This is a genomic window from Hyphomicrobium sp. (assembly GCF_036262015.1).
Taxonomy (GTDB): Bacteria; Pseudomonadota; Alphaproteobacteria; order Rhizobiales; family Hyphomicrobiaceae; genus Hyphomicrobium_C.
Genome location: NZ_DATAJR010000009.1, coordinates 398,770 through 511,018 on the forward strand (window position 1 = coordinate 398,770; position 112,249 = coordinate 511,018).

The 112,249-nt window shown below is 62.0% G+C and carries 112 protein-coding genes, 1 tRNA gene and 1 pseudogene (2 of these 114 running past the window's edge); 49 read left to right on the forward strand and 65 right to left on the reverse strand.

The annotated features are described in order from the left end of the window. The 4 genes in view from VHO05_RS17400 to VHO05_RS17415 are tightly spaced (at most 13 nt apart) and all read right to left on the reverse strand, a layout consistent with a single transcriptional unit that may run on beyond the window. On the reverse strand, positions 1-415 hold the 5' portion of the coding sequence (locus VHO05_RS17400; protein ID WP_329647883.1) for an APC family permease. Its footprint begins 971 nt before the window's first position; only the first 415 of its 1,386 coding nucleotides appear in the window; it begins with the start codon at positions 413-415; its stop codon lies off the left edge, out of view. Next, the gene (locus VHO05_RS17405) at positions 412-597 is read right to left on the reverse strand and encodes a hypothetical protein (RefSeq protein WP_329647884.1); all 186 of its coding nucleotides are present in this window, start codon (positions 595-597) and stop codon (positions 412-414) included. The genes VHO05_RS17400 and VHO05_RS17405 overlap by 4 nt, the downstream gene beginning before the upstream one ends. Before the next feature lie 13 nt (positions 598-610). Then, a complete protein-coding gene (locus VHO05_RS17410) occupies positions 611-1,018 on the reverse strand; it encodes a hypothetical protein (protein WP_329647885.1) in 408 nt (135 codons plus the stop codon). Positions 1,019-1,021: 3 nt separating this feature from the next. Further along, complete coding sequence (locus VHO05_RS17415) at positions 1,022-1,321, reverse strand: hypothetical protein (RefSeq protein ID WP_329647886.1); 300 nt, start codon at positions 1,319-1,321, stop codon at positions 1,022-1,024. 643 nt (positions 1,322-1,964) lie between these two features. Between VHO05_RS17415 and VHO05_RS17420 the strand changes: the two genes are divergently transcribed. Continuing rightward, positions 1,965-2,591: an XRE family transcriptional regulator gene (locus tag VHO05_RS17420; RefSeq protein ID WP_329648192.1), complete on the forward strand. Its 627-nt coding sequence runs from the start codon at positions 1,965-1,967 to the stop codon at positions 2,589-2,591. A 12-nt stretch (positions 2,592-2,603) separates the two neighbouring features. Here VHO05_RS17420 and VHO05_RS17425 read toward each other — a convergent pair whose 3' ends face one another. The 8 genes from VHO05_RS17425 to fabD all read right to left on the reverse strand — a co-directional run bounded on the left by VHO05_RS17425 (position 2,604) and on the right by fabD (position 10,467). Further along, a complete protein-coding gene (locus VHO05_RS17425) occupies positions 2,604-3,101 on the reverse strand; it encodes an N-acetyltransferase (protein WP_329647887.1) in 498 nt (165 codons plus the stop codon). After that, positions 3,098-3,745 carry a guanylate kinase gene (gene gmk / locus VHO05_RS17430; protein ID WP_329647888.1) on the reverse strand — a complete coding sequence of 216 codons (648 nt, stop codon included), beginning with the start codon at positions 3,743-3,745 and terminating at the stop codon, positions 3,098-3,100. Before gmk ends, VHO05_RS17425 begins: the two co-directional genes overlap by 4 nt. A gap of 164 nt (positions 3,746-3,909) precedes the next feature. Then, positions 3,910-4,797: a YicC/YloC family endoribonuclease gene (locus VHO05_RS17435; RefSeq protein ID WP_329647889.1), complete on the reverse strand. Its 888-nt coding sequence runs from the start codon at positions 4,795-4,797 to the stop codon at positions 3,910-3,912. 124 nt (positions 4,798-4,921) lie between these two features. Beyond that, positions 4,922-6,274, reverse strand: coding sequence for an endolytic transglycosylase MltG (gene mltG, locus VHO05_RS17440; RefSeq protein WP_329647890.1), 1,353 nt, complete (start codon positions 6,272-6,274; stop codon positions 4,922-4,924). 264 nt (positions 6,275-6,538) lie between these two features. Then, positions 6,539-7,801 carry a beta-ketoacyl-ACP synthase II gene (gene fabF, locus VHO05_RS17445; protein ID WP_329648193.1) on the reverse strand — a complete coding sequence of 421 codons (1,263 nt, stop codon included), beginning with the start codon at positions 7,799-7,801 and terminating at the stop codon, positions 6,539-6,541. A gap of 225 nt (positions 7,802-8,026) precedes the next feature. Further along, positions 8,027-8,269, reverse strand: coding sequence for an acyl carrier protein (locus tag VHO05_RS17450; protein WP_020086632.1), 243 nt, complete (start codon positions 8,267-8,269; stop codon positions 8,027-8,029). A gap of 448 nt (positions 8,270-8,717) precedes the next feature. Beyond that, on the reverse strand, positions 8,718-9,461 hold the full coding sequence (fabG, locus tag VHO05_RS17455) for a 3-oxoacyl-[acyl-carrier-protein] reductase (protein WP_329647891.1): 744 nt from the start codon (positions 9,459-9,461) through the stop codon (positions 8,718-8,720). Between the two features lie 61 nt (positions 9,462-9,522). Continuing rightward, positions 9,523-10,467: an ACP S-malonyltransferase gene (gene fabD, locus VHO05_RS17460; RefSeq protein ID WP_329647892.1), complete on the reverse strand. Its 945-nt coding sequence runs from the start codon at positions 10,465-10,467 to the stop codon at positions 9,523-9,525. 222 nt (positions 10,468-10,689) lie between these two features. Between fabD and VHO05_RS17465 the strand changes: the two genes are divergently transcribed. The 13 genes from VHO05_RS17465 (at position 10,690) to VHO05_RS17525 (ending at position 23,118) form a co-directional block, all read left to right on the forward strand. Continuing rightward, positions 10,690-10,902, forward strand: a complete 213-nt coding sequence (locus VHO05_RS17465) for a 2TM domain-containing protein (protein WP_329647893.1) — start codon at positions 10,690-10,692, stop codon at positions 10,900-10,902. Positions 10,903-10,953: 51 nt separating this feature from the next. After that, the gene (locus tag VHO05_RS17470; RefSeq protein WP_329647894.1) at positions 10,954-11,244 is read left to right on the forward strand and encodes a hypothetical protein; all 291 of its coding nucleotides are present in this window, start codon (positions 10,954-10,956) and stop codon (positions 11,242-11,244) included. 257 nt (positions 11,245-11,501) lie between these two features. Continuing rightward, on the forward strand, positions 11,502-12,122 hold the full coding sequence (gene rpsF, locus VHO05_RS17475; RefSeq protein ID WP_329647895.1) for a 30S ribosomal protein S6: 621 nt from the start codon (positions 11,502-11,504) through the stop codon (positions 12,120-12,122). A gap of 3 nt (positions 12,123-12,125) precedes the next feature. Next, complete coding sequence (rpsR, locus tag VHO05_RS17480) at positions 12,126-12,374, forward strand: 30S ribosomal protein S18 (RefSeq protein WP_020086627.1); 249 nt, start codon at positions 12,126-12,128, stop codon at positions 12,372-12,374. 84 nt (positions 12,375-12,458) lie between these two features. Continuing rightward, a complete protein-coding gene (locus tag VHO05_RS17485; protein ID WP_329647896.1) occupies positions 12,459-13,460 on the forward strand; it encodes a DUF2232 domain-containing protein in 1,002 nt (333 codons plus the stop codon). 23 nt (positions 13,461-13,483) lie between these two features. Beyond that, on the forward strand, positions 13,484-14,059 hold the full coding sequence (gene rplI / locus VHO05_RS17490; protein ID WP_329647897.1) for a 50S ribosomal protein L9: 576 nt from the start codon (positions 13,484-13,486) through the stop codon (positions 14,057-14,059). 173 nt (positions 14,060-14,232) lie between these two features. Then, entirely contained in the window at positions 14,233-15,495 is a 1,263-nt protein-coding gene (locus VHO05_RS17495) for a cyclopropane-fatty-acyl-phospholipid synthase family protein (RefSeq protein WP_329647898.1), read from the forward strand. Positions 15,496-15,624: 129 nt separating this feature from the next. After that, complete coding sequence (locus VHO05_RS17500) at positions 15,625-17,142, forward strand: replicative DNA helicase (protein WP_329647899.1); 1,518 nt, start codon at positions 15,625-15,627, stop codon at positions 17,140-17,142. Positions 17,143-17,176: 34 nt separating this feature from the next. Continuing rightward, positions 17,177-18,298 (forward strand): alanine racemase, encoded by a 1,122-nt coding sequence (alr, locus tag VHO05_RS17505; protein ID WP_329647900.1) that lies wholly within the window; start codon positions 17,177-17,179, stop codon positions 18,296-18,298. Between the two features lie 165 nt (positions 18,299-18,463). Next, complete coding sequence (radA, locus tag VHO05_RS17510) at positions 18,464-19,840, forward strand: DNA repair protein RadA (RefSeq protein WP_329647901.1); 1,377 nt, start codon at positions 18,464-18,466, stop codon at positions 19,838-19,840. A 61-nt stretch (positions 19,841-19,901) separates the two neighbouring features. Next, the gene (locus VHO05_RS17515) at positions 19,902-20,453 is read left to right on the forward strand and encodes a CvpA family protein (protein ID WP_329647902.1); all 552 of its coding nucleotides are present in this window, start codon (positions 19,902-19,904) and stop codon (positions 20,451-20,453) included. 234 nt (positions 20,454-20,687) lie between these two features. Then, on the forward strand, positions 20,688-22,124 hold the full coding sequence (gene purF, locus VHO05_RS17520) for an amidophosphoribosyltransferase (RefSeq protein WP_329648194.1): 1,437 nt from the start codon (positions 20,688-20,690) through the stop codon (positions 22,122-22,124). A gap of 235 nt (positions 22,125-22,359) precedes the next feature. Continuing rightward, a complete protein-coding gene (locus VHO05_RS17525) occupies positions 22,360-23,118 on the forward strand; it encodes an SDR family NAD(P)-dependent oxidoreductase (RefSeq protein ID WP_329647903.1) in 759 nt (252 codons plus the stop codon). A 7-nt stretch (positions 23,119-23,125) separates the two neighbouring features. Here VHO05_RS17525 and VHO05_RS17530 read toward each other — a convergent pair whose 3' ends face one another. From VHO05_RS17530 to VHO05_RS17565, 8 genes are all read right to left on the reverse strand, one after another. Continuing rightward, positions 23,126-23,920, reverse strand: a complete 795-nt coding sequence (locus VHO05_RS17530) for an MBL fold metallo-hydrolase (protein WP_329647904.1) — start codon at positions 23,918-23,920, stop codon at positions 23,126-23,128. Next, the gene (locus VHO05_RS17535) at positions 23,917-24,720 is read right to left on the reverse strand and encodes a TatD family hydrolase (protein ID WP_329647905.1); all 804 of its coding nucleotides are present in this window, start codon (positions 24,718-24,720) and stop codon (positions 23,917-23,919) included. The genes VHO05_RS17530 and VHO05_RS17535 overlap by 4 nt, the downstream gene beginning before the upstream one ends. Positions 24,721-24,775: 55 nt before the next feature. Then, on the reverse strand, positions 24,776-26,392 hold the full coding sequence (gene metG / locus VHO05_RS17540) for a methionine--tRNA ligase (RefSeq protein WP_329647906.1): 1,617 nt from the start codon (positions 26,390-26,392) through the stop codon (positions 24,776-24,778). Positions 26,393-26,596: 204 nt separating this feature from the next. Further along, positions 26,597-27,724 (reverse strand): DNA polymerase III subunit delta', encoded by a 1,128-nt coding sequence (locus VHO05_RS17545; RefSeq protein WP_329647907.1) that lies wholly within the window; start codon positions 27,722-27,724, stop codon positions 26,597-26,599. Positions 27,725-27,726: 2 nt separating this feature from the next. Continuing rightward, positions 27,727-28,353: a dTMP kinase gene (gene tmk / locus VHO05_RS17550; protein WP_329647908.1), complete on the reverse strand. Its 627-nt coding sequence runs from the start codon at positions 28,351-28,353 to the stop codon at positions 27,727-27,729. A 63-nt stretch (positions 28,354-28,416) separates the two neighbouring features. After that, complete coding sequence (locus tag VHO05_RS17555) at positions 28,417-29,631, reverse strand: D-alanyl-D-alanine carboxypeptidase family protein (RefSeq protein ID WP_329647909.1); 1,215 nt, start codon at positions 29,629-29,631, stop codon at positions 28,417-28,419. 130 nt (positions 29,632-29,761) lie between these two features. Next, positions 29,762-30,232 carry a hypothetical protein gene (locus tag VHO05_RS17560; RefSeq protein WP_329647910.1) on the reverse strand — a complete coding sequence of 157 codons (471 nt, stop codon included), beginning with the start codon at positions 30,230-30,232 and terminating at the stop codon, positions 29,762-29,764. A 203-nt stretch (positions 30,233-30,435) separates the two neighbouring features. Continuing rightward, positions 30,436-31,119, reverse strand: coding sequence for a hypothetical protein (locus VHO05_RS17565; protein ID WP_329647911.1), 684 nt, complete (start codon positions 31,117-31,119; stop codon positions 30,436-30,438). A gap of 300 nt (positions 31,120-31,419) precedes the next feature. Here VHO05_RS17565 and VHO05_RS17570 point away from each other — a divergent pair, with 300 nt between their 5' ends. The 3 genes from VHO05_RS17570 (at position 31,420) to VHO05_RS17580 (ending at position 36,393) form a co-directional block, all read left to right on the forward strand. Further along, the gene (locus tag VHO05_RS17570; protein ID WP_329647912.1) at positions 31,420-33,360 is read left to right on the forward strand and encodes an acyl CoA:acetate/3-ketoacid CoA transferase; all 1,941 of its coding nucleotides are present in this window, start codon (positions 31,420-31,422) and stop codon (positions 33,358-33,360) included. Between the two features lie 131 nt (positions 33,361-33,491). Continuing rightward, complete coding sequence (locus tag VHO05_RS17575) at positions 33,492-34,445, forward strand: hypothetical protein (RefSeq protein ID WP_329647913.1); 954 nt, start codon at positions 33,492-33,494, stop codon at positions 34,443-34,445. A gap of 274 nt (positions 34,446-34,719) precedes the next feature. After that, on the forward strand, positions 34,720-36,393 hold the full coding sequence (locus VHO05_RS17580; RefSeq protein ID WP_329647914.1) for a methyl-accepting chemotaxis protein: 1,674 nt from the start codon (positions 34,720-34,722) through the stop codon (positions 36,391-36,393). Positions 36,394-36,513: 120 nt separating this feature from the next. Here the strand turns inward: VHO05_RS17580 and VHO05_RS17585 are convergent, their stop codons facing one another. Next, positions 36,514-37,887: a PLP-dependent aminotransferase family protein gene (locus tag VHO05_RS17585; protein WP_329647915.1), complete on the reverse strand. Its 1,374-nt coding sequence runs from the start codon at positions 37,885-37,887 to the stop codon at positions 36,514-36,516. A gap of 93 nt (positions 37,888-37,980) precedes the next feature. Here VHO05_RS17585 and VHO05_RS17590 point away from each other — a divergent pair, with 93 nt between their 5' ends. Both VHO05_RS17590 and VHO05_RS17595 read left to right on the forward strand, forming a co-directional pair. Continuing rightward, positions 37,981-38,391, forward strand: a complete 411-nt coding sequence (locus tag VHO05_RS17590; RefSeq protein ID WP_329647916.1) for a DUF983 domain-containing protein — start codon at positions 37,981-37,983, stop codon at positions 38,389-38,391. An 81-nt stretch (positions 38,392-38,472) separates the two neighbouring features. Next, on the forward strand, positions 38,473-39,390 hold the full coding sequence (locus tag VHO05_RS17595) for an EamA family transporter (RefSeq protein WP_329647917.1): 918 nt from the start codon (positions 38,473-38,475) through the stop codon (positions 39,388-39,390). A gap of 6 nt (positions 39,391-39,396) precedes the next feature. On the opposite strand, the gene VHO05_RS17600 is transcribed toward VHO05_RS17595, so the two are convergent. Continuing rightward, positions 39,397-41,160 (reverse strand): glucan ABC transporter ATP-binding protein/ permease, encoded by a 1,764-nt coding sequence (locus tag VHO05_RS17600; RefSeq protein WP_329647918.1) that lies wholly within the window; start codon positions 41,158-41,160, stop codon positions 39,397-39,399. A gap of 231 nt (positions 41,161-41,391) precedes the next feature. On the opposite strand from VHO05_RS17600, the gene VHO05_RS17605 reads away from it, so the two are divergent. Further along, positions 41,392-42,198, forward strand: a complete 807-nt coding sequence (locus VHO05_RS17605; protein WP_329647919.1) for a pentapeptide repeat-containing protein — start codon at positions 41,392-41,394, stop codon at positions 42,196-42,198. Positions 42,199-42,225: 27 nt separating this feature from the next. Here VHO05_RS17605 and VHO05_RS17610 read toward each other — a convergent pair whose 3' ends face one another. Together VHO05_RS17610 and VHO05_RS17615 are read right to left on the reverse strand one after the other, a co-directional pair. Beyond that, positions 42,226-42,654, reverse strand: coding sequence for a hypothetical protein (locus VHO05_RS17610; protein WP_329647920.1), 429 nt, complete (start codon positions 42,652-42,654; stop codon positions 42,226-42,228). A gap of 174 nt (positions 42,655-42,828) precedes the next feature. After that, positions 42,829-43,488, reverse strand: a complete 660-nt coding sequence (locus VHO05_RS17615; RefSeq protein ID WP_329647921.1) for a glutathione S-transferase family protein — start codon at positions 43,486-43,488, stop codon at positions 42,829-42,831. 259 nt (positions 43,489-43,747) lie between these two features. On the opposite strand from VHO05_RS17615, the gene VHO05_RS17620 reads away from it, so the two are divergent. Next, the gene (locus tag VHO05_RS17620; RefSeq protein WP_329647922.1) at positions 43,748-44,680 is read left to right on the forward strand and encodes a hypothetical protein; all 933 of its coding nucleotides are present in this window, start codon (positions 43,748-43,750) and stop codon (positions 44,678-44,680) included. A gap of 16 nt (positions 44,681-44,696) precedes the next feature. Here VHO05_RS17620 and VHO05_RS17625 read toward each other — a convergent pair whose 3' ends face one another. The 4 genes from VHO05_RS17625 to VHO05_RS17640 form a co-directional block, all read right to left on the reverse strand. After that, positions 44,697-45,233, reverse strand: coding sequence for a dihydrofolate reductase family protein (locus VHO05_RS17625; protein WP_329647923.1), 537 nt, complete (start codon positions 45,231-45,233; stop codon positions 44,697-44,699). A gap of 23 nt (positions 45,234-45,256) precedes the next feature. Further along, on the reverse strand, positions 45,257-46,918 hold the full coding sequence (ettA, locus tag VHO05_RS17630; RefSeq protein WP_329647924.1) for an energy-dependent translational throttle protein EttA: 1,662 nt from the start codon (positions 46,916-46,918) through the stop codon (positions 45,257-45,259). Positions 46,919-47,014: 96 nt separating this feature from the next. Continuing rightward, complete coding sequence (locus VHO05_RS17635) at positions 47,015-47,779, reverse strand: CPBP family intramembrane glutamic endopeptidase (protein ID WP_329647925.1); 765 nt, start codon at positions 47,777-47,779, stop codon at positions 47,015-47,017. A gap of 13 nt (positions 47,780-47,792) precedes the next feature. Beyond that, positions 47,793-48,833 (reverse strand): mitochondrial fission ELM1 family protein, encoded by a 1,041-nt coding sequence (locus VHO05_RS17640; protein WP_329647926.1) that lies wholly within the window; start codon positions 48,831-48,833, stop codon positions 47,793-47,795. 136 nt (positions 48,834-48,969) lie between these two features. Here VHO05_RS17640 and VHO05_RS17645 point away from each other — a divergent pair, with 136 nt between their 5' ends. Then, a complete protein-coding gene (locus VHO05_RS17645) occupies positions 48,970-49,452 on the forward strand; it encodes an Lrp/AsnC family transcriptional regulator (RefSeq protein WP_329647927.1) in 483 nt (160 codons plus the stop codon). On the opposite strand, the gene VHO05_RS17650 is transcribed toward VHO05_RS17645, so the two are convergent. The 7 genes from VHO05_RS17650 to VHO05_RS17680 form a co-directional block, all read right to left on the reverse strand. Continuing rightward, complete coding sequence (locus VHO05_RS17650) at positions 49,449-50,699, reverse strand: MFS transporter (RefSeq protein ID WP_329647928.1); 1,251 nt, start codon at positions 50,697-50,699, stop codon at positions 49,449-49,451. The genes VHO05_RS17645 and VHO05_RS17650 overlap by 4 nt on opposite strands. A 72-nt stretch (positions 50,700-50,771) precedes the next feature. Beyond that, on the reverse strand, positions 50,772-51,245 hold the full coding sequence (greA, locus tag VHO05_RS17655; protein ID WP_329648195.1) for a transcription elongation factor GreA: 474 nt from the start codon (positions 51,243-51,245) through the stop codon (positions 50,772-50,774). 118 nt (positions 51,246-51,363) lie between these two features. Next, positions 51,364-54,717: a carbamoyl-phosphate synthase large subunit gene (carB, locus tag VHO05_RS17660; RefSeq protein ID WP_329647929.1), complete on the reverse strand. Its 3,354-nt coding sequence runs from the start codon at positions 54,715-54,717 to the stop codon at positions 51,364-51,366. Positions 54,718-54,885: 168 nt separating this feature from the next. Next, entirely contained in the window at positions 54,886-55,536 is a 651-nt protein-coding gene (locus tag VHO05_RS17665; protein WP_329647930.1) for a hypothetical protein, read from the reverse strand. Positions 55,537-55,635: 99 nt separating this feature from the next. Next, a complete protein-coding gene (locus VHO05_RS17670; RefSeq protein WP_329647931.1) occupies positions 55,636-56,229 on the reverse strand; it encodes a hypothetical protein in 594 nt (197 codons plus the stop codon). A 170-nt stretch (positions 56,230-56,399) separates the two neighbouring features. Continuing rightward, entirely contained in the window at positions 56,400-57,590 is a 1,191-nt protein-coding gene (gene carA / locus VHO05_RS17675) for a glutamine-hydrolyzing carbamoyl-phosphate synthase small subunit (RefSeq protein WP_329647932.1), read from the reverse strand. Positions 57,591-57,776: 186 nt separating this feature from the next. After that, complete coding sequence (locus tag VHO05_RS17680; RefSeq protein ID WP_329648196.1) at positions 57,777-58,241, reverse strand: SRPBCC family protein; 465 nt, start codon at positions 58,239-58,241, stop codon at positions 57,777-57,779. An 80-nt stretch (positions 58,242-58,321) separates the two neighbouring features. Between VHO05_RS17680 and VHO05_RS17685 the strand changes: the two genes are divergently transcribed. From VHO05_RS17685 to rpoD, 3 genes are all read left to right on the forward strand, one after another. Then, entirely contained in the window at positions 58,322-58,771 is a 450-nt protein-coding gene (locus tag VHO05_RS17685) for a GatB/YqeY domain-containing protein (RefSeq protein WP_329647933.1), read from the forward strand. 197 nt (positions 58,772-58,968) lie between these two features. Next, positions 58,969-60,975 carry a DNA primase gene (gene dnaG / locus VHO05_RS17690; protein ID WP_329647934.1) on the forward strand — a complete coding sequence of 669 codons (2,007 nt, stop codon included), beginning with the start codon at positions 58,969-58,971 and terminating at the stop codon, positions 60,973-60,975. Positions 60,976-61,200: 225 nt separating this feature from the next. After that, positions 61,201-63,177, forward strand: a complete 1,977-nt coding sequence (gene rpoD, locus VHO05_RS17695) for an RNA polymerase sigma factor RpoD (RefSeq protein ID WP_329647935.1) — start codon at positions 61,201-61,203, stop codon at positions 63,175-63,177. A gap of 50 nt (positions 63,178-63,227) precedes the next feature. On the opposite strand, the gene VHO05_RS17700 is transcribed toward rpoD, so the two are convergent. Next, positions 63,228-63,422 carry a hypothetical protein gene (locus VHO05_RS17700; protein WP_329647936.1) on the reverse strand — a complete coding sequence of 65 codons (195 nt, stop codon included), beginning with the start codon at positions 63,420-63,422 and terminating at the stop codon, positions 63,228-63,230. Between the two features lie 195 nt (positions 63,423-63,617). Continuing rightward, positions 63,618-63,974, reverse strand: coding sequence for a tRNA-binding protein (locus tag VHO05_RS17705; RefSeq protein WP_329647937.1), 357 nt, complete (start codon positions 63,972-63,974; stop codon positions 63,618-63,620). Between the two features lie 457 nt (positions 63,975-64,431). On the opposite strand from VHO05_RS17705, the gene VHO05_RS17710 reads away from it, so the two are divergent. From VHO05_RS17710 to VHO05_RS17720, 3 genes are all read left to right on the forward strand, one after another. Beyond that, on the forward strand, positions 64,432-64,818 hold the full coding sequence (locus VHO05_RS17710; protein ID WP_329647938.1) for a hypothetical protein: 387 nt from the start codon (positions 64,432-64,434) through the stop codon (positions 64,816-64,818). A gap of 102 nt (positions 64,819-64,920) precedes the next feature. Continuing rightward, positions 64,921-65,109, forward strand: a complete 189-nt coding sequence (locus VHO05_RS17715) for a hypothetical protein (protein ID WP_329647939.1) — start codon at positions 64,921-64,923, stop codon at positions 65,107-65,109. Positions 65,110-65,259: 150 nt separating this feature from the next. Next, positions 65,260-65,826: a nucleoside 2-deoxyribosyltransferase gene (locus tag VHO05_RS17720; RefSeq protein ID WP_329647940.1), complete on the forward strand. Its 567-nt coding sequence runs from the start codon at positions 65,260-65,262 to the stop codon at positions 65,824-65,826. Between the two features lie 2 nt (positions 65,827-65,828). Here VHO05_RS17720 and VHO05_RS17725 read toward each other — a convergent pair whose 3' ends face one another. After that, positions 65,829-66,047, reverse strand: a complete 219-nt coding sequence (locus VHO05_RS17725) for a hypothetical protein (RefSeq protein WP_329647941.1) — start codon at positions 66,045-66,047, stop codon at positions 65,829-65,831. Between the two features lie 69 nt (positions 66,048-66,116). Further along, positions 66,117-67,100 (reverse strand): zinc-dependent alcohol dehydrogenase family protein, encoded by a 984-nt coding sequence (locus VHO05_RS17730; protein WP_329648197.1) that lies wholly within the window; start codon positions 67,098-67,100, stop codon positions 66,117-66,119. Positions 67,101-67,209: 109 nt separating this feature from the next. Between VHO05_RS17730 and VHO05_RS17735 the strand changes: the two genes are divergently transcribed. Both VHO05_RS17735 and VHO05_RS17740 read left to right on the forward strand, forming a co-directional pair. Then, complete coding sequence (locus VHO05_RS17735; protein ID WP_329647942.1) at positions 67,210-67,686, forward strand: YbhB/YbcL family Raf kinase inhibitor-like protein; 477 nt, start codon at positions 67,210-67,212, stop codon at positions 67,684-67,686. A gap of 140 nt (positions 67,687-67,826) precedes the next feature. Next, positions 67,827-69,347, forward strand: a complete 1,521-nt coding sequence (locus VHO05_RS17740; RefSeq protein ID WP_329647943.1) for a sensor domain-containing diguanylate cyclase — start codon at positions 67,827-67,829, stop codon at positions 69,345-69,347. 24 nt (positions 69,348-69,371) lie between these two features. Here the strand turns inward: VHO05_RS17740 and VHO05_RS17745 are convergent, their stop codons facing one another. From VHO05_RS17745 to greA (VHO05_RS17755), 3 genes are all read right to left on the reverse strand, one after another. Beyond that, positions 69,372-69,923: a BPSL1445 family SYLF domain-containing lipoprotein gene (locus VHO05_RS17745; protein ID WP_329647944.1), complete on the reverse strand. Its 552-nt coding sequence runs from the start codon at positions 69,921-69,923 to the stop codon at positions 69,372-69,374. 150 nt (positions 69,924-70,073) lie between these two features. Continuing rightward, positions 70,074-70,556 carry a hypothetical protein gene (locus VHO05_RS17750; protein ID WP_329647945.1) on the reverse strand — a complete coding sequence of 161 codons (483 nt, stop codon included), beginning with the start codon at positions 70,554-70,556 and terminating at the stop codon, positions 70,074-70,076. Positions 70,557-70,724: 168 nt separating this feature from the next. Beyond that, on the reverse strand, positions 70,725-71,192 hold the full coding sequence (gene greA, locus VHO05_RS17755; RefSeq protein ID WP_329647946.1) for a transcription elongation factor GreA: 468 nt from the start codon (positions 71,190-71,192) through the stop codon (positions 70,725-70,727). A gap of 84 nt (positions 71,193-71,276) precedes the next feature. On the opposite strand from greA (VHO05_RS17755), the gene VHO05_RS17760 reads away from it, so the two are divergent. The 5 genes from VHO05_RS17760 (at position 71,277) to VHO05_RS17780 (ending at position 74,196) form a co-directional block, all read left to right on the forward strand. Beyond that, positions 71,277-71,696, forward strand: coding sequence for a secondary thiamine-phosphate synthase enzyme YjbQ (locus tag VHO05_RS17760; protein ID WP_329647947.1), 420 nt, complete (start codon positions 71,277-71,279; stop codon positions 71,694-71,696). 58 nt (positions 71,697-71,754) lie between these two features. Continuing rightward, the gene (locus VHO05_RS17765) at positions 71,755-72,075 is read left to right on the forward strand and encodes a hypothetical protein (protein WP_329647948.1); all 321 of its coding nucleotides are present in this window, start codon (positions 71,755-71,757) and stop codon (positions 72,073-72,075) included. A 157-nt stretch (positions 72,076-72,232) separates the two neighbouring features. Continuing rightward, positions 72,233-72,658, forward strand: coding sequence for a ketosteroid isomerase-related protein (locus VHO05_RS17770; RefSeq protein WP_329647949.1), 426 nt, complete (start codon positions 72,233-72,235; stop codon positions 72,656-72,658). A gap of 39 nt (positions 72,659-72,697) precedes the next feature. Continuing rightward, positions 72,698-73,288, forward strand: a complete 591-nt coding sequence (locus VHO05_RS17775; RefSeq protein WP_329647950.1) for a GNAT family N-acetyltransferase — start codon at positions 72,698-72,700, stop codon at positions 73,286-73,288. Continuing rightward, the gene (locus tag VHO05_RS17780; protein ID WP_329647951.1) at positions 73,288-74,196 is read left to right on the forward strand and encodes a carbon-nitrogen hydrolase family protein; all 909 of its coding nucleotides are present in this window, start codon (positions 73,288-73,290) and stop codon (positions 74,194-74,196) included. Before VHO05_RS17775 ends, VHO05_RS17780 begins: the two co-directional genes overlap by 1 nt. Before the next feature lie 32 nt (positions 74,197-74,228). On the opposite strand, the gene VHO05_RS17785 is transcribed toward VHO05_RS17780, so the two are convergent. Further along, positions 74,229-74,423, reverse strand: coding sequence for a hypothetical protein (locus VHO05_RS17785; protein ID WP_329647952.1), 195 nt, complete (start codon positions 74,421-74,423; stop codon positions 74,229-74,231). 164 nt (positions 74,424-74,587) lie between these two features. Further along, complete coding sequence (locus tag VHO05_RS17790; protein WP_329647953.1) at positions 74,588-75,304, reverse strand: SIMPL domain-containing protein; 717 nt, start codon at positions 75,302-75,304, stop codon at positions 74,588-74,590. A 184-nt stretch (positions 75,305-75,488) separates the two neighbouring features. Here VHO05_RS17790 and VHO05_RS17795 point away from each other — a divergent pair. Next, positions 75,489-75,564: transfer RNA gene (locus tag VHO05_RS17795), tRNA-Ile, on the forward strand. A gap of 675 nt (positions 75,565-76,239) precedes the next feature. On the opposite strand, the gene VHO05_RS17800 is transcribed toward VHO05_RS17795, so the two are convergent. From VHO05_RS17800 to VHO05_RS17820, 5 genes are all read right to left on the reverse strand, one after another. Continuing rightward, positions 76,240-76,998: a TorF family putative porin gene (locus tag VHO05_RS17800; protein ID WP_329647954.1), complete on the reverse strand. Its 759-nt coding sequence runs from the start codon at positions 76,996-76,998 to the stop codon at positions 76,240-76,242. A gap of 114 nt (positions 76,999-77,112) precedes the next feature. After that, complete coding sequence (locus VHO05_RS17805; RefSeq protein WP_329647955.1) at positions 77,113-78,537, reverse strand: cytosine permease; 1,425 nt, start codon at positions 78,535-78,537, stop codon at positions 77,113-77,115. Between the two features lie 2 nt (positions 78,538-78,539). Then, positions 78,540-78,725, reverse strand: a complete 186-nt coding sequence (locus VHO05_RS17810; RefSeq protein ID WP_329647956.1) for a hypothetical protein — start codon at positions 78,723-78,725, stop codon at positions 78,540-78,542. Positions 78,726-78,873: 148 nt separating this feature from the next. Beyond that, positions 78,874-79,827, reverse strand: a complete 954-nt coding sequence (locus tag VHO05_RS17815) for a PDR/VanB family oxidoreductase (protein WP_329647957.1) — start codon at positions 79,825-79,827, stop codon at positions 78,874-78,876. Between the two features lie 54 nt (positions 79,828-79,881). Further along, entirely contained in the window at positions 79,882-80,907 is a 1,026-nt protein-coding gene (locus VHO05_RS17820) for an aromatic ring-hydroxylating dioxygenase subunit alpha (RefSeq protein WP_329647958.1), read from the reverse strand. Positions 80,908-81,329: 422 nt separating this feature from the next. Here VHO05_RS17820 and VHO05_RS17825 point away from each other — a divergent pair, with 422 nt between their 5' ends. The 5 genes from VHO05_RS17825 (at position 81,330) to VHO05_RS17845 (ending at position 88,959) form a co-directional block, all read left to right on the forward strand. Continuing rightward, positions 81,330-82,358, forward strand: a complete 1,029-nt coding sequence (locus tag VHO05_RS17825) for a GlxA family transcriptional regulator (protein ID WP_329647959.1) — start codon at positions 81,330-81,332, stop codon at positions 82,356-82,358. Between the two features lie 68 nt (positions 82,359-82,426). Next, positions 82,427-83,284, forward strand: a complete 858-nt coding sequence (locus VHO05_RS17830; RefSeq protein ID WP_329647960.1) for a hypothetical protein — start codon at positions 82,427-82,429, stop codon at positions 83,282-83,284. 188 nt (positions 83,285-83,472) lie between these two features. Beyond that, the gene (locus VHO05_RS17835) at positions 83,473-84,150 is read left to right on the forward strand and encodes a hypothetical protein (RefSeq protein WP_329647961.1); all 678 of its coding nucleotides are present in this window, start codon (positions 83,473-83,475) and stop codon (positions 84,148-84,150) included. Further along, a complete protein-coding gene (locus VHO05_RS17840) occupies positions 84,116-85,615 on the forward strand; it encodes a DNA polymerase Y family protein (protein ID WP_329648198.1) in 1,500 nt (499 codons plus the stop codon). The genes VHO05_RS17835 and VHO05_RS17840 overlap by 35 nt, the downstream gene beginning before the upstream one ends. Continuing rightward, entirely contained in the window at positions 85,612-88,959 is a 3,348-nt protein-coding gene (locus tag VHO05_RS17845) for an error-prone DNA polymerase (RefSeq protein WP_329647962.1), read from the forward strand. Before VHO05_RS17840 ends, VHO05_RS17845 begins: the two co-directional genes overlap by 4 nt. A gap of 107 nt (positions 88,960-89,066) precedes the next feature. Here the strand turns inward: VHO05_RS17845 and VHO05_RS17850 are convergent, their stop codons facing one another. Both VHO05_RS17850 and VHO05_RS17855 read right to left on the reverse strand, forming a co-directional pair. Continuing rightward, positions 89,067-89,768 (reverse strand): response regulator transcription factor, encoded by a 702-nt coding sequence (locus VHO05_RS17850; protein ID WP_329647963.1) that lies wholly within the window; start codon positions 89,766-89,768, stop codon positions 89,067-89,069. Next, positions 89,758-91,119, reverse strand: a complete 1,362-nt coding sequence (locus tag VHO05_RS17855; protein ID WP_329647964.1) for a HAMP domain-containing sensor histidine kinase — start codon at positions 91,117-91,119, stop codon at positions 89,758-89,760. Before VHO05_RS17855 ends, VHO05_RS17850 begins: the two co-directional genes overlap by 11 nt. A 222-nt stretch (positions 91,120-91,341) precedes the next feature. Between VHO05_RS17855 and VHO05_RS17860 the strand changes: the two genes are divergently transcribed. Further along, a complete protein-coding gene (locus VHO05_RS17860) occupies positions 91,342-92,367 on the forward strand; it encodes a GGDEF domain-containing protein (protein ID WP_329647965.1) in 1,026 nt (341 codons plus the stop codon). A 47-nt stretch (positions 92,368-92,414) separates the two neighbouring features. Here the strand turns inward: VHO05_RS17860 and VHO05_RS17865 are convergent, their stop codons facing one another. After that, positions 92,415-93,776 (reverse strand): carbohydrate porin, encoded by a 1,362-nt coding sequence (locus tag VHO05_RS17865; protein ID WP_329647966.1) that lies wholly within the window; start codon positions 93,774-93,776, stop codon positions 92,415-92,417. A gap of 403 nt (positions 93,777-94,179) precedes the next feature. On the opposite strand from VHO05_RS17865, the pseudogene VHO05_RS17870 reads away from it, so the two are divergent. Beyond that, positions 94,180-94,674, forward strand: a pseudogene (locus VHO05_RS17870) (efflux RND transporter permease subunit); the annotation flags it as partial. Positions 94,675-95,214: 540 nt separating this feature from the next. Beyond that, on the forward strand, positions 95,215-96,603 hold the full coding sequence (locus tag VHO05_RS17875; protein WP_329647967.1) for a multicopper oxidase family protein: 1,389 nt from the start codon (positions 95,215-95,217) through the stop codon (positions 96,601-96,603). A gap of 81 nt (positions 96,604-96,684) precedes the next feature. Here VHO05_RS17875 and VHO05_RS17880 read toward each other — a convergent pair whose 3' ends face one another. The 3 genes from VHO05_RS17880 to VHO05_RS17890 form a co-directional block, all read right to left on the reverse strand. Further along, positions 96,685-97,080: a hypothetical protein gene (locus VHO05_RS17880; RefSeq protein WP_329647968.1), complete on the reverse strand. Its 396-nt coding sequence runs from the start codon at positions 97,078-97,080 to the stop codon at positions 96,685-96,687. 19 nt (positions 97,081-97,099) lie between these two features. Continuing rightward, positions 97,100-97,261, reverse strand: coding sequence for a hypothetical protein (locus tag VHO05_RS17885; RefSeq protein ID WP_329647969.1), 162 nt, complete (start codon positions 97,259-97,261; stop codon positions 97,100-97,102). A 93-nt stretch (positions 97,262-97,354) separates the two neighbouring features. Continuing rightward, positions 97,355-97,867 (reverse strand): CreA family protein, encoded by a 513-nt coding sequence (locus VHO05_RS17890; RefSeq protein WP_329647970.1) that lies wholly within the window; start codon positions 97,865-97,867, stop codon positions 97,355-97,357. Between the two features lie 201 nt (positions 97,868-98,068). On the opposite strand from VHO05_RS17890, the gene VHO05_RS17895 reads away from it, so the two are divergent. Continuing rightward, complete coding sequence (locus VHO05_RS17895; RefSeq protein WP_329647971.1) at positions 98,069-98,365, forward strand: hypothetical protein; 297 nt, start codon at positions 98,069-98,071, stop codon at positions 98,363-98,365. 18 nt (positions 98,366-98,383) lie between these two features. On the opposite strand, the gene VHO05_RS17900 is transcribed toward VHO05_RS17895, so the two are convergent. Continuing rightward, positions 98,384-99,856 carry a PAS domain-containing methyl-accepting chemotaxis protein gene (locus VHO05_RS17900; protein ID WP_329647972.1) on the reverse strand — a complete coding sequence of 491 codons (1,473 nt, stop codon included), beginning with the start codon at positions 99,854-99,856 and terminating at the stop codon, positions 98,384-98,386. Between the two features lie 776 nt (positions 99,857-100,632). Between VHO05_RS17900 and VHO05_RS17905 the strand changes: the two genes are divergently transcribed. After that, complete coding sequence (locus VHO05_RS17905; RefSeq protein ID WP_329647973.1) at positions 100,633-101,352, forward strand: N-acyl amino acid synthase FeeM domain-containing protein; 720 nt, start codon at positions 100,633-100,635, stop codon at positions 101,350-101,352. A gap of 114 nt (positions 101,353-101,466) precedes the next feature. Next, positions 101,467-101,754: a hypothetical protein gene (locus tag VHO05_RS17910; RefSeq protein ID WP_329647974.1), complete on the forward strand. Its 288-nt coding sequence runs from the start codon at positions 101,467-101,469 to the stop codon at positions 101,752-101,754. A 106-nt stretch (positions 101,755-101,860) separates the two neighbouring features. Here VHO05_RS17910 and VHO05_RS17915 read toward each other — a convergent pair whose 3' ends face one another. From VHO05_RS17915 to VHO05_RS17930, 4 genes are all read right to left on the reverse strand, one after another. After that, entirely contained in the window at positions 101,861-102,349 is a 489-nt protein-coding gene (locus tag VHO05_RS17915; protein ID WP_329647975.1) for a cyclophilin-like family protein, read from the reverse strand. A 116-nt stretch (positions 102,350-102,465) separates the two neighbouring features. Beyond that, entirely contained in the window at positions 102,466-102,909 is a 444-nt protein-coding gene (locus tag VHO05_RS17920; protein WP_329647976.1) for a cyclophilin-like family protein, read from the reverse strand. A gap of 50 nt (positions 102,910-102,959) precedes the next feature. Next, positions 102,960-104,204, reverse strand: coding sequence for a beta-ketoacyl-[acyl-carrier-protein] synthase family protein (locus VHO05_RS17925; RefSeq protein WP_329647977.1), 1,245 nt, complete (start codon positions 104,202-104,204; stop codon positions 102,960-102,962). A gap of 105 nt (positions 104,205-104,309) precedes the next feature. After that, a complete protein-coding gene (locus tag VHO05_RS17930) occupies positions 104,310-104,576 on the reverse strand; it encodes an acyl carrier protein (protein WP_295558270.1) in 267 nt (88 codons plus the stop codon). A gap of 429 nt (positions 104,577-105,005) precedes the next feature. On the opposite strand from VHO05_RS17930, the gene VHO05_RS17935 reads away from it, so the two are divergent. Both VHO05_RS17935 and VHO05_RS17940 read left to right on the forward strand, forming a co-directional pair. Next, the gene (locus tag VHO05_RS17935) at positions 105,006-106,730 is read left to right on the forward strand and encodes a long-chain fatty acid--CoA ligase (protein WP_329647978.1); all 1,725 of its coding nucleotides are present in this window, start codon (positions 105,006-105,008) and stop codon (positions 106,728-106,730) included. A 43-nt stretch (positions 106,731-106,773) separates the two neighbouring features. Beyond that, positions 106,774-107,433 (forward strand): GNAT family protein, encoded by a 660-nt coding sequence (locus VHO05_RS17940; RefSeq protein WP_329647979.1) that lies wholly within the window; start codon positions 106,774-106,776, stop codon positions 107,431-107,433. Positions 107,434-107,445: 12 nt separating this feature from the next. Here VHO05_RS17940 and VHO05_RS17945 read toward each other — a convergent pair whose 3' ends face one another. From VHO05_RS17945 to VHO05_RS17965, 5 genes are all read right to left on the reverse strand, one after another. Then, positions 107,446-108,303 carry an intradiol ring-cleavage dioxygenase gene (locus tag VHO05_RS17945; protein WP_329647980.1) on the reverse strand — a complete coding sequence of 286 codons (858 nt, stop codon included), beginning with the start codon at positions 108,301-108,303 and terminating at the stop codon, positions 107,446-107,448. Positions 108,304-108,405: 102 nt separating this feature from the next. Next, a complete protein-coding gene (locus tag VHO05_RS17950; protein WP_329647981.1) occupies positions 108,406-109,710 on the reverse strand; it encodes an acetyl-CoA C-acetyltransferase in 1,305 nt (434 codons plus the stop codon). A gap of 41 nt (positions 109,711-109,751) precedes the next feature. Beyond that, positions 109,752-110,129 carry an ester cyclase gene (locus tag VHO05_RS17955; RefSeq protein ID WP_329647982.1) on the reverse strand — a complete coding sequence of 126 codons (378 nt, stop codon included), beginning with the start codon at positions 110,127-110,129 and terminating at the stop codon, positions 109,752-109,754. Beyond that, complete coding sequence (locus tag VHO05_RS17960; protein ID WP_329647983.1) at positions 110,126-112,156, reverse strand: 3-hydroxyacyl-CoA dehydrogenase NAD-binding domain-containing protein; 2,031 nt, start codon at positions 112,154-112,156, stop codon at positions 110,126-110,128. The genes VHO05_RS17955 and VHO05_RS17960 overlap by 4 nt, the downstream gene beginning before the upstream one ends. Positions 112,157-112,171: 15 nt before the next feature. Next, a protein-coding gene (locus tag VHO05_RS17965) for an acyl-CoA dehydrogenase (RefSeq protein ID WP_329647984.1) crosses the window boundary here: on the reverse strand, positions 112,172-112,249 show its final stretch. Its footprint extends 2,442 nt past the window's final position; 78 of the gene's 2,520 nt are visible here — the last part of the coding sequence; its start codon lies beyond the right edge, outside the window — the gene reads right to left on this strand; it ends in the stop codon at positions 112,172-112,174.

A 112,249-nucleotide genomic window follows, 5' to 3' on the forward strand; every position in this document is an offset into this window, starting at 1 on the left:
TGAACGGCTTGTCGTGCGTGTCCGCAAAACCAGCCATCGATCCCACCGTCTGCACGAGGTAGCCCAGCGTGATAGCATTGGCTGCTTCGAGCATGGTGTAGGCGAAGACGAGGAACAAGCCCACATTGAAGGCCATCAAGGGCCCGACGATGTGCTTGGCTTGCGCGTACTGGCCGCCTGCTGCGGCGACCGTGGAAGTCACCTCAGAGTCGATCATGGCGACGCAGGTATAGAGAAGGCCTGCAACCCAGCAGGCGATCAGAGCAGCGAGTGCGCCGCCCTTTCCGACTGCGAAGTTCCAGCCCATGTACTCGCCGACGAGCACGATACCGACGCCGAGTGCCCAGACGTGGCCGGGACCCAGCACGCGAAGCAGCGAGATTTTCTCGCCGTGAACGGCAGTTGTCTGAGTCACCGGTCGCCTCCCTGGTGGGTCGGGTCGATGACCAGGCCGTCTTCGATCTCGCCTTCCTGAGACGAGTTCAGAAGTGCTTCGGAGTAGGTCCGATCGGTGCGGATCAGATCAATCAGCATCCACAGACCGAGGAGCGCAGAGAGGCCCCAGGCTGCGTATTCGAGCAATTGGAAGTTGTTCATGGGATCCCCTCCCTCACTTGTTGTTGAACTTCTCGTCGATCACTTCGCGGTACTCTTTCCGCGACCAATGAAAGACGATGTAGAAGTATGCGAGCACGCAAAACGCCGTGAAACCGAGCTCGAGGGGATTGAAGGTGTAATCGAAGCGAGCTGCAATTAGCTCGGCTGCCGATGTGGGATTCTCCTCGGTCTTGGGACCGGGGGTGAATCCGAGTTTCTCCCACTGCGCCTGCATGGTGGCGTTCTGGCCCATGCCTTGCCAGCTCGTATCCTTGAGCTCGAGCGCAGTTTTTCCGCCGCCGGCGAGGCCGAGATACAGCGGAACGAACAACGCCATCATCACGAGCGCCAGGAGGAAGAGGGAATCAAAGACTTGACCGAACGCGGACTGCTTCGGCGGCTGATAGGGTGCTTTTCTCATGGCTCACCTCGACTCCTTCGACTTCTTCATTTCGTCGAGGTAGTGGATGTCGAGCCCGTAGATGTGCTCCTTGTCTTCGGAATAATGCTTGATCATTGCGAAGATCGACGCCGTGTTGAACAGCAGCACAAGGCCGCCGGCGACAGCGAGCGCCTGAATCACGCCGTCGGTGCTGGGCGCCAACAAGATGCGTGAGAAGACGAAGGCGTAGGTGCACCACAGCACGAGAACTGCGCCGAACGCCCAAAGGCGGTCGCCGGAGAACATCGAATGGATGCGTGGATCGGGTATTTTTTGTTGCATAAGCTCCCCCTTGCGAGATGGATGCAGCGTTCACTCCAATAGTTGCCTGTGAGGCAATCTTTTTTTATGTGCGGAAACGTTCTGCGGCGGGCTGCCGCACTTGTCAAGGGTAGTTGATGCACCAGTACGCGGACCCAACACCAAAATGCTTGTCTTTCTGGGAGTTGAACCCTCAGAAAATTTCTTGAAAAAGGTAAATCGGGGGGCGGCGCTCCAGAGCCCTTTGGGCAGCGGCAGGCAAGCCAGTCGGCTTCAGGCTATTTCGGTCATCTGCCAGCCGCACATCGATGGGAGCGTCGCGCTTGACCTGTTGGCAGGCATTCGAAATGCGCGATGCGGGGCTCCCAGCTGGGGTTTCACTCAGTCATCTGTTGCCAAAGCTCGCGCGATCGTGGTTCGATAAGATGCTCATTGTCTGCAATCATTCCGGCATTTCAATTCGGCGGATCTTTACGAGCCCTGCCCGCTCGTTCAGAAGTTTTTGGTATCTCGGGCATTTTGGGGGCTATTGCCGGATATGAACCAGAAATCGGAAAGCGCCTTGAAAAAAAGCCAGCCTGCCGATGTCACCTCAGCGGAGCCGCCGCCCGAAAAGGGGCGCAAGCCGCTGTCTGCCGAGGAATTTTCCGAGGTGCTGCGAAAGATGGATCCGAAGGAGCAAGATCCGCACGCGTTGCACGGCTCCCGTGACAGCATGCTCGAGGTGGCCATTGGCCGTGAGGTGCGCGCGTTCAGGAACAAGCTCGGCATCACGGCGTCGGACCTCGCCCGCTCGGCGGGACTTTCACTCGGTATGCTGTCGAAGATCGAAAACGGCGTCACGAGCGCGTCGTTGACGACGCTGCAACGACTCTCCAAAGCGCTTGGTGTTCCCGTCACCGCGCTTTTCCGGCGTTTCGAAGAGCGCCGCGATGCGGTGTTCGTTTCGGCCGGGCAAGGGTTGCTGATCGAACGGCGCGGCACGCGCGCCGGCCACCAGTATCAACTGCTCGGACACACCGGCGGTCTTTCGGGCGGTGTCGTGGTCGAGCCATATCTCATCACACTTACGGAGGAATCCGACGTATTCCCCCTCTTCCAGCACGGCGGTCTTGAATTGATCTATGTGCTCGAGGGCGAAGTCGTTTATCGGCATGCCGATAAACTGTACCCGATGAAACCCGGCGACAGCCTGTTTTTCGATGCCGATGCGCCGCACGGACCAGAAGAGCTTGTGCAGCTTCCGATCCGCTTCCTGTCCGTCATCAGTTACGCCCGCGAATTGCCCTGACGTCTCTCACGCTCACTCGATAGCTTGAAAAGCCGCCGCGTAATCGACCCGCCCGGTGCTGACAGTCAGTATGCGTCCGCTTAGGGAAAGCGCCATAAAATACGGCCCAGCATACGGCGAACTAAAGCCGCTTGCCGTGGCGGTGCTGAATCCGAAGCGCGCGTAGTATTCAGGCTCACCTAAAACGAAAACCGCCTCCCAACCCGCTGCGCGCGCACGCTCCAATCCCCGACTGATCAACAGGCTTCCGATCCCCTGCCCTTGGCGATCCGCCGCGACGGCGACCGGCCCAAGGCCAAGCGCTTTGACGGGTGCGCTCATGGGAGAGAACACGAGGTGGCCAATGACATCTTGTCCGTCGATCGCAGCAAGGCCGATTTCGATGTCGCTGTCCGCGCGCAAGCGCTCAACGAGATCCGCTTCGACAGGCGACGGAAAAGCCTGCAAGAGCACGGCGCGAATGGCGCCATAGAGATCCGGCGTTTCCGAACGAATTGCGACGCCGGTCACGTCAACGCCGCCTGAAGGCCACGCACGAAAGACGACAAGCCGGTCATGCGCTCGCGGCGGAGACGTTCGGCCGACAGGATCGCGCGCAGCGCAGCGCTGCTGTCCGCAAGATCCGCGTTGACGATCACGTAGTCGTATTCGGCCCAATGACTGATCTCGGCAGAGGCGGCCGCCATCCGTTTGGCCACGACCTCATCGGGATCCTGCGCGCGCTGGCGCAACCGCTGCCCCAAAGCTTCGCTAGACGGCGGAAGGACGAAAACCCGGACAAGATCGCCGGCCATGCGCTCGGAAAGTTGCTGGGTGCCCTGCCAGTCGATATCGAACAGCACATCGCGCCCTTCGGCAATCGCTTGCTCGATCGGCGCCCGGGGCGTTCCATAGAAGTTGCCGAAAACGGTCGCCCACTCGAGAAGCTGATCTTTTTCGACCATATCCTGGAACTGGGGTTCGGTGACAAACCAGTAGTCGCGTCCATCGACTTCGCCGGGTCGAGGCTGGCGCGTGGTGACGGAGACCGAGAGGCGGATGTGCGGATCCGCATCGAGCAACGCTCGCGCGAGCGAAGTTTTTCCTGCGCCCGACGGTGAGGAGAGCACCAGCAGCAAGCCGCGCCTCTCGACCTTCGGATTCTCGCTCGTCATACCCCGTTCTCCAGCCGCCCTTGCGCCCGCGAATTCTTCACGATTGAGGCCGATTTCACCGAACGATTGGAAACTCCAAATCGCGCCAGCCGACTGATAGGGCTTTGGCCACGGCGGGTCCAGGCCCTTTGCGCGCGCCTCGCCTTTTGGCCCGCGTGGTGCAGCTATTCGATGTTTTGGACCTGCTCGCGCATCTGGTCGATGACCACCTTGAGCGCCAGTCCGGCATGCGCAATTTCCTGATCCGCAGCCTTCGAGGTCAAGGTATTGGCCTCGCGGTTGAACTCCTGCGCCAGGAAATCCAGCTTACGTCCGATGGCCCCCTGATCCCGCAGAAGACCGCGTGCCGCTTCGACATGGGCCTTCAAGCGCTTCAGTTCCTCCTCCACATCAGCGCGTGTTGCGAGCAGTACAGCTTCCTGATGCAGACGAGCCGGATCCAGCCCCGGCCCCGTCTCGATGAGGCGTGCCACTTGGTCCGCGAGGCGCTTGCGGATCGCGTCTACGGATCGTGCCGGCGAGACTTCCACGGCTTGGGTGAGACGTGCGATCTCATCGATCTGGCGGCCGAGAACATCCTTCAGGCGCCCGCCCTCTTCGCGCCGTGCCGTGACGAGCGCGCTGAGAGCCGTGTCGAGGCTATCGAGAACGGCTGATTGTTCGACAGCCAGCTTCTCCTCGTCCTCGGCTTCGTCGGCGACATCGAGAACGCCTTTCAACCCAAGCAGCGTTTCCACGCGCGGCGTCTCTGCGCCGATGTCCCGGCTCAGTTTCGTGGCAATCGCGAGAACGCGCTCAAGCGCGGCTTGGTTGATGCGGATGTCACCCAGGTCTTTGCGGCGGGCCACAGACAGGCTGGCGTTGACGCTGCCGCGCGAAATTGCCTTGGCGATGCGATCTCTCACTTTCGGCTCGATCGCTTCGAAGCCGGGCGGCAGGCGCAGGCGCAGATCCAGGCCCCGATTGTTCACGCTGCGCAGCTCCCAATGCCAGACGGTACCGTCAACGGCCCCGTCGCTGCGCGCAAATCCTGTCATGCTTTGAAGAGACATGGAGACATCCGATATTGGTCCGGCCCTCACTGCAATGTGCCGGTCGTTGCAGAGCGAAGACGAGGTTCCGCAGCCGCGCGCAACACGTACGCGCCTCGCCAGAGACCCGCAAGAGGGAGCGGCATTACTGCTTTTTGGGTTTTCGGATGGGCGGCGGAATGGCCGATGCCGAGGCTGCCGTGGGCGCCGCTGGCTTTTCGCTGGCGTCCGCCGTTGCCGGAGCTTCGGCCGCAGCGTCCTCAGCCGGCGGGTTCGGAATTTCCGCAACCGGATTTTTGGCCTGACCACCGGCCGCCGTGCCCGCGGGGACATCCTTTCCGGCTGCCGCCTGACGCGCCCTGATTTCCTTCTCCATCTTTCGCCAGTTAGCGACGGCCGCATTGTGATCTTTCAGCGTCGCCGTGAAGATGTGTCCGCCGGTGCCGTCTGCGACGAAGAAAAGGTCGCCATGTTCGGACGGATTAAGGGCTGCTTCGAGTGCAGGGCGTCCCGGGTTGCAGATCGGCGTCGGCGGCAGACCTTTGATCTGGTAGGTGTTGTGTGCGTTCTTGGTGTCCTTCTCGGACTGCAGGATCGGCTTACCCCAGGAAACGCCACCGCCGTAGATGCCGTAGAGAATGGTCGGATCAGACTGAAGCGGCATACCCTTTTTCAGTCGATTGACGAATACACCCGCAATGCGCTCGCGCTCGTCTGCGCGGCCCGTTTCTTTCTCGATGATTGAGGCCATGACAACGGCCTGGGCGGCATTTTCAAACGGAAGTGCCGCCTGCCTGCGGGTCCATGCGGCTTCCAGCACCTGCTTCTGCTTGAGCTGCATGCGGTCCAGCAGCTCCTGGCGCGCCATGCCCTTCTCGATGCTGTAGGTCTCGGGCAGGAGCGAGCCCTCCGCGGGAATCTGCGTGACCTCGCCGGTGAGGTTTTCCTCGCCCTTCAGCCGCTCGACAATCTGCTGGCTCGTAAGGCCCTCCGGGATCGTGACCTTGTACAGGACGGACTTGCCGTCCGAGAGGATCTCCATCACCTCGCGGATGCTGACGCCAGGCTTGAAAAGGTATTCGCCCGCCTTGAGTGAGATCTCTCCGGGGTGCATGCGCGATTGTACGAGGTAGTTCACCATGAAAGCCCAGCGGCTCGACACGACGCCTTCGCGCTCGAGGCTGTCGGCAATGTCGTTGCTGCTTGCGCCCTTCGGAACGACGACGGTTTCGGTGAGGGTCAGAGGTCCAGGCTTGGTGTACAGATGTCCGACGAGCAGCGTCAGACCGCCGACCGTGAGCATGGCCACGAGAAGGATCGTCATGATCCCGCTCACGACACGCGCAAGGCCCGACACCACGCGCGATTCCTTGCGCTGACGAGCACCGTGCGGGCGCGGCGGTGCGCGGCCCGGCTCCAAGGCTTCGGCTGGGCTTCTCGGGCGTACACCGTCACGCCGCGACAGCGTGTGCGGTACTTCCCGGCGAAGTTTACTCATCGACCAGCTCCCGTCTCGCGTCCCCTCCCGTCGCGCCGTCCCCACGCTCGCGATGGTCAATCTTCGTCAATCGGCGACGTGACCTTGGGATTGTGGCAAAACCCCGGTCAAGCGCGGGGACTGCCAGCTACGGCGCGCATCATCGGGCGAGGCTCGCTTTGCGTCAAAGCGATTCAACGGCCTAGCCTACGCCAGCAGTTGGTAAACCTTGGAAAAATGGCCACTGCCGGATCACATCGCCCGGATCAGCAATCGCCGATGGGCTCAAGCCACCTTGCGCATAACGAGCGAGGCGTTGGTGCCGCCGAAGCCGAAGGAGTTCGACAGGACCGTGTTGATCTCGCGTTTGCGTGGCGTGTGCGGCACGAGATCGATGGCGGTCTCGACCGACGGATTGGTGAGATTCAGGGTCGCGGGCGCGATCTGATCACGAATTGCCAAGACCGAGAACACGGCTTCCACAGCGCCAGCGGCACCAAGGAGGTGTCCGATCGACGACTTGGTCGACGACATCGAGACTTTGGCCTGCGTGTTGCCGAACAAGCGCTCGACAGCGCCGAGCTCGATCTCGTCGCCCATGGGCGTCGAGGTGCCGTGCGCGTTGATGTAGTCGATGTCGCTCGGAGAGATGCCAGCGTTCTTCAGGGCCGCGCGCATGCAGCGGAACGCGCCGTCGCCCGTCTCCGAAGGCGCCGTGATGTGGTAGGCGTCGCCCGACATACCGTAGCCGATCACTTCGGCGTAGATCTTTGCGCCGCGGGCTACGGCGTGCTCATAGCTTTCAAGAACGACGACGCCGGCGCCCTCGCCCATGACGAACCCATCGCGGTCCTTGTCATAGGGGCGCGAAGCTTCGGTCGGGCGATCGTTGAAGCCGCTCGAGAGTGCGCGGCAGGCCACGAAGCCGACCATCCCGATGCGGCAGACCGAGCTTTCGGTGCCGCCCGCGACCATCACCTCGGCGTCACCCAGCGCAACGATGCGTGCGGCATCGCCGATCGCATGTGTGCCCGTGGCGCAAGCCGTCACGACGGCGTGGTTGGGTCCCTTCAGGTCGTGTTTGATGGAGACGTATCCGCCCGCGAGGTTGATCAGTCGGCCGGGAATGAAGAACGGAGAAACGCGGCGGGCGCCCTTCTCCTTGAGTAGGATCGACGTATCCGCGATGCCGGACAGGCCGCCGATGCCAGAGCCGATGAGAACGCCGGTCGTTTCCTGCTTCTCGGGCGTGTCGGCTTTCCAGTTGGCGTCCGCGAGCGCCTGATCGGCAGCGGCGACGGCATAGACGATGAAGTCGTCGACCTTGCGCTGCTCCTTGGGCTCCATCCAATCATCGGGATTGAACTTGCCTTCGGCGGTCGGCCCGCGCGGTACGAAATTCGCGATCTGGCATGAGAGGTCGGCGACCTCGAACTCCTCGATGCGCCGGGCGCCGCTTTTTCCCGCAAGCAGGTTGCCCCAGGCTGCCTCAACTCCACATCCGACAGGAGTGACAAGACCAAGCCCAGTGATGACGACGCGGCGCATGGTTTTCATGTCAGTTCCATCGGTGAAGAGAGAAGCCCCATCAAGCCCAGCTGGCTGTGCCTGGCGGGGTCCCCGTGTTGCTGCGAGGCGCGGTGCCGCCGGCCTGCTCGTTTCGCTCCATCTGCGCACAGATGGGGCCTCGACGGACAGGAAACCGGCTCACTTACGCGAGTTCAAGGCGCTCCAGGCGCCTCGAACGCGATTGTTTCCGAAACCGTTCGGCCGTTAGGCAGCGGTGGCGTTCTTCTCGAGGAATTTCACGGCATCGCCAACCGTGAGAATGTGCTCGGCGGCATCGTCCGGGATCTCGCACCCGAACTCTTCCTCGAATGCCATCACCAGCTCGACCGTATCAAGGCTGTCGGCGCCGAGATCATCGATGAAGCTGGCGTTTTCCGTGACCTTGTCGGCCTCGACGCCAAGATGCTCAACTACGATCTTCTTCACGCGCTCTGCGACATCGCTCATCGTCTTCCCTCGTGTCCCTGCTCTATCTTCTGGTTGCTATCGTCTTCTGGGGTCCGTCGTCCACCGGGACGCTCTGGATTATTTTGCGCTATTCACCGCAAAAGCGGATTTCACTTTCCGGAAGCGCTTTCTTGATTCTCGTGCCTCTGATCGGAAAACCGGTTCCCACTTTTCCGGAAGCACTCTGAAAGTCAACGTCCAGTCTCGTCTCGGTGCTGGCGGCGCCATCAAGGTTCGTCTCCTAGACGATAGCGCGTGAGCGTCGATCGTTAGGGCTTTTCCCAATGGCGCGCAGCAAAAAAACGAGGCTCGTTAACATATCTCCCTAGGCTTGGCCAGCGCCGCCCCCCTGAGTTTCACGAGGTGAACTAGCCTCGGGAAGAGCGACACATTGCCCCCAGCCTGGCAGGCTCATGGCCGCTCAGCGCCGAATTAACCAAAACCTTCGTCAGATCATGGCCATGCCGCCGTTCACGTGCAGCGTTTGGCCGGTCACGTAACCAGCCTCGGTGCTGGCAAGGTAGACGGCTGCAGCCGCGATGTCATCGGGGCTGCCGAAGCGCTGCGCGGGAATGTGCTGCGAGATCTCGGCTTTCTGCTTGTCGTTCAGGACATCGGTCATCGCGGTCTGAATGAAGCCCGGTGCGATGCAGTTCGCGGTAATGCCGCGGTTCGCGACCTCTCGGGCGAGCGACTTGGTCATGCCGATCATGCCGGCCTTCGAGGCGGCATAGTTGCCCTGGCCCGGGTTGCCGATAATGCCCGACACCGACGAGACGTTGACGATGCGGCCGTAGCCGGTCTTCGAGCGCAGCATGTGGCGCGTTGCAGCGCGCATCAGCATGAAGGTGGACGTCAGGTTGACGGCGATCACGTCATCCCATTGCTCGTCCTTCATCACCATGAAGAGGTTGTCCTTGGTGAGACCAGCGTTGTTGACCAGGATGTCGACGCGCCCGAGCTTTGCGGCAGCCTCATCGATCAGCTTGGCGACGGCGGCCTTGTCGGCGAGATCGCACGGAACGACGTGGACACGATCGCCCAGCTCTTTTGCCAGTGTCTCGAGCTTATCGACCTGGCGGCCGGAAATCGCGACTTCGGCGCCAGCCTTGTGAAATGCGCGGGCAACGCCAGCGCCAATACCACCGGTGGCTCCGGTCACGAGTGCCTTCTTGCCGGTCAAATCGAACATGGTGTGAAATCCTTCTCGACAATGCGATGGCGCGCACTCGCGGCCATTGTTTCAGTGGGTGTCAGGCGAGTTTCGGAAGTGCGGCGTCGATATCGGCGGGCGTGCCAATGCTCGCGGCTTCGAGAGACTTCTCGATGCGTTTTGCGAGGCCCGCGAGAACCTTTCCGGATCCGATTTCGAACACCTCTGTCACCCCGTTTTGCGCGAGATAACCCACGCATTCGCGCCACCGAACGGTTCCAGTGACCTGCTCGACCAGAAGCCGGCGGATCTCATTGGGGTCGCTGACCGCGCTGGCCACGACGTTGGCGACGACAGGAACAACCGGCGGATTGATGGTGACCTTGGAGAGCGCATCGGCCATGGCTTCGGCAGCCGGCTGCATCAGCGCGCAGTGGAAGGGAGCGGACACGGGCAGCGGTACGGCGCGGCGAACACCATGGGCTTTGCCGATCTCAGCAACGCGGTCGATGGCAGCTTTCGCACCCGAAAGCACGACCTGCGTGGGCTCGTTATCGTTGGCGATCTGGCAGACGTCGCCCTGGGCGGCCTCGGCCGCAACCTTCTCGGCCGCGTCGACGCCGACACCGAGGAGCGCAACCATGGCGCCCTGCCCGACCGGCACCGCGGCCTGCATCGCCTTGCCGCGCAGCTTCAGCAAGCGGGCGGTATCGGCGAGCGAAAAGGCGCCGGCGGCGGCCAGTGCCGAATACTCGCCGAGGGAATGACCGGCGACGAACTTCGCGACATCGGCGAGCTTGATGCCCTTTTCGCGCTCGAGGACGCGCATGACGGCCATGGACACGGCCATGAGCGCGGGCTGCGCATTTTCGGTGAGCGTCAGCGTGTCGGCAGGGCCTTCCCACATGATGGCTGAAAGCTTCTGGCCGAGCGCGTCATCGACCTCGGCAAACACCTCACGGGCGGCCGGAAACGCATCGGCCAGCTCCTTGCCCATGCCGACTGCCTGGCTACCCTGGCCGGGAAATACGAATGCGCGTGCCACGCTGGCTCCTATGATGTTCCGTTGTGAGATGGTCCGTGCGGCCGCCCCGAGCGGGGTTCGACGGTCTGTGATCTGTCCGGCGTTTCGCCATGGCCAGGGCTCGATTGTCAAGACCCCGGGGGAACAGACCCGGCAGCGTCCGTATAATAGGGTATGAACTCGTCAGAACGTGCTGCGGCCTCTCTGACCGCCCTTATCCTTGACGTTTGAAGGAGATTTCCGATGGCCACTCCCATGCCTGCCCGACCGCCTTTCACTCCCCCGTCCGAGGCCGCACGCCGCGGCCTTCTCCACCACGGAATTGCATTTCTCGTGGTGGTGGCTCTGCTTGGGGCCTTCAATCTTTATATTGGCAAGCCTTATTGGGTCCTCTGGGTCCTACTCGGCTGGGGCGCTGGAGTCGCGCTGCACGCCTTTCTCACCTTAAGGCGTTGAGCGAGCAGAACATTTTTGGGGAGCTGGATCCGTACATCGATGAGGGGCCGCATGCTTTGGGCTCTCGGGTTGGCCGTCGCGGTCATCACCGGATACATCCTTGCGTGGCAATGGGATCTCCTTCCGCGTGAGGTCATCCGCACCGGCGTGATCCAGGCTACCGACGGCAAGACACTGAAAACGAGGCAGTTTTACAGGTCGACACGTCAGGATTTGTACAAGTTTCCCGGTGCCGGGCGTCTCAAGCGAGAAGTTGTATGGGAAGTTCAGCTTCCCAGCGGGCGCTGGGTCGACTGCGACGGTGATGACTGCATCGGCCCCTATCTGAGGTCCCGGCGATAGCTCTCTTTACCCTTGCTCCAGCGCCGAATTGCCGTATAAGTCGCGCCGTCACGCGCTTCGGTTGGAGGCTGAACGGGGCCGCGGAGCTATTTTCAGCTCGGCGGCAAGGTGTATTGGGCGAACGCCCGATTGTCCTGTTCCCCTGTGTCTCCGCTCTTTGAGTGCCTATTGGGCCTTTCTGGGGCTCATGAGGGGCTTTGCGCCGAAGCGAGGACGTGACCCGCACTCGCGGTCAACATCGAACGGAAGGGCCACGCATGCCGCTGTACGAGCATGTCTTCCTGGCACGCCAGGACGTATCACAACAGCAGGTCGAGGCGATGACGAAGGAATATTCCGACGTCATCACGGAACTCGGCGGCAAGATCACCAAGACCGAATACTGGGGTCTCAAGGGTCTCGCATTCAAGATCAAGAAGAGCCGTAAGGCGCACTATTCGCTGCTCAACATCGAGGCCCCCGCTGCTGCGGTCGCCGAGATGGAGCGCCGCATGAGCCTGTCGACGGACGTCATCCGCTTCCTGACCCTGCGCATGGAGGAGCTCGAGTCCGAGCCGTCCGTCATGATGCGCAAGCAGGATCGCGAGGAGCGCGGCGCTGATCGCGGTGGTTTCCGCGGTGGCGGCGGCGACCGTGGCGGTTTCCGCGGCGGCGATCGCGGTGGTTTCCGCGGTGGCGACCGTGGCGGTTTCGGTGGCGGCGGCGGCGCCGAGGGCGGCTCGACGTTCCGCGCCCGTCCGCCCCGCGAAGGCGGCGACTCGCGTCCGCCGCGTGATGGCGACCGTGGTCCGCGTCCGCCGCGCGAAGGTGGTGATCGCGGTCCGCGCCCGCCGTTTAGAGACAACAAGCCGGGCGGCAGCACCGGATCGGAGGGCTAATCGATGGCTGAGATTCAAGAAATCGCCGCTCGCCGGCCGTTCCACCGCCGCCGCAAGACCTGCCCGTTCTCGGGCGATCAGGCACCGAAGATCGACTACAAGGACGTTCGCACACTCGGCCGTTACATCTCCGAGCGCGGCAAGATCGTCCCGTCGCGGATCACGGCCGTTTCGGCCAAGAAGCAGCGCGAGCTGGCACGTGCCATCAAGCGCGCCCGCTTCCTGGGCCTTCTCCCCTACGTGCTGAAGTAATCAGCCAGGGTTCTTACTTGGGTTGGGTGAGCGGGGCGAAAGCCCCCTCCCCCTAACCGCATCGGATGCGGGACAGCTGAGACAATGAATAAAATGCTCCTAGCAGGTGCTGGCCTCGGGCTGGTTGCGGCGGTGGTTTTTGCCTCCGCAACCACGGGGCCGGTTTTTGTCCGCTTCCTGCTGATGTTCCTCACGCCGCTGCCGATTGCTCTCGCCGGTTTGGGCTGGGGTTGGCGCTCTGCCGTCGTCGCGGGCATCGCGGGCAGCGCCGTCGTCCTTCTGTTTGCGAGCCCCGTCGTTGCAGCTGCGTTCGCAGTTACGCAGGCCGTGCCGATGGCCGTTCTGACATATCTTGCGCTTTTGAGCCGCCCGCTTGCCGAGAGCAGCATTGCTGCCGGGGACGACGGCTCAGGCGTCGAATGGTATCCCGCCGGCCGTATCGTCATCTGGTCGGCCGTTCTGGCTGGCCTCATGGGTATCGGTACGCTCATGCTGCTCGGCGGCGATCTCGAAACACTTCGCAAGGCCCTTGCCGAGTTCATTAAGACCGCAATTGCGTCTTCCGGCCTTCCCGGCGCCGAAAGTCAGACGCAGGTCAGCGATGCGGAAATCACCGCACTCTCCGAGATCGCACTTTCGATGCTTCCTGGTGCATCCGCGATGTCGTGGATGGGCAGCCTGCTGTTCAATCTCTGGCTGGCGGGCCGCGTGACGCTGGCCTCAGGGCAACTCGGCAGGCCATGGCCGGATCTCGCCGCGATCACATATCCGCAGGGGACGCCGCTCGCGTTTGGCATCATGCTGCTCGCGACGATGCTGTCGGGCTATGCGGGCCTTGCTGCCTCGGCGTTCGCAGGCGGGCTGCTGGTCGCCTATCTCCTCATGGGCCTCGCCATTCTGCACTATACGACGCGCGGCCGTTCTTGGCGTCCGTTCGCCCTGTGGGCCCTCTACGGCATGCTCCTCGTCGTGAATGTCTGGATTGCGATTCCGATCGCCATGCTCGGCCTTGCCGAGACCATCTTCCACCTCCGGGCACGCTCCGCCGCGCCGCCCGGCTCGCCTCCGCTTCCACCCAACTCTTGAATATCGTCAAAGGAGATTTCGTTATGCAGGTCATTCTACTCCAGCGCATCGGCCGCCTCGGCCAGATGGGCGACGTCGTCAACGTGAAGGACGGCTACGCGCGCAACTTCCTGCTGCCGCAGAAGAAGGCACTGCGCGCCACGAAGGAGAACATCGCTCACTTCGAGACCCAGCGCGTGCACCTCGAAGCCAACAACCTCGAGCTCAAGAAGGAAGCCGAAGCCGTCGCCACCAAGCTCGAAGGCAAGGTGTTCACGGCTATCCGCTCGGCCGGTGACACGGGTCAGCTCTACGGTTCGGTCTCGACCCGCGATCTCGCCGATGCGATCACGGCCGGCGGCTTCACCGTCGACCGCCGTCAGGTCGTGCTCGAGCGCCCGATCAAGACGCTTGGCCTGCACGAGACCAAAGTTGCCCTTCATCCGGAAGTCGTCGTGAAGGTCGTCCTGAACGTCGCCCGCTCGGAAGAAGAGGCTGAAAAGCAGGCCCGCGGCGAAAACGTCACCGTGATCAAGGACGAGGCACTCGAGCTCGAGACGTTCAATCCGGATGCGGTGTTCGAAGAGGGCGCTGCTCCGGCCGCCGAGGGCGAGGAATAAGCTTCGGCCTTACGGCATTGGCGCTTTTGAACGGCGGTCGCGACCCTGCGGCCGCCGTTTTTCCGTTTACGGCCGACCGTGCATCTCGAAATTCCGTGCCGGTATTCCTATAACGGAAGACGGGGGTTCATGAGATTGACGCCTCGGGGGTGGTGTCGTGAGCGAGTTTGGCCATGCTCAAACCTTTGTCTCATCTCCTCTCCACCGTCGTTCGGGACGGCAATCTGACCTGCATCGATTCCGAGGGCGCGGAGCACCGCTTCGGAAACGGCGAGGGGCCTCTCGTTGCCATCCGTCTGACTGATCGCCGCTTCGAGCGGCATCTGGCGCTCGATCCGGAAATGGCGGCTGGCGAAGGCTATATGGAAGGCCGTCTTCGCATCGAGCGCGGCACCGTCTACGATTTCATTGCGCTCGTGATGCGCAACCTCGCCGATCGGCCGTTTCCTTCCTATGCCCAGCACCTCGCGGGACTTCGGAATTGGCTGCGTTTCGTTTCGCAATTCAATCCGTCGACGCGGTCCAGACGCAACGTCCATCACCATTACGACATCGATCCACGCATCTACGATCTCTTCCTCGATCCGGACCGGCAGTATTCCTGCGCCTATTTCACTGCGCCCGGGATGAGTCTTGCCGAAGCGCAGGCGGCGAAGAAGCGGCACATCGCGGCGAAGCTCAACCTGCAACCGGGGCAGAAGGTTCTCGACATCGGCTGCGGCTGGGGCGGGTTGGCGCTCTATCTCGCGCGCGCCGGAGATGTGGACGTGACCGGGATCACGCTATCGGACGAGCAGCTCAAGATCGCGGAGAAGCGCGCGCATGATGCGGACGATCTCTCGCACAAGCCGCAATTCGTGATCCGCGACTATCGGGAGATGACCGGCGTATTCGATCGGATCGTGTCGGTCGGGATGTTTGAGCACGTGGGCATCCCCCACTACCGAACGTTCTTTTCCACGGTCGCGCGTCTGCTCGCACCTGGCGGCACGGCCCTGCTCCACACCATCGGACGCACCGACCGGCCGGCTGCAACGAACCCCTTCATCTCCCGCTACATTTTCCCGGGGGGTTACATCCCGGCGCTGAGCGAAATCATGGCGGCGGTCGAGGCGTCTGGTCTCATCGTGTCAGACGTCGAGGTTTTACGCCTTCACTACGCCGAGACGCTCCGGGCGTGGCGGCACCGCTTTCTCGCAAATCGCCCTGCGGCGGTGGCAATCGCGGGCGAGGAGTTCTGCCGGATGTGGGAATTCTATCTCGCGGGTTCGGAGGCTGCGTTCCGCTTCGAGAATTTCGTCGTGTTCCAAGTTCAGCTGACGCGGCGCATCAATGCTCTGCCGATTACACGGAACTATATGGGCGAAGCAGAAGGGGCTCTCCCCTTGGGCCTTGTGGATTCGGAGCGTCCGCGCGGTGTCGCGGCGGGTCGATAAGTTGTGCTGACACCACACAATCCGAACCCGATTCGCAGCACTCAAGCAGGAACTTGGGGGCGTGTGGGTAACGTGGACAGTGAGGGTTGCGGCTAGGGTCGACTCGCGATGGCAAGCTAGTGTGCGGCCATGGCAACGAACACCGCACTCCTCCAGTCCGACACGCTCCGCGCGGCCGCAAATGCAGCCGAGCCAGCGCAATTCCGCGAAGCCCCTCACAACATCGAGGCCGAGCAAGGCCTTCTTGGGGCGATCCTAATCAACAACGAGGCCATGGACCGCGTCTCCGCGTTCCTCGAGCCCGTCCATTTCTTCGATCCGCTGCACGGGCAAATCTTCGAGACGGCCGCGAAGATGATCCAGGCCGGCAAGCAGGCGACGCCGATCACGCTCAAGACGTTCTTCGATAACGCCGAGCGCATCGATCAGCACCTCACCGTTCCCCAGTACCTCGGGCGACTCGCGGCCAACGCAACGACCATCATCAACGTCGAGGATTACGGACGCACCGTCTACGACCTCGCCATCCGCCGACAGCTCATCGTGCTCGGCGAGGACATGGTCAACTCGGCCTACGACGCGCCGATCGACTTCCCGCCCGAGTCACAGATCCAGGAGGCGGAATCGCGCCTCTATGACCTCGCCGAAAGCGGCAAGTACGGCCAGGGCTTCATGGCCTTCGGTACGGCTCTGACGCACGCCATCGACATGGCGAACGCGGCGTACGAGCGCGACGGGCACCTCTCCGGCCTCTCAAGCGGCCTCAACGACCTCGACAACAGGATGGGCGGCCTGCAGTCGTCGGACCTCATCATCCTCGCTGGCCGCCCCTCGATGGGTAAGACCGCGCTCGTCACCAATATCGCCTACAACGTCGCCAAGGCTTATCGCTCCGAGAAACAGCCGGACGGCACCGACAAAACGATCGAGGGCGGGCGCGTCGGCTTCTTCTCGCTCGAAATGAGCGCCGAGCAGCTCGCCACGCGTATCCTTTCGGAGCAGGCCGAGATTGCGTCGGAAAAGATCCGCCGCGGTATGATCAGTGAAGACGAGTTCCGGAAGCTCGTCTCCGTGTCGCAGGAGATGAGCCGTGCGCCGCTCTACATCGACCAAACCGGCGGCATCTCCATCGCCCAGCTCGCCGCGCGTGCGCGGAAACTCAAGCGCCAGAAGGGGTTGGATCTTCTGATCGTCGACTACTTGCAGCTGTTGTCCGGCTCGTCGAAGCGCGGCGACAATCGCGTGCAGGAGATCACCGAGATCACGACCGGCCTCAAGGCCCTGGCCAAGGAACTGGTGGTTCCGATCATTGCCCTTTCGCAGCTTTCGCGTCAGGTGGAGCAGCGCGAGGACAAACGGCCGCAGCTCTCGGACCTGCGTGAATCCGGCTCCATTGAGCAGGACGCCGACGTTGTCATGTTCGTGTTCCGTGAGGAATACTACGTCGAGCGGCAGAAGCCGCGCGAGGGAACGCCGGAGTTCAACGATTGGCAGACGCAAATGATGGCCGTGTCGGGCAAGGCCGAAGTGATCATCGGCAAGCAGCGCCACGGCCCCGTGGGCACCGTGCAGCTGGCGTTCGAAAGCCAGTTCACACGCTTCGGCAACCTGGCCAAGGAATTCCAGATGCCCGAGCGCTACGAGTGAGCGTGCTCGCGTTCCCGTTCGGATGCGTGCCGCGATGACGGCCAAACTCCCTCCGGATGCCACGGGTATCGTCACGATCGACCTCGGGGTGCTGCAGGACAACTGGCGGGCTTTGTCGGCGCTCGTTGCACCGGCCGAGTGCGGCGCCGTCGTCAAGGCGGATGCCTACGGGCTTGGCGCGTCGGAGGTGATCCCAGCGCTTGTGCGCGCGGGGTGCCGGACGTTTTTCGTCGCAACCCCCGACGAGGCCCGGGCTGCGCGACTGCTTGCGCCGAAGGCTCGGCTGTTTGCGCTCGACGGCCTCTTCCCCGGCGCCGCCCCTCTCCTTCTGGCAGCCGACGTTGCGCCGGTGTTGTCCAGCCTTGAAGAGGTCATGGAATGGTCGAACGTCGCGTCGCGGGCCGGCCGCCGTGTGCCGGCCGCGCTGCAAGTCGACACCGGTCTCAACCGTCTCGGGCTCTCGGCCGGTGACGTAAAAGCGCTGGAAGCCGATCCCTCATTGCTGGAGGCTCTCGACCTGCGCCTCGTGATGAGCCATCTCGCCTGCGCGGACGATCCGTCGGACCCGCACAACGCCAAGCAGCGCAGCGTATTCAACCGGCGACGCGCATCGCTGCCGGAGGCACCCGCGAGTCTTGCAGCGTCAGACGGGCTCATGCTTGGCAAAGCCTTTCACTACGATCTCGTGCGGCCCGGCTATGCGCTCTACGGCGGGCAGGCGTTTCGCGGCGGGGCGACGCCCGTCAAACCGGTCGTGACGGTCGAGGCGCGCGTGCTCCAAGTGCGAACGCTCAAGACCGGCGAGAGCGTCGGCTATTCGGCGACCTGGACCGCTTCGCGCCGAACGCGCCTCGCCGTCGTGGCCGCAGGCTATGCCGATGGGTTCGCGCGCGCCCTCAGCGCAGCGTCGAGCAAGACCGGGGGCGCGGTTCTCGTAGCCGGACAGCGCGCGCCGGTCGTCGGGCGCGTTTCCATGGACTTGATCACCGTCGACATCACGGACATCGACGGCCCGGTTGCCCGCGGCGATCTTGTTACGCTCGTCGGTCCCGGGAGCACGATCGAAGCGATGGGGAAGGCCTCGGGGACCATCGGCTATGAGGTTCTGACCAGGCTCGGACCGCGCTTCGTGCGCCGACACACGGGCGGGAGCTAGTGTGATGATCGAGAAATTCGCCGCCGATTGCTGCAGGGTTCAGAGCGAATTTCTCGATCTGAGTCACACTAGCAAGTCCATGATTCTAGTGCCCCTTATGACTCCGAAGTTCGCTTCCCAACCTAGGCGCGAACTCCGGCGAACTTCGGAATCGGGGCACTAGCGATGGCGAAGGCCGCGAAATCCAGTTTCGTTTGCCAGAGCTGCGGGGCAACCTCGGTGCGCTGGGCGGGCAAGTGCTCGTCCTGCGGCGATTGGAACACGATCGTCGAGGAGGTGACGTCCGCCCCGCCTCCCGGCTCTGGATTGACGCGCGCCAGCAAGGGCCGCGCACTGACGCTCGAAACGCTTTCGGGCGCCCCGGAGGAAGCTCCACGCTTTCTCACCGGTATGCCTGAACTGGACCGCGTCACGGGCGGTGGGATCGTACCCGGCTCCGTGCTGCTGATTTCCGGCGAGCCGGGCATCGGCAAATCGACCTTGCTTTTGCAGCTCGCCGCCGCGCTGGGCCGTGCGGGCCGGCGCGCGATCTACTTCTCGGGTGAGGAGGCTGCCGCTCAGGTGCGTTTGCGCGCGGCGCGGCTCGGGCTTGCCGATGCGCCGGTGGCGCTTGCCGCGGAGACGAGCCTGACAAATATCCTCGCCACATTGGGAGAGGAGAAACGAGCCGACCTCGTCGTCATCGACTCGATCCAGACGCTGTGGTCGGATGCGCTCGAAGCGGCGCCCGGTTCCGTCAGTCAAGTGCGGGCGGCAACGCAGTCGCTCGTGCGCTACGCAAAGCAAGCGGGCTGCGCGCTGCTCCTCGTCGGCCATGTGACGAAGGATGGGCAAATCGCCGGACCGAAAGCCGTCGAGCACGTGGTCGACACCGTGCTGTCTTTCGAAGGCGACCGGGGCCACACCTATCGCATCCTGCGCGCGACCAAGAACCGGTTCGGCGCGACGGACGAGATCGGCGTCTTCGAGATGGCGGGTTCGGGCCTGAAGGAGGTCGCCAACCCGTCGGAACTCTTCCTTGGCGAGCGCGACGCGAAAGCTCCGGGCACATCCGTGTTCGCAGGCATGGAAGGCACGCGCCCGATCCTGGTCGAGATCCAGGCGCTGGTTGCGCCTTCCGGACTGGGCGTACCACGCCGGGCCGTGGTCGGCTGGGAGCAAAGCCGCCTTGCCATGCTGATCGCGGTGCTCGAAGCGCGCTGCGGCGTTTCGTTTGCCCATCACGACGTCTATCTCAATGTCGCAGGCGGCCTACGGATCGTCGAGCCGGCTGCCGACCTGGCGGCTGCGGCCGCACTGCTCGCTTCGCTTTCGAACCGCGCCCTCGATCCCAAGCAAATTCACTTTGGGGAAATCTCGCTCTCAGGCGCCGTCCGCGCTGCCCCTCACATGGGGCTTCGCCTCAAGGAGGCCGCCAAGCTCGGCTTTACAGAAGCGGTTATCCCAGCCAGCGGCGATCCCAACTCAGACGGTGCAAAGCTCAAGCTTCGCCGCGTTGCACATCTTAAGGAGCTTGCAGAGGCGCTCGGCCCATGCGACTGAACGGCCGGGGACCCTTACCAAACCACGCCGCAGTTGCTTCCCATATCGGAGGAGCCAGATCATGATCGGGCCGCTCACTTATCTCGACGCCGCTGTGATCGCGGTCTGCTTCATTTCCGCACTGCTGGCTATGTACCGCGGCCTGACGCGCGAGCTTCTCTCGATCCTATCCTGGGTTGCAGCTGCAGGTACTACGCTCTATTTCGTCCTCAACCACAAGAAAGTGGCCGAGGACATGGCCTCGCAAATGGGCACGCAGGTTGCTGTCGCCCAGATCGCGATCGGCGCCATCATCTTCCTGATTGTGCTTATCATTGTTCATCTCATCACGGCCCGCATCTCGGACGTGATCCTGGACAGCAGCGTCGGCATGATCGACCGCATCCTGGGCTTCGTCTTCGGATTGGCCCGCGGCTTCCTTCTGGTCGTCATCCCCTACATGTTCTACGCGTCTTTTGTGCCTGACGAGCAGAACCATCTGCCGTGGGTGCGGGATGGTCTGTCCACGCCGTATATTCGGGCGACCGGAACCGCCATTCGGGGTGTTCTCGAGACTTACATGCCGTCATCCCTGTCGCAGCCCCCCGCGGCATCTGAGCCTCCGGCGCAATAGACCGCGACAGATCGGTGACGGTGCTAATAAAGCTCTTTAACGCCCCCGCCGTTATCATATATATCGCGCATGCGACGGCGGGGTTGACCACTCCGAACAGCGTGCAGAACGGCACACCGTTGCGTTGAACTTGCGTAGAAGTTGCGGCGGATGCTTTAGCGGGAGGCAGCCATGGCGCATGATCACGCACCCGGTGCCGGGGGCGATTCATTTCCGGATTTCGGCCTGTCTAAGATGGGCGACGACAGACTCCGCGAGGAATGCGGGGTCTTCGGTGTTTTTGGGCACCCTGAAGCGGCGGCCATCACCGCGCTCGGCCTTCACGCCCTTCAACATCGCGGCCAGGAAGCTGCCGGCATCGTCAGCTACGATGGCAAGCAGTTCCACTCCGAACGCCGCCTCGGCCTCGTCGGTGATAACTTCAACGAAGCGGATGTCATTCATCGCCTGAAAGGCTCGATGGCCGTCGGGCACAATCGCTACTCGACGACCGGCGAGCCGGCCCTCAAGAACGTCCAGCCGCTCTACGCAGATATCGACACCGGCGGCTTTGCCGTCGCCCACAACGGCAACCTCACCAACGCTCTCACGCTCCGCCAGGAGCTGATCAACTCCGGCGCGATCTTCCCGTCGACCTCGGATACCGAGGTGATCCTTCACCTTCTCTCTCGCTCCAAGAAGCGCCGCATGGTCGAGCGTTTCATCGAAGCGATCCGCCAGATCGAAGGCGCCTGGGCGCTGGTCTGCCTCACCAACGACATGCTGATCGGTGCCCGCGATCCAGTCGGGATTCGTCCGCTTGTCATCGGCCGGCTTGGCGAAGCCTATGTGCTTGCCTCCGAAACCTGCGCGCTCGACATTGTCGGCGCGGAGTTCGTGCGTGAGGTCGAGAACGGCGAAGTGGTCGTCATCACGGAGAGCGGCATCGAGAGCCACCGGCCGTATCCGATCCGCCCGGCCCGTCCGTGCATTTTCGAGTACATCTACTTTGCGCGCCCCGACAGCATCGTCGGCGGACGCTCGGTCTACGATGTGCGCCAGCAGATGGGCGTGCAGCTCGCCCGAGAGGCTTGGGCGGACGCGGACGTTATCGTTCCGATTCCAGACTCGGGCGTTCCCGCTGCCATCGGCTATGCGCGTGAGTCCGGTCTGCCGTTCGAGCTCGGCATCATCCGCAATCATTACGTCGGCCGCACGTTCATCGAACCCGAGCAGCGCATCCGCGCGCTCGGCGTCAAGCTTAAGCATTCGGCCAATGCCGGTGTTATCCGCGGCAAGCGCATCGTCCTCATCGACGACAGTGTCGTGCGTGGCACGACGTCGAAGAAGATCGTCGAGCTGATGTACGAAGCCGGCGCGAAGGAGGTGCACATGCGCATCTCCTCGCCACCGATCACGCACTCCGACTTCTACGGCATCGACACGCCGAGCAAGACAGCGCTGCTGGCTGCCAACTACGACCTCGAAGGCATGCGTGCCTTCATGGGGGCAGACAGCCTGGCTTTCCTCTCGGTCGACGGAATCTATCGCGCTGTCGGTTACGAGGGCCGCGATGCGCGCAGCCCGCAGTTCACCGATCATTGCTTCACGGGCGAGTATCCGACGGAGCTGACAGACCAGAACGGGCAGGCCAGCACACGCCAGCTCTCGCTTTTGGCCGAAGTCGGGTAACCAAAATTCTTCTCGCGTTATCAGCCCTCTCCTTGCTGCCGCAGGGGGAGGGTTTTCTGTTATTTCTCCATGTGCCCTCAGGCTCATCGCCCGCAGCCGACGGCGCTGCGACGATGCATCCGGATACCCGCGACTTCCTTCTTGGAAACTAAGGGGCTACGACGCACTTCTCTCCGCAGCGGCCACCGTTTAGGCTCATCTCCCGGCCGCACCTAACCTCCCGAAAAGGCCTGCCATGTCCCCACGACCGCGTTTCAAGGATCGTATTGCGCTCATCACTGGAGCGTCACGAGGACTAGGGCGGGCAATGGCTCTCGCGCTGGCGCGCGAAGGGGCTCACGTCGTTATTTGCGCGCGCTCACCCGGGGCGCTCGAAGACCTTGATGACGAGATCCGCGCCATCGGCGGGAAGGCCACCATCCTGAAGCTGGATCTCCGGGCCGGGGACCGCATCGATCAGCTTGGCCCTGTGCTCTACCAGCGCTGGGGCAAGCTTGACATTCTGGTCGCAGCGGCCGGCATCCTGGGACCGCTCTCGCCGCTGCCGCACGTGGCGGCGGACGCTTGGGAGTCTGTTCTGGATATCAACGTCAGCGCCAACTGGCGGCTGATCCGCACGCTGGACCCGCTCCTGAAGCGGTCTGACGCGGGACGCGCGCTGTTCGTGACGTGCGAGGCCGCGTCAGGTCAGCTCGCTTACTGGGGGCCGTACGCAGTGTCCAAGGCCGGGCTCGAAGCGCTGGCCAAGAGCTATGCCCAAGAGGTTGTCAACACGCCGGTTCGCGTTGCGCTTTGCGACCCCGGCCCCATGCGGACGGGCCTACGCTCGAAGGCTTTTCCGGGCGAAGATCGCAGCAAGCTTGCAGATCCAGCCGACGTGGCGAAATTCGCTCTGCCGCTCCTGCTTCCGACCGCGACAGACAACGGCGCGCTTGTGCGCTATCGCGGAGATGCCGAGTCCGCAGCCTCGTTCGCCGCCAGCAACGACGCTTAAGCGGGCGCTAGACCTCGATCACCATGTTGTCGTAGGCGGGCTCGACGTGGGTGGGGAGCTCACGCTTCAGTGCGTCGTAATCGAGATCGCCGGTCATGTGGGTGAGCACCGCGCGTTTCGCGCGCAGGCGTTCGATGTGTTGTAGCGCTTCCTTGAGCGAGAAGTGGCTCGGATGCGCCGAGTAGCGGAGTGCGTCCACGATCCAGAGATCGAGGTCCTCCAAAAGGGGAATGGAATCGAGCGGCAGCGCCGAGACGTCCGGCGAATAGGCGACGTTGCCGAAGCGAAAGGCCAGGCTGTCGATGTCGCCGTGGAACTGGCGGATCGGTAGCGCTTCGATGACGCCCCCTGCCCCGTCGATGCGCACGGGCTCACCCGGTGTCAAAAGCTCGGACACCAGGATCGGCGGATAGGCGGAGCCGGCGGGCTGCACGAAGCAATAGGCGAAACGGCCGACGAGGCTCGCCTGCGTCGCGGCGTCGAAGTAGCACGGCACGCGCTTTTTCATGGCGTAGGCGACCATGCGCAGGTCATCGATGCCGTGTGTGTGGTCCGCATGATCGTGCGTAAAAAGTACGGCGTCGAGCGCTTCGGCACGCACGGAGAGAAGCTGCTCACGCAGATCGGGCGGCGTGTCGATGAGCACACTCGTCGTGCCGCCAGGGCCGCGTTTCTCAACCAGGAGCGCACAACGGCGCCGCCGGTTCTTCGGGTTGGTGGGATCGCATTTGCCCCACATGGAGCCGATGCGCGGAACGCCGCCCGAAGACCCGCAGCCCAGGATCGTGAACCGCAGGCTCATTCGGCAGCGCTCGCGGCTGATGCCGGACGCTTCGCCTTCGTGTAGAGGCGGAAGAAGTTGTCCGTGGTGGCGCGGGCGACCTCAGCTTCCGAGATCCCACGGATACGCGCGAGTGCGGCGGCCGTGTGCACCACATAGGCAGGTTCGTTTGTCTTCCCGCGATGAGGAACCGGCGCGAGGAACGGCGCGTCGGTCTCGACGAGAATGCGGTCGAGCGGGACGTCGCGCGCAATCTCTTGCAGGGCTTCGGTCTTCTTGAAGCTGATGACGCCGCTGAATGAAACATAGAGCCCGAGATCGACGGCGCGCATCGCGAGTTCGCGACCGCCCGTGTAGCAGTGAAGAACAGCTGGGAACGCGCCCTTCCGATGCTCGTCCTCGAGAATGGCGAGGGTATCGGCGTCGGCCTCGCGCGTGTGGATCTCGAGCGGCAGCCCCGTTTCGCGTGCGGCCGCGATGTGATTGCGGAAGCCTTCGGCTTGTCCGGCCGGTGTCGCGTGCTTGTAGTAGTAGTCGAGGCCCGCCTCGCCGACCGCGACGACCTTGGGATGCTGCGAGAGACGGATGATTTCGCTCGTGGGGATGTCGAGCTCTTCGTCCGCGTTGTGTGGGTGGGTGCCGACCGAACAGTAGACGTCCTCGAAGCGCTCGGCCACGGCGCGCACCTGGTCGAACTTCCGGATACGGGTGGAGATCGTGACCATCGTGCCGACGCCTGCCTTCTTCGCACGCGTCACGATGCCCGCGAGATCGTCCGCGAACTCGGGAAAGTCGAGATGGCAGTGGTGGTCAACCAGCATCGTTTACTCCCTCTCTCTTCCCCATTGTCTGCACTTCAAGAGGAAGAGAGGTCTTCTACTTCTCGGTCTTGCCGCCCTTCTTCTGCTTGGGCTGGGGCGCGGCGGCGGCCTTCGCCTGCTCCTCCGGATCGACGTAGCGCGGGAAGACGCCCTGCGGCTCCGGGATCGGTGTTCCAGGCACGAGCCGGCCGGCGGCACCGAGGTTCGCAAATGAACGGCTCTCCGTGTCACCCGGCAATATAAGATCGAGCAGCTTGCCTGCCAGCTCCGGCATCACCGGCTGAGCGAGAATGCCAAACTGACGCACGATCTCTGCAGTCACATAGAGAATGGTCTCCATGCGCTTGGGATCGGTCTTCTTCTTCGCCCACGGCTCCTCGGCGGCGAAGTAACGGTTTGCGTCGGCGATGACGGACCACACGGCGTCGAGATAGCGCGTGATGGCTTGCTTATCCATCGCCGCACGCGCCTCGGCGTAGAGCGCATCCGTCGCCGCGAGGATGGCCTTGTCCTCGGCCGAGAACTCACCGGGCTGCGGAATCTTGCCGTCGCAGTTCTTGTAGATCATCGACAACGAACGCTGCGCGAGATTGCCAAGGTTGTTCGCGAGATCGGCGTTGATGCGGTTGGCGATCGCTTCGGGCGAATAGTTGCCGTCCTGTCCGAACATCACCTCGCGCAGGAAGAAATAACGGAGCTGATCGCGGCCATAGGCGCGCACGAGATCGAACGGGTCGACGACGTTGCCGACCGACTTCGACATCTTCTCGCCCTTGTTCAGAACGAACCCGTGCGAGAAGACGCGCTTCGGCAGCTCGATGCCGGCCGACATCAGGAACGCGGGCCAATAGACGGCATGAAAGCGGACGATGTCCTTGCCGATGACGTGCACATCCGCAGGCCAGTAATCGGCGCGCGCGCCCTTCGGCTGGTTGAGCAGACCTGTTGCGGTGACGTAGTTCGTCAGCGCGTCGACCCAGACGTACATGACGTGGCCTGGCGCATCCGGAACCGGAATGCCCCAATCGAGCGTCGAGCGCGAGATCGATAGATCCTCAAGTCCGCTTTTGACGAAGCTCACGACCTCGTTGCGGCGCTCCACCGGCAGGATGAACTCGGGGTTTGCCTCGTAGTGCGCGAGCAGGCGCTCCTCGTAGGCCGAAAGGCGGAAGAAAAAGGTCTCTTCCTCCGTCCATTCGACAGGCGTGCCGGTCGGCGTCGCGTAGCGCAGCCCATCGTCGCGAACTTCCGTCTCGGATTCCTTGTAGTAGGTCTCGTCGCGCACCGAGTACCAGCCGCCGTACTTCTTCGAGAAGATGTCGCCGGCCTTTTCCATGCGGCGCCAGATTTCAGCGCAGGCTTCGTAGTGGCGCGGCTCGGTGGTGCGGATGAAGTCATCGTTCGAGAGACCGAGCGTCGCGGCCATCTCGACGAACCGCGCCGCGTTGCGGTCGGCGAGCGCAAGGGGTGTGAGCCCCTCCTTCACGGCCGTCTGCTTCATCTTGAGGCCGTGCTCATCGGTGCCGGTGAGGAAGAAGACGTCCTTGCCGTCGAGGCGCTCGAAGCGCGCGACGGCATCGGTCGCGATGGCCTCATAGGCGTGGCCGATGTGCGGGACGCCGTTCGGATACGAAATCGCCGTCGTGATGTAGAATTTCTCGCGCCCGCTCATGGGACCTCGTGTTGTCGCGCTGTCTGTCTATGACCAATCAGGTTCATGCTGCCGAATGCATGCGGGGATAACCGTCACGTTCGGAAGGGGCGCTTTTGCACTGTCATGAACCGAGGCCTCTCGAGCGAGCTAATCCCGGCCGTTTTCTGTTTGAGACCCGTCAATCACGCTCCGGATCGATTGGAGATCCGGTGCGATCTGGGGTCATGAGCGGGCCGCTGCCTCGAGCCGGGAAAAAACGTCGAGGATCAGGGCTTTCCGGTCGAGGTTCAGCGCCGCTGTCTCGGCCTTGTCCGCGGCCACTCTTTCCCACAAGCCAGCCCAGGTGGCAAGCCGGGCGGGTCCGATGAGGCGGCCTGCCAGGGCGATCTCGTCGGGTGTGCCCTCGCCGCGGGCCTCAGCGTTAATCAGCCGCGCCACACCGTCCATCAGCAGTTCGAAAAACAGCTCGTAACGCTGTTCTGCGGCTTGCCCGCTCAATTCGTCGCCCAGCGCATGTAGGGTACCCCAGTCGACCGCCGGCAGGCCCTTGAGAAGGGTCGAGATGCGCTCGTGGAGCACAAGCCCCTTGGCGGCGTGCAACGCCAGCAAGCGCCGTACACTGCCTCCCGAGAGGCGTCCGAGCTTGTCCCAGTCGGAGGCGGCTGGCGCGGCGCTCCCGATCTCCTCGCCACTCCCCGCGAAAGCCTGAGTGACCGCGCGCCGCAGCGGTTCGTCCGCCAGCGGGGCGAGATCGAGCGTGCGGACGCGCGACCGGATCGTGACAAGCAAGCGTCCCGGGGCGGAGGAGACGAGGAGAAACACCGTGCGCGGGGGGGGCTCCTCCAACGACTTCAGGAGTGCGTTGGCGGCGCTGATGTTCAATTCGTCGGCGCGGTCGACGATGACGACACGCCAGGCGTTCTCGTCTGCCGTTCTCCCGAGGAAGGACTTCAAGCGGCGCACCTCGTCCACCGGAATGGTGGCCGGGAAGCGTTTATTCTTGAGATCGTAGGCGCGGCGCACCACGAGCAAGCCTGGATGCGAAAGCGCAAGGACTTGGCGTGCGGCGCGTGTTTCGGGTTCAATGTCGAGCGAATGCGCCGTGCGCTCGCTTGGATCGGCAAGAATATGGCGGGCGAATCGATAGGCGAGCGTGGCCTTACCGATCCCTTCAGCGCCTGTGATCAGCCAAGCGTGATGCATGCGGCCCGACGCGAACGCTTCAGCGAGCGCGCGCTCGGCGTCCTCATGACCGAATAGGCGCTGCGTGGCGCGCGGATGTGGAAAGCCGTCGAGGCGATCGGCCTCCGGCAGCTCCTCGATCTCCTGTACGGCGGGGGCGCGGGCCATCGTCAGCGCACCTCGTCCGGCAGGCGGGATTCTACGGCGGTCCAGATGTCGTCGGCGATCAGCTCGGGTGCGCGGCCACCGTCGAGGAGAAGGCAGCGCCCCGGCTCGGTCTTGGCGATGTCGCGAAAGCCCTCCCGCAAGCGATGGTGATAGTCCTCGTGCGCGGAATCGAAGCGGGAGAGAGCGCCGCGCGCCTCGGCGCGCTTGAGGCCTTGCGCCGGGTCGAGATCCAGCACGAACGTGAGGTCCGGGATCGTGGACCCGACGGTACCGGTCTCCAGCGCGCCAATGAGATCGGCGGGCGCCCCGCCAAGCAGGCCCTGGTACACGCGCGTCGAGTCGATGAAGCGGTCGCAGACGACCCACGTGCCGGTGTCGAGGGCCGGACGGATCACCTTGGCGACATGCTCGGCGCGCGCGGCCGCGAACAGCAACAGCTCGGTGACGGTTTCGGGGGCGGTTTCCAGGACCAGTGTGCGGATGCTCTCACCGAGCGGCGTTCCGCCCGGCTCGCGCGTGACGATGGTCGCGATGCCCGTTTTGCGCAACCGTGCAGCCAGCAACGCGACCTGGGTCGACTTGCCGGAGCCCTCTCCGCCCTCGAACGTGATGAATTTTCCGCGCGTCATGGCCCGGACACTAGAGCCTCGCGGTCGGAGATCAAGCAATTCGAGAGGGTCGGCGCCGCGGCCTTACTGCCGGTTGAGCAAGGCCCGGACATCCGGCGTGACGCGCAAAGCCAGGTGCAAGAGCGAGTCGATCCCCCGCCAATAAAAACTCGCCTCCTCCACGTCGGTCTCGGCGTAAAGGGGCGTCTCGCTGACGGCAATGGGCTCGGAGCTTCCAGGCGCGGTACTGGTGACGCGGAACATGGCCACTTGGTCACCCTTCTTGACGGGCGGCTTCAAGGGGCCCTGATAGACGATCTCTGCGCGGATCTTCTGATTCACCGGGTATTTCGGCAGGATCACCTCGAGATCGCCGTCGCCGGTCAAGGGCACGTAGAAGTCCTCACCGCCCCAGACACGTGCGTATCCCACCGCTTCGCCGGCGTCGAAGAGCTTGGCGCTGGACACGCTCTTGGCGCCCCATTCCAGCATGCGGCGGGTTTCGGATTGCCGCTCCTTCTCGTTCTCGAACCCCATGACGACGCCGATCAGACGGCGGCCGTCGACAAGCGAGGTCACCACCATGCCGTAACCGGCCTCCTTGGTGTGACCGGTCTTCATGCCGTCGACGCCGATGCCGGCCGAGAGCAACGGGTTGCGATTGTAGAACTTATGCTTGCGATACAGGAATTCGCGCTGTCCGAAGACTTTGAATTGCTCCGGATAGGACTTGATGAGGTAGCGGGCCAGAAGCGCCAGTTCGCGCGCGGTCATCAGGTGCTCGGGATCGTGCAAGCCCGTGGAGTTGCGGAAGGTCGACTTGGGCAGCCCAATGCGGCGCGCCTCCGCCTCCATCAGCTTGGCGAATTCAGGCACCGAACCCGCCATGCCTTCGGCGACGGTGATACAGGCGTCATTTCCCGACTGGACGACGATGCCCTGAATCAGCTCGCTGATCGGCGTCTTGTTGTGGATCGGAATGAACATGGCTGAGGTGCCGGACGGCGCACCTCCCGTCCTCCAGGCGTTCTCGCTGGTCTGGAACTCGTCCTCCGGCTTGTACTTGCCGTCCTTCAGCGCCTTGAACAGCACGGCCAGCGTCATGAGCTTGCTCATGCTCGCGGGAGGGACCAGTTCGTCGGCTGACTTCTGATAGATGATCGAGCCGGAGTCGTAATCCATCAGGATCGCGTTCTTGGCCGTGGTCGTGAAGCCACCGGATTGCTGTGCGTGAACCGCTCCGATCCACAGCGGAAGCAGCCCCAACAATGCAAAGGCGAAGATCAGCAGCCGTCTCATGAATCGGTCCTCGCACGGGGCGAACGGGCGGCGTTAACTATGGCTCTGGCCTGCCGCGAGTCAATGCGGGGGCGCTCCGAAGTCGCGAGGGGGAGGTGTTGATCCGGGTGTCGCCTGTGACCCTCAGCCCCTAATTGCCACTGGTGATAAATGCCTGGTTGCTCAGGGGTGGTGCTGTCGGGCGCTTGATCTCGATGAAGGCGTGCTTCACGCCCGCATGGCAGGTGTTGCAACCCGCCGTCAGCTTGTCGAAGGCCGTGGTAAAGTCGGCACGGCTCTTGGCTTCAACGGATTTGCTCAGCAGCTCGAGCGGCGCCTCCGTGGCAGCCTTGATCATATCGGCGACCGGAAACCCATCGTGGATGGGATGAAGCTTCGATGCGTCCTCAAGACCCTCCTTAATTTCGTCGATCTCGTAGTTTGCCAAGCTCCAGTTTTTTTCCTCCCCGGCGAACCAAAGCTTGGCGTGACGGACCTGCGTCATGGTCATGAACTCTCCAAGGCCCGGGGCGTAACTTTCCGTCTCTGGCCGCTCGGCAGCGAGAAGCATTGGGACGGCCAGGAGAACGAAGAAACTCAGGACAACGACACTACGCTTCATGACGCCCTCCTGACGCGCGGCCGGGATCAGCGCTTACTCATATTCGCGGGTCGGACCAGCTTTTTGGCGTTACGCAAGCCGCTCCGATCCACGCGGGAAGCGGCGCGCGGACGTGCACCGATCCTCGCGCGGACGGGCAGGCTGTGTTGAATATGGCCCCGCCCTGTCCGGAATCAATGCGATCGTCCCACCTCGTTCGAACCCTACTCGGCTGTATTCGACGACGAGGTCCAGTCCTTGGCGTGCATGAAAATGGTGCCGTTCTCGAAGGCTCGCGCGTCGTAGAACGGGAGCACGCGCTCGAAGCTTACGGAGATCGGTTTGGACGCCTCCTTGCTTGCAAGCAAGCCGCCCTGATCGGCCGGTGTCACCGTGAGGGTAAATTCGTAGGCACCGGGCTCGCGGATGATCTGCTCGGGCTTTTCCTCCTCGCCGCGTGTGTAGAAGAGGATTGATTCCGTGCGGCTCGAACGCCCTTCGAGCGAGATCGGCGCAAAGCCGGTATAGCTGCGCGTGCGCGTCCGCTCCATGGACCAGACTCCGAACTCAGCAGCGTAGAAATGCTTGGTCTCTTTCGTGCGCGGATCGGTGACGGCGAGATCCATGTGCAGCGCGGTGCCGGTCTGAGCGCCCTCGTTGGCGATCGTGACCGGGATCGAGATCATCTCGAAGTTCGAGTTCTGATACGGGGCCGCATAGTAAATGACGCGGGGCACAAAAACCCTAAGGTCGGCATTTCGCAGCGAGCTATCCCAAAGGCTGTAACCCGAGAAGATCACGGCCACGGCCGAAAACAGCGTGGCCCCGAGACCGCCTGAAAATTGGCGGGCATTTTCGGTCGTGATTTCGGCCGCGTCCTGCGTGGCTCCGCCCGTTCTCAGTGTCATCCCTCAACTCCCCTACTCTCCCCAAGCGGCCATCAGTGGCCGGCGCGTCAAAGGTGTTACCAAATCCGGCGAAGGTGTGGCTTGCGGCACGATCAGCCCCCCTGGGCAGGGTGGGTAGGTCGGATGTCACCCAGTCGAGTAGGACGATTGTGACGATTGCTGGTCTACAACTCGCTGCCTATACCGTCGACCTCGTCACCTATGTCGTCGACCTCACAATTCGAGCATTCCACTAGGCCGGTCAGTGCGGTGTTTCCACGCTAATTGGCGAAAAAAAGTGGAAGCCTTCGGGGGAAACCAATGCAGAAGAACAAAGTCGTTTCGGCTGACGATGCGATTGCTCTGATCAATGACGGAGACGTCATTGCGACTACGGGATTCGTTCAAAGCTGCATCCCCGAGATGCTGCATGCGGCGCTGGAAAAGCGCTACGTCGACACCAAGGCTCCGCGCGACCTGACCCTCATCATGTGCGCCGGCGCGGGCGACAGCAAAGGCCTCGGCACCGGCCGCCTGCATCACGACGGACTTCTGAAGCGCGTCATCGCCGCCAACTTCGGCCGCATGCCGAAGGTCGCGCAGGCCGCGCAAGACAACAAGATCCAGGGCTACAACCTGCCGCAAGGCGTCATCTCGAAACTCTATCGTAGCTGCGCTTCCGGCAGCCCCGGCCTGTTCACCCGCGTCGGCCTGCATACCTACGTCGACCCGCGCCTCGGCGGCGGCAAGGTCAACACCGTCACCAAGGAAGACCTCGTCAAGCTTGTCGAGGTCGACGGCAAGGAATGGCTCTTCTACAAGGCCACGCCGATCAACGTCGCCCTCATCCGCGCCACTAGCGCTGACCCGCTCGGCAATCTCAGCCTGGAGAAGGAAGCCCTCACGCTCGACGTTCTGGCGCAGGCGATGGCCGCACACAACAACGGCGGCATTGTCATCGCGCAGGTCGAGCGTCTGGTGGCTGATGGCTCGATCAAACCGAAGGACGTCAAGGTTCCGGGTATTCTCGTCGACTGTGTCGTCGTCGCCGATCCGCCCGAGATGCACCGCATGAACTACGGCGTGATGTACGATCCGGCTCTGGCTGGTGAAGTCCGCGTCACCGTCGACAACCTGCCCAAGATGGAGCTCGACGAGCGCAAGATCATCGCGCGCCGTGCCTCCTTCGAGCTGCCGCCGAACGGCGTCATCAATCTCGGCGTCGGCGCGCCGGACGGCGTGGCGAACGTCGCCAATGAAGAGAAGGTCACACCGCTCCTCGTCATGACGACGGAAGCCGGTGCGGTCGGCGGTGTGCTTGCCGGCGGATCGAGCTTCGGCTCCTCGGCCAACGCACACTCGATCCTCGACCAGAACCAGATGTTCGATTTCTACCATGGCGGCGGCCTCGACCTCACGTGCCTCGGCATGGCGGAGTGCGACAGCCTCGGCAACGTCAACACCAGTAAGTTCGGCGGCAAGCTCAACGGCTGCGGCGGCTTCATCGATATCTCGCAGAATGCGCGCGCCGTCGTGTTTGCCGGAACGTTCACGGCAGGCGGTCTCGAAGTCGCGGTTGAGGACGGCAAGCTCAAGATCGTCAAGGAAGGCCGCGCGCGCAAGTTCGTGAAGCAGGTCGAGCAAGTGACCTTCTCGGGCACGTATGCCGCGCAGAAGGGCCAGCCCGTGATCTACGTGACCGAGCGCTGCGTGTTCCAGCTCACGGACCACGGTCTCGAGCTGATCGAGGTTGCGCCGGGCATCGACATCGAGCGCGATATTCTTCCGCACATGGCCTTCAAGCCGCATATCCATCGGCCGATCACGATGAACCCTGCGCTTTTCCGCGACGAGCCGATGGGTCTTTTGGCGGATCTGCTCAATCTCAATCTCAAGGACCGCATCAGCTACGACGCGAGCCGTAACGTCCTCTCGATCAATCTCGAGGCTTGGAGCGTGCGCAAAAAGGCGGATGTCGCTGACCTGCAAAAGGCGATCTCGGACGCCTGCACGGCAGCCGGCCGCCGCGTCAACGCCATCGTCAACCAGGACGGCTGCCGGATCGCGGAAGACCTTTACGACGAATACGCCGATATGGTCGCGTACGTGAGCAAGCATCACTACGAGCGGATGGCGCGCTACGCGACGAGCGTGATCACACGGACGAAGCTGCAGGATGCCCTGCGTCGCCGTGGACTTGAGACCCGCGTCTACGAAGGCGCGAAGGAAGCTTACGCGGCTCTCGAGATGGAACCGGCATAAGACCCGGGCTCGTACTCCATGCAAATTCGACGGCGCTCCCTCCCTGGGGGCGCCGTCTTGCTTTTCCCGGCACGGACGGCAATGGTGCGGCGCTCCTTTGCGTTGTCGCCACCCCTCGAGAAGCCCCCCCGATGCTTTCCCGTTACTCCGGACTTCTCTGGTGCGCGACGTTCGTCGTGCTCGACGCGGCCCAGGCGGTCGTCTTCGGTAGCGTTCTGCAGCGCATGGATTCGCTCCTCGTCGGGCTCCTTGTCTTCGGGATTTCCTCGGTCGGGTGCCTTGTTGGGGCCCCCTGGTACGCACCGGGCCAAATCGGCATCGCCTTAAGGGACCCTCGCACGCTCGTCGTGCTGAACATGTGCACGGCTTGCGGCTGGATCGCCTATTTGTGCGCAGTGCAGCTCATTGAACCTGCCGTCGTCGTCACCGTCTTCTCGGGAACGATCCCTCTTGCCCTCATAGCGGCCGCCGCTGCAGGCGTACGCGAGACGGAACCGCTCGCCAATAAAATCGAGCTCGCCGGAAATGCCATCATCGCGTTCGCAATCGTCGTGCTTTCGGGGATCACGCTGGCTGGATTGTCCGGCTTCATGCGCGGCAGCATGTTCGTCGGACTTGCAGGGATCCTGCTGACCGTCGTCTCTGGCTGCATGATGGCGGGCATGCTGCTGTGCAGCTATCGGCTGAGCCGCAAGGGCGTCGGACCGGCGGCTATGTTCGGCTTACGGTTTCCACTCTACGTGCTGCTGACGGGCGCGGGCTACGCGCTCGGGCTCGATGCAAAGGAGGCTGCGTCGTCACCTGCAGAACTTGCGTGGGTGTTTGCCATCGGGCTGCTCGTGCTGGCGTTTCCGATCTATGCGGTGCAGAAGGCCGTCACGCTGACCTCGGCGCTCACACTCGGTGCCGCTACCGCGCTCATTCCCGTGGTGGTGTTTCTGATGCAGATCGTCGAAGGCCGGGTTGCGTATTCGAACGCCACGCTCGCCGGGCTCGCGATCTACATTGCCGGAGCGGTCATTGCCGCCGCGGGGCGCCTCAAGGCGCTCGGCGTGGAACGCGCCCGCCGCGCCCTCGTCAGCTAGACGACGTGCTGCTCGAGGACGCGGACCGCGAGCGGGGTCTGAGAGAATTTCCAGTGCCTCTATTAATTGCACGCTGCGCAAGAAGTAAGGTTTCATAGGCGTCATTTTCGTTTTTTACCGCATCCTAATTTCTTGCATGCGCCACCTCTTTTATGGCTTCTGCTATTTCCTATTACATCTTGTTTTGTGGCCACTTACGGAGTTTAGCAAATATTTTAGACTAAATCCGATATTCTCCATATCTCAGTCTACTGCCGGATTTTGGGGGCTATTCATGTCGTCGATTAAAAGCCGCCTGCTCATTTCGCTGGCGTTTCTCTTTGCAGCCATCGTCACTGTCGCCTGGATCGGACATCACACCTCGCGCGTAGCGTCCGGGGGGCTCGAGACTGTTTTTCAGGACCGTGTGAAGCCCCTGCGTGACCTCAAAGCGGTCTCCGACCTCTATGCGGTGAACATCGTCGACACGGCGCACAAGGTCCGCAACGGCAACCTGACGTGGGATGCCGGGCTGGCATTGGTCGTCACTGCGACGCAAGAGATCGGAAACCGCTGGGGCGCTTACGCTTCGACGTACATGCCGCCTGAGGAAAAAGCCTTCGCCGAGGACGCCAAGCGCCTGATGGGAGCTGCCGACACGGCCGTCGCGGAGTTTGTGACCGCCCTGAAAGCGAAGGATCACGCCGCTCTGGACAGCTTCGTGATCAACAAGCTCTATCCGGCCATCGATCCGCTGAGCGAAGGCATCAGCAAGATCGTGAGTTTCCAGATCGACGAAGCCGAACGGCAGTATCACATTGCCGAAAACAGCGTAGCGCGCGCCAACTGGGGCATGATCGCCGGCCTCGTCCTCGCCGCTGCCGCGTTCGCGTTCGCACTCTGGACGACGATTGCCGCCGTTGCGCGCCCGCTGTCCGCCATCACCGATTGCATGTTGCGCCTCGCCCGCGGCGAAAGGGGGCTTTCCATCCCCGGCGCTGGTCGCAAGGACGAGGTTGGCTCCATGGCGCAGGCCGTGCAGGTTTTCAAGGACAACGCCGAGGAAACGCTGCGTCTGCGCGAAGCCCAGAAGGAAGCCGAGGAGCGCGCCGCACAGCAGCGCAAGGCCGACATGCACAAGCTCGCAAGCCAGTTCCAGGCGGCCGTTGGCGGGATCATCGACACGGTGTCGGCGGCATCGGCCCAGCTCGAATCCGCCGCGAACGCGCTCACCCAGACCGCGAGCACCACGCACGAGCGGTCTGGCAGTGTTGCAGCCGCGTCTGAGCAGACTTCGGCAAACGTGCAAGGCGTCGCGGCTGCTTCGGAGCAACTCGCCTCGACAGTAACCGAAATCAGCCGCCAGGTGCAGACCAGCAGCTCGATCGCACAGGATGCGGTGAAGCAGGCCTCCATGACAAATGCCCGCGTGACGGAGCTCTCGCAGTCCGCAGACCGCATTGGCGACGTCATCGGCCTCATCAACACCATCGCCGGTCAGACCAACCTTCTCGCGCTCAACGCCACCATCGAGGCGGCCCGGGCAGGCGACGCAGGCAAGGGCTTCGCCGTCGTTGCGCAGGAAGTGAAGGCGCTCGCCTCGCAGACGGCAAAAGCTACGAGCGAGATCGAGCAACAGATCGCGCACATGCAGACGGCGACTAAGGATGCCGTGGACGCCATCTCCGAGATCACGGGCACCATCAACAAAATGTCGGAGATCGCGGGCGCTATTGCGGCGGCCGTCGAAGAGCAAGGCGCGACGACGCAGGAGATCAGCCGCAACGTTATTGAAGCTGCCAAGGGTACGGCCGAGGTTGCCTCGAGCATCACGGAAGTGAGCCGCGGCGCATCGGAAACGGGCTCGGCATCGTCGCAGGTTCTGTCGTCCGCCAAATCGCTGTCGAGCGACAGCCGGACACTCAAGTCCGAGGTGGAAAAGTTCTTGGTCACGGTACGTGCGGCCTAGAACGTGATTGTTTTTGACTGAACTGAAATCACGCAAAAGCCGGTTTCGGCTTTGGCGGAGGCACCGCAATCAGATTGAGCGAAGGGCGGCTTTTTGGCCGCCCTTTTGCTTTGGTACCGACTACACGACCTGTTTGTCCGGGGCGCGGGCGTTCAATGCGTCGGCAAGAATGTCGAGAGCTTTCACAAGTTGCGCCCGGCTGCGCGCCGCTCCGAGCGCGATGCGGATGGCATTGGCGGACGTATCTCCGGCGGCAAACGCCTCGCCTGTGACGATGGCGAGGCCACGGCCGCGCAGCTCGGCGGCGAACCGATCCACCGGCCAGCTCGGGTGCAAGGTAAGCCACACGTGATGGCCGTTCGGATGGGCGGCAAACTGCTGCCCGGCGAGCGCCTGCCGCGCCAACGACTGACGGATCGCCGCTTCGGCGCGTACGGCTTCGATAATGGCGTTTGCGGTCCCGTCGCGCATCCACCGCGTCGCGACGGCGGTCATCAGAGGGGCCGGCATTTGCAGTGTCGCGCGCAAGAGTCCGGTGAGGCGGGACGCGGCTGTGCTTTCCGGCGTGACGACGAGCGAGGTGCGGAAGCCTGGTGCAATGCACTTCGAAAGGCTGGCGCAGAAATAGGAGCGCTCTGGTATCAGCGATGAAACCGGTGTCACGCCGCGCGTGAGCAGGGAATAGGGATCGTCCTCGATCAGCGTCAGCCCGCGCTTGCGGATGATCTCCGCGATACGGATGCGCCGCTCTTCCGACATCGTCGCCGTGGTCGGGTTGTGGATGGTCGGCATCAGGTAGACGACCTTGGCGTCCTTATGTTGGCGCGCAGCGCGCTCCAACGTGACCGGCGCGATGCCTTCGGCGTCCATGTCGATGCCGATCAGGCGCAGGCCCAACGCGGCCGCAGCCGCTTTGAGGCCCGGGTAGGTCAGCCGCTCGGTGAGAATCTCGTCACCGCGCCCGGCCAATGCAAGCAGGAGACAGAACAGCGCCGTCTGTGTGCCCGGCGCGAGCACCAACCGGTCGGACGTTGTGCCCGGCACCAAACTTTGCAGCCACTCCGCCGCGACCTGCCGTTCCGTCAGTGTGCCGCCCGGCTGCTGATACGTGAGATAGGCGGAAAAGCCGGCCTCGGAGCGGATGTCCGAGAGGGTTTTTGCGAGCCGTCCGTCGAGATCCGCTTCCGGAGGATGGGGCGGCAGGTTCATCGATAGGTCGATACCAGGAGAGGCCGCGCGCGGCAGGGCCGATGCTCTCGCCTTCACGAAGGTGCCGCGCCCGACTTTGGCGTCCGTGAGACCCTGGCGGCGTGCTTCGGCATAGGCGCGTGTCACCGTCGTCAGATCGACGCCCAACGCGTTCGCCAATGCGCGATGCGTCGGCAGCGCTTGGCCCTGATGCAGGCGGCCGGCGGCGATGTCATCGGCCAGTGCATTCAGGATGCGCTGGTAGATGGGGCCCTGCCGGTCCGAAATTGTAGGCGTCCAATCCATACAAGTGGGTCATATCGCGCGTTGCTGAGCCATACAATCCCGTTTATGCATTCCTAAATCAAGGGAGAGAGACCAAACACCACAGGAGGTCACATGACTGCGCCCGAACCAACAATGCAGCAGGCCATCTTTCGCGGGGCGCGCTGCAAGTGCCCGGCCTGCGGCGAAGGGCAGTTGTTCCGAAAGTACCTCAAGGTAGCCGACCATTGCCCCGCGTGCGGCGAGGAGCTGTTTCACCACCGCGCCGACGACATGCCGGCCTACATCGTGATCTCCATCGTCGCTCACATCGTTGTCGGCTTGCTGTTCTGGGCCGAGTTCACCTATGCGCCGCCGGTCTGGCTGCACTGGGCGCTGTGGATCCCGCTGACGATCATTCTTACGCTCGGCCTTCTTCCTCCCGTGAAGGGCTCGATTGTCGGCCTCCAGTGGGCGCTCCGGATGCATGGTTTCGCAACCAGCCGGCCACCGCTGGCGACGGCCGCGGTTCAGACGAACTCTTAACGGATAATTGCGCGATCATTTCGGGGCGTGGCTGTGCTACGCCCCGTTCGCAGAAACCCCGATCCATCGAAAGCTCTCCCCGTGAGCGCCGCGCCGATCAGCCTGTCCCTTCGCGACGCGCTTCTCGCGCTCGCGGTGACGGCTGTCTGGGGCACCAACTTCGTCGTCATTCACATCGGGCTCGAGCATCTGCCGCCGCTGCTGTTCGCGGCACTGCGGTTTACGTTCTCGCTGTTGCCCGCCGTGTTCTTCCTGAAACGCCCGAACGTTCCCTGGCGCAATCTTGCGGCGTATGGATTGTTCGTCGGCGCGGGCCAGTTCGGTCTGCTCTATATCGCCATGAGCCAGCACATCACGCCGGGGCTCGCGTCGCTCGTGGTCCAAACACAGGTGTTCTTCACTATTGGCCTCGCAGCCGTGCTTTCCGGCGAGCGGGTTCGCCCGTTCCAGACGGTCGCGCTGCTCGTTACGCTCGCGGGACTCGGGATTATCCTGGCGCACACGGATGCCACTACGAATGCGCTGGGGCTTGGCCTTGTTCTCACGGCGGCAGCTTGCTGGGCCGCGAGCAATATCGTCGTGCGCAGCTCTCCCGGTGTCGACATGCTGGCCTATGTCGTATGGGCGAGCCTCTTCTCTATCCCTCCCCTCCTCGCGCTCTCGTTTGCCCTCGAGGGATGGCCCGCCATCCGCGACGGGCTGATGTCTGCCGATGCGTCGACGTGGGCGGCTGTGGCATGGCAGGCCGTTGGCAACACGCTCTTCGGCTACGCCATGTGGGGATGGCTGCTGTCGCGCTATCCCGTCGCGACCATCGCGCCGATGGCGCTCGCTGTGCCGATCTTCGGCATCACGGCCTCGGCCCTTTGGCTCGGCGAGCCGATCCAGGACTGGAAGCTCGAGGCGGCGGCCTTCGTCATGGCGGGCCTGGCGCTGAACGTTCTCTGGCCGAAGCTCGTCACAAAGCGCGCATCGAAAGCTGTTCCGCAATCGACCTGACCGGTGTCAATCGCCGCTCTTCGAGATGTCCTGTTCAGGCGCTTTCGGAACGGTGAAGCCGCCCTCGGCGACCATGCGGGCGAAGATGCCCTTTCCTTCGGCAAGCTCACGGAACCGACCGCGCTCCACGATGCGCCCCTGGTCTAGCACGAGGATCTCGTCGGCATTGGCGACCGTCGAAAGCCGATGGGCGATGATGAACGTCGTGCGGTTCTCGCGCAGTCTGTCCAAGGCGCGCTTGATCCGCGCTTCGGTTTCGGCATCGAGCGCGCTCGTCGCCTCGTCGAGCACGAGGATCGGCGCATCTTTCAGGATGGCGCGCGCAATGGCGATGCGCTGGCGCTCGCCGCCCGAGAGGGCGACGCCGCGCTCACCGATGACGAAGCCATACCCGCCCGGCTTGCGAGCAATGAAGTCGTGGGCTTCGGCGAGGCGGGCCGCCGTCTCCACTTCGGCCAGCGTCGCGCCCGGACGGCCGATGGCGATGTTGTCGCCGATGGAGCGATTGAAAAGGCCCGCATCCTGGAACACGACGGCGATGGACTGGCGCAGTGAGGCCAACGTCACATCGGCAATGTCACGGTCATCGATGAGAATGCGACCCTGCTCCGGCGCGCGCAAGCGCATGAGCAGCGACAACGTCGTCGACTTGCCCGACCCCGTGGGGCCGACGAGGGCAATCGTTTGTCCCGGCGCGGCCTTGAGCTCTATATCGTGGACGCCCTGCTCGGTTCCGGGAAAGCGGAAGCTGACGTGCTCGTATTTCACCTCGCCGCTCACCGCCGGGAGCGGCGGCGCGCCGGGTTTCTCGACGATGCCGTCCGGCTCGTCGATCAAGTCGAAGTAGGCTTTGAGCACAGGCGCACGACGATGAATGGCCGTCACGAAGCCCGAAATCTGGTCCAGCTTCGAAATCAAAAGATTGGCGAAGCCGACGAACGACACGATCTGGCCGACCGTCAGTTCGCCCCTCCCCGCAAGCACGGCGCCCATCGCAAACACAGCGACCATCGCAATGGTCGCTGCTGCGCGTTGCAGGACCGTGAGGATGCCCCACCATGTCAGCACGGGATACTGCGCGGCGAGGAGATCGCTCATTACGCTGCGCATGGCGTCGCTCTCGGCCTTGAGGCGCGCGAAACTCTGCACGACCGTCACATTTCCGATCACGTCGCCCACGCGCCCGTAAACCGCCGAGTTGTATTGCTCGACGTTGCTTTGCCCCTCCTTCGTCTTGCGCATGACAAATGCGTTCATGACGACGTAAGCGATCGCGAGCACGGCGAGGATGGCCGCCATGCGGATATCCATGCCGATTGCGGTTGGAACCAAGAGCACGATGCCGGCGACGGCCGTGAGCTGCTCGCGCATGGCGCCGAGCCAAAGCCAGAAGAGGGAGTCCGTCCCTTGCAAGATGGAGCGCACGACTGCACCCGAGCCGCGGTCGGCGTGATAGCCCTGCGGCAGCGTCATCGCGCGCTCAAAGGCCTCGGCCATGGCCGCGAGGTGGCGGCGATGGGCGAGACGATCCGCGTACACGGCGACAACAACGCTTGCGAAAATGCCGAACAACCCGAGCGCCGCCCACAGCGCGATGGTTTGGGAGGCGCCCTCTCCGCGTGCAAGGGCATCCACGACGCGGCCGAACAGGATGGGCTCAGCCAGTTGTACGAGGCCGATAACAACGGAGGCGGCGGCGAGCAGGATCGCGAGCGCCTTTTCTGCTCCGAGCATCCCCAGCGCGCGTTTGTAGAGGCGAATGAGATCCATGGAGTTTTCGGCGTTCCCCGTGCAGTGGTGGTGCCAGTGCGGCGCCGTTCATTCTAGACCGCGATCCTTGCGTGCTCGCACCTTTTTTCTCGCTGCATTCTTGCTCATTCACGGCACTTGCGGCTCGAGTTGCGTACCGGGCAACCTCTCGCATTCCGAGCCTGAGACCTGCTAGACTAGAGCGATAAGAAACATCGGGAATACCGATAAGAATTTCTAGGGAGAACACCCATGAGTGCGCGCATGGTCTTCGCAGCCTTGCTTGGTGCGATCTTGGTCTCAACCAGTGTTCCGCCAACGCGCGCGCAGGATCTTTGGCAGTACATCGACCTCAACTCGGATGCGTTCACCAAAGCCGACGTCACCGTCGACGAGGTGAAGGCCGCCATCGCTGCAGCGGGCTCCGCAGGCGGCGTCGACTTCAGCGGCAAGCAGCTCAACCGTCTCGATCTCTCCGGGCTCGACTTGCACGGCGCCAATCTCCAAGCCGCGAAGCTCAACGGGACGAAGCTTTCGGGCGCCAATCTGGCGGGGGCCAATCTCAATCAGTCCTGGGGCCTGGACGCTGATTTCACCGGGGCCAACCTCGAAGGCGCAACGCTTGTTTCGGCGCAGCTCATACGCGCCAAGCTCGATGAAGCGAACCTCTCTCACGCGCGCGTCGCCTGTGATCTGACGCAAGCGAGCCTGCTCAAGGCGCATCTGGACGGCATCAACATGACCGACGGCAAGCCTTCTCGCGACAGCCGCAGGCACCCCTTCATCATGCGCTCTGCGAAGCTCGACGGCGCGAGCGTGACAAATGCCGGACTGATCGGCGCGGTGCTCGAGTTCGCCTCGCTCAAGGAGGCCAATCTGTCGGGGAGCATTCTTGCGGGTGCCGCACTTGCGGGCGCGGATTTCACGAACGCGAACGTGACGAAAGCGGATTTCAACGCGGCCGACCTCAACTCGGCGCACATGGAAACCGTCGTGGGACGCGACCAGATCGTCAACCTCGACAAGGCGCGCAACGTCGATCAGGCCTATATGAAGTAATCCCGCTCAAGGCGCGGGTATTAGCGCTCATTTCCTGAGCCACGTATCACCCGGCAGCTTCAACTCCGATAGCGGAGAGGTCGCGTCCGAGGCGGCGCCTTTGTGCGTGAGCAGCAGCGCGCGGTCGGACATAGCGCGCAGGTGAGCCGCGATGGCGGCGCGCACCTTGCTGCGTCCGTATTTTTTCACCAGCATTTCGAAAGCATTGTACGGCCATTGGTAGGACGAGGTGCGCAGGAGCGCGGGTACGATGCGCTCCAACGGGGCATTGAAGTCGAGATAGACCAACTCGTCACTGCCATCTATCGCCGGCAGGTCGTGAACTTCCCCGGTGTCGCGCAGCATGTCGTGGGCGCCTGTCAGGAGCGCGTGGGCCGGGTCCGCGCCGAGAGTCGCGAGGCAGAGAGCGGCAAGAGCGCAGACGTTCAAGTGACCAGTGGACACAAGATTCGTCATGGGCGGTCTCCCCATAGAATGTCGCAAAACATTCAAATTCGCGTCACGCGGGAGGTCAATCGGCCGCCGCGCTTAACGTGAATTTTTCTGGGGACCAGGGTGTTTAGACGACGCGTCTACCGCTTCGGCAGCCTCTGCCCGAACAGTTCTGGAACGCGGAGAACTGGCCCGCGCTCAGTCGCGATCGGGGGCGCCGGGCGGAAAGAACTTGCGAAACGGCCGTGCTTCATCGACGGCGCGCACGATCGAGGGGCGCGCCAGCAGACGGGCACGATAGGCGCTCAATCTCGGACGCGTGGCGCCGATTTCGTGCACCCAGTCGGCGTAGAAGAGCGACGGCGCGGCCGCACAGTCGGCCAGTGTGAATGCGGTTCCGGTCGCCCAGTTCTGTCCATCGAGCCGCTTGTCGAGCCAATCATAGGCCGTGTCGAGCATCCCGCGAGCCTGCTTCACGCCGTAGGAATCGCGATCGCCTTCCGGCCGCAGGTGATCGAGCACGATCTTCTGCATCGGCGTCATGATGTAGTTGTCGAAGACGCGATCCATCATCCGCGCCTCAAGGGCAGCATCGGGGCTTTCGGGAATGAGTTTATTTTCGCCGGGATGATGGAGCGCGAGATACTCGATGATGGTCGAGGATTCCAGAATGCTCCGGCCGTTATCGACCAGCACGGGCATCCTCTTTAGGGGCCACAACGCCGCCCACTCGGCTCCGGCCGCCGGATCTTCCGGTCCCAGTACGCGATACGCGAACGGCGTCGCGTTCTCGTAGAGCGCGATGAGGACCTTTTGGCAGTAGGAGGAGAACGGGTGGGCGTAGAGCGTGAGTTGCATCGACCTAGTCCCTCGATGGATCCGTTGTTTCGCCGACAATTGCGGCAATCCTAGCGAGGACGATCAAAAACGCCACGAGCCGACAGCAACGCCGGAGAAGCTGGCATCCCGCAACACGCGCGACCTCTCCCAGGTGGTTTACAATTTCTAACCGACCTGCCCGGTGCCGCGTTAGAGCCTTAACCACGCACCGGGGTCCTCATATCCCGGCTGCAAAACGTTGTTTATCTCTGGCCGATCGAAGCTCGGAGCTTTTCTGATGCGGCTGTCGCTCAGCCCCCAACACGCAGAAGCGATCCTCGGCGCGATGCGCGACGTGGCGGAGACGGGATCGGACCTCACCGATCATGATCGCGTGTGTCTTGTGGCGGCCGGTCGCTGGATGCTGGGGCTCCCGCAGGTCGACATTCAAACGCTTCCCTCGTACACGCCCGGCGCGCTTGCGCTGGCTCTTACCGGATCGGGACTAGGCGAAGAAGCGACGCGCCTGCTCGCCGTGATGCCGTTCGTCGATGGCGTGCTCGACAAGAAGAAGATCGCGCGTGTCGAAGAGCACGCCCGGGCGCTGGGCGTCAGGGAAGGCTACCTCGACGAACTGACCCAGGTGCTCCACGACGACGCGACCGATGCCCTTGCGCATATGGTGCGCGACAACATGGAGAGCATTCTCGGCAAGCCGTTCTCCGGCGACGTGATGGCCTGGATGCTGCCTTATCGTGGCGCCGGGGCCGACCCGATCCTCGCCGGGAGGTTCCGGGCGCTCACCGCCAAGCCCGAGGGGTCGTTCGGGCGTGCGTTCATCAACTTCTACACGCGCAACGGTTACGGCGTTCCGGGCGAGACGAGCGCGCTCAACGCACGCTTCTGCCTTCCGCACGACTCCTCGCACATCTTCGCCGGTTACGACACGACCCCGCGCGGCGAATTGTTGGTGTCGACGTTTACGGCCGGCATGCATCCGCGCCATCCGCTCTCGGCGCAGATTCTGCCGGTCATCTTTTCCTGGCATCTCGGCATCAAGATCAACGACGTCGCGAAGTCCGCGACCGGCGCGCTCGATCCGGCCGAGTTCTGGCACGCATGGGAACGCGGTCAGTCCATGAAGATCGACATCTTCGGACCGGACTGGGATTTCTGGAACTGGGTCGACCGCCCGCTCGAAGAGCTGCGCCAGACGTATCTGGCGCAGTAGCCGATCGCTCACACGCCTATTGCTCGATTGTGTAGTGCGATTGGACGAAACCGGAGGCGAACGGCGCCGTCTTCACGTGAGCGAGCCTGATGTCCTTCGCGCGCGCGCCGAATAGTGGGATGCCCTCGCCGAGCAGGATGGGGATCCGGGTCAGAATCAGATCGCTTATCAAGCCGTCGCCCAGAAACGACTGGATGATCTTGCCGCCATCGACGTAGGCGCGCCGCCATCCGTCCCGGTCCAGCTCTGCCATCAGCTGCGCCGGCTCCGCATCACTCAGGCGCACCTTGTCCCTCAGGGGGGACGGGATGTCATCCCGTCGAAGCGTTCGGCTCATAACCACGACGGGCTTGGTGTACGGCCACGTCTCGAACGACAGCGCCTTTTCGTAGGTGCCGCGGCCCATGATCAGCCCATCGACGGAGGCCATGAAGTCGCTGAAGCCATAGTCGTGTCCGACTTCCGGCCAGCCCTCGAGCCAGTCGATGTCTCCGTTCGGGCGCGCGATGAAGCCATCCAGGCTCACGGCAATGAATACGTGGCCTGTGGTCATGGCTTCAACGCCGCTCCTTTGCGTTACCGCTCAAACCGCTTGTACTTGATCCGGTGCGGCTCGACGGCGGCGTCGCCGAGGCGGCGCTTCTTGTCTTCCTCGTAGGCTTCGAAGTTGCCCTCGAACCATTCGACGTGGCTGTCGCCCTCGAAGGCGAGGATGTGGGTCGCGAGACGGTCGAGGAAGAAGCGATCGTGTGAGATCACCACGGCGCAGCCGGGGAAATCTTCGAGGGCTGCTTCGAGCGCGCCGAGCGTTTCCGTGTCGAGGTCGTTGGTCGGCTCGTCGAGGAGCAGCAGGTTGCCGCCTTCCTTCAGCATCTTGGCGAGGTGCACGCGGTTGCGCTCACCGCCCGAGAGCAGGCCGACCTTCTTCTGCTGATCCGGGCCCTTGAAGTTGAACCAGCCGCAGTAGGCGCGGGAGCTCATCTCGCGCTTGTCGCCGAACTTCATGATGTCGAGGCCGCCCGAGATTTCCTCCCAGACGGTCTTCTTGTCGTCGAGATGCGCGCGGCTCTGATCGACATAAGAGAGCTTCACAGTGGGGCCGAGCTTGATTGTGCCGGCATCCGGGTTCTCGACACCGGTCAGCATCTTGAACAGCGTCGTCTTGCCGGCGCCGTTGGGGCCAATAACGCCGACGATGCCGCCCGGCGGCAGCTTGAACGACAGGTCGTCGATCAGGAGGCGATCGCCGAAGGCTTTGCTGAGCCCCTCGGCCTCGATGACCATGTCGCCGAGGCGCGGGCCCTGGGCGATGGAGAACGAAGCCTTGCCGACCTCTTCGCGTCCGGCCTGCTCAACAAGTTTGTCGTAGGCGGCGATACGGGCCTTGGACTTGGCCTGGCGGGCCTTGGGCGACGAGCGGATCCACTCAAGCTCGCGCGCCAGCTGCTTCTGGCGGCCTTCCTCGGCGGCCTTCTCGCTCTCGGCGCGCTTGGCCTTCTGCTCGAGCCAGCTCGAGTAGTTGCCCTTCCACGGCACGCCCTGGCCGCGATCCAGTTCCAACGTCCAGTCGGTGAGGTTGTCCAGGAAGTAGCGGTCGTGCGTCACGAGGATCACGCAACCCGTGTATTCCTTGAGGAAGCGCTCGAGCCAGGCGACGCTTTCGGCGTCGAGGTGGTTGGTCGGCTCGTCGAGCAGCAGGATGTCAGGCTTCGACAGCAGAAGGCGCGTGAGCGCCACGCGGCGCTTCTCGCCGCCAGAGAGCTTGGTCACGTCCGCGTCGCCCGGCGGGCAGCGGAGCGCGTCGAGGGCCTGCTCGACCTGCGTGTCGAGGTCCCAGAGGTCCAAGGCGTCGATCTGATCCTGGAGCGCCGTCATCTCGTCGGCGGTCTCCTCGGAGTAGTTGGCGGCGATCTCGTTGTAACGGTCGAGAATGGCCTTCTTCTCCGCGACGCCCTCCATGGCGTTGCCGAGCACGTCCTTTTCCGGATTGAGCTCCGGCTCCTGCGGCAGGTAGCCGACCTTGATGCCGTCGGCGGGGCGCGCTTCGCCAAGGAAGTCGTCCACCGTTCCCGACATGATCTTGAGGAGGGTAGATTTACCCGCGCCGTTCAGACCGACGACGCCGATCTTTGCGCCGGGCAGGAACGACAGCGAAATGTCCTTCAGGACCTGCTTGCCCCCCGGATAGGTCTTGGAGAGCTTGTGCATGTGGTAGACGTACTGGTGGGCTGCAGCCATTCGGGCGCCTCTTCTGGGATCGAGGTTTCGGGATTTGAGGGGGTATTTAGCGGATCGCCCGGCTAATCTCAATGTCCCCCTGAGGGATGGCGCATTTCACACGTTCGAGACGCCGGTGAAAAAGTAGCGGCCGAGGCCGATGGTGAAGACCAGCCAGCCCCAGAGCGTATGCTCAATAAACACCGCCCAGAACGAGCCCGTCATCGCATAGCGCGCAGCGAGGATTAGGCCGCCAAGCGCCGTCGCGGCGATGGCGAACGTCGAGCCCATGACGATGTGGGCGTATCCGAACAAAAGGCCGTTTACGATCACGATGAGCCACGCGTGCGTGCCGAACAGCGGGCCGTAGCGGTGGAAGAAGAACGAGCGATAGAGCAGCTCCTGCGCGGCCACCGAGAAGATCGGATAGGCCAGCATGATGCGCTGGTAGGTTTCGGGCCGGTTGGTCGGAAACTCGAGGAACCAGGAGGGATGGTAAGTCTTGACGAACCACGTCGCTGCGCCGCCCATGATCAAAAAGATAATGATGATCGAAAGTGCGTTACGCCAGCTGAGCCCGCGCCTGAGTTCATCGCGCAGCCGGAACGTCGGGTCGATGAGCAGTAAGAACGCGGCGATGAACAGCACCGGCAGTAGCGCGACGAAGATCGGGATCTTCGTTCCCGCAGGAATATACTCGGAGAGCAGCGGGATGCGCTCGCCGTGAACGAGCCAAGTCATGAGGATCGGCGCGGCGCCGAACAGCAGCGCCATCTCCAGAAGGAGCCAGCCGCCCATCAGAAGCGACGGCGTGCGCACCAACGGAATTGTGCCGCCCGCGCGCATCGTGCGCTTCTCTCTCGGAATTGCCGTATCGCTCAAGATCGCCACCGCATCAGGTGAGGCCAGATAGCATGGTTCGGCGGCGCTGCCAGCGGCGCTCGATCTCGGCGGCGACCACGTCGGCTGCGTAGAGAGGTTCGTAGCTCCAGGTGCCCAGCGTCTCGAACCGCTCGGGCGCAGCGCGAGTCACACCCTTCTCGCGCAAACGCTGATGGAAGGCCGTGAACTTTTCCGCGCCGCCGGGCGGCTCGAAAATGTAGATGGGCTTACCCGTCGCGGCCGCCTCGCCCGCCATGTTGACGCTGTCGGCCGTGACCAGGAACGCATCGGCGTGGGCAAGAAAGGCGCGATAGGGGTTGGGCCCCTCGCCCTTCCAGATGATGGCATTCGCCCCCCGCACTGCCCGCTCGATGCCGGCGATCAATTCGGGCGGCGTTCGGCGCGAGGTCGTGATCATCAATCCAGCCCCGAGATCGGCCAGAGAGCGCACGAGCGCCGCAAGTTCTTCAACGACAGGATGGGGATAGCGATATCGTTCGTTGGGGCCGCCAATCAAGACAGCGATGCGGGGCTGCCTCAAGGCGTCGATGGCTGCATCAGGGTGACTGCGGAGATCCGTCAGGAGCGCAGGAGAAAGCGGATGCGGTGCCGTCAACGTCGACACGACGTTCGGGCCGCGGCGTTTGTCGTGTTCCGGCACCCAGAAGAGGTCGGCGCTGCGCGGACCTGTCTTGGGGTCCATCATGATGACGGTATAGGTCTTGAGCCCTGCCTTCTTCTTCAGGGCGCGGATGTAAGGCGTCGTCGTCCGGCCAGCGGCGAAGGCGATTTGGGGCCAGGGCGGCGCGAAGAGCGTGCCCGGCTTGCCGAATTTCTCGCCGGGGTCGACTGGGCCCCACGGCGCCATGAGCTTCCACACGCCGGTGGGTGCGACGCGCTTGATCTCGGCCCGCACGCCTAGTGCTTCGGCGACGCCCAGGCAGAGCGCCTCATGACCGGCCTTGCCGTCGCTGATGATCCAGGCCGTAGCCCCGGACAGCGGGCGTGTCTGCACGGGGTCCGCCCTCTCGGTCGCCTGCGTGGGAGTTTGCATGGGCGTCACCATCCCCGGTCGCGCGGCATGTGTCGAGCGTCTTCGCACGCGCAACAGACGTTTTAATTGGGCTGAGATTTCTTTGCATTTATTGCGCGTCTGACGTACCTCCAGGGGAAGTATCCCGAGGACTTCCATGCCCCTTCGTCTCGACGCAACTGACCGGCGCATCGTGCGCGAGCTGATCGCGGACGGCGCGCTGACCAATGTGGCACTCGCCCAGCGGGTCGGTCTGTCCGCTCCCCCTTGCCTCCGGCGCGTGCGGGCGCTCGAGGATGCGGGCGTGATCCAGGGCTACACGGCGCTGGTGGACGAGCGCGCGCTGGGATTCGAGCTCACGGCCTTTGCCCTCGTCGGGTTGCACAGCCAGGCGGAGCCCGACCTGCGCGCGTTCGAAAACCGGGTGCTGGGCTGGTCCATCGTGCGCGAAGCCTACATGCTGTCCGGCGAGAGCGACTACATCCTGCGGTGTGTCGCGCCGGACCTGCCCGCGTTCCAGGACTTCATCCTGAAAGACCTGACGGCCGCGCCGAACGTCGCGAGCGTGAAGACTAACCTCGCCATCCGCCGTGCCAAGTTCGCGCCGGGTGTTACGCTTCCGGTGTCCGACGAGGCTTAGGTCAGTCGGCGCTTGTCATAGAGCTGCGGGAAGAAGCGCGTCCACAGGCCGGTGATGAGGAGCGTTCCGGCGCCACCAATGACGACGGCGGGCACTGTCCCAATGAAGGCGGCCATCGATCCGGCTCGGAACTCGCCGACCTCGTTCGATGCCCCGATGGCGACGCTGTTTACAGCCGTCACACGGCCACGAACATCGTCCGGTGTCGCCAACTGGATCAGGGTCGCGCGCACGTTGACGCTGATCATATCGGCGGCGCCCATGATGAAAAGCGCTGGGATCGAGATCCACAGCGTGGTCGACAGTCCGAAAACGATGATGGCGAGGCCGTAAACGGCGACGCCGGCGAACATCACCTTCCCAGCGTGGTCGCGGATCGGGTTGCGGACGAGCCAGACGACCATGACGAGCGCGCCGACGCCAGCGGCCGAGCGCAGGAGGCCGAGTCCCCAGGGCCCGACATCGAGAATATCGCGGGCGAAGACGGGCAACAGTGCGGTGGCGCCGCCGAGCAGCACCGCAAAGAGATCGAGCGATATGGCGCCCAGGACAACGGGGTTGCGCCAGATGTAACGGACGCCCGCCAGCATGCTTTCGACGGAGCGCGGCTCGGACAGCGTCTTCTGGGCCGGTTTCGGAATGAGGAGCGTCAGCAGTGCGGCGATGCCGAACAGCACGAAGGCCGTGCCGTAGGCGGCATTGTGCGAAAGCCCGTAAAGCAAACCTCCTATGGCAGGGCCGATCGTGAAAGAAGCCTGCATGGCGGACGAGTTCCAGGCCACCGCATTCGCGAACGACTCGCGCGGAACGAGATTTGCAGCGAGCGACTGCACCGCCGGTGTCAGGAACGCGCGCGCGACGCCAAAGAGCGTCAAGATAATGAACACTGGCCAGACTTCGCCGTGGAGCTCCGGCTGAGACGCGTGCACGATCCAGAAGGCCGCGAGCGCGGCCACGCATAGAGCTTCGAGCCCTATGCAGAGGCCCATAATGGCGCGCCGATTGAAGCGGTCGGCGACCGAGCCCGTCACCAGCACGAAGACGAGCGCTGGAGCAAACTGAACGAGGCCGACAAGGCCGAGCAGGAAGGGTTCACGCGTCTCGTCGTAGATCTGCCAGCCGACGGCCACGGACACAATCTGGGTTGCAAACCCGTTCAGGAAGCGCGCGGTCCAGTAGAGCCGGAACGACGAATAGGCAAAGGCGGATAGCGGCTCTACTGCGCCAGCTCTTGCGTCCTGATCCAACCGACTACTCCGACAGCGGCGGGTGGCCAGCTACCGTTTTCGGGGTGCTGCCGTCCCGGCCGCCGTTTCAGGCTACTTCCATTCGATCTTGAGCACTTCGTAGGAGCGCGCGCCCTTGGGCGTCGTCACTTCCGCAGTGTCGCCGGTCGATTTGCCGATGAGGGCCCGGGCAATGGGGCTCGAAATCGAGATCTTGCCCTCGCGCACGTTGGCTTCGAGATCGCCCACGATCTTGTATTTGACCTTCTCTTCGGTGTCCTCGTCGACAAGCGTCACCGTGGCACCAAACTTGATCGAGGTGCCGGACAGCTTCGAGGTGTCCACGACCTCGGCGCGGCCGATCTTGTCCTCGAGCTCGGCCACTTTGGCCTCGTTCATGCCCTGGGCTTCCTTGGCGGCGTGATACTCGGCGTTTTCCGACAGGTCGCCATGAGCGCGTGCCTCGGCGATGGCCTGGATGATGCGGGGGCGCTCCTCCGCTTTCAGGCGCTGCAGCTCCGCCTCGAGGAACTGGAAGCCCTCGACCGTCATCGGAACGCGTTCCATCGACATTGTTAACGTCTCCCATTCGGCCTGGCTGAGTAAGCCAGCACCCTAAATTCGTGTAATCCCTGAACTCTAATGGGACTTGGTGGTCGGATAACGCCTCAAGGACCCAGAAGTCTCAAGAGGCGCGGCCGACGTAGGCCTGCAGCGGTGAAACTTTGAGGATATCGGCCTTCAAGGCCTTGATCGCGCGCGTTACTGCGACCGCACCGGCTAAAGTTGTATAATACGGAACATGGTGAAGCAAGGCCGAGCGCCGGATGTCCTTGCTGTCAGCCACAGCCTTGGCACCCTCAGTTGTGTTGAATACCAGCGCCACTTCGCCGTTTTTGATGGCGTCCACGATGTGTGGGCGGCCCTCAAGTACCTTGTTCACAACTTCGCATTGCAGGCCATTCGCCTGCAGATGACGCCGCGTGCCCCGGGTCGCGATCACCTTGAAGCCGAGGTCCACGAGCTCGCGGAGTGGCGCAATGATGCGGTCCTTGTCGCTGTCCTTGACCGATACGAAGACCGTACCGGAGAGCGGCAGCTTCTGGCCCGCGCCAAGCTGGCTCTTGGCGAATGCGATCGCGAAGTCGCGATCCACGCCCATCACCTCGCCAGTGGAGCGCATCTCCGGCCCGAGGATCGGATCGACGCCCGGGAAGCGCGCAAACGGGAACACGGCTTCCTTGACGGCGACGTGGTCGATCTTCGCCGGCTTCAGCCCGAAGCTGGCGAGCGGACGGCCGGCCATGACCTCAGCTGCAATGGCTGCGATCGGCTTGCCGATGACCTTGGCGACGAACGGCACCGTGCGCGACGCGCGCGGGTTGACCTCGAGAACGTAGACTTCGTCGTCCTTGATGGCGAACTGGACGTTCATGAGGCCGACGACGCCGAGGGCAAGCGCTAGCTCGCGCGCCTGGCGCTCGAGCTCGGCGATGATCTTCGGCGACAGCGAGTACGGCGGCAGCGAACATGCCGAGTCGCCGGAGTGAATGCCCGCCTCCTCGATGTGCTCCATGATGCCGGCGACGAACGTGTCCTTGCCGTCGCACAGGCAGTCGACGTCGACCTCGGTTGCATCGGCGAGATACCGATCGATGAGGAGCGGACGCTTCGCGGAAACGACAAGCTCCGACGGACGGTCGAGCGTCGCGGAGAGGCGCGTGATGTAGCGATCTACCTCGGCGCGGTCGTGCACGATCTCCATGGCGCGACCGCCCAGAACGTAGGACGGACGGATGACGACCGGGAAGCTCACGCGCTCGGCGATGGCGGCAGCTTCCTGCGGGGTGGCCGCAATGCCGCTTTCCGGCTGGCGCAGGCCGAGCTTGTCGATCAGCGCCTTGAAGCGATCGCGATCCTCAGCGAGGTCGATGGCATCAGGCGACGTGCCGAGAATGGGAACGCCGGCTTCCTCGAGCGCGCTCGCGAGCTTGAGCGGCGTCTGGCCGCCGAACTGTACGATGACGCCCTTGACCTTGCCGTTCTCCTGCTCGCGCTGGATGATCTCCAGTACGTCCTCGGCCGTCAGCGGCTCGAAATAGAGGCGGTCCGACGTGTCGTAATCGGTCGAGACGGTTTCCGGGTTGCAGTTGACCATGATGGTCTCGTAACCCGCAGCCGTGAGCGCGAAACACGCGTGACAGCAGCAGTAGTCGAACTCGATGCCCTGGCCGATGCGGTTCGGACCGCCGCCGAGAATGATGATCTTCTCGCGATCGGAAGGCGCAGCCTCGCAGACCGGCGCGCCGGTAAGGCCGCGCTCGTAGGTCGAATACATGTAGGCTGTCGGCGACGCGAATTCGGCCGCGCAGGTGTCGATGCGCTTAAAGACCGGGCGCACGCTCAACGCGCGGCGCGCTTCGCGCACCTCGGCTTCGGTCTTGCCGGCCAACTTGGCGAGACGTGCATCCGAGAAGCCCATGGCCTTGAGCGAGCGGAGATGTTCCGCAGTGCCGGGCAGGCCGTGCGCCTTGATGCGCGCTTCCACGTCCAGGATCTCCTGGATGCGCGCGATGAACCACGGATCGATCTTGCACGACGCATGCACCTGCTCGGCATCGACGCCGAGGCGCAAAGCCTGCGCCACCTTGAGCAAACGGTCGGGAGTCGGGCGACCGAGCGCGGCGCGGACGACATTCTTGTCGTCGCCCTGGCCCAGGCCTTCGAGTTCGATGTCGTCGAGACCGGTCAATCCGGTCTCCATGGAGCGAAGCGCCTTCTGCAGGCTTTCCGCAAAGGTCCGGCCAATGGCCATGGCCTCGCCGACCGAGCGCATGGCGGTGGTCAGCGTGGTGTCGGCACCCTGGAACTTCTCGAACGCGAAGCGCGGGATCTTCGTCACGACGTAGTCGATCGTCGGCTCGAAGGAGGCCGGTGTCGCGCCGCCCGTAATGTCGTTCTCGAGCTCGTCGAGCGTGTAGCCAACGGCGAGGCGTGCCGCGACCTTGGCGATCGGGAAGCCCGTCGCCTTGGACGCGAGCGCCGAGGAGCGTGACACGCGCGGGTTCATCTCGATGACGACGAGGCGGCCGTCCTCGGGGTTGACCGCGAACTGGACGTTCGAACCGCCGGTCTCGACGCCGATCTCGCGCAGCACCGCCAGCGAGGCGTCGCGCATGATCTGGTATTCTTTGTCGGTGAGCGTCAGAGCGGGGGCAACCGTGATGCTGTCGCCCGTGTGCACGCCCATCGGATCGATATTCTCAATCGAGCACACGATGATGCAGTTGTCCGCCTTGTCGCGGACGACCTCCATCTCGTATTCCTTCCAGCCGAGCAGGCTTTCATCGATCAGAATCTGGCCGACCGGCGAGGCATCGATGCCCGACCGAACGATCTGCTCGAATTCCTCACGGTTGTAGGCGACGCCGCCACCCGTGCCGCCGAGCGTGAAGGCGGGGCGGATGATGGCCGGCAGGCCGACCGTGTCGAGCGCGCGCATGGCCTCGGCAAAGCCGACCTGCGCGTCGTAACCGACGATATGTCCCTCGGCATCCTTGATGGGCGGCGAAGAGGCAATCACGGCGCGGGGGCTTTCGAGCCCAATGCGGTCCATCGACTCGCGGAACAGCTTGCGGTCTTCCGCTTTGTCGATGGCCTCGGCGCGCGCGCCGATCAGTTCGACGCCGTGCGCTTCGAGAACACCCTGGCGCTCGAGCGCGAGCGCGGTGTTGAGCGCCGTCTGGCCGCCCATGGTCGGCAGCAGCACGAGCTTGTCGTTCGGCCGCTGACGGCGCTCCTCGGCGATGATCTTGGCGACGATATCGGGCGTGATCGGCTCGATGTAGGTCGCGTCCGCCAGCTCCGGATCCGTCATGATGGTGGCAGGATTGGAGTTGACCAGAATGATCCGGTACCCCTCCGCCTTCAGGGCCTTACAGGCCTGTGTGCCGGAATAATCGAACTCGCACGCCTGGCCGATGATGATCGGGCCGGCGCCGATGATGAGGATGGAGTCGATATCTGTGCGTTTGGGCATGGCGAGGCCGGTTCTATTCGACGGTTTCGGGTTTGGCTATAGGCGAGACGCCGCGATACACGGGCCTCGCCTGCGGCGAGTTGATCGTAGGACCGGGTCCCGACAGCAAGCGAGGGCGCCTTATGACACCCTCGCGACACGTTCACTGCTGAATTCTGCCTGAAATGACTATTTCTTGACGTCCTTCGGCGGCTCGATCTCGATCTTGTCCGGGTACGAATAGACCTCCTTGAAGATCGGTTTATCGAGGAAACCCTGGCGAGCCATAATGCTGCGGGCCGGCAACCCGGTTGCAGGATCCAGGTAGACCATGCGCACGGCTTCGTTCCTGGTCACAGTCGACTGCTCGTTGTCCTTCTTGCCCGGAGCTGGCTTCGGCGCCTCGTCGATGCCGCGGTAGCCGCGCAGCTCACGCCCCTCGACGGTTTCGGTGCCGGTGCACTCGAACTTGCCGACTTCCTGGTAGACCTGAGCGATGCTCTTGATCATGTACTGAACGAGCTGCTCGGCTTCGTTCTGCGGGGCTTCCTTCCAGCCATCGCCGCTATTGGTCCAGGCCTTGTCCCCGACAACAACGCTTTCGACTGCCTTCCCCTCGGTCAGCGGCGTCACGATCTGGCGCATGCGATCGGGGGTCTGGTACTCGACCGTCATCTTCACCGGGCCAGCCTCGGTGACCATATTTGTTTCCTTACGCAGAAACTTCTGCTTGCCCTGGCTGTTCACGGCCAGCGCGACCTCGGTCGAGCAGTCCGCAAGCGCCGGGCCGGCCGCGGCCATGCCGATGGCAATGGCGAGAGTGCCGAGCTTCAAACGCATCTTTGTCGTTTCCTTCCTCAACTTCTCCGGCCGAGATCTTCGTCACGGCTCGCTGTTTTCGCTAGATTGCGCACGGTCCGTTGGCGCAAGAATGGCCGGCTACATAGGCTTCTCGATGTTGATGTCGGCGGGATAGCTGTAGGCTTCCCTCATCAGGGGTTCGCCGCTCAGATCCGGCGGAGAGATGATGTTGAAAACCGGACGCTTCGTCTCGGGATCGACCAGGATCGTACGTGCCAGCGTCTTGCCTTCGACCTCCTCGGGCACCGTCTGGTAACCGAGATAGCTCTTGCCGTCGTAGGTCACCTTGTCGAGACACTTGAACTCGACCGAAACTTTGGCCGGCGCGAGCGTGCTCTTCAAATGATTGACGACGAGATCCGCGACCCCCTTCTTCATTTCCTGCCAGCCGGCGCCTTCATTGGTCCAGGCGGTCTGACCGATGCCAACCGTTTCGGTCTTTTCCTCGCCTGAGGTCACCTTACGATAGATGCGATCCGGGGGCAGAAAGTCGAACTGCTGGGTCTGCACGACGCCGGTATCGCTCTTGGAGACGATCTCCGTGCGCCACGGCGCTTTGTGCTGCTCATTGAACGCAGCCTCCACATCAGCCTTTGCATCACAGGCGAACGCGCCCGGCGACATCGCAGCAACGGCAGCGACCGACATGGTGGCGAGCAAGATTTTACGCATTTGGACGTCTCTCGTTTCCCAGATTGCGCGCGGTTCAGCGCTCTTTTTACCGACCGGCTTTTGTCGATCGGCGCGCATCCTATACGGGCGCGCGGGAAAAAGTCGATGATTGGACGAGAACATTTCGTAGCTTTAATCCACGGAGCCGCCGCGGATTTCACCGCTCGGGCTTAGCGGCGGAGCTCTTTCTGCTCGCGCATCTTGTTTACGAAGCGCGTGAACAGATAGTGGCTGTCCTGCGGGCCTGGGGACGCTTCCGGATGGTATTGGACGGAGAAGACGGGCCGGTCCTTCAGCTCGAGGCCGCAGTTCGTACCGTCGAACAGCGAGACGTGGGTCTCGACGACACCCTCCGGCAGGGTTTCCCGGTCAACCGTAAACCCATGATTCATGGATGTAATTTCCACCTTCTGGGTGGTGAAGTCCTTGACCGGATGATTGGCGCCGTGATGGCCCTGGTGCATTTTGCGGGTTTTGGCACCCAGCGCGAGGCCCAGCATCTGGTGGCCAAGGCAAATGCCGAACACCGGTAGCCCCGAGTCGACCAGCTTCTTGATCTCCGGGACCGCGTACTCGCCGGTAGCAGCCGGATCGCCGGGACCGTTCGACAGGAACACGCCGTCTGGCTTTCGCCCCAGAATGTCCTCAGCCTTCGTCGTGGCCGGCACTACCGTGACTTTGCAGCCAGCCGACGCCAGGCAGCGCAGAATGTTGCGTTTCAAACCATAGTCGACAGCGACGACGTGGAATTCGGGGCTCTCGTTCCGGCCATAGCCCGTGTTCCAGACCCAGCGCGTCTCGTCCCACGTGTAGCTTTGCCCGCTCGTGACGTCCGGCACGAGATCGAGACCCAGCAGGCCCGGCCAGGCCTTCGCCTCGGCCGCGAGCTTGTCGATGTCGAACTTGCCCGAGGGCTCGTGCGCGATCACGGCGTTGGGCATCCCCTTCTCGCGGATGAGCGCCGTCAGAGCCCGCGTGTCGATGCCGGAAATGGCGATGATTCCACGCTGCTTGAGCCAAGCATCGAAGTGAGCGGCAGCGCGATAGTTCGAGGGATCGGTGATCTCTGCGCGGAGAACGCAGCCGCGCACGCCAGAGCGTGACGCGAGATTGGATGTTTCGGTATCTTCGGCGTTGGTGCCGATGTTGCCGATGTGCGGGAAGGTGAAGGTGATGATCTGCCCAGCGTAGGACGGGTCGGTCAGGATCTCCTGATATCCCGTCATGGCGGTGTTGAAGCACACCTCGCCGACGGCCGATCCAGTGGCGCCGAGACCAACGCCTGAGATGACGGTCCCGTCATCCAGCACGAGGCGAGCGGTCTCAAGCGTGTCGGTCCAGGGCGCGGGCGTGGATTTCATCGGGCGACGAGCTCATATCGTTGGGCTCGCAGGGGACGTTCTCGCGCGCGACCGCGCACAAGGGGTGTCCGCTCGAAGCCAGGTCCGTGGATCGCGGCGGACCCTATGCGAGGGCTTCCACCGCGTCAAGAAATGGGGTGACCCCCTGTGCGCGTCAACTTAGCGCCTGCTCCGGCAGCAGAAATCTCATTCGGTAAATGCCGCCAGATTGGCGAGGGTCGACGTCAGGCCCGCCTGATGGTCCTCGGCGCTTATGCCGGGCGGTACGTCCTCGCAGCGAATCGTGACCTTCGTACCGCCAGAACACGGCAGCAGAATCGTTGTGATGCGCATGGTTCCGGCAAATGCCGGATCGTCGGATTCGAACTCGACCGCTTCGACGACCCGCTCGTCCGGCACCAACTCGACGAAATGTCCTTCGACGATATCGGTATGCTCGGCGGTTTTGCCGTACCCTCCCCCGTCCGTGTACGTCAGCGCCATGCGGAAGCGCCCGCCTTCGCGCGGCTCGAAGGTGAAAAACTGGCCCGTCATGCCCTTGGGCGGCCGCCACTCTACGATCGCCGCCGGATCAATCAGCGCGCGGTAAACCACTGGCGGTGAAGCCGCAATAATGCGCGAAGCCGTATCCGTTCGCTTGCCACCCGGCATCGTCACAAACCTTTCGTCTCCAGCCTCGCGCGCGGGCCGTGCCTGTCCTATATAGCGCCCGAGCCATTCGAGAGGTCCCCATGCGCGATCGTATCAATCAAGACGTCAAAAACGCGATGAAATCCGGAGAAAAGGCGCGCCTCACCACGCTGCGCCTGATCACGGCGGCCATCAAGGACCGGGAACTCGGCGTGGGCGGCCAGCCGCCGACGGAGGTCGGTGACGCGGAAGTCGTTGCGATTTTGCAGAAGATGGTCAAGCAGCGGCGCGAGAGCATCGCCACCTATGAAAAGGCGGGCCGCAACGAACTGGCAGACCAAGAAAAGGCCGAGATCGTCATTCTCGAAACCTATCTGCCAAAACAGATGGATGAAGCGGCGATGAAGTCCGCAGTTGCCGCGCTCGTCGCCGAGCTGGGTGCCTCAGGCCCCAAGGACATGGGCCGCGTGATGGGTGCGCTCAAGGAACGTTTCGCGGGGCAGATGGACTTCGGCAAGGCGAGCGGAGTGCTCAAGGAGTTGCTGAAGTAGGCCGTGCGGGATTTGGCAGCCGGCAGTAGGGAACAGGCTTTCCCGACTGCCGTGCTGTCGGCTGTCTCACTCCCCGCCCTGTGGATTGTGCCCACAAGGTCGCTTGCGCGACCAGGCACCCGAAAGGGGTGGGCGCGAATCGCGTAAGTCTTGCTTACGTTTTTTCCGTACATCCGGCCGTGGACCTCTGACACTCCATGCGATTTTCGCCTCATCTTCTGGACGAGATTCGCGCACGCCTGCCGGTGAGCCAGGTCGTGGGGCGGAAAGTTGCGCTCAAGCGCAAGGGGCGCGAGTTCTCAGGCCTGTCGCCGTTCAAGATGGAGAAGACGCCGTCGTTCTTCGTCAACGATCAGAAGGGCTTCTACCACTGCTTCGCCTCGGGCGAGCATGGTGACATCTTCAAGTTCCTGATGACGACCGAGGGTTTGAGCTTTCCCGAGGCCGTCGAACGCCTCGCCGAGGAAGCGGGGGTGGTCCTGCCGAAGGCCGAGGCCGAGGACAAGGAGCGTGCGGACGAGCGTACGCGTCTCCTGGCCCTCATGGAAGAGAGCGCGAAATTCTTCCAAAACGCCCTCTCCGGGTCCGCTGGCGCGGACGCCCGCCGCTACATCGAAAAACGCGGCCTCAAGTCCGGGACTCTGGCGGAATTCCGCATCGGCTATGCGCCGAATTCGCGCTCCGCGCTCAAGGATCATCTGGCAAAGGCGGGCTACACGCTCGAAGAGATGGCGCTTTCGGGCATGCTGATCTCGGGCGACGATATTCCCGTCGCCTACGACCGCTTCCGCCATCGCGTGATGTTTCCCATCGGGGACGCGAGGGGCCGCATCGTTGCCTTTGGCGGCCGCGCCCTCGATCCCGACCAGAACGCCAAGTACCTGAACTCGCCTGAGACGCCTCTTTTTCACAAGGGGCACCTGCTGTTCAACGCACACAGGGCCAGGGCGGTGGCGCACGACAAGGACCGCGTCATCGCCGTCGAAGGCTATATGGACGCGATCTCGCTGTCGGAGGTTGGGTTTACGGAAACGGTCGCACCGCTGGGTACCGCGCTCACCGAAGACCAGCTCAAGTTGCTGTGGCGCATGTCGGCCGAGCCGATTCTTTGCTTCGATGGGGACAGCGCGGGTAAGCGGGCGGCCTTCCGGGCCGTGGACACGGCGCTGCCGCATCTGAAACCGGGCGCCAGCCTGATGTTCGCCTTCCTGCCCGATGGCCTCGATCCTGACGACCTCGTGCGCCAGCAAGGGCCAGCGGCGCTCGATGCCTGCCTGGGACGGGCCCGGCCGCTGATCGACGTCTTGTACGAGCGCGAGTGGGCGGAGCGCGACTGGTCGACGCCGGAACGGCGGGCGGGCCTCGAAAAGACCCTCAAAGAGCTAATCGGGCGGATCGAGGACGAAAGCGTCCGGGCGCACTATCGCCAGGCGCTGGGCCAACGGCTCGCCGAGGCCTGGGGGACAGGCGGAAACTGGCCATCCACCGGCCAAGGGTCGCAGCCCGGCGGAGCAGGCGCGCGCTCGGCTGGCGGTCAATCCCGGACCGGCGGCGGCGCATTTGGCGCGGCGGGCGCCCGGTTCGGTAGCGGGCGGCCGGGACTTCGGCGCGGCGCACCTAGCCGCTATTTCCCGCCGGGCTTGGGGCAGGGCTCCGAGCACGTTAACCCTAGCTCTGCCCTCAGGAAAAGCCCGATGGTGGCCTCTGAAGCGAGTCTTCCGCCCTACCGGGAGGCCCTGCTGATGAAAGTGTTGCTGAACCACCCCTGGTTGATCGAGGAAGAGGCCGAGGCCATCGCCGAGCTGCCCTTCACGGCAACTGCGCTTTCGCGGCTACGGGACGCAATCCTTTCGGCTCACGCCCTCAACAATTCACTTGACACGGAAACCCTTCGAACCCACTTGAACAAATCTAGTTTCGGCAAGGTCTTGACCCTTGTCGAACGGGCTGTTTCGCATAAATGCGATCGGTTTGCTGAGCCCGAAGCCGGGCGCACCGAGGTGGAAGATGGCTGGCGCCACGCCCTCGCGATGCACGATCGGCATGTGGGTCTCCAACGATCGCTGGAAGCGGCCGAGCAGGCTTGGCATGAAGATCGCAGTGAGGCGTCCTTTGCCCGCATCTGTGATCTGAAGCGGCAGCTCGAGCTGTTGAGCAGTAGTGACTCTTTCGAATCAGCGGCCGAACTCGGTCACACATCTTGACGATAGGGGGGGAGCGCCACGTCTGGGATCGCGAGTGTACCGGCCAATCTACGGCGGGGCTTCGGGCCAGTTGGCTTCGATGCTGCCGCCGTGTGTGCGACCGGTACCCAGATCGGCGGCCTCGAACCTGATGTCCATGCCGGCTTCTTCGCCGGCCGGACCCCATTTTGAAACAGTCGGGCGCCCGGGCGCCTTTCCCTCACTCTTTCGCGACGGTTGAGACACATGGCAAACGCTGCAAAGAACGAAGAGCAGGATACCGCGACAGCCGAACCGGCAGAGCGCGATAGCCCTCTTCTCGACCTCTCGGATCAGGCAGTAAAGCGCCTGCTCAAGACGGCCAAGGCTCGCGGCTACGTCACGCTCGACGAGCTCAATTCCGTGCTTCCGTCCGAGGAAGTGTCGCCGGACCAGATCGAAGACACGATGGCGATGCTGTCCGACATGGGCATCAACGTCGTCGAAACGGAAGAAGGCGAAGAAGGCGCAGATGCGTCGGCGCCTGACGCGGATGAGGATGACAGCCGTGCTGTCGTTGCCGCCGGTGTGCCCGCGCGCTCCGAGACGCGCGCCGAGCCGACCGAGCGCACGGACGATCCCGTCCGCATGTACCTCCGCGAAATGGGCTCGGTGGAGCTTCTCTCGCGCGAGGGCGAAATCGCTATAGCCAAGCGCATCGAGGCCGGCCGAGAGGCCATGATCGCGGGCCTCTGCGAAAGCCCCCTCACCTTCCAGGCCATCATCATCTGGCGTGACGAGCTCAACGAAGGCAAGATTCTGCTTCGCGACATCATCGATCTCGAAGCCACCTACGAAGGCCCCGAGGCCAAGGCGCCACCAGCCATGGACGGCGAAGGCGACGAGGAAGGCGCGGCGAGCGAGGAAGGCGGCGCCAACCCGCCCAGCGAAGGCGAGGATGACGACGAGTTCGAGAACGCGCTTTCACTCGCAGCGATGGAAGCCGAGCTGAAGCCCAAGGTGCTCGAGACGTTCGACAACATCGCCAACACCTACAAGAAGCTGCGCAAGCAGCAGGACAAGAAGCTCGAGCAGCAGGTGGCGGGCGAATCCGGCTCGCGCCAGCAGCAGAAGGCTTATGACAAGCTGCGCGAAGAGATCATCACGGACGTGAAGAGCCTTTCGCTCAACAACGCGCGTATCGAAAGTCTCGTCGAGCAGCTCTACTCGATCAATCGCCGCCTCGTCGGCCTCGAGGGCCGCCTGATGCGTCTTGCTGACAGCTACGGCGTGCCGCGCCAGCAGTTCATCGACGAGTACTTCGGCAACGAGCTTGACCAGACGTGGCTCGACCGCATGGCCGACAACGGCAAGAAGTGGGGCAACCTCGTCAAGAGCGAACGCCCCCAGATCGCTCAGATCCGCGGCAACATCCACGAGCTGGCGACGGAAACCGGTCTCGAAATCACCGAGTACCGCCGCATCGTCAAGGCCGTGCAGAAGGGTGAGCGCGAAGCCCGCCAGGCGAAGAAGGAGATGGTGGAAGCCAACCTCCGTCTCGTCATCTCGATCGCCAAGAAGTACACGAACCGCGGCTTGCAGTTCCTGGACCTCATCCAGGAAGGCAACATCGGCCTCATGAAGGCGGTCGACAAGTTCGAGTACCGCCGTGGCTACAAGTTCTCGACCTACGCCACGTGGTGGATCCGTCAGGCCATCACGCGTTCGATCGCCGACCAGGCGCGCACCATCCGCATCCCCGTGCACATGATCGAGACGATCAACAAGATCGTGCGCACGAGCCGCCAGATGCTGCACGAGATCGGCCGCGAGCCGACGCCGGAAGAGCTGGCCGAGAAGCTCGCGATGCCGCTCGAGAAGGTGCGCAAGGTTCTGAAGATCGCCAAGGAGCCGATCTCGCTCGAGACGCCGATTGGCGACGAGGAAGATTCACACCTCGGCGACTTCATCGAGGACCGCAACGCGGTGCTGCCGGATCAGGCGGCAATTGCCGCCAACCTGCGCGAGACGACGACGCGGGTTCTGGCTTCTCTCACGCCGCGCGAGGAGCGCGTGCTGCGCATGCGCTTCGGCATCGGCATGAACACGGACCACACGCTGGAAGAAGTCGGCCAGCAGTTCTCGGTCACGCGCGAACGTATTCGCCAGATCGAAGCGAAGGCGCTGCGGAAGCTGAAGCATCCGAGCCGGAGCCGGAAGCTGCGGAGCTTCCTGGACAACTGATCAAAGAAAAACCCCCGAGGAAACTCGGGGGTTTTTGTTTCGTCTTCGCGCTAGGCGCTCAGCCGATTGCGGCGGGCGCGGAGGCTGCGGGCAAAGCGCAGAACGGCGACGGCGGCGGTGCGCCCTTCCCGTGTATCGAGCGCCGCATAGCGGCGCGCCTGCGCCTTCGCCTGCTCGATAACGCTCTTGTAGGTCTCGTCGCGAACCCGAGCGGCGTCGGTTTGCAGGCCACTTGTCATTTGCATCGATTGTCCTCCGCGCTGTTGAGCTACGCGTGAACATGTAGGAAGCGTACGTGGCGCCACAACGGCACACGTGTGGCGCGAACCTTACAAAACCTCAAAGGACAGCGGTTGTGGCAACCTCACGCGACTTTCGTCGTCGATCGGCAGCACGCGGCACCTCGACGATCCGCGTGAGCGCGGCACGATCCTTCCGCCCTAAAACAGTCGTCCCCCGTTCGGCACGGCGCGCTCGGGCGAGATCAGCACCACCTCGCCGTCCGCATCCGGGAAGCCGAGCGTCAGCACCTCGGACATGAACTTGCCGATCTGGCGCGGCGGGAAGTTGACGACGGCGGCAACCTGACGGCCAACCAGCGCTTCGGGCGTGTAGTGCTTGGTGATCTGCGCCGAGCTTTTCTTGATGCCGATCTCGCCGCCGAAATCGATCTTCAGCTTGATGGCGGGCTTGCGCGCTTCGGGGAACGGCTCGGCCGCGATGACGGTGCCGACGCGGATGTCGACTTTCAGGAAATCGTCGTAGGTGATCTCGGAGGCCTTGAACTCGGTGCTCATGTCGTCGTCTCACGTCAGGTGATTTGAGCGGGAGACTTAGCCCAGTCCGTCAGATGCTGAAAGCCGTTCGCGCTTTCGGTTCGCGTCAGCCGCTGTTAGGTTCGCGCGCCGAAAGCAAACCTGTCGTCCCGTTATGACCGCCATCACTAAAATCGGATTGATCCGCCATTTCGAGGTCGTGCGAGGGCTGCCGGCACGCGGGGTCATGACAGCGGCCGATTTGCACGCATGGCTTCAAGAGTATGAGCACTCGGAGGTCATACCCAAGCCTGTCGATCTCGGTGCCCACGCTGGTCGTCAGCCATGCGGGCGCGATGATCTTCCTGCGCAAAGCTCTGCTGCCCAGCGGATTCGACGGTCCGCGGTTCACCGTGCCCGAGCCGGGGCGGCTCTATGTTTTCGAAGGCTGTTGGGAATGATAGGGTCGATGCGGTGCCTGCTATGAAAGACGCGCCGGATGGCTCCTGACCCCTCGCCTTTGCCCGCCCTCACCCGCTTCGAAAACAAGACCCAGAAGGTCGTTCCTCGCTATACGTTCGCGCTCAGGATGGCCCGGGCAATCGGACTATGGGCGATGCTCACGTTCGGCGGGCTGGTGATCGGCATGATCGGATACGCGTGGACCGAGAGCATGGGCCTCGCCGACGCATTCGTGAATGCGGCGATGATCCTTTCCGGAATGGGGCCGGTCTCGGAGCTGCACACAACGGCGGGCAAGATCTTTGCCGGCTGCTACGCCATTCTCTCCGGCCTCATCATCGTTATCGGCGCAGGCTTCGTGCTGGCTCCCATCGCGCACCGGGTGTTGCATCGCTTCCACGTCGAGACGGGCAAGGAGCATTAGCGGCACTCCGTTCATCAGCCCGCAGTATTTGATTTTCCGGTCGCCTGCTCACGCAATAGACTGGGCGCGCAAGCTTCGTCTGTATTCCTTCAGGAGGACGGCATGAGCGCCATCAGCTTTTCACGCCTCGCGGGTGTCATCTTCGCGGTTGTCGCGCTGCTGCAGCTGGTCCGTGCCGTTTCCGGCTGGGAGATCGTCATCAACGGCATGTCGGTACCGGTGATGGCGAGCTGGATCGCTGCCGCCGTCGCGGGGGTGCTGTCGTTGCTGGGCTTCACCGCGTCCAACTGAGACACGCCTATTCGGGGCATTGGAACAAACGCCCGGCGCGGTTGCTGCCGCTCAAGATAAACGGCCCGTACTCACCAATTTGCGAGCGCGAAAAGCGGGCGATAGATTTACCGGCAATCGCCGTGGCTCTCCCGCAAGGATTCCTCTCAAATGCCGCTCCGCGTCTACCTCGCCGGACCCGAGGTGTTCTTTCCCAATGCCGTCGCGCAGGGCGCAGAAAAGAAACGGCTTTGCGCCGAGTACGGGTTCGAAGGCGTCTACCCGCTCGATAACGCCATCGCCGATGCGGGGGCGCTAAGCCCCATCGCGCTGGCGCGTGCCATCAGCCACGGCAACGAGGAGCTGATGCGGAGCTGCGATCTGATCGTCGCCAACTGCACGCCCTTCCGCAGCGTCAGCATGGATGCGGGGACAGCCTTCGAGATCGGCTTCCTGCGGGCGCTTGGCCGTCCGTGTTTTGCCTACAGCAACGTGGCGCTCGACTATGCGGCCCGCGTGCGCGCTGTGCCGGAGCCGGCGCAGTCTGTCTGGGATCACGAAACGCGGCGCGCGGACATCGAGGACTTCGGCCTTGCCGAAAATCTCATGATCGCAGTTGCGGTTCTGGATGCGGGCGGGCATTTCGTCGTGCGCGACGCGCCACCTGATCAAATCCTATCGGATCTCGCGGCCTTCCGTGACTGTCTCGCGCTCGCGCAACGAACGCTTGCGGCCTAGGCTCACCTCAGGCGCCGGGCTTGCCACCGGTCCCAGCGCTTTTGCTCCGCCGGTGTGCACCACGGATTTCCATAGTAGCCGTAGCGCCCATTCAAGCGCGTGCAGTCTTTGAGCGGCACATCGTTCCAGCTCTGGCGTTGCTTGCGCCCGGCATCGGCTGCGGCCGGCAGGAGCGAAAGCGCCAGCACGGCAGCCGTCGCGGCTCGGATCAGAGGCAGCATGGCGATCCTCATTGGTACATTTCGGGCGTCTATCTTGGTCACTTCGATCCTGACTGTCGATGGCGGGGCTTACGGGACAAGAACGAGCGCGCCGGTGAGGTCTCCGGAGCGCAGGCGAGCGAGCGCCTCATTGGCTTCGGACAGCGGCATGGCGGTCGTATGCGTCCGGACCGGAACCTGCGGAGCGAGGGCGAGGAAATCTTCGGCGTCCTTGCGGGTCAGGTTCGCGACCGAGCGGACGACGCGCTCTTCCCAGAGCAGCCGGTACGGCATCGCCGGGATCTCGCTCATGTAAATGCCGCCAAGCACCACCGTGCCGCCTTTCCTTACGGCCTCCAGCGCGAGGGGGACGAGCGGACCGACCGGCGCGAAGATGATGGCCGCATCGAGCGGCTCAGGCGGGCGTTCGTCCGAACCACCGGCCCAAACTGCCCCCAGCTCGCGCGCGAAGTCTTGCGCTGTCTGGTCGCCGGGTCGCGTGAAGGCGTAAACCTTCATTCCCTTGTGCCGCGCGACCTGCGCAACGATGTGGGCGGCTGCACCAAATCCATAGACGCCGAGCGTTGCGCAGGGTTCCGCCATGCTCAGCGCGCGGTAGCCGATGAGACCGGCGCAGAGCAGCGGCGCGGCCTCGACATCGCCCAACCCATCGGGAATGGGAAAGCAGTAGTCCGCGTCCGCAACCGCATATTCCGCGTAGCCGCCGTCGATCTGATAGCCGGTGAAGCCGGGTGCGTCGCAGAGGTTCTCGTGCCCTTCGCGGCAGTAGGGGCAGACACCGCAAGTGTGCCCGAGCCACGGGACGCCAACGCGATCTCCTCGCGAAAAGCGCGTGACACCTGCGCCGACTTTATCCACGCGCCCGACGATCTCATGGCCGGGGATGATTGGCCGCTTTGGGTTTTCGAGGTCGCCATCGACCACGTGCAGATCGGTGCGACAGACGCCGCAAGCCGCAACCTTTACCCGCACCTGTGACGGCCCGGGCTCCGGGCGCTCCGCCTCGGCGAAGCGAAGGGGGGCTCCTGGAGCATCCAGGAGCATGGCTTTCATCAACTCACGCATCGGTGTGCTTCACTTGCGGGAACAGGTCCAACGCCGGTTGCATTTCATACCATGCAGCCGGCGCGCCGCGTAGCCAGGTCTCATGCAGGAGGGTGCCATGACACTCACGCTCACGTCTCCGGCGTTCGTCGATGGCGCCCCTATTCCCAGCGTCTACACCTGTGAGGGGCGAGATATCTCACCTCCCCTCGTCTGGAACGGCGTCCCGAACGGCACGCAAAGCCTCGTGCTTATTGTCGACGATCCCGACGCACCCGACCCGGCCAAACCCCAGCGCATCTGGGTGCATTGGGTCCTTTACAATTTGCCGCCGGTTTCCTCCGGGCTTGCCGAGGGCGTCGCTGCAGATGCACTGCCCAAGGGTACGGAGGTCGGTCTCAACGACTGGAGGCGCCTTGATTTCGGCGGTCCGTGCCCGCCGATCGGGCGGCACCGGTACTTCCATAAACTCTTTGCCCTCGACGTACGCCTCAAGGGTCTGAACTCACCGAGAAAGGCTCAAGTGGAAGCCGCAATGGAAGGGCATGTGCTGGCTCAAGCTACCTTGATGGGCACATATCAGAAGGCGCCATAAAAGCCGCGCTCGGCGCATGTCCTGCGCTTGGTCAACGAAGTCTTTCCAAAATTGACGGCATTCAACGGTTTGCGTTGTAGGTCCCTCAAGAGGTGCCCCGTACTCTAGTCAAGTTGTTCAGGGCATTGGGGGCTTTGGGGATGACGTCCATTCAAGGATCGAACGGCGGCGCACTTGTGCGCTGGATTGGGCTGGCCATCGGTTTGCCGGCACTTATCGCCGTGGTGCTTCTCGGCAAAGACACACTGATGGTCATCGAGAAGATCAACGAGGACGCGCTGAAGCGCGAAACGGCTGCGCTCGAACGCGGCATGAAAATGCTTGGCGAGCTTCATGCCTCGCAGGTTTTGCAGCAGACGTTGTGGGATGAAGCGTTCCGCAACATCGTCGTTTCCAAACGGCAAAGCTGGATTCAGGAGTATTTCGGCACCGACGCCATCTCGTCGAACGGCATGCAGCAGCTCATCATCGTCGAGCCTGACGGCAAGGCCAGCTTCTCGAGCAAGTATAACGCCGCGCCCCCACCGGATCAGGTGGCCGGGCTCCTCGCCGCCGCTGCGGCGCCCATGGAGCGGTCGCGTCAGCTCTATCGACTGGCCCGCGCTTCGGGCGAGGGTTTCGACGAGCGAATGCCCGGCGCCATGACCGATGGCATCTACGTGAACGACTTCATTACCGTCGATGGGCACCCGGCAATGATTACCGTGTCGCCCATCACGCCCGACGACGAAAAGCACGCAACCCCGGCAGAGCCGACACTGGTGCTCGGCATCCAGACGATGACGGAGCCGCTGCTCGATCGCCTTGAGACGCTCTCCCACATCGATGGGCTTGAGCACGTGACGGCCGAGCACGAAGCCCGGACCGGCGAGCATGTGCACGAGGTCCGCGATGCGAACGGCAATATGGTGACCCGCGTCACCTGGGATTTCTCGTCGCCGGGCTACGAGATTCTATGGGCTGCCATGCCCGCGATCGCTTTGTCGCTCGGCCTGATCGCCATGATGACGACTTTCGCTGCGGTCACAGTGCGGCGCTTGACGCGCAAACTGTCTGAGAGCGAGCAGGCGGCTCTCTATGCCTCCCGCCACGATACCGCTACGGGGCTCGCCAACCGCGGCTGGTTCATGCGCGTGTTCGCCGGTCTTCTGGGTCCCGTCGATGGCCCGAACAAAACCCATGCCGTGCTGCTGATCGACTGCGATTACTTCAAGTCCGTCAACGACACGCTTGGCCACGCAGCGGGTGATGCCGTCCTGGTCGCGATCTCCGAACGGCTCAAGGCGCTTAAGGAGCGCATCGCAATCGCAGCGCGTCTGGGTGGCGATGAATTTGCCCTTGTCACCTCGCCGCTTGCGCGCGCCGACGAGGCTCTGAGCGTCGTGCAGGAGATCGAACAAGCCTTGATGCGGCCGGTCGTATTCGAGACGCACGTCATCCCGGTTAGCGTCAGCATCGGCGCAGTCACGGTCGAGACGCCCTCGACGCTGTCCATCGATGCCTGGCTGGCCAAGGCCGACATGGCACTCTACCGCGCCAAGCGCGACGGACGTGGCTGCTCACGGCTCTACGATCCCGCGGTCGATGCCGGCGAGTCGACCGTGACAGCCAACGCGTGCGCCGCGAATGACCAACGTTCGAAGGTTGGCCGCGCCGCGTAGACCTGGGCTTGCCGACGAGGCGTCTCAGCGATCGATGCGCGAGATCTTCGAACCCTCGAGGGTGAGGTTGTACATCAAGCCCTTCTGGTCGAGGATGAAGCCGATAACGGGCTTCGTGATCTGATTGGTGTCAACAGATCCGCCGACTCCGACCGTGATGAGGGCCACCGATCCGTCGACGCCGACCTTCCAACCGTGCTTGCGGCGGAAGCTGTAAAGCGCCTCGTCGGTCATGAAGAGAATAATGACGGTGCGCGCTTGAACGCCGAGCTGAAAACCGAACGATGCGGAGACGGTATTGTAGTAGGCCTCGGTATGGCCTTGTCGGCGCAGCGCCCCTTCGCCGTACTCGCCGCCGAAGCCCATGCCTGCTTTGACCACGGACGGGAACACGAGTACGCCAGCCGCATCGCGAACCAGCTCACGCGCGCCACCGACAGTGCGATAGAAGTGATGGAGCGCCGCGTCGACGTCAGCATCAATCTCATAGGCCGAAGCAGCTTGAGCGCCGCGGGCTGCGCCCACCAATACGGTGAGGGCGAGAAAGATGTTGAGTGCGAGCGTCTTGGGTGACATGGGCCGGTCCGTCCTCTTCCGTTTCGAGCGCCTGGCGAGTCTACGACTCGTCGTTAAGAGAACGGCGTAAACTAAGCCCGTGGAACGAATGTGGCGGAATGGCCGCAGCGTTGTGTCTTCGTGGCGGACACTGTCCCGTCGGCACCACCGTCAGCAGAAGATGCAGGCGTTACACATCGAGGTCGCCTCCGCGATGTGGGCATCGAGGATTTTGGTGTACTCGGCGAGCTTCGGCTTCTGGCTTTCGCAAAGCGACTTCTTCTTCTCGGGGTCGGCGAACGCCGTTTCCCACGCTTTCACGTATTCCGACTTCTTGGCCCGGAAGACGGATGCCACCTTACGAAGCGACGCGACCTCAACGCAGGGGGCGACTGCGACCCAGGTGCGCCGCTGAAGGTTGAGCTTCCTGCCGCAGAATTCGAGCAGCGCATCGACGGTCGCGTACTCGTCGACGCGCGTCCAGAGCTGGGTCCGCTCGGCTTTGCTGATGCTCTCAAGACCGAGCTTGACCTCGACAAGGCCCGGTTGCGGTTGTTGGGTATCTGCGTGCGCGAGACCCACGACCGCGAGCGCTGCCGCCGCAGCTAACCCCAATCCCAAACTTCTTGATACGCGCTGCTTCAAGCCCCGCATGATCTATCCCGGATCCTGTTGACCTGACGCGTTGTTGCGTCGCCACATGGCGAGACTAAGTCGGCCCACAGCGTTTCGGCAAGCGGCTCACGCTTTTTGGATGGGGGCGCGGGGACGCAGAGCCGCTTGCCCACGATACGCGGCAACGTTCCCGGTTAGCCGGAGGCGCTAGGCAATTGACAGGATTTCGATCTCGTCTGCGCCCTGGCGCGCCGTATCGCCGACGGATTTGCCAAGAAGCGCACGCGCGAGCGGCGACGCGTATGACAACGTACCCTTCGCTGGATCGGCCTCGTCCTCACCGACGATGCGGTACGTCTGGCGCCGTCCGTCTGACCGCTCGAATGTCACGCGCGAGCCGAAACGAACCTCCTCATTGTCAGCCGGCGGCGGCACGAACTCCGCCGTCGCCAGGCGTGCGTTCCAGTAGCGCAGATCGCGCGCAGCGACGTTAAGAGCCGCCCGATCGCCAGCACCCTGCGCCTCGGCATAGGCGCGCGACAACCGCGCGACCTCACTTTCGATGGCGGCGAGCCCCTCTTCGGTGACGAGGTTCGGATTCGACGACACCAGCCGCTCCGGAAGCTCATCGAAGGCCTCGAGGCCGTCCGGTTCTTTGACGAATGCTCTGCTCATTGTTCCTGGTGTGACCCGTTCATCGCACTTACTGTTCTCCACCTATATAGGCCTATCGCCGCGAAAATCACGAGGAGCGCGTGTATGCGCCAGGAATTGAAGGAAATCTCGGTCGCCACGGACGGACAGAGATTGTTCGAGATCACCGACAGCGTACGGGCCTTTACCAAATCATCCGGCATCACCACCGGGCTGCTCACGGCCTACTGCCGGCACACATCAGCCTCGCTCGTGATCCAGGAGAACGCCGATACCGATGTGCAGCGCGATCTTATCGCCTTCTTTCGGAGGCTCGTTCCCGACGGCGATCCACTCTTCGTGCACACGATGGAAGGAGCCGACGACATGCCTGCGCATGTCAAAACTGCGCTTACGCAGACGTCGCTCTCGATACCTATCGTGGATGGACGACTTGCGCTTGGAACGTGGCAAGGCATTTTTCTCTTCGAGCATCGCCAACAACCGCATATACGAAAGATCGTGTTGCATGTGTTTGGCGCGTAACACACACTAAGGATGTGCTCGTCGTTTTTGACTTCTACCAAACTAGGGAGACCAACACATGGCTCGAAACAAGGAAGCGGGAGATGATCGCCGCGTCGGCGCCGTGAGGAAGCGCTCCCAGATCAAGAACGAACTGACGGGCACATGGACGAAGCGAAACGACACGACCGGACGGTTTATGGACGTCAAAGAAGACGCGAAGCCGTTCAAAGGCGTGCGCAAGAAAGGAACCAAAACCATGGCGAAGAAAGTCGCAGCTAAGAAAGTCTCGGCCAAGAAGGCCGCCAAGAAGCCCGCAGCGAAGAAGACCACTGCTCGCAAGCCTGTGAAGCGTGTTGTGAAGAAGGCGCCGGCTCGCAAGGCAGCCAAGCGTCGCTAATTGCCCTTCCGGGCGTTAACGTTTTCGGACAGAAAACCGGGCGGCGGACCCTCGCGAGCGATGCGCTTTGTCGCGCAGCGGCGGTCCGCCGCCCCTTTGAGTCGGGGGCTTCAACCTGCTAAGCAGGCTGCGAATCTTAAGTATTGGGAGCCCCTCCATGAGCGACGCCGAAAGCCAGACTCGTATCGCGACAGCCAAGCTGATCCGCGACTACTACGACGCCTTCAACGCCGGCAACACCGACGGCATGCTTGGTTTCCTGACCGACGACGTGATCCACGACGTCAACCAGGGCGAGCGCCGCGTCGGGATCGAAAAGTTCCGCGCTTTCAATGCGCGAATGACCCACCACTACAAAGAGAAGCTCACCGAGCTCGTGGTGATGGTGTCCAAGGACGGCACGCGCGCCTCTGCGGAGTTCAACGTCAACGGTACCTACCTCAACACCGACAGCGAGCTCCCGCCTGCCCAAGGCCAGACCTACGTTCTGCCCGCCGGAACCTTCTTCGCAATCCGGGACGGCAAGATCGCGCGCGTCACCACCTATTACAATCTGACCGACTGGATCGCCCAGGTCGCCTAAGCGGCCCCTTGCGAAGCTTCCCGTGAGAAAGGAAACGCGATGAGCATCGACGTTCGCGCGCTGACCGGCGACGACATCAAGGCCGTGCTTCCCGACCTCGCTCGGCTTCGCATTGCCGTCTTTCGAGACTGGCCGTACCTCTATGACGGCACGCTCGAATATGAGGAAGAATACCTGGCAAAGTTCGCCAAGGCGAAGGGCGCCGTCTGCGTGATCGCACGCGACGGCGACCTCGTGGTCGGCGCCTCGACGGGTGCTCCCATGATCGAGCATGCCGACGAGTTCGGAGAGCCGTTCCGCAAGGCGGGCTACGATCTTTCCAAGATCTTCTATTGCGGCGAGAGCGTCCTCCTTAAGAGCCATCGGGGCCATGGGCTTGGCCACAAGTTCTTCGAACTGCGCGAGGCTCAGGCGCACAAGCTCGGCGGCTTCACGCACTCCACGTTCTGCCGGGTGGTTCGCCCCGACGATCATCCGCTGAAGCCCCAGGACTACATTCCGCTCGATGCCTTCTGGACGAAGCGCGGCTATGCGCCCGTTCCTGGCCTCACGGCCACCTACGACTGGAAGGACGTCGACCAGTCCGACGAGACCACCCACGTCATGCAGTTCTGGATGAAAGCGCTCTGATGGCGGCTCCGCAGTATCTCAAAGTTGCTTCCGCACAGTATCCAATCGGGCAACCAGCCTCCCTCGAGGAGTGGGAAGCCAAGATTACGCATTGGGTGGCGAACGGTGCGGCGACGGGCGCCGAATTACTGGTGTTCCCCGAGTATGCCGCGATCGAGCAGGCGGCCTGCTTCGGGCCGTCCGTCTACAAGGACCTCAACACCACGCTCGAGCGCGTCGCCGAGCTGGCGGACCAGCGCGTTGCTTTACATGCGGCGCTCGCGAAGACGCACGGCGTGCATATTCTTGTCGGTTCGGGCCCGGCAAAACATTCCGACGGCCGCTTCGTCAACGCCGCTCAGCTCGTCACGCCGACAGGCAAGGTTGGCGTGCAGGAAAAGCTGATCATGACCCCCTTCGAGCACAATTGGGGCGTCACGGCCGGAAGCCCGCTGCGGGTGTTCGAAACCGCTCTCGGAAAGCTTGCGATCCTGATCTGCTACGATAGCGAGTTTCCGCTGCTGGCCCGCGCAGCCGTCGAAGCCGGGGCCGATGCCATCCTCGTTCCGTCCTGCACCGAGCGCATCTCGGGCTACTTCCGCGTACGGACCGGGTCTCAGGCACGCGCGCTCGAAAACACCATTGTCACGGTGCAGAGCCCGACCGTAGGCGACGCGCCGTGGTCTCCGGCCGTCGATTTCAATGTTGGCGCGGCTGGCATCTACGTTCCGCCTGAGCACGGCGTTAGTGACAACGGCGTCCTGGCCGAGGGCATCCTGAATGCCGAGCAATGGGTGTCCGCTACGGCAGATCTCAGCGCACTTCGGCGTCTCAGGACGAGCGGCGAGATGCGCAACTTCGGCGACTGGCCCTCGCAACCCGGCGCCGAGCCGCTGAAGCATACCGTGGACGTGGTCAAGCTCATCTGAGGTGACCGCCAAAGCGCTGGTCGGGCTAACGCTCAGCTTTTGCGGTCCCGCCACCAGTCGACCACCGTCTCCCAAAATGCTGCGAGACCTACGGCCAGCGTAATGAGCAGGATCGCAACGACCATCTGGATGAGACCGAAGTTCGTTGCATCCTCGGCGACGAACCAGCCTGCGATCACAGCGGCCAAGAGCAAGAGCGGGCGCAGGAGCCAGTTGATGAAGGGCATGTTGTCCACCGGCCTACTTGTTGCGGTCGACAGGATAGCCCAATTGACGTCGCTCGCCAGTTGATACGCATCAATGGCGCGCCTCCCGCCCGTTCGAAGGCGTTAAGCATTAACTGCCGGTAGTCGAACCCCCTCCCCGCGCCTCACGGGGAGGGGTGTGTTTGCTATTTGAGCTTCCAGGTTACCGTCACACGCGCTTCAAGCGTCTCGGTGCCGGCTTCGACAGGTGCAAAGTCGGCCTTTGCTGAGCGCGCCATCGCCATAGGGCGCGGACCGGCGTAGTTGACCTCCTCTGCAATCGAGACGACCTCGCCAACTTCGGCGCCTGCCGCTTTTGCCAGAAGCTCGGCGCGGCGGCGCGCATTCGCAACGGCCTCCGTACGTGCTCCATCCTTGAGCGTCTCCGCCTTGCTTACCTCGAAATTCAGCCCGTTGATCTGATTGGCTCCGAGCGAAACCAGCTTGTCGAGCAGTCCGCCGATGGCCTTCAGGTCGCGCACGAGGATGCTGACCTGATTTGATACGCGGTAGCCGTTGATCACCGGCGGTTCGCCATCGCGCGGATTCGTGTAGCGCGGATCGACACTGAAATTGCTGGTCTGGATGTCCTTGGGATCTATGCCGGCCTCTTTCAGTCCGGAGATCACCTTCTTCATCAGCTCGGTGTTTGCCGAGAGCGCCGCTTCGGCGGTGTCGGCCTCGGCTGTGACACCGGACGAAAGGCGCGCCTGATCGGGCTCGGCGTAAGCGTAGCCCGTGGCAGACACGGTAATCAGGCGATCCATGGATTTGTCCTCGGCACGGAGCGGAGCGGAGAAAACGAAAAAGAGAGATGCCGCCGCCAGCAGAGCCGCGGGCCTCAACGTATTGGTCAGTCGCATGAATAACCTCCAGGTCTTGAAGGTTTGAGATAGGATATGTTCAGGGAGGAAAGAAGGCTAAGGCGGCCCCATTTGCAGGCCGCCGAGGCGACTGGACCCACCCGCGAACTCTGTTATAGAGGTCCGCTCAGCCCTGCTCGTGTCGAGCAATGGTCCCATGTCTCCCGGAGATCGTGGGATTTGGGGGCCCGTAGCTCAATGGTTAGAGCTGGCGGCTCATAACCGCCTGGTTCCAGGTTCGAGTCCTGGCGGGCCCACCAAATATATCAATCACTTACCTTCTCCGCAGATCCTTCCTGGTGCCTCGGGGCAGCAAAAGTTCGCTTCACTTAATGAGTAATAAGCTTCCAAACGTCAGTGCTGCGATAATTAGCAGTGTCGACTTCAGCAAAGCGCGCCGGATGCGATCACCGAAGCGATCAAAATCCACGGAACTTGCTGGCCGAGAATGAGCTCGGGTCGGCATGTGCTCTCCTATAATCACGAGTAAACTCGCTCCATCGTCCTTTTTCCGACAACGCGCTCTAGAACGACCTGAAGTCGCACGTAGCCCGCATTCAGAAGATCATACTCTTGCTTTTTATGCGTGGTGTCGGGGATGGAGTTTAGATCGTATGTCGAAGCTGCAAAGTGCAAGTGGCCAACATACTCTAAGCGCTTGTTCTTCCTACGCGTCCCGTGTTTGCACGTCATATCAGCCTTCTAAAGTTGACGCCAAACCTTGAGGCAACGGCTTTGACTTTAGCACCAAGTCGATGCGGCGTGCCGTCTATCGTCTGAACTGGGCATCGAGCGCCGCTCTGATCCATACGAGGGTCAGTGGGCTTAGTTGGCGGACGGAGAGATGCTCATAGCTAACTAAACCTCCAGCCGATATGCGAACTCCGGCATCGCATGCGATACCGGAGCCATACGTCGCAGCCGTTTGTCGAGCCTTACGGTAGTAGGTTCACGCCAGCCGAGAAAACGAACCTGCTATCGGCAAGGTCATTGTCGATCGTCGTGTCCCAATACCGAAGATCCATGAAAAACTTTTCGACCGTCAGCGTGACGCCAGCATTCCAATATGTGTACGAATCCTCGTTCAGCCAGTACCCGGTCGGGTAGTAGGTATTCGTGCCCGACTCCGAATGACCGACGAGCCCGCTGAGCGTCGGGTCGAAAATACCCAGCTTCGGTAGCGCATAGGAGAGCGACCCTTCGATCGAGACGTTCTTGGTTGCGGCGTATCCTTGATCGGGTTGAAGCCACAGAGTGGCGCCAACGGTCAGATCGGTTGTCGCCTTTGTTTTGGCGCCGATCTTGAACTCGAAATAGTCGACGTCCGTCGATGATCCGAGCGGACCACTGTCGCGATTGCCATAGATGTAATAGTACGCCGCGAGGTCCCAGTTGATCGGTCCGGTTTGCGGCCGGATTCCGAGGTAGACGTCCTGCTCCCAGGAACCGAGAACTCCGTAGTCGATATTGCTCGTCCAGAGCGCCGCATACGCAATGCCGTAGCTGAGCTCGGCATAGATGTTCACCGTCGGGTCCTGGTTCGTGTAGGATAGCCCGCGAAAAATGTAGTCGCTTGCGCCCGTGATGCTCACGGCCTGTCCGAATGCCCTTTCCTCAGCTGTCGCGGCGTTCGCCGCAACACCAAGCGCAAACACCCCCGCGCCTACGCCTTGAAGTACCCCCCGTAAAGTCATGTCATTCCTCTTTTCGCCATGATGATCCGTGCGCGAAGGCGCAACCGGTGCAAATTGTCGTTGATGTAAACAATTGAAGAGCGCCGGCTCGAATGCCGGCGCTCTGTCGTGGGATTAAGCTGGATAGCCGCCCGTTCGAGACCCGCGCAGAAAGCGCTTGGTCAGCACGTAATGAACCAAGCCCGCGACAAGGCAGGATGGGACTGATGCGCTGATCCAGTTAAACAGCGCGTTGTGCGCAGTGAGGGACATCGGATTGAAAAGCGCGTAGTAGACGATGCCTCCGACGAACAGCGCAACAAACGCGATCCAATTCACTCCGCCCCAGAACGCGTAGTCTCCCTCCGGCGCATCGCTATAGAGATCACGCGTGTTCACACGCCCCCGTCTTAGGAGGATGTAGTCAACTGCAGTGACACCCGAAAGCGGTGCAAATCCGAGGGCGGTCCAGGCAAGAAACACAAAGAACTTGTCGTAAACCTGGGCCGGAAAGAACGAGACGACGATGACCGGTATGAACAGCGCGCCCGTTAAGATGCCCCAAGGAATGTTCTCGAAGTATCGTCCTCCGGCCTGCCGCATCGCGAGGCACATCCCGTAGAAGATGCTCACAATGGCGGTGATGTTCGCGAGACCAATGAACAACAGCACTGAACAGCCAATGACGGCTCCGCCCAACGGAATCATCCACGCCGTGGGATCGAAGTTGCCGAGGCTCAAGGCCGCTAACAGCCCAATCGTCTCGCCGACAACTGCGGCCGCAAAAATCCCGACGAGGTTGGGCCACAGAGCCGCGCGTGGCGTCTTGGTGAAGCGCGAGATGTTTCCGAGGATGGGCCACCATCCGAAGCTTGCGGCGAGATTGATCTCGACGGCGACCATAAAATTGGTCTTCGGATCGTCGAATGGCTGCAGTGCAGGCGCCGCGGCTATCGTGCTCCACGACTTTTCTCCGAAGAGAAGAAGCAGAATACCCGCGCATAGGATGAGCTTTCCGGGCCCTACAATCCGGTTCAACCATTTGACGGCCGTGGGGCCCTTCCAAAGCAGGACCCACGAGACGACGATGGCGACCATCGCCAACCAAGTCACGCCGATGTCGTTCGGACCGATGCCGGTCGCCATCGTGGAGTTCGTAACCTCACTTATCGCGCGGCCGAACATGATCGATAAGACCGACGACCAGCCGACGCCATAAATTGCAAGGAAGATGCAAACGAGCAGCAGCACGCCAACGCGTCCGAAAACACTGCGTGCGAACGTGAACTGCTCCACTCCGTATTTGCTCGTGCCCAAGCAGACGCTGACCGAGACGATCGAGACACCGATAATGTTGCCAATGATGATTGCGGCAATTCCGTCCCAGGCTCCGACGAACATGGCGGTTGTCCCGCCGAGCAGAAAGGCCCAGGTGGCGACCGCGATGCCGATGTTGACCAACGAGTGGTCAAAGAGTCCGAGCTGTCGCTCCTCCTTGAGAACCGGTAGCGTTCCGTACTCTGAGCTCGCCCCTGTGAAGTTCGTTTCCGACATTGCCATGATCACCCCCCCGACTTCATCACGACGGTGATCACAGCGATAAGAACTGCGGCGCCAAACCATAGGACCAGTTCCCATCGAGAGATATCGGCCCTGGCGGGGTCGTCGTAGCCGTCTCGAAGCACGACATCGAGACGGCGGTTCAGTTCTTTGTCGATTTCACTTTCGTAGGTCCCGCTACCTTTCATGAGTCTCCTCCCGAGGTTTTTTTCTCATTCTATTTATTTGGTAGTTGGAGGCGTCCATCGGGCGACGAAATCCGAAGGTCGTCCCTTTTTCGCGGCGACATCAAAATGAACTGCGGCTATCTCCTTAGTTGCGATGCGATCGCCAGCATCAGATGTCGAGTACCAACACGTCGGTCAGCGCGCGCGAGGCGCAAATCATCATCGTCTTTTTCCTTTGACGGTCCTCCTCCGTTAACAGGGTGTCCCGATGATCCACGAGCCCCTCCAACACCTTCGTCTCGCACGTTCCGCAAAACCCCTCGCAGCACGAGTAGCGAATTGCGGGATCAATCTTTAGAAGCTCGGTCAGGATCGTGGAGCCTGCGGGGATAAGGACGCGCCGTCCTGATCGCTTCATGACCACCTCAAACGCCTTGTCGGCGTTGATATCTTTTGTTGGGGTCGCGCTCGTCGGAGCACTGAAGCGCTCGATGCGGAGCGCAACGTCTTGCCTTTCGCCGCACAATTCGGCGAGTTCATCCAGCATGCTGCTGGGACCGCACGCGTAGATGACGGATCCGGTTTCGGCCTGCTTCACAAGCTCGCGCAATTTGAGCTTGTCTGTCTCGCCTGGAGCGAGCGTAACGTTTTCTCGTGGTAGCCGTTTGACTTCGTCGAGAAGCCCCATCGATGAAAGCGAGCGGCCCGCGTAGTACAAGTGCCAGCTGCTGTCTTTGACCGCGTTTGCCATCGGCAGGATGGGGGTGATACCGATGCCGCCAGCGATGAAGATGTAGCTTTGTGCTTTTTCGAGCGCGAAGTTGTTGGCTGGGGCCGTGGCCTTCAGGATGTCGCCCAACCTGAGATTCGAATGGATCTCGCGCGATCCACCGCGCCCGCCTTCGACATCCTTGACTGCAATTCTATATTGCGCGCCGTCTTCCCCTCCGCCGTACAGTGAGTACTGCCTTGTTCGACCGGAGGGCAGATGGAGTTGGATGTGTGCGCCTGGCTCCCAATCCGGCAGGCGACGCCCTCTGGGATCAGCCAGCACCAAGGAGATTACCCCGTCTGCTTCGCGCCGCAAGCAGTCGACGCGAAGCTGAATGTCGATGTCTGACATGTTGAAATCCATCAGCTGATCGAGCGATAAATCGGCATAGCTTGCGAGGCGGGGCTACTCCGCCGCCTCGCTGTGCACGTAACCGAACCGCTCTTGGATCTTGTCAACGACGTCCATGACCGCGCGGCGGTAGTTCAGCGTGAGAATGTCTGCCGAGCAGGAGAACTCTCTCACCTTGCCGTCGAGAGGTACCTCTTTGGGGACAATCCTGCTGACGATGGGTGTGTCTTCGTCAAACACCTTTGTTTCAAGCGCCAGGATTTCATCCGCGCTTCCGTGCTTGAAATCCGAAGCCGTTGCGCTTCCCCAGTAGATAATCGCGCTTTCCGGTCCGACGGGAGACGGGAAGTCGACGAGGTATCGGTGGCCACCCTCGCCGTAGTCGTAGAGGATTGTCGCGATGCCGGGGGCGTATGCATGATAGTGCATCCAGGCATCTCCCATCGAGGAGAACTCGGATCCCGGTATGCTCGGGTAATGTATGGTGGTCGAGAGTTCGCGCCCGCGGCGATTGATCTGCATGGCATCGACGATGGGGCTGACCTTCCCCATGGAGCCTGCGTGCACGAATGCAAAATGCGCCATGTCGTTGAAGTTTTCCGTCGCGGCCATGAAGCCGATCGGAACGGGGATAGGCTCCGCTGCGCGCCAATCCAAATCCAGATTCTGAATTTCCGGAGGGTTCGGAAGATCGAACATCGGCTCTTCCAGACACGTCCATACGTGCGCGAAGCGCTCGATTACAGGATACGCGCGGATCGCCGGGGCGTTGGGCGGGAATTTCGCGGGATCTGGAAGCGCAGGAATGCCAGTGCACTTTCCTGTGCCCCCGTCGAATGTCCAGCCGTGATAGGGGCAGCGCACTCCGCTGTCGCAGACTTCTCCAATTGCCAAGTCGCCACCACGGTGAACGCAGTAACGATCCGTGACCCGGGCATTTCCGTCTTTGTCGCGGAAAACCACCAGGTCCTTTCCGAGCAAAACAGCGGATTTCGGTTTTGAAATATCCTGGCTACGAGCCACGACAAACCAACAGTGCTGATAGGCCTGCTGAAGTGCGGCCTTGGAATAACGGCTCACGTTGAAGTCTCCCGCATGTATTTTTTTGTGGCCATTTTCGGCCGTTGAAACCGCGGAGTTGCCAACTCCGAGAACAATTGAGGCCACGGCACCTTTCGTGGCGTCTCCTCTGCTCTTCAGATCAGCGTAAGTTGAGCCCGATGGAGGAGCTTGGCATAATGCGCATTCGGGATGCGGCATATGACAAGTAACTCAGACAGTGTCATTGCACCTTCAGATGGCGTGCATTCGCGTGGGACTCAGCGCCACCGCGTTTCTACGCGTCTCAAGACGGATGGTTCGACACCATTCCCGTGTCACACTGTCTGCGAACGACCGGAGGTTGATCGGTGCGTCAAGCGTCAGCTAGGTCTTCTGCTAAGAGCGCGCCATCAGCACGCGAGGGGGGAGCGAAGGAACACAAAGGAGAGGTGTCGTGTCCGGTGGCCTTGCTGCTTATCCCCGGCGCGACAGACCTCGACTTGACGCTCCACATGGAGCTGTTCCGCGTGGCCAATGGACTTCTGAATGAGAAGTTTTTTCGCGTGGATATTCTTACGATAGGAAACCAAGACGTTACGCTTGCCAATGGTCGCGTCGTTTCTCCAACGGCATCCCTCAATCAATTCGGCGAATACGCCCTTTCCATCGTTCTTTCTCATATTCATCCCGCGCCGGCCCTGCTTCCTGCAATACACGTAGCTATCCGAAAACTTGCAAAGGCCTCTTCCCTTATCGCGGCTGCTGATCAAGCACCGCTGCTCCTAGCCAGCGCAGGCATATTGAATGGGAAGGTTGCGACTTGTCACGTCGATCTCCTACTTGCGGCACGTGAGAGCTTTCCCGCGGTCGAATTTCTGGATCGCTTGTCTGTTCAGGACGGCAATATCCTCACCTATCCCGGCCATCTGTCGAGCGTCGACGCAATGACAGCATATATTTGCTCCGCTCTTGGCGAGGAGTTCGCCGAGGCGCTTTCCGTTGAAATGATCTCCACCTCGCCCCGCTCCTCCCAATCGTCACAGCGCAGCACGAAGAGCCTTCTCGAGAGAATAGGCGATCATCGCGTGCTTGAGGCGATCGAAGTCATGCGAGCGAACATCGAAGTGCCTTTGAGCATTCCCGATATCGCAAAACGCGTTGGCGTTTCGACAAGGTGCCTCGAAGTCCTGTGCCGAAATGAACTGGGATCCTCCCCGCAGCTCTTCTACATGCGCGAACGCGTCAACCACAGCTGCTCGCTGCTCCTGTTCAGCTCGCTCTCGATAACGGAAATATCCTGTGCTTGCGGGTTTAGCTCCGGAGCATCGTTTTCACGTGCCTTTTCGGATCTGATCGGAAGCTCTCCAAGCGATTATCGTAGGAAGCACGGCAACAAGATTGCTCCGGCTGTCCTCCTGAAAGAGCGCGCCCCGCGCAAGGCCGAACCGAATCCGCGCGACAGCAACTCTCCCCGCACAAAAGAGCTGTAGCCATTCCCGCGAGAGAGCTGCGCCTGCGCCGATCCGCAAAAAAAACGAGAGAAGAAGGACAACTTGGAATGATGAGCATTTCACTTGCCGAGGAAACAGCAACCGGACGGAGGACGGTACCCGAACAGCTTATTGGATGCTGGAAGCGGCACAGCATCAGTTTCCCGGATGGATCCGTCGATCGCGAGACACAAGTTATCTGGCTGCAAACGGCGTCCGGCGTCGCAGACATGCGCATTTCCGCGACGCGACCCGATCTGCGCCATCGCGACGGACTCGCTGATTGCAAAAAGGGCGACTTGTTGGCGTTGGCCGAGCAAGACTGCTTCGCCGCGACAACTCTATTCAATCCGGTTTCGACGCCTCGTCCTTTGGCCTTTTGGCCGCCGTCTCTCGATCTCTTGCGGTTCCAGCCGGTCATTAGCTTTCCTGAGCCAGGCTGGCTCGAGTGGAACAGCGATGGGAGCGTTATGATGGAGTATGCGCCGAGCGGAGCCTACGAAGAGGATTGGCGCCTTCTCGAATCCGAGCCCGACTTCGCAGTAAATCTCGTCAAGTCAGGCGATGGCGCAACGGACTGTCTCTACGTGACGGGAAACCATGCGATCCGGGCCCGCAGCAGACGCAACTCCATCGCGCAGCAGAGGCGTCTTGTCGACATTGCGCAGAGCCTGGGCGACAACCTTGATGCCATTCGCGAAATTCTGGATTGCGAATTTTCTTATGCGCGACGGGATGCGTCATCGCGCGATTTCACAATCGAGCTTTCGACGTTGCCTTGGCTCGAAGGACAAAAAATCTGCTCCGATTGGATCTATCGCATCAGCCCCCGCGCGGCTTTTGCCGCGGACCCTGATGGAAACGTCTGGAAGGTGGATACGCTGTGGCGACGAAATCATGCGGCGAAACTTGCACCGGGCAACTGAATGCGAAGCAGGAGCACGGAGCTGCGGCCCGTGCTCCCATCTGCTACAGCACCCATCGCGTGGTCGGCTCCAAAACCTCGATGAGCCGGAACCCACTCCGTAAGGAACGGAAGCCAAAAGCGGGCGGCAGCAGAGGAGAGATGGGCAAAGAGCTAGACAAGAGCGCTTAAAATCTGCTAGAACAAAACATGAACAATCTTGATGTCCAAGCCTTCAACGTCAGGCTTTCGCTTTGCACAGACAAACCGCCCGTTATCGTTCGTGAAGTCGTCGCTGCTCCTGGACATGGCATCGCGGCTGTCGGCTTCGGCCTGGCTTTGGCGGCACAGACACTCGCATCGGACCCGCGTGGCGCCCTGCTGCTGTGGGTGAGAGAAGCTGCGGCAACTACGGAAACAGGTGATGCCTATGGTCCTGGCTTGGCGGGGTTCGGCCTTTCTCCGGACTGTATCCTCATCGTTGAGACGCGCACGCATCTCGAAGCGCTCCGCGCCGCACTCGAAGGTGCGCGTTGCGAGGCTCTCGGCGCCGTCGTTGTCGAAACGATGGCGCCGATCGACCTGACGGCCAGTCGAAGGTTGAAGCTCGCCGCGGAGAAATCGGGCGTTGCGATCGTGCTCGTGCGGCTCGGGGGCCAATCCGTTCCGAACGCCGCGCAGGTTCGCTGGCGCGTGCAGGCTGCTCCCGAGGTGGCCAAGCCGGATGGGACGCGATGCGCGGCTTTCGAACTAGCCGTGCTGAAGAGCACGACGGGATTCGATGGGAGAAGCGGCATCGTGGAGTGGGATCATGAGCGGCTTTGCTTTGCGCAGACGCTATCTTTGCCTGTGGATGCCCTTTCTGGCATCGGACCGATGGCAGCGTGACACGAGAGGCAGCGAGTCTTCGCCGTTGGTTTTCGTTGCCAAGACGAAAAACATTTTACATCTGGTCGGGGTCGGTCCCAGAGCACGGTCGCTCGGCCTGCAATCCGGCATGACACTCGCCGATGCACGCGCCCGCATTCCCGGACTGCGTGCCGTGACCGCCGATCCATCGGCAGACGCGGTTTTCATCGAACACCTTGCCGATCTGGCGCTGGCTGTTACGCCATCGGTCGCCTTGGACCCACCTGACGGGCTCGCACTCGACATAACAGGATGCAGCCATCTTTTCGGAGGCGAGACGGCGCTCGCCGCACGTCTGCGAGACGTTTTGCGTACCGCTGGCGTGTCCGTCGCGAAACTCGCAGTTGCGTCCACACCTGACATGGCGCGCGCGTTAGCGCGCTTCTCTCGCACGACCCCATGCTTTGCCGATGACAATAGTCTGGTGCGCGAACTCCCGGTCGCAGCGCTCGAATCCACACAGGAAGACACGACGGCTTTAAAGCGGGCGGGTCTCAAGACCATTGCCGACGTCGCCAACCGGCCGTCGCTACTCTTCACCGCCCGTTTTACGCCGGCTTTCACGACGAAACTCGCCCGCGTGCTCGGCGAAGAGGACAGACGTATCTCACCTCTCCGCAAGCCGGCGCCTTACAGAGCCGAGCAGCGCATTCCCGAGCCGGTTACCAGCCACGATGCCATCTCGGGCATCCTTGCCGAACTGTCTGCGACTGTCAGCGATCGGTTGACCACGCATGGCTTGGGAGGACGGCTCTTCGAAGGGACGTTTTTGCGAGCGGACGGCGCTGTCCGTCGCATCCGCATCGAGACCAGCCGCCCGACGCGCAATCCCGATGTGATCATGCGCCTCTACCGCGATCGCCTCGATGGGCTTTCCGACCCGCTCGATCCTGGATTTGGCTTCGACATGATCTGCTTCGAGGCTGTGCAAGTCGAGCCCTATACGGAAAGCCAAGCCACGCTTGATGCGCACCATGATCGCAAAGAGAAGATTGCTCAACTCGTCGACCGGCTTACCGTCATGCTGGGCCGCGAGCGCGTGATGCGATTGCGGCCCGTCAATAGCCATATCCCTGAACGTGCGCAGTCCGTGGCGCCGGCCGCACTCGTCGCAACCTCAAGGGAATGGGCAAATCTTCCGCCCTCCTCCGATAGCAGATTGCGTCCAGCGCTTATCTACGCGCGACCGCATCCGATAGAAGTCGAGGCGCGCAGCGATGACGCGCTTACTGGCTTCCGTTGGCGCCGCGTCACGCATCGTGTCGCGCAAGTGACTGGCCCCGAGCGGATTGCAGAGGAATGGTGGCGTACCCCATTGGGCTACGGCACGCGCGACTACTATCGTGTCGAAAACTCAGACGGTCGTCGTTTCTGGATTTTCCGAGCAGAGGCACCCGCCGACGGCGAACGTGATCGATGGTTCCTGCATGGGCTCTTCCTATGATGTCCTACGCAGAACTCGCTACGACTACGAATTTCTCATTTCTGCGCGGAGCCTCCCATCCGGAGGACCTCGTCGCGCGTGCCGTGTTGCTTGGCCATACCGGCATCGGCATCACCGATCATAATTCTCTTGCAGGCGTCGTCAGGGCTTACAGCGCCCTTGAGGATTTGCGCCGTGAAGGATTGCCAGCGGCGCATAAAATCCGCGAGGGATCGGGCCCCGGAGAGTACGCTTGGGTCGCCAACGCTAAAACCGACGACTGGGCTGCCATCTCGGAAGAGATAAAAGCCCGCGCCCATCGCTTCAAACTTGCCGTTGGCACTCGCTTGATGTTCTCCGACGGCTTTCCCGACATCATCGCCTATCCGCGCAGCCGCGATGGCTGGGCGCGGCTGTGTCGCCTACTCACGTCCGGCAAGCGCAAGACAACAAAAGGCAATTGCATCCTGCAGCGTCAGGACTTGCTATCCGATTGCTCCGAACTTCTGCTCATTGTTATGCCTCCCCCGGCGCTCGATGACCTCGAAGCGCACGTCCGCGCCGTTGCGGAGGCTGCGCTTGGAAACACCTGGCTTGGGGCCAGTGTCCATCTCAAGGGAGACGATCGGCGACGCCTGGGTGACCTGATGAGCGTCTCTGCTGCAGCCAAGGTTCCCCTGATCGCCATCAATGACGTGCTTTACGACGCGCCGGAGCAACGGCCGATCCAGGACGTCTTGACGTGCATTCGCGAAGGTTTGCTCATCGAGAACGCCGGCAGGAGACTCGAAGCCAATGCTGAGCGCCACCTCAAGTCGCCGTCGAAGATGGCGCTGCTGTTTCGCGACTGTCCCTCCGCGATCTCTGCCACGCAGGAGCTTCTTCAGCGTGTCGCTTTTTCACTCGGGGATCTCAAGTACGAGTACCCCGATGAGCCTGTCCCGACAGGCTGGACACCGCAGTCATGGCTCGATCATCTCACGTGGGAAAAGGCGAGAGAGCGTTATCCGGCCGGGGTGCCGGATAAAGTACAGCAGCAGTTGGCGGAGGAACTGAAGCTCATTGCGCAGCTCGATTACGCGCCGTATTTTCTTACTGTTTACGACGTCGTCAACTACGCAAACCGAAACGGCATCCTTTGCCAGGGCCGGGGATCTGCGGCGAATTCCGCTGTCTGCTACGTGCTCGGCATCACATCGGTCGATCCCAGCCAACACAACTTGCTATTTGCTCGCTTCATCTCGAGCGAGCGTCGCGAGCCGCCTGACATCGACGTCGATTTCGAGCATCAGCGGCGCGAAGAAGTCATCCAATACATCTACAATCGTTATGGACGCGAACGCGCCGGCCTGGTGGCGACAGTGATCCGTTATCGCCCCCGCAGTGCCATCCGCGAAGTTGGCAAGGTGTTAGGGCTGAGCGAAGACACAACCGCCCGGATTGCCGGAACCGTATGGGGGAGCTGGGGATCAAATATTTCCGAACAGCATCTCCAGCAAGCCGGCATAGACCATCGCAACCCCGTGATCGGGCGAGCTATTGCGCTTGCCACACGCATCCTTGGTTTTCCGCGGCATCTCTCGCAGCATGTCGGCGGGTTCGTGCTGGCGCGCAATCGACTCGACGAGATCACTCCTATCGGCAATGCCGCGATGGACGAACGCACTTTCATCGAATGGGACAAGGATGACATCGATGTTCTCGGCCTGATGAAGGTCGACGTACTGGCGCTCGGCATGCTGACCTGCATCCGTAAGGCGTTCGAGCTCATAAAAACGCACGAAGGCATAAGCTACGACCTTGCGACGACGCCTGCCGAACAGCAGGACGTGTACGCGATGCTGCAAGAGGGAGATTCAGTCGGCGTCTTCCAGGTCGAAAGTCGCGCACAGATCAACATGCTGCCGCGCTTGAGGCCTGAAAAATTTTACGATCTCGTCATTCAAGTCGCGATCGTGCGGCCGGGGCCCATCCAGGGCGATATGGTGCATCCTTACCTGCGTAGGCGAAAGGATCCGAAGGAAGTGACGTTTCCCTCCCCTGCTCCGCCGCATGATCCGGACGAACTTCGCAACGTGCTCTCGCGAACCCTGGGCGTTCCACTCTTTCAGGAACAGGCTATGCAGCTTGCCATGGTCGCCGCCAAATTCACGGACGCGGAGGCCAATCAGCTCCGCCGCGCCATGGCGACGTTCCGGAACGTCGGCACGATTCACAAGTTCGAGTCTCTGCTTGTGGAGCGCATGGTGCACCGGGGCTATGATCGCGACTTCGCACAACGCTGCTTCGAGCAGATCAAGGGGTTCGGCGAGTACGGCTTTCCAGAAAGCCACGCGGCGGCGTTTGCCAAGCTCGTTTACGTTTCCGCTTTCATCAAATGCCGCTATCCGGCGGCGTTCGCTTGCGCGCTGCTGAACTCGCAACCTATGGGATTCTATGCTCCGGCCCAGATCGTCCGCGATGCGCGCGATCATGGCGTGGCGGTCTATCCGGTCGATGTCAACGAGAGCGATTGGGACAATACGCTGTGCGTTGGCCCCGATGGCAAGATGGCGATGCGGCTCGGCTTTCGGCAAATTGACGGATTATCCGAGGACACGTGCAAGCCTCTGATCGCCATGCGCCGGAACGGCTACGCCGACGTGGATAGCCTCGCTCGCCGCACCCGCCTACCGCAGCGGGTTTTGCGTTTGCTCGCCGATGCCGACTGTTTTCTCTCCATCGGCATCAATCGTCGCGACGCGTTATGGGCGGCACGGCGCCTGCCTGACGCCGACGTCCTGCCGCTGTTTGCAGCAGCACATGAACCGGACATGGCCGAAGAACCCGATGCCCGGTTGCCGCCGATGTCGCTTGGAGAGAACATCGCTGTGGACTACCAGACCTCGCGGCTCTCACTCAAAGGCCATCCAATGGCGTGCCTGCGAGCGCTATTCCAGAGCGAAGGCATCGTCTCTTGCTCTGAACTCGCTGCGCAACGCGACGGAAGCCGAGGGAAAGTCGCCGGTGTCGTGCTCGTGCGGCAGCGGCCGGGCAAAGGGAATGCAATCTTCATAACCCTGGAAGACGAGACGGGAATTACGAACGCCGTGCTGTGGTCACGCACCTTCGAGAAGTTTCGTAATGAAGTGATGGGTGGTCGTTTACTCCTGATTGAAGGCAAGGTGCAGCGCAGCCCAGAGGACGTCATCCACCTCATGGCCGAGCGCATCATCGATCGCACAGGGGAACTCGCCCGCCTTTCCGAGACACACGAACCGACGATAGCGTCATCATCCGAAGACGAAGCTCTGCATCCGCAGGTCCCGCGCAGCCGCCATCCTCGTAATGTCCGGATTCTGCCCGGCTCACGTGATTTTCACTGATCGGTAAAGCAGGCGAGTCTACTCGAACACATCAGGCCGTGCAGCGGAGCCGTTTGTCGGCCGCACTGTCTTGCGTGTTGCATGTGCGCACGCCCTATCAAGGGCAATCACACCGAATTTCGCGGTTCAGAAGGAACACCGGTGAACACATACCCCGATCCATAGACCGCCTTGAACGGCGGGGGGTGACTGCTCACCGCTTCAATCTTGCGTCTCAGGCGAAGCACGACGGCGTCCAGATTACGCGGCTCGCCGCCCGGGCTCAAGTGACTGCGCTTCTGAGGGACATGCGGCGCAGCCATCAGCGGCTTGAGGAATGCAATTTCCGTGGCCGTCAGCGATACGACACCGCCATCGGGCGTCAAGAGTTGCCAGAGCATTTCGTCAACGCGCCAGGCAGGTGCCGCGGCGTCCGCATTTTCGGTCAGAGACGGTCGCAGGCGACGCAGCAGATTGCGGCAACACGCTTCAATCTCTCGCAGCGATGTGTCCTTGACGAGATAGATGTCGGCTCCAACGCCAAGCCCTGCCAGTCGATGCGCCTCGTCCCCAAATGCGGTGAGCATGATGATTCCGACCGACAGGCCGTACCGTTGGCGAGCCGCCGCCGCCACGGCAAATCCGCTGCCGTCGGGCAAAGCGAGGTCGAGCAGGATCAGGTCTGGCCGTGCGCGCTCGAGCAAATCGAGACTTTCCCGGCACGTCGCTGCCTGATCAACCTGAAAGCCGCGGGCGAGAAGAAAATCGACGAGGTCGATCCTTAGCGCCGGCTCGTCCTCCACCACCAGCACATGCCCGTCATACTGCATGGGCGGCCCCCAGAAGTGCCACCGTTGCAACGGCTCCGCCGCCTACACGCGGCTCCAGTGTGACGCTCCCGCCGTATCGCGTGACGAGCGTGCGAACCGTATAGAGGCCCAAGCCCGTGCCCGCCGTTCCGCGGGTGTTAGGTGCGCGAAAGAACTTTTCGCCGAGCCGCATCCTATCTTCTTCGGAGCCAAGCCCCACGCCTCGATCCTTTACCGTCAAATAGATCCATCCGTCGTCGGTATGCAGCGCGACATTGACCGGACTGTGCGGGGCTGAATACTTCAGCGCGTTATCGACGATATTGGAGAAGATGATGCCGATCATCTTCCTGTCTCCGGTCATTGCCAACTGCTTGGGCAGGTCAAGCACGATGCGGGACGAGTTCGCAAGCGACCTAATCTCTTGAGCAAGGTCAAAACGTTCCGTTCGCTGCTCATGACTTGTACCACGGGCATGGACAAGAAATTGCTCGACCAAGGCGCTCATGCGCGTGGCCGCAGAACGGATCTGGGAGATTCGCCGCGCGCTGGCCGGGTCGGCCGAGACATGGCCTCCCTCGAGGAGTTCGCTGGATCTCGACACGATCGCGAGCGGCGTGCGCAATTCATGGCTCAAGATCAGAAGCTGGGCGCGTTCGTCTTCAATGCGGGCCAGCAATTCCGCGCGCAGTCTCACCCCGACGAGAATGGCCGTCATCACCCCTTTGACCAGAAAGGACAGGAGGTGAAGGAGCAAATAGATCTCCTGGTAGGGGTTGGCATCGAATAGGCCACGCGGAGGGGCAAACCACACCCCGACAGCCCAAGCTGCACAGGTCGCAGCAACGGCGCTCCACCACGCCACCGTAACGCGCCGCAAGACCACCGGCTGTTCGCGGTCTCGCAGGAATAGAAGAGCGCAGCACGCGTAACAGACCGCACCGAACAGAGCCAATAGTGAGATGCGAAGCGTAATGTCGTCGGGCCGGAACCAGAGCATCAAAGGCCAGGAGATCCCGACGCCTGCCAACGCGAATGCCTGCACACGACGTGGAACGGGCTGACCTAGAAAGCGCGCGAACCCTTCCAGCATGAGCACGGCGGCGACGGCCAACAAAAAGTTGCCGAGCCAGATGCCGAGAAACGGAGAGACTGCGGGGGCAATCCCCCGCACGAGCAATCCGGCTCCTCTTGCGGCGAATGTCAACGCCAGAGGCAACATGCCCGGTACCTGCGGTTGCGCACGCCACAGCAGAAGCCCGCAGAGGCAGAAAAGAGTATCGGAGAGGATTGAAACAACGAAGATCGTCTTGACGTCCAGCATGCCACGCGCATGCTTAAGCCCTTTGCCCGCAATGGCAAGATGCTTCATGGTAAGTTTTCGTCAGATTTAGTCACATAAAGTAAGTGTTCGAGTATCTTTGGGAGAACTACACGACCCACCCTGCTGGTGGGTGCACGTTATTTGGCCATTTCTCGTGATCTCAAGCGCTGAATCTGTTACGGCGCGACAATACTAAATGCATCTGCGCCTTAGCCTCTGTTCGTGTCCATGATTTCCTTCTTTCGTTTGCCACCTGCACATCTGTTTATTTTGCTGACTGCCGTCGCGATCTGCGGTGCGGTTATCGCGCTCGTTATTTCCGATGCCGATCCCGCGTCGCTTCTAACGTTGCGTACCGTCAGTGTTAGCGGCGGCAGCGCCGGCGATACGCGCTACAATCTTCCCGGCATTTTTGCTTTCGGCGTGCTCGCTGCCAGCGTGTGTGGTGGCGTTGCGCTTCTCGGCCGGCTTGTCCTGCCACTCATTCATCGTGATGGACAGGTCTCCATAGATCGCGTCGCATCAACGACCGAGGCTTTCGGACGTGAACTTGCCAACGTCCTAGCCATCATCCGCTCAGATCTCGCAAACAGAGAGGCGTACCGGAATTCGCTTGCCAACGCGCAGGCGCGACTCGTGAGGCTCACAGAGGCTGAGCAAGTTCGTGTCATTGCCAGCCTCCTTGTTGCGGAAAACGAGCGCATGCGTCTCGCGAGTGTGGACGACAAAGGCAAAATTGAAGCCTGTGCGCGTGAAATAGAATCCCTTCAGACACGCCTTCGCGGAGCCGAGGAGGAAACGCTCAAGGATCCGCTGACGGGTATCGGCAATCGCCGTCTCTTCGATGCCGCGATGAAGAGAGCAGTTGATACCGGCAATGCGGACCAGACACCGCTCTCGTTGATCATGTGCGACATCGACCACTTCAAGCGCGTCAACGACGTGTTTGGGCATCACGTGGGAGACGAAATCATCAAGGCGCTTGCGGGCATCATAGAGGCAAACGTTCGCGAGACCGATAGCGTTGCCCGGTATGGCGGGGAGGAGTTTGCTATCATCCTGCCGGGAACGAAGCAGCACGTTGCCAAGGAGATGGCGGAACGCATCCGGCGCAAGTTCGGAGCCAAGCAGTTTGCGATCCGCAAAACGAACCAGAAGATCGGTCAGGTCACTGCGTCATTCGGTGTCGCCGAGCACCGTCCAGGAGACGACGCCCAGACGTTCGTCCAGAGAGCTGACGCGAAGCTTTACGAAGCCAAGGCGCGCGGGCGCGATCGCGTTGCCGATTTTGGCTAGCGCCCGTGGGCGCGCGCTCGCGGCTTCCAATGCAAGTTCGGGCGCCCCTAGAACTGCCCATGAAGGCGGGCTGCGAACACAGAGACCGGACCTCTATCGGCGTTGTAGCCGGGATTGTCGATGAACTGATAGTCCAAGGTCAGCGAAACCGGATCGCAGAGCGGCAGCATGTAGTAGGTCTCAAAAATGCGCTCCTCGCTGTAGTTTAGCTTTCCATCGCCGATCAGGAGCCCCAATCCGCCAGCCCCAATCCATTCGCGGTGTGGCTCAGATATCGCGTTGATTGCGCCGCCGATACCTATGACATCATTGGGCCGCCCCCACGCCTCTCCCTTGAGACGCAACCCGATCGAAGCGCTTGAGTCGATGTCCGTGAACGACATGATCTCGCTTCGACCGTCAGACCAGCTGAGCCGCGCAAAGATGCCCAGAGTGTCGCTAAGAGACTGTTCGGCTCCGATCACAAAACCGAACTTCGTGCGCGTGTGTCGGGTCTCAACAATCGTGTCGTTGGGGTCGGCGCCGGTGCTTTCCGACAACGCCAATGACTCGTCATAGTTGCCCGCGTTGGCGCGACTCAACCATCCGAGCCACCGGAGCTTTCCTGGCTGAGAAAAGAGGTTATATCGCTGCTCGAGTTCGGCGACGTACTGCCCGCGCGCGAAAATATCCCAATCCAGCTTCTCGACGTTCGATTTCACGGGCACGAGAAAATATCCGAAACGGAGTGCCCAATCCTTCCGGTTGAAATCGAGCGCGATTCCGTACGTGTACCCCTTGAGATCGGCCGCGTAGTCGAAGCCCCCCGCCTCCCAAAGGGACCAGTTGAAGAACGTGGTCCGCGGATCGTGCGCATAGGTATTGTCGTCGAATAAGTCGGTAACGGAGAGCTTGCCGACCGTTACGGTTGCCCGTGATATGTCGCGCTTACCGCCCAGCTGATTGAACTCGTCTTTCACATCTTCCTGCTCTCCGCCGAAACCAAAAGTCTGGCGGAAGAATAGGCGCGCGATGTAACCGACCGGCGCTTCCGTTCCCCCCTTTTGTGCTTCCCCGTTTACGAAGCCTGCAACACCGTGCGTGCTCGACAGACCGAACCCCTGAAAAAGCTCCGGATTGACGTAAAGTTCGCTGCCCTCCGCGAGACGAAGTCCGGCGGCGAGTGTGACAGTCCAGGTTTCGCGCGCTTCGCCATCTGGATCGAGGCTATTTTCGCCCTCGTAGGGCGAGCGGAACGGCGCGGCTCCCTGTCCGATGAAGGTCGACTGACCGTGAAAATTGAAAGCGGGTGTGTTCGACCCGGCATGAGCGGTGTTGTCGACGCCCACGTTCTGCGCATACGCCATGCCATGAGAGATGACGGCGAACCCAACTGCCCATGCGGGTATTCCGAACATGGGAGCGCGCATCTCTGCCGACCTCGCTGCCCGATTTCAAATGAAGGCTCGGACGAACTCGACTCGAATTTCCGGAAACGTTACCAGCACGATTGGCATGCTACAACGCCGAGACAATTGACCCTTCAGACGGTTCCTACAGCCCGCGCCTGAAAGACCCGCATCGCATCCCGGGACAGCGCATTTTCATACAAAGATTTATTGTAGGGCATTCCATTACCCCCATTGGAAACACGTTTTACGCGGCTTAGCTCAGAAGAAAAGCGCCCGCGACCGCGCTTGCATTCCCAGCATGAGCGCGGCCCCGCACTTCAGCCTGGGAAGCGCAACACCACGCGTCGTAGCAAGCGGCATCTTCACAGGCGCATTCGCAATACCCACGATCGATGACGGACCGCCGTCGATCGAAGCGATCAGCAGCTCCAACATCAACGTTGGAGGCCAAACGATCGATATCTCGGATCAATCCGCCGTTGTGCGCGGGATCGGACTTGTCCGCTCCATGGATGATTTGCGCAACACGATGCTGACACAGCAGAACGGCCTCGCCATAAGAGTCGTGGATGTCGCTACAGTCTCGGTCGGAAGCCAACCGCGGCTCGGCATCGTCGGCAAGGACAACGATGACGACATCGTACAAGGAATTGTCCTCATGCGTCGCGGTGAGAAGAGCTTACCGACAATACAGCGCGTCAGCGAGGAGATCGACAAAATCAACTCGAGCGATATCCTGCCGCCGGGTGTCGAGATCAAGCCGATCTACGACCGTCGCGGCCTCATAAATGTGACGACGCACACAGTGCTGCACAACATGGTTGTCGGCATCGTACTTGTGTTTCTGTTCCAGTGGCTGTTTCTCGGCAACCTCACCAGCGCGGTTATCGTTGCCTCGACCATTCCCTTCGCGCTCGCGAGTTTCATCCTTTCAGCAGACGCTGTTGCCGAACCACCAGCGCCGCTCTCCGCTCGCATGACACGCGAAGAGGTTCTCGAAATCCTCGGGGCGCCGGAATATGAGCGTCTGGAACGCAACAGCGTGAGGTGTCTCGCGTACCGAACGCGCCTCAGCGATCCACGCTTTCCGAAGCCACTTATTCCGCGTGATGGGCTCGTCGGGGCGATGCAGCGGGGCATGCTGGTCGGTGCGGAGTACGTCCTCTATTCGGAAATCAGCGAGAGCTGTTCAAGAATGGCCAGCACCTGGGATCACCCGCCCGATGGCTACACGTGCTTCAGGAAATTCTGGCTCGGCTGCTGAAGCCTTTACTCCTTTGGACACATTCATGCCGGCGAGCTAGCCGCAAGCACGTGCCTCTGTGCACCGTCGGCTTCGTTTGCGGCGGAACCACGCACGACGCGTCATCGGGCCACTACCCTCTAGCGACCGTATTGATGAATATCTACGTCTACTTTAGATCTTCACTCTCCTTGACCTCAGGCTGGTGCCCGCATGCCTCTTCTCACACGCCGTAAGTTTTTGGCAGCATCCGCAATGGCGGGAGGCTATGCTGCGGGGTTGGGCATCGCCGGGCGGTTCGGTCTTGCAGCACCGCTACCGACGCAGATCCTCAAGGCGCACAAGACAGAAGCGCAGCTTTCGGATTCCGGACCAACCAAGAATGTACTGACCTACGGCGATGCAGGCATGCCGCCGACGCTTCGCCTGACCAAAGGCAAGCCGTTCGCAGCTCAACTCATCAACGCGCTTGACGAACCGACGACGATCCATTGGCACGGCTTACGGATCGCGAACAACATGGATGGCGTTCCATTTCTGACGCAACCCTACGTCAATGCGGGCGAAAGCTTCGACTACGCGTTCACCCCGCCGGATGCCGGAACCTTCTGGTATCACCCTCACTGCAACACCCTCACCCAGATGGGCCATGGCCTCACCGGCGTGATCGTCGTCGAAAATCCCGACGATCCGAAATTCGATGGCGAAGTTGTTCTGAACTTGCGCGACTGGCGCCTCGGCAAGGACGGGCAGTTCATTGCTCAATTTCTGCCGAGAGATGCGGGCAAATCGGGAACGTTCGGGACAGTTCGTACGGCCAACTGGATGGGAGAGCCCCAATACGATGCTCCAGCTGGGGGGCTCCTGCGCCTGCGCATTGCGATTACGGATGTGACGCGGATCTATCGGATGAACATGGAAGGCGCCGATGCCGCCGTCATTGCCATCGACGGGAACCCTGTACCTTCCCGATTCCCGCTCGACTCTCTGATGCTCGGTCCCGGACAGCGTGTGGATCTGGCTGTGCGGATGCCCGATGCGGAGGGCGCAATTGCGATGTTGAAAGACACGCGCGGCACGAGTCCCAAGACAATTGCAACATTCCGCGCCGTCGGCAGCTCTCTCAAACGCGATCTTCGCGACCTCACTCCCCTTGCAGAAAATCCGGTCGCTAAGGCGGACGTCGCAACAGCACGCCGCATCTCGCTTGCACTCAGCGCCACGGCCGAGTCTACAGCGGTCGACAGCATCTGCGGATCACTTGGCTACAGCTTCTGGGCTATCAACAAGGTGCCGTGGCCAGGAGACACGCCGGATCCGACGGCACCTCTCGCGGAACTGAAGCTCGGCAATAGCTACATTCTCGACCTCGAGAACCTCACGCCGCACGTACACCCAATCCATCTTCACGGAATGAGCTTCACTGTGCTCGCGTCATCGACGCGAGAGGTGGCGCCGCAAGTAACCGACACGTACTTGATCAACGCGGATGAGAAGGTGCAACTCGCTCTGGTCGCCGACAATCCGGGCGATTGGGCCTTTCATTGCCACATCATCGAGCATCAGAAGACGGGAATGTCCGGCTATTTGCGCGTGACTTGAGAAGCATGTCGAAATACGCGCGCCCCACATCGACATGGGCCGATGCGCCTCGCGCCATTGCACAGGCGGAGCCCGTTCGAATTAGAATCCGGCTTTATGGTGCTTTTTTAAGTCCTTTGGCGCAGGCGGGAGTAGCGCCTGGTTCAACGGCTGGGCCAGCTCGTAGTCGATATCGAGGCGCGGGCATCCCATACCGGGCAACATGGTGTTCAACGTCTCGATGCGTTCGCGCTCGCGCGACAGCTCCTTTTGTGGGTCTTCCGGCTTTTCGGGATGCTTCTTCGTGCTCGAGAATTGCTTGAAGCCGTTGTCCGGGTGGGCCTTGAGGGCTTTGAGCGTTTCAATCTGCCCTTGCAGATCTTTTGTGATGGCGGCGCACGCACCACCCTCCGAGGGTGGTGCGGCGCTTGGGGGGGTGGAGGAGAGACTGCAGGCTACAGCGGCCGAAGCCGCGAGGAGCACGCGCCCGCAACGCATGGTCTCCCCTCCGGTCGAATTACTTCTTCACGCAGGCATGGGTCTTCGAATCCCATTTCATATCAGCCATTTTTTTGCATTCGGCCTTTGTGGTGGGCGGTGCCGCATCAGCCGCGAATGCAGGAGCCACGTTCAAGAGCAGGATGCTAGCGGCGATGGCGGTAGCCAGTGTCTTCGTCATGACGTTTCCTCCTAAAGGGGAGAGAACGCTAGCACTCGCTCTTTACGGGAGCTTGTTCTTTGACTTACGCATTCGTAAGGTCGGCCACCTCGCTCAATCGCTGATCCAATCCGCACATTTCATCGGCGGCGTTGCCTCGCCCCACGGACTGATCGGCACGCTCGATGTGGAATTCTCCGGACTGCCCTCGATCATTTTGTCTGTGTAGACGAGATAGACCAGTACGTTGCGCTTGGCATCGCATCCGCGCACGATCTGCATGCGCTTGAAGATCAGCGACCGGCGCTGGCTGAAAGCCTCGTCGCCCTGCGAGAGCTTCCTCTTAAACTTGATCGGTCCAACCTGGCGGCAGGAGAGCGAGGCGTTGGAAAGCTCTTCGGACAACCCAAGCCAGCCGACCCACCCCCCTTTTTCCGGAACAGTGAAGTAGCAAGCGACACCTTCGACGTCAGGATCGTCGATGGCGTAGGTGCCGAGCTTATGATCGGGAGAAAGGAACTTCCAAACGGTCGTCTTTCTGAAGATGAGATCTGGATCGTCAGCGAGGGCCGCCGCCGGCGCCCACACCACGAGTCCGAGCGACAATACTGCGTTTCGTAGTCTCATCTTCTGCTCCCATTCAGCACTGGCCGGAGATGGGCCGCGCGCACCGGGATTACTAGAGCCTCAGCGCTTTCGATTGAAGCGCGGCATAGGCGCAGAGGTGATGCACTCTTGCTTGTGGATGCGCGGGTGCGGGCCAGCGCGCGAAGGCGCGAATAGCGGTAGCCTTCTGCCGTGGTCACATACGGCGGAGGGGGGAACACGATGCCCGACACGCGCCTGACTGACGACGTTACGTTACGGGTCGATGCCATGCTCGACCGGATCGCGGCGACGCCGATCGGTAGAAATGCCGACGTATTGCAAGCCTCACTCGCTGATTGCGATGCACTCGAACACTCCCAGGGCAGCGCGATGGCGATCTGCAAACTGCGCGATCTGCGCCATTGGCTACGGCTTGCCTATGGCGACGCCCTCCACGCTTACCCGGCGGATCAACTCCGGCGGATCTTGCGGGACGCGATCATGAATCTCGGCGGGACCGCCCGTCGCGAGATCTAACTCCTGAGTCCGCAGGTCTCAGGCCACGAGGCTCTTCGAGGCTTCCATGACCGTCCGCGCGGATGCGCTCGCTGCTTCCGTTGCGGTTGCGATCCTTGCCATGTTCTCGGTGATCACCTGTACACCGTTCGAGGCGGTCAGCATGTTGGCCGAGATTTCCTGCGTCACGGCACTCTGCTCCTCAATCGCTGCCGCGATGCCGTTGGAGATGTCGTTGATCGAGTTGATCACTGTTGTGATCTCCTGGATCGCAGAGACGGCGTTGTTCGTGCCGGCCTGAACCGTTGCGATTTGAGACGCGATCTCGGCGGTCGCCTTCGCCGTCTGGCTCGCCAGCGTTTTCACTTCCGATGCAACGACGGCGAAGCCCTTGCCGGCTTCACCTGCGCGCGCGGCTTCGATTGTCGCGTTGAGCGCGAGCAAATTGGTTTGCGATGCGATCGTGTTGATCAAACTCACCACTTGGCCGATGCGATCGGCAGACGTCGCCAAGCCGCTGACGATGTCATTGGTCTGCTTGCCGAGCGTTACAGCCTGGTTCGTGATCTGTGAGGCTTCGGCGACGCGCCGGCCAATTTCGCGAACGGAAGACACAAGCTCTTCGGCCGCAGAGGCCACGGCTTGCACGTTTGTCGACGTGGCCGCAGACGAGTTGGCGGCACTGGCAATCTGCTGTGTCGTATCGGCGATTGCGTGCGTAACCTTGCCGAGATCGACATCGATGGTCTGCTTCAGCGCGGCCTTCATCCGCACTTGCCCGGTGATGTCGGTGCAGAACTTCACGACCTTGAACGGGCGGCCCGACGCGTCGAAGATCGGGTTGTAGGTCGCCTGCAGCCACATCTCTTTGCCGTCCTTGCGGACGCGGCGATACTCGCCCGCCTGAAACTCGCCACGGCGAAGCGCCTCCCAAAATGCAGCGTAAGCCGGGCTTGCGCGTTCGGTCTCGGATACGAAAATCCGATGGTGGCGCCCCACGATCTCGTCGAGGGTATATCCGACAGCTCCCAGAAAGTTCGCGTTTGCCGCTGTGATCGTCCCGTCCAGATGGAAGTGGATCACCGCGTTGGATTTGCTGATCGCTGCGATCTGGCCTTCATAGTCGGCCGCTTTCAATTTGCGGTCCGTCACGTCGGAGCAAAACTTCACAACTTTGAACGGCTTGCCGCTCGAATCCAGGAGCGGATTGTAGGTGGCCTGGATCCAGATTTCCTTGCCGCTCTTGCCGACGCGCTTGTATTCGCCCGCCTGGAACTCGCCCCTATTGAGCGCTGACCAAAACTTTGCGTAATCCTGGCTTGCCCGCTCTTCCGGAGTGACGAAGAGGCTGTGATGTCGGCCTTGGATCTCGGACAGCGTGTATCCGACTGCGCCGAGAAAGTTCGCGTTGGCGTTAACGATCGTGCCGTCCAAGTTGAACTCGATGACGGCCTGGGATTTATCGAGCGCGTCGAGTTTTGATTGAAGTTCATTTGATTTCTGGCTGAACATCGCGGCCGTCCTTTTTTGCCGTTTTTCCGGCAGTGCCAGCGCATCATCCGCAGCCGTCGCATCCGGAGATTGCGCAAAAGGATGACGTTTCATGGCTAATGAGTAATTAATATCGGCAGAATTTCGCAGCCTCATACGGAATTGTAATAAAATGAGTTGCTGACGTTTCCGTCAAAGAGCCGAAATTACCAACCTGAAATCTCTATATAATATTCATCATATGACAGATTTTTGCCTAAATTCAGAGCACCTGCTTGCCGGTCCGGACTTTACGAGATTTTCCCGCCGCTTATATTTTTGGAACAATTCGCCAAAACAACTTGTGGGAGAACCTTTCTGCCTCAGCCCATTGCGAGGGCTGAGAAAACGCTTTGCACGACCAGCGTATTCCATGGAACCGGCTTTATTTTTTCCGTTTATATTTCATTAGGTATACATCGCTCACGATCCTCAGTGCCGGGACATTGCCCTCATATCCTTGTCTCGGTCATCGAGGAGGAGGTCTCGATTCGTCCCCGCGTCCGGGACCTCCTCTGGTGATGCATTCTCGCCGCAGCTGGACGCAATTAACGATAATTCGATGTCGTCCGAGGTCTGCGGATGGTCCAAACCCGCATGAATCGGGCTTTGGCTTGCTTGCTCGAGCCTTCCGTGACATTCAGTCTCAACGGAAATCCATTGCCGGTTTCCGGAACTCGACTATTTCAGACTGCGTTCGGGATACCTGAGGGGTTCAACGGGGTGTCCTCCACCCGTTACAACGGCGAGACGTCTTCGTGAAAGCACAAGCCCAGGTCGAGGCCGCACCTATGCCAGCGGCGCAAGCAGACGCTGTTGTCAGCACTGTTTGGTATTCCGCTTCCGACAACCGGCGCGACGCGTTTGCGCTCCGCTATCGCGGCTACGCCAATGCAGGACTTATCGAACCGTCTCCGTTCGGGATTTACACCGACGCCTACGACGACTTGCCGACGACCCTTGTCGCCGGTCTGTTCCGCCGCGGTGCGTGCATTGCTACTTTAAGACTCAGCTTTTACACGCCGGGCGTTTCCTCCCCGGCTCTTCCCTGCGAGCGGGTCTATCCGCAGGTTGAGGCCATCAAGGCCAACGCTGGCGGCACCGTCGTGGAACTATCGCGTCTTGCGATCGATCCTGAGCTCGACAACACGCGCTACCGCGCCCGGCTCTATGCGGCTGCGATACGAGCCGGCATCTCGGCTTGCATTGCCATGGATGCCAAGCACCTCCTGGTCGCAACGCAAACCAAGTGGCGGAGCTTCTACGAGCATGTGATGGACTTCAAGGTTACCGGTCCTGCTCAGCTCTATCCGCCCGGCGACGTGCCGGTTCTGCTGCTCGAGCGCGCGCTCGACGACAATCTCAAGCGCCGCGTCTCGAAGAACATGTTCTTCAAGCTCGACGAAGCCGAGCTGAACGATCTCCGGACCCGTCTTCCCGCCCTCATCGAAGGTCGGACAAGCCTGGCGGCTGAATAGCCTCAGGGGGCTTTCCGACTTCTCGTTTTTATTTCACCGCGTTCCGTCGGGAACAGCGGAGGGGCGGCGTTAGGGGCATTCTCTCCTCATCAACTTTGGTGATGGAGAGAACCAATGACCCCGATCAGCACCCTTCTCGCAGCCCGCGCAGCTTTCGCAGCCGCCGTCGCCCTCGGCACCCTGGCCGCATCGACCCAGGCCGGCGCCGTCAGCCTCTCCGTCAAAATGGCCTGCGCCTCGGACTACTACGCCCACTGCAGCCAGCACGCGCCTGATAGCCCCGGCGTTCGCAAGTGCATGCGCGCCGTTGGCCGCAACCTCTCGCAGGGTTGCATCAACGCCCTCGTCGCGGCCGGTGAAGTTTCGAAGTCGGTGGTCGAGAAGCAGGTCGCCGCGAAGTAAGACGCAGGCATTCCCGAAATTCAGCGCCCGGTCCGCCGGGCATGCCTAAGGCCGGGGCGGCTCTCCAACGCTCCGGCCTCCTTGTTGCGGTAAGCTATCGAAGCAATCAGCCGGCCGTGCCGCCTTCGTCGCCCGACGAACACATTGCGGCATGAATACCGCCATGCGACGCGCGATGGGTCTCCTGCATCGGATGACCGGCAATCCAAGCGCGGCCTTCGCTGTCAGCCTCAACGACTGAGATCTGCTCTCCGGGATATACGCTCTTGAGCTGGTCGACGTCGTCGATCGCTACGGCCCAGACGTTGCACTTGCTGGTGAAGCGGATTTCGCCGCGCTTCGAGATCGGCGTCGCGCCAAATCCGATGGTGATGGCATCGCCGTCCGGCCAGAAGGCGATCTCGCCCTTGTTGACGACAATGCGCGCCTCCGGCTCGAGGTCGTGAGAAATCGGGGTGCGGAAATAAACTTCCTTGCCCCATGTCTGAACCGAGCCGCGGATCGGCAAAGCGCTCCAGATACGATCCGCCGTCGGCGTCGCAAGCAAGCGCGCGCGAATCTCCACAGTGCCCGCTCTGATGAGTATGTGCCGCACCACAGCCTCCCGAGTCATTTACTGGCTAGCCAATTTTCTGGGCCACCTTGGACGGCCGACAGGTTTAGGCTGCGATGTATCACCTTCGTCAAGGTGGATCGCAGCGGGCAATGTTTTCAAGCGACCGTCACAGATACCTTCTCACCTGGAGCGACATCCTTCAAGGGGGTTACATCGTCCAGTGCCTTTGCCCAGAGGTTGCAAGGTCTTGGCAAGCGCACCTCTCCAGGCCGTGAGATAGGAGTCGGCCCGAACACAATCAGAATGCGATCATCTTCGACCCAGAAATAGATTTCACCCGGCGTCGCGAGCACGCGCGCGGTCCGATCGCGACCCGTCTCAACCGGCGTTTCGAAATGGATGGATTGGCCCCATCGCTCCGCCGTCGAATAGAGCGGAAGCGCGGCCCAAACTCGATCCGCTGTCGCGGTGTCGAGGAGTTCGGCACGAATCGTAATCCGTCCCGCCTTGATCAACACGCGGCGCGCGGGCGCCGAAACGGAGCGCGCTTTCGCGCTCCGCGGCGGTGTTGGCCGCTTGGGAAGCAGATTGGTCGGCATCGGCTGCCATTGAGCCTCAGAGCCGAGGCGCGATCAAGTTCCGTACCGTATCAGGCCGGCGGACGACCGAAGACGACGACCGCATTGAGGCCGCCGAATGCGAACGAGTTCGACATTGCGTAGTCGACCTTCAGGTTACGTCCAACGTTCGGCACGTAGTCGAGATCGCACTCCGGATCGGCTTCATCGAGACCGATGGTCGGCGGGACCCAGCTCTCCTGCATGGCCTTGATGCAGGCCACGGCTTCGATGCCGCCGCCCGCGCCCAGCGGATGACCGGTCATCGACTTGGTCGACGAGATCGCAAGCTTGGAAGCAGCGTTCTTGAAGACCTCCTTGATGGCCTTCGTCTCGTTGATGTCGTTGTCCTTCGTCGCCGTACCGTGGGCGTTCAGATAGTCGATCGCCGACGGATCGATGCCGGCATCATCGAGCGCCATCCGCATCGCATAAGTCGGACCTTCGACAGTCGGCTTCACCATGTCCTGGCTGTCGGAAGCCATGCCGTAGCCGGCGAGCTCTGCGAGAATGGTCGCGCCGCGGCGCTTCGCGTGCTCGTACTCTTCAAGCACGAGAATACCCGCGCCCTCGCCAAGCACGGTGCCGTTGCGCTTCTTCGCGAACGGGAAGCAGCCCTGGGGCGACAGGACGTGGAGGGCCTGCCAGGCTTTCATCGTGCCATAGTTGATGACCGACTCCGAAGCGCCGGCGATGGCGACGTCGACGAGATCGTTCTGGATGTAGTCCCGCGCAATACCGATGGCGTGCGTCGCTGTCGAGCAAGCGGAGCAGGTCGCGAATGTCGGACCCTTGATGCCGTACTCGATTCCGACATGCGCCGATGCGGACGAGCCGATGATGCGTAGAAGCGTCAACGGGTTGGTCGCGCGCTTGTTGTGAATGAAGAGATCGCGGTATGCGTTTTCGAAGGTCGTCAAACCACCTGCGCCGGACCCGATGATGCAGGCGGAGCGATAGGGGTTGACCAACGGGAACTCGATGCCGGATTGTTGTACAGCCTCTTCGGCCGCTGCCGCCGCGAACCACGAATAGCGGTCCGCATGCATAATGATCTTGTCGCGCTTGTAGTTCTTGAGCCGGACCTTGGGATCGAAATCCTTGATCTGAGCCGCGATGAGGATCTTGAGGTCTTCGAGCGGAAATCCACCGAGTTCGGAGACGCCCGACTTGCCGGCCTGCATGCTGGACCAGAAGTCGGCCACGTTGAGTCCGATCGGCGTAACCACGCCAAGACCCGTGACGACCACACGACGTGTGCCGTTGCCCTTTGTCATCGCTCTCATATCCTAAGATTGGAGACTGCCGTCCAGCCACGTCCGAACACTGGCTGCCCTCTGGGCAACCAGTGCAATTGGCGGGAAAGCACGTCGATCGGGTCCTTACGCCTTTGCAGCGGCGGGCCCAGCGGCCATCAGGCCCTTAACCTTGTCAACGACCGAACCAACGGTCTTGAAGTCGCCTACGTCTTCGTTGGCGTTGTACGGAATCTCGATGCCGAAGGTATCCTCGATGTCGAACACAATCATCGCAAGATCTAGCGACTCGATCTTGAGATCCGTCAAAGCGGTCGAGAGGGAGATATCGTCTCTCGGCTCCTTCATATGCTTCTTAAGAATGTCGATGATTTTGGTTGCGACTTCGTCCATCTCGCTCTCCAAACCCTGCCCAACGCGACTTGCAGGGACCCCGTGTTGCTGAACTTAAGTAATTTGACACTTAAGTAGATCAGGGCCGCAATGATCACAAGCTTGGGCGTCACATATCCTTAAACCGGCCTGAAGTCCAGCCAACGGGGGGGCTTGCCCCCTGCGGCCGTCCGGCTCAAGCCTGCTTATCTCAGATCCCAAAACGCTGCGAAGTTCCGTGGGACACAGCCGTTACCTGCCGCGTTTCTGTGCAGGTCTAGTCGTAATGAGAAAATAAGTGTTGAATGCTATAAGCAGCGTTCGGCTTCACGCTCAAACTACAGATAATGCTTGCCCGGAGGATAGCGAAACCCTCAGGGAGCTCGCGCGACACGCAGACGCGGGTTTCCAGGACCAAGTCCGAAACGGGAGAGCGCGGGAGGACAACGGATGGCTATGACTGGGGTAACTCAGGATTCCAACCGTACGGCGCATGCCTGGATTAAGAGCTATCCCAATGGGGTAGACTGGTCGATGGCGCTCGAACCGGAGCCCTTGTTCCATCTTATCGAGACGGCCGCCGCGAGAAGCCCAAACCGTCCGTGCACCACATTCCTTGGCCGCACGCTGACCTACGGAGAGATCGGCGCACTGGTCGACAAGGCCGCCGCTGGGCTCCAGCAAATCGGCGTCGTCAAAGGAACGAAAGTCGGACTTTTTCTTCCCAACACCCCAACTTTCGTCATCTATTACTTCGCCGTGCTCAAAGCGGGCGGCGTCGTCGTCAACTACAATCCTCTCTATACTTTGGAAGAGCTGACTTTTCAGGTGAAAGACAGCGAGACCGAGCTGATGGTGACGCTCGATCTCAAGGTGCTCTTCGACAAGGTCGAACGCCTCATCGAGCATAAGGTGCTGAAGGGCGCCGTGGTGGCGTCGTTCCCTGCCCTGCTGCCCGCGACCAAAGCCGTTCTCTTCAAGCTGCTCAAGTCGAAGGAGCTGGCCCGCCCGCGCGCCTCATCCGTGCGTGACAAGCTCCGCTTCGAAAGCGATGTGCTGTCCGACGCCAACACGTTCACTCCTGTCGACATCGATCCGACTTCGGATATCGCCGTGCTGCAGTACACGGGCGGAACGACGGGCACTCCTAAAGGGGCCATGCTCTCGCATGCCAACGTCTATCTGAACGTTCTTCAAATTGAGGCCTGGGCGCCTGAGCTCCAGTACGGCAAAGAGCGCGTGCTGGCGGCCCTGCCGTTCTTCCACGTGTTCGCGATGACCGTGGTCATGAACCTCGGCGTGCGCGTGGCCGCTGAGATGATCCTCATGCCGCGCTTCGTACTGAACGATGCACTCGATCTGATTGCCAAACACAAGCCCACGATCATGCCGGGCGTGCCGACGCTCTTCAACGCGATCCTCAATCATCCGCGCATTGCGCAGTATGACCTCAAGAGCCTGAAATTCTGCCTCTCGGGCGGCGCCGCACTCCCCGTCGAGGTCAAGGACGGATTCAGCGCCGCAACGGGTTGCTCTCTCGTCGAGGGCTACGGCCTTTCGGAGGCGTCGCCAGTCGCAACGTGCAATCCCCTCGAGGGCCCGGCCAAGCGGGGCTCGATCGGACTGCCCCTGCCGGGCACAATCGTTTCGCTGCGCGATCTCACGGATCCGACGCGCGAAGTGCCAAGGGGAGAGCGCGGAGAAATTTGCATCGCCGGCCCGCAAGTGATGAAGGGCTATTGGAACCGGCCAGCGGAGACGGCTGCGCAGTTCGCCGGGAACTTCCTGCGGACGGGTGATGTCGGCGTGATGGACGACGATGGCTTCTTCTACATCGTCGATCGCATCAAGGACCTCATCATCTGCTCGGGCTACAACGTCTACCCGCGCCGCATCGAAGAAGCGCTGTACGAACACCCGGCGGTCGAAGAAGCCATTGTCATCGGTATCTCCGACAAATACCGGGGCGAGGCCCCGAAGGCCTTCGTCAAACTTAAATCCGGCCAGACGGCGACACGCGCCGACCTCATGACCCATCTCGAGATCAAGATCTCGAAGCTCGAGATGCCGGCTGATATCGAGTTCCGCGAAATCTTGCCGAAGACCATGATCGGCAAGCTCTCGAAAAAGGAGCTCAAAGCCGAAGAAGTGCAAAAAGCGCGGGCAAAGGCCTGACGTCCATAGCAAGCAACCCATCCTCTCCTTCAAGGACTTCGCGTTGGATCTGACAGATTGGAAGGGTGTTCCGCGTCCGGAACGGATCTCCCTCGATGGCCGCTACGTGCGCCTCGAACCTCTCGACACCGAGCGGCATGGCAAGGACCTGCTGTCTTCCGCACAAGAGCCCGGCGCGGCAGATCGCTTCCGTTATCTATTCGAGCAGGCGCCGGCCGATCTGGCGTCCTTTATGCCTTGGCTCGAAAAAGCGTCTCACTCCAACGATCCATTGTTCTTTGCGGCGATCGACAAGAAGACCGGGCGCGCGGAAGGGCGCCAAGCTCTGATGCGCATCGAGCCAGCTCACGGTGTCATCGAAGTCGGCTCAATCTTGTGGGGACCAGCCATCGCGCGCAGCCGCGTGGCCACAGAGGCGCTTTATCTCTTTGCCAGCCATGTCTTCGATACGCTTGGCTACCGGCGTTTCGAATGGAAGTGCCATAACCTCAATGGGCCATCGAAGCGTGCGGCCCAGCGCTTCGGCTTCACCTTCGAGGGCGTGTTCCGTCAGCACATGGTCGCCAAGGGACAGAACCGGGATACGGCGTGGTTTGCCATCATCGATAGCGACTGGCCACGCCTAAAGGCCGGCTACGCCGCCTGGCTCCGGCCGGAAAACTTCGATGAGCTTGGCCAGCAGCGCGGCAAGCTCACCTTTTGATGCGCGGTTCGATCAGGTCTTGCCGCCGGGCACGATGGAGCCCGTGCCGTGTGATCGCATCGGGCCTCCTTCCATGCCGGGCGGAGGACCTGGCGGACGGCGGCCCGCGCCAGGGGGCGGTCCCGGCGGACGGCCGAAGCCTGCGCGCTCGGGCTCTGCGTTCCGATCCACGCCAATGACGAGAGACGCAACGTAGGCGTCTGCTTCCTCGCGCAAGCTCACGAACGAGATGTGATCCCCATCGGCGCCGGCGATGAAGTCAGTGCTGTTCAGCGTATCGCGCTTGGCCGCCCGCGTGTTGTACGGGGCGATGCTCGTGAAGATGTACTCCGACAGCGCGTCCGGGAAATACATCTGACCGGTGAGCATCGCTTTCTCATCCAGCAGCACCTTGAAATGGATGTGCGTGGTGCGGCCACGATACCAGCCAGGATAGATCGTCTTGAATGCCACCTCGCCCGTGCTGCTGGTGCTCTGCGTGCCGCGCAGGAACTTCTCGCCCTTCGTCGAGATGGATCGATCGTCGCCTTGGCCGTCGTAGCCTGAGTACTGGCCCGTCGCATCGCAGTGCCAGACATCCACCCGCGCCCCGGCAATGGGCTGGCACGTGGCTCCGTCGATGATCTGAAGCGCGAGCTTGAGCGGAACGCCGGGGCGGCCCTCGGTGATGTCCTCGCGCACAAGAGCGGGGTCGAAATAGAACGGCCCTTCCACCATGCGCGGCGTCATACGGCAGACATTGGCCGGCAGGACCGCCTGAGGCGGCGCGGCCGGCTCGGCAGCAGCGGTCTTTTCCGAGGCCATGGCGGCTGCAGATCCGGCAAGCCCTGCCAGTGCGCCTCGCCGCGAAATGCCCGTCTTGTCTGTCATGCCGCTTCCCCGTCCCGTTATGCTGCGCAGCGGACCCAGAGGTCCGCCGCACTTACGGCTTCAACGGACGAGCGCCAGAATTCCGGCGCACCGTGGGGTGTGTCAGGCTGCCGCTCTCACGTGGGCCCGGGTCGCGCTCTCAAGGATGGCGGCAACGCCCATGCCGCCCGCGGTGCAGATCGAGATCAGGCCGCGCCCACCATTCTCGGCGAGGAGCTTCGAGAGATTTGCCAACACGCGTGCGCCGGTTGCAGCGAAGGGATGGCCGAATGCGAGCGAGGAGCCCTTGACGTTGAGCTTGGCGCGATCGATAGAGCCAAGCGGATGGTCCTTGCCGAGTTGCGTGCGGCAGTACTCAGGGTCTTCCCACGCTTTGAGCGTTGCCAGCACTTGGGCCGCGAAGGCTTCGTGGATCTCATAGAAGTCGAAATCCTGAAGCGTGAGATGCGCGCGGTCGAGCATGCGGGACACGGCGATCGTCGGCGCCATGAGCAGTCCGTCGCCGGCCACGAAGTTGTTGGCCGAGCTTTGCGTGTAGGTGAGGAACGACTCGATGGCGAGGCCGTGTTTCGCCGCCCACTCCTCGCTCGCCAGCAGCACACACGCGGCGCCGTCGGTCATCGGCGTGGAATTGGCAGCCGTCAGCGTGCCCTTGTCGGACTTGTCGAACGCTGTCTTCAAGGTCGCGAGCTTGTCGAGGCTGATGTCCTCGCGCAGGTTGTTGTCGCGATAGACACCGGCGCACGGTACGATGAGATTATCCATGTATCCGGATCGATAGGCCTCGCCGCCCTTCTTGTGGCTTTCGAAGGCGAAACGGTCCTGCTCCTGGCGCGTGATCTTCCATTCGCGCGCCATCAGCTCGCAGTGCTGGCCCATGCTGAGGCCCGTGCGGGGCTCCGAGACATCCGGCGGCTGCGGGATGAGCTCGCGCGGACTGAAGCCCTTGAAGACGCGAACCCTCTCCATGGCCGTTTTTTGCTGCGGAAGCTGGACCAAGCGCGTGGCGAACTTCTTTGAGAAGACGATCGGTGCGTCGGACGTTGTGTCCGAGCCGATGGCAATGCCGCAGTCGATCTCGCCGGACGCGATTTTGGCGCCGATGGTGCTCGCGGCCTGGAGGCTCGTGCCACAGGCCTGCTGCATGGTGATGCCCGGCGTCGACGGGGCGAGTGTAGTGCCGAGCACGGCTTCGCGCGCAAGGTTGTAGTCCTTGGAATGCGCGACCACCGCACCGCCGACGACCTCGTCGATATGCACGCCCTTGAGACGATACTTATCGACCAATCCGTTCAGCGCCGATGTCATCAGGTCCAGGTTGGACAGATCGGCATATAACGTGTTCGAACGGCAGAACGGCGTGCGTACGCCGCCCACGATGCCGACCCGCCGCAATGTTTCAGCCATTGAACTCCTCCGGTTCGCTTCTGCTCCCAGCGACCACGGCGTCAGAACGTCCGCCGTGTATCCACCCCGAGCTGCTGTTTCACTCCGTCCACGTCGCCGAGCACCCATAGGCGGGTGATCTGCCGACCGTCCGTCTCGAAGAATGCTGCGCCGGCCCAGGCAATCGAACGGCCCGTTGCAGAGACGCCAAAGAACTCGCCTTGATGCCGGCCCCCAACCGTCATGCGGGCCGCGGCTTTCTGGCCATCGACAAGCAGCTCGTCGATGGTGCACGTGTATTCGCCGAGCGAGGCACGGAAGCTGAAGCGCGGGTGCAGGATCTCGCGCGCGACCTGCTCGTCAGTGCGATTCCAAACAACGTCGTAGAAGCGCCTGACCAAATCTCCCGCATTCGTTGTGCCCCCGGCTTGCTGCATCATTCGGCCGCTGTCCGGTTGTCGGCTGCCGTCTCTGCAGCCCGCTCGTTTGCCTTGAAGTGCAACGGCCCGCCGCGGAATGGAGCAAAGCCGGTTCCAAAAATGACGCCGGCGTCGACGAGGTCGGCGCTTTCGACGACATTTTCAGCGAGCGCCCTCTCGGATTCCTGGATGATAGGCTCGACGAGCTCTCGTCCGAGGCGTTCGAGCTCGGCCGGTGCGAAGGTCTTCTCGCCTTTCTCCGCCTTGCCGTCCTTCCAGACGTAGAAGCCTTCGCCGGTCTTCTTGCCTAGCTTCTTTGCATCCACGAGACGCTGCAGCATGGAGCCTTCGGGCGAGAGGCCGAGAATGCGCCCCACGTGTGCGCAGACGTCGAGGCCCACGGTGTCGGCCAGCTCTATGGGACCCATGGGCATGCCGAACGTGCGCGCGGCTTCGTCGATCTTCTCCTTCTCCTCGCCCTTCTCGAGGCGAGCCATGGCGGCCATCATGTAGGGCGCAAGGATGCGGTTGACCAGGAAGCCCGGCACGCTCTTCGCAATGAGCGGGAACTTGCCGATGGCCGTGATGAACGTCGCGCCTTTCTTGACCTCTTCTTCGCGGCTCTGTGCACCGCGCACCACTTCGACAAGCGGCATCAGGGCGACAGGATTGAAGAAGTGGATGCCAATCAGGCGGCCCGGATCTTTCAGCGGGGCAGCGATGGCTTCGATCTCGAGCGACGACGTGTTTGTCGCCAGTACGGCGCCGGGCTTGATCTTGCCCTCGAGCTCGGAAAACAACTTCTGCTTGATGTCGAGACGTTCGACGATGGCTTCGATGATGACGTCGGCGCGGGGAATGCCGGCGCCCGTGGGATCGGCGACGAGACGCGCCTTGGCGGCGGCCTTCTCGGCTTTGGTCTTGAACTTGCGCGAGAAGAGCTTCGACTGCGCTTTGATCCCCTTCTCAATCACCTCGGGCGACAAATCCTGCAATGTCACTTCCATCCCGGAGGCAACGCACCAGCCGGCGATGTCAGCGCCCATGGTTCCCGCGCCGATGACGTGCACGCGCATCGGGCGCCAGGTCTGATCCTTCGGTGCCTGCGCCTTCAGCAGCTCGGACAATTTGAAGACGCGGCGCAGGTTGCGCGATTGGTCTGAAATCAGCAGCGGCGCGAAATAGCGGGTTTCGGCTGCCTTCAGCGCTTCGATATCGCCGCCATGCAGCTCGAATAGATCGATCAGGCGGAATGGCGCGGGATAGTGCGCTTCACGCGCCTTCTTGCTGGTCTCGTCGCGCATCTTCTTTGCAAGAAGACCGCGCGCCGGCCAATGCGTGAGCAGCGATTTCGTCAACCCCGCGGGCTTCGACTTGCGCTTCTTCAGTACGGCCTTGCGCGCAGCCCAGCGCAGGGCGCCGCGGCTTGCGACCAGCTCGTCGATCAGGCCCATGGCGCGCGCCTTCGTTGCGCTGATCATACTGCCGGTGAGCATCGCCTGCATGGCGGCAATGGGGCCGGCCTGACGGATTGAGCGCGCTGTGCCGTGCCAGCCTGGGAAGATGCCGAGCTTCACTTCCGGGAAGCCAACGCGCGTTGAGGGATCGCGCGTGGCGATGCGATAGTGGCAGGCGAGGACCAGCTCGAAGCCGCCGCCGACGCAGACGCCGTGAATGCCGGCGACAACAGGAATTGAAAGTCGCTCGATCCGATCGAATAGGGCGAGCACGAGGCGCAGGCGATCGATCACCTGTGCTTCCGTTTCGAAGCCCTCGAACTCGTTGATGTCGGCCCCGACAATGAAGCCCTTCTCCTTGCCGGAGAGGATCACGAGACCGCACATTGTGCGGCGGCGCGCACCTTCCTCGGCCCAGTCGACAATCGCCGACAGCTCTTCAATCGGACGCGTGCCGAGTGCGTTGGCGCTCTGTCCTTCGCGATCGAAGACAGCCCAGCCGATACCCTCCTGATCGACGGAGAACCGCCAATCGCGGAACGCAAGCGTTCCAGCCGGCGGAGCCAGGGGTTCCTCACTGTCATGAGCCATTGGTCGCTTCTCCCATCACGATTGGTCCGCGCCTGCGACGACGCCCCGGGAGTTGTGCCCGAGGTTCGGCGCGACTTTTCTATAGTTGGGCAT

Coding starts and splice junctions, on each gene's coding strand:
- VHO05_RS17405 (WP_329647884.1), bottom strand. CDS start 597: ATGAACAACTTCCAATTGCTCGAATACGCAGCCTGGGGCCTCTCTGCG.
- VHO05_RS17410 (WP_329647885.1), bottom strand. CDS start 1,018: ATGAGAAAAGCACCCTATCAGCCGCCGAAGCAGTCCGCGTTCGGTCAA.
- VHO05_RS17415 (WP_329647886.1), bottom strand. CDS start 1,321: ATGCAACAAAAAATACCCGATCCACGCATCCATTCGATGTTCTCCGGC.
- VHO05_RS17420 (WP_329648192.1), top strand. CDS start 1,965: ATGGATCCGAAGGAGCAAGATCCGCACGCGTTGCACGGCTCCCGTGAC.
- gmk (WP_329647888.1), bottom strand. CDS start 3,745: ATGACGAGCGAGAATCCGAAGGTCGAGAGGCGCGGCTTGCTGCTGGTG.
- VHO05_RS17435 (WP_329647889.1), bottom strand. CDS start 4,797: ATGTCTCTTCAAAGCATGACAGGATTTGCGCGCAGCGACGGGGCCGTT.
- mltG (WP_329647890.1), bottom strand. CDS start 6,274: ATGAGTAAACTTCGCCGGGAAGTACCGCACACGCTGTCGCGGCGTGAC.
- fabF (WP_329648193.1), bottom strand. CDS start 7,801: ATGCGCCGCGTCGTCATCACTGGGCTTGGTCTTGTCACTCCTGTCGGA.
- VHO05_RS17450 (WP_020086632.1), bottom strand. CDS start 8,269: ATGAGCGATGTCGCAGAGCGCGTGAAGAAGATCGTAGTTGAGCATCTT.
- fabG (WP_329647891.1), bottom strand. CDS start 9,461: ATGTTCGATTTGACCGGCAAGAAGGCACTCGTGACCGGAGCCACCGGT.
- VHO05_RS17465 (WP_329647893.1), top strand. CDS start 10,690: ATGGCCACTCCCATGCCTGCCCGACCGCCTTTCACTCCCCCGTCCGAG.
- VHO05_RS17470 (WP_329647894.1), top strand. CDS start 10,954: ATGCTTTGGGCTCTCGGGTTGGCCGTCGCGGTCATCACCGGATACATC.
- rpsF (WP_329647895.1), top strand. CDS start 11,502: ATGCCGCTGTACGAGCATGTCTTCCTGGCACGCCAGGACGTATCACAA.
- rpsR (WP_020086627.1), top strand. CDS start 12,126: ATGGCTGAGATTCAAGAAATCGCCGCTCGCCGGCCGTTCCACCGCCGC.
- VHO05_RS17485 (WP_329647896.1), top strand. CDS start 12,459: ATGAATAAAATGCTCCTAGCAGGTGCTGGCCTCGGGCTGGTTGCGGCG.
- rplI (WP_329647897.1), top strand. CDS start 13,484: ATGCAGGTCATTCTACTCCAGCGCATCGGCCGCCTCGGCCAGATGGGC.
- VHO05_RS17495 (WP_329647898.1), top strand. CDS start 14,233: ATGCTCAAACCTTTGTCTCATCTCCTCTCCACCGTCGTTCGGGACGGC.
- VHO05_RS17500 (WP_329647899.1), top strand. CDS start 15,625: ATGGCAACGAACACCGCACTCCTCCAGTCCGACACGCTCCGCGCGGCC.
- alr (WP_329647900.1), top strand. CDS start 17,177: ATGACGGCCAAACTCCCTCCGGATGCCACGGGTATCGTCACGATCGAC.
- radA (WP_329647901.1), top strand. CDS start 18,464: ATGGCGAAGGCCGCGAAATCCAGTTTCGTTTGCCAGAGCTGCGGGGCA.
- VHO05_RS17515 (WP_329647902.1), top strand. CDS start 19,902: ATGATCGGGCCGCTCACTTATCTCGACGCCGCTGTGATCGCGGTCTGC.
- purF (WP_329648194.1), top strand. CDS start 20,688: ATGGGCGACGACAGACTCCGCGAGGAATGCGGGGTCTTCGGTGTTTTT.
- VHO05_RS17525 (WP_329647903.1), top strand. CDS start 22,360: ATGTCCCCACGACCGCGTTTCAAGGATCGTATTGCGCTCATCACTGGA.
- VHO05_RS17530 (WP_329647904.1), bottom strand. CDS start 23,920: ATGAGCCTGCGGTTCACGATCCTGGGCTGCGGGTCTTCGGGCGGCGTT.
- VHO05_RS17535 (WP_329647905.1), bottom strand. CDS start 24,720: ATGCTGGTTGACCACCACTGCCATCTCGACTTTCCCGAGTTCGCGGAC.
- metG (WP_329647906.1), bottom strand. CDS start 26,392: ATGAGCGGGCGCGAGAAATTCTACATCACGACGGCGATTTCGTATCCG.
- VHO05_RS17545 (WP_329647907.1), bottom strand. CDS start 27,724: ATGGCCCGCGCCCCCGCCGTACAGGAGATCGAGGAGCTGCCGGAGGCC.
- tmk (WP_329647908.1), bottom strand. CDS start 28,353: ATGACGCGCGGAAAATTCATCACGTTCGAGGGCGGAGAGGGCTCCGGC.
- VHO05_RS17555 (WP_329647909.1), bottom strand. CDS start 29,631: ATGAGACGGCTGCTGATCTTCGCCTTTGCATTGTTGGGGCTGCTTCCG.
- VHO05_RS17560 (WP_329647910.1), bottom strand. CDS start 30,232: ATGAAGCGTAGTGTCGTTGTCCTGAGTTTCTTCGTTCTCCTGGCCGTC.
- VHO05_RS17565 (WP_329647911.1), bottom strand. CDS start 31,119: ATGACACTGAGAACGGGCGGAGCCACGCAGGACGCGGCCGAAATCACG.
- VHO05_RS17570 (WP_329647912.1), top strand. CDS start 31,420: ATGCAGAAGAACAAAGTCGTTTCGGCTGACGATGCGATTGCTCTGATC.
- VHO05_RS17575 (WP_329647913.1), top strand. CDS start 33,492: ATGCTTTCCCGTTACTCCGGACTTCTCTGGTGCGCGACGTTCGTCGTG.
- VHO05_RS17580 (WP_329647914.1), top strand. CDS start 34,720: ATGTCGTCGATTAAAAGCCGCCTGCTCATTTCGCTGGCGTTTCTCTTT.
- VHO05_RS17585 (WP_329647915.1), bottom strand. CDS start 37,887: ATGGATTGGACGCCTACAATTTCGGACCGGCAGGGCCCCATCTACCAG.
- VHO05_RS17590 (WP_329647916.1), top strand. CDS start 37,981: ATGACTGCGCCCGAACCAACAATGCAGCAGGCCATCTTTCGCGGGGCG.
- VHO05_RS17600 (WP_329647918.1), bottom strand. CDS start 41,160: ATGGATCTCATTCGCCTCTACAAACGCGCGCTGGGGATGCTCGGAGCA.
- VHO05_RS17605 (WP_329647919.1), top strand. CDS start 41,392: ATGAGTGCGCGCATGGTCTTCGCAGCCTTGCTTGGTGCGATCTTGGTC.
- VHO05_RS17610 (WP_329647920.1), bottom strand. CDS start 42,654: ATGACGAATCTTGTGTCCACTGGTCACTTGAACGTCTGCGCTCTTGCC.
- VHO05_RS17615 (WP_329647921.1), bottom strand. CDS start 43,488: ATGCAACTCACGCTCTACGCCCACCCGTTCTCCTCCTACTGCCAAAAG.
- VHO05_RS17620 (WP_329647922.1), top strand. CDS start 43,748: ATGCGGCTGTCGCTCAGCCCCCAACACGCAGAAGCGATCCTCGGCGCG.
- VHO05_RS17625 (WP_329647923.1), bottom strand. CDS start 45,233: ATGACCACAGGCCACGTATTCATTGCCGTGAGCCTGGATGGCTTCATC.
- ettA (WP_329647924.1), bottom strand. CDS start 46,918: ATGGCTGCAGCCCACCAGTACGTCTACCACATGCACAAGCTCTCCAAG.
- VHO05_RS17640 (WP_329647926.1), bottom strand. CDS start 48,833: ATGCAAACTCCCACGCAGGCGACCGAGAGGGCGGACCCCGTGCAGACA.
- VHO05_RS17645 (WP_329647927.1), top strand. CDS start 48,970: ATGCCCCTTCGTCTCGACGCAACTGACCGGCGCATCGTGCGCGAGCTG.
- greA (WP_329648195.1), bottom strand. CDS start 51,245: ATGGAACGCGTTCCGATGACGGTCGAGGGCTTCCAGTTCCTCGAGGCG.
- carB (WP_329647929.1), bottom strand. CDS start 54,717: ATGCCCAAACGCACAGATATCGACTCCATCCTCATCATCGGCGCCGGC.
- VHO05_RS17665 (WP_329647930.1), bottom strand. CDS start 55,536: ATGCGTTTGAAGCTCGGCACTCTCGCCATTGCCATCGGCATGGCCGCG.
- VHO05_RS17670 (WP_329647931.1), bottom strand. CDS start 56,229: ATGCGTAAAATCTTGCTCGCCACCATGTCGGTCGCTGCCGTTGCTGCG.
- carA (WP_329647932.1), bottom strand. CDS start 57,590: ATGAAATCCACGCCCGCGCCCTGGACCGACACGCTTGAGACCGCTCGC.
- VHO05_RS17680 (WP_329648196.1), bottom strand. CDS start 58,241: ATGCCGGGTGGCAAGCGAACGGATACGGCTTCGCGCATTATTGCGGCT.
- VHO05_RS17685 (WP_329647933.1), top strand. CDS start 58,322: ATGCGCGATCGTATCAATCAAGACGTCAAAAACGCGATGAAATCCGGA.
- dnaG (WP_329647934.1), top strand. CDS start 58,969: ATGCGATTTTCGCCTCATCTTCTGGACGAGATTCGCGCACGCCTGCCG.
- rpoD (WP_329647935.1), top strand. CDS start 61,201: ATGGCAAACGCTGCAAAGAACGAAGAGCAGGATACCGCGACAGCCGAA.
- VHO05_RS17700 (WP_329647936.1), bottom strand. CDS start 63,422: ATGCAAATGACAAGTGGCCTGCAAACCGACGCCGCTCGGGTTCGCGAC.
- VHO05_RS17705 (WP_329647937.1), bottom strand. CDS start 63,974: ATGAGCACCGAGTTCAAGGCCTCCGAGATCACCTACGACGATTTCCTG.
- VHO05_RS17710 (WP_329647938.1), top strand. CDS start 64,432: ATGGCTCCTGACCCCTCGCCTTTGCCCGCCCTCACCCGCTTCGAAAAC.
- VHO05_RS17715 (WP_329647939.1), top strand. CDS start 64,921: ATGAGCGCCATCAGCTTTTCACGCCTCGCGGGTGTCATCTTCGCGGTT.
- VHO05_RS17720 (WP_329647940.1), top strand. CDS start 65,260: ATGCCGCTCCGCGTCTACCTCGCCGGACCCGAGGTGTTCTTTCCCAAT.
- VHO05_RS17725 (WP_329647941.1), bottom strand. CDS start 66,047: ATGCTGCCTCTGATCCGAGCCGCGACGGCTGCCGTGCTGGCGCTTTCG.
- VHO05_RS17730 (WP_329648197.1), bottom strand. CDS start 67,100: ATGAAAGCCATGCTCCTGGATGCTCCAGGAGCCCCCCTTCGCTTCGCC.
- VHO05_RS17735 (WP_329647942.1), top strand. CDS start 67,210: ATGACACTCACGCTCACGTCTCCGGCGTTCGTCGATGGCGCCCCTATT.
- VHO05_RS17740 (WP_329647943.1), top strand. CDS start 67,827: ATGACGTCCATTCAAGGATCGAACGGCGGCGCACTTGTGCGCTGGATT.
- VHO05_RS17745 (WP_329647944.1), bottom strand. CDS start 69,923: ATGTCACCCAAGACGCTCGCACTCAACATCTTTCTCGCCCTCACCGTA.
- VHO05_RS17750 (WP_329647945.1), bottom strand. CDS start 70,556: ATGCGGGGCTTGAAGCAGCGCGTATCAAGAAGTTTGGGATTGGGGTTA.
- greA (WP_329647946.1), bottom strand. CDS start 71,192: ATGAGCAGAGCATTCGTCAAAGAACCGGACGGCCTCGAGGCCTTCGAT.
- VHO05_RS17760 (WP_329647947.1), top strand. CDS start 71,277: ATGCGCCAGGAATTGAAGGAAATCTCGGTCGCCACGGACGGACAGAGA.
- VHO05_RS17765 (WP_329647948.1), top strand. CDS start 71,755: ATGGCTCGAAACAAGGAAGCGGGAGATGATCGCCGCGTCGGCGCCGTG.
- VHO05_RS17770 (WP_329647949.1), top strand. CDS start 72,233: ATGAGCGACGCCGAAAGCCAGACTCGTATCGCGACAGCCAAGCTGATC.
- VHO05_RS17775 (WP_329647950.1), top strand. CDS start 72,698: ATGAGCATCGACGTTCGCGCGCTGACCGGCGACGACATCAAGGCCGTG.
- VHO05_RS17780 (WP_329647951.1), top strand. CDS start 73,288: ATGGCGGCTCCGCAGTATCTCAAAGTTGCTTCCGCACAGTATCCAATC.
- VHO05_RS17785 (WP_329647952.1), bottom strand. CDS start 74,423: ATGCCCTTCATCAACTGGCTCCTGCGCCCGCTCTTGCTCTTGGCCGCT.
- VHO05_RS17790 (WP_329647953.1), bottom strand. CDS start 75,304: ATGCGACTGACCAATACGTTGAGGCCCGCGGCTCTGCTGGCGGCGGCA.
- VHO05_RS17800 (WP_329647954.1), bottom strand. CDS start 76,998: ATGACTTTACGGGGGGTACTTCAAGGCGTAGGCGCGGGGGTGTTTGCG.
- VHO05_RS17805 (WP_329647955.1), bottom strand. CDS start 78,537: ATGGCAATGTCGGAAACGAACTTCACAGGGGCGAGCTCAGAGTACGGA.
- VHO05_RS17810 (WP_329647956.1), bottom strand. CDS start 78,725: ATGAAAGGTAGCGGGACCTACGAAAGTGAAATCGACAAAGAACTGAAC.
- VHO05_RS17815 (WP_329647957.1), bottom strand. CDS start 79,827: ATGTCAGACATCGACATTCAGCTTCGCGTCGACTGCTTGCGGCGCGAA.
- VHO05_RS17830 (WP_329647960.1), top strand. CDS start 82,427: ATGATGAGCATTTCACTTGCCGAGGAAACAGCAACCGGACGGAGGACG.
- VHO05_RS17835 (WP_329647961.1), top strand. CDS start 83,473: ATGAACAATCTTGATGTCCAAGCCTTCAACGTCAGGCTTTCGCTTTGC.
- VHO05_RS17840 (WP_329648198.1), top strand. CDS start 84,116: ATGCCCTTTCTGGCATCGGACCGATGGCAGCGTGACACGAGAGGCAGC.
- VHO05_RS17845 (WP_329647962.1), top strand. CDS start 85,612: ATGATGTCCTACGCAGAACTCGCTACGACTACGAATTTCTCATTTCTG.
- VHO05_RS17850 (WP_329647963.1), bottom strand. CDS start 89,768: ATGCAGTATGACGGGCATGTGCTGGTGGTGGAGGACGAGCCGGCGCTA.
- VHO05_RS17855 (WP_329647964.1), bottom strand. CDS start 91,119: ATGAAGCATCTTGCCATTGCGGGCAAAGGGCTTAAGCATGCGCGTGGC.
- VHO05_RS17865 (WP_329647966.1), bottom strand. CDS start 93,776: ATGCGCGCTCCCATGTTCGGAATACCCGCATGGGCAGTTGGGTTCGCC.
- VHO05_RS17875 (WP_329647967.1), top strand. CDS start 95,215: ATGCCTCTTCTCACACGCCGTAAGTTTTTGGCAGCATCCGCAATGGCG.
- VHO05_RS17880 (WP_329647968.1), bottom strand. CDS start 97,080: ATGCGTTGCGGGCGCGTGCTCCTCGCGGCTTCGGCCGCTGTAGCCTGC.
- VHO05_RS17885 (WP_329647969.1), bottom strand. CDS start 97,261: ATGACGAAGACACTGGCTACCGCCATCGCCGCTAGCATCCTGCTCTTG.
- VHO05_RS17890 (WP_329647970.1), bottom strand. CDS start 97,867: ATGAGACTACGAAACGCAGTATTGTCGCTCGGACTCGTGGTGTGGGCG.
- VHO05_RS17895 (WP_329647971.1), top strand. CDS start 98,069: ATGCCCGACACGCGCCTGACTGACGACGTTACGTTACGGGTCGATGCC.
- VHO05_RS17900 (WP_329647972.1), bottom strand. CDS start 99,856: ATGTTCAGCCAGAAATCAAATGAACTTCAATCAAAACTCGACGCGCTC.
- VHO05_RS17910 (WP_329647974.1), top strand. CDS start 101,467: ATGACCCCGATCAGCACCCTTCTCGCAGCCCGCGCAGCTTTCGCAGCC.
- VHO05_RS17920 (WP_329647976.1), bottom strand. CDS start 102,909: ATGCCGACCAATCTGCTTCCCAAGCGGCCAACACCGCCGCGGAGCGCG.
- VHO05_RS17925 (WP_329647977.1), bottom strand. CDS start 104,204: ATGACAAAGGGCAACGGCACACGTCGTGTGGTCGTCACGGGTCTTGGC.
- VHO05_RS17930 (WP_295558270.1), bottom strand. CDS start 104,576: ATGGACGAAGTCGCAACCAAAATCATCGACATTCTTAAGAAGCATATG.
- VHO05_RS17935 (WP_329647978.1), top strand. CDS start 105,006: ATGGCTATGACTGGGGTAACTCAGGATTCCAACCGTACGGCGCATGCC.
- VHO05_RS17945 (WP_329647980.1), bottom strand. CDS start 108,303: ATGACAGACAAGACGGGCATTTCGCGGCGAGGCGCACTGGCAGGGCTT.
- VHO05_RS17950 (WP_329647981.1), bottom strand. CDS start 109,710: ATGGCTGAAACATTGCGGCGGGTCGGCATCGTGGGCGGCGTACGCACG.
- VHO05_RS17955 (WP_329647982.1), bottom strand. CDS start 110,129: ATGATGCAGCAAGCCGGGGGCACAACGAATGCGGGAGATTTGGTCAGG.
- VHO05_RS17960 (WP_329647983.1), bottom strand. CDS start 112,156: ATGGCTCATGACAGTGAGGAACCCCTGGCTCCGCCGGCTGGAACGCTT.